We start from the raw sequence: 88,160 nt of genomic DNA on the forward strand, positions 1-88,160 counted from the left end.
GACGCGGCCGTCCGGTCGTGGCGAAGCGCGGGCCCGCTCCCCGACGGGCTCGGCGGCGTGGTGGCGCTGGCCTGCTTCGAGTACGGCCGCTGGGACCAGGCCCGCGCGCTCTGCGCCGAGCTCGGCGCGCTGCCGGCCGCCGCCAGGCTGCACCACGCCGTCGCGTGCGCGCACGCCATCGAGGCCATGGTCGTGGCCGCTCAGGGCGACCCGGCGACCGCCCGCGCGCTCGCGGACGAGGCGCTGCGCCTGGTGGACCCGCTGGAGAGCCGATCGGTCGCCGTGTACGCGCACCGCGCCCTGACCACCGCCGCCATCGCCGAAGGCGACTACGAAGACGCCTGGGAGCACCTGCGCGGGGTCTTCGGCCCGGCCGGCGACCCCGTCCACTACCACGCCTCCTACCCGGCCCTGCCGGACCTGGCCGAGTCGGCGGCCCGCACCGGCCGTCACACGGAGGCGATCGAGATCGTCGAGCGTGCGGCCCGCGTCCTGGCTCAGGGCGGCTCGCCCCGCCTGCGCGGCCTGGTGCACCGCAGCCGCGCGCTGCTCGCCGGCCCCGACCGGGCCGAGGAGGAGTTCCTGGCCGCGCTGGCCGTACCCGAGCTGGAGCGCTGGCCTTTCGAGCACGCGCAGGCGCTGCTGGAGTACGCCGAGTGGCTGCGTCGCCGTCGCCGGATCGCCGAGGCGCGCCCGTTCCTTACCTCGGCGTACGACACGTTCCGCCGCCTGGGCGCGCGCCCGTGGAGCGAACGCGCCCAGGCGGAGCTGCGAGCGGCGGGCCTGGACGTCGACCCGGCGGATCCTGGCGCCCTGGCCCGCCTCTCGCCTCAACAGCAGCAGATCGTCCGGCTGGCCGCGCGCGGGCTGACCAACCGCGAGATCGGCGAGCGGCTCTTCCTGTCGCCGCGCACCGTCGGCTCACACCTCTACCGCACCTTCCCCAAACTGGGCGTCACGGCCCGCTCCCAGCTCCGGGACGTGGTGGAGGCGGCGGGCGCGGACGGCGGCGCTGCGCCGGCCGGCGGCCGGTGACGGGGTGCCCGGGGCGGGGTGCCGGGCTGACATCCGCCCCAGACACCACCGAACCGCCGGGCCGTCACACCAGCCGGGTCACCTTGCCGGTGTCGAGCGAGTAGTACCCGCCCACGACCTTGAGCTTCCGTGCGGCGATGCGCGGGGCGAGCAGCTTGTCGGACCTGAGCTCGGCCACCACGTTGGTGGTGTTGATCCGGATCATCCGGTCCACATCCCCGTGGGCCTGCTCGTAGGCCGGTCGCAGGTCGTCGACGATGCGCTGCAGGTGGCCGGGCAGCTTGGTGCCGTGCTTGAGGGCGTCGGCGGCGGCGGTGACCGCGCCGCACCGCTGGTGGCCGAGCACCACGATCAGGGGCGTGTCCAGCTCGGCGGGGCCGTACTCGATGGCGCCGGCGACGAGGGGATCGATGGTCTGGGCGGCGCTGCGTACGGTGAGGATGTCCCCGACTCCCAGGTCGAAGACGATCTCGGGGGCGACGCGCGAGTCGATGCAGGAGACGACCACCGCATACGGTTGCTGCTTCTGGGCGACCTCGGCCCGCCGGGCGAGGTCCTGGTGGGGGTGGACGGAGGCGTCGGCGGCCCAGCGCCGGTTGCCCTCGCGCAGCTTCGCCCACGCCTCGTCCGGGGTGCCGGCCCGCCGCGCGGAGTCCCGTGCGAGGCCGTGCGCCACCCCGCCGTCTAACAGGACCCCGCCGGCGACCAGCCCAGCGGCGAGCAGTACTTTACGACGGTCAATGATCTTCTCAGACATGGGATCCAGTATGCGGTACACCGGATACGCCACTTTCGCCGGGTCCCTCCACGCGCCGACCGCTGCGACTCCACGTAACTGCTGCGGTCCGGCCGCGCAGGCTGACAGCACGCGCCCGCCCGTCAGGCCGTCACGGGGCTGTGGAGCCGTGCGGTCAGCTGGACGATTTGCCGGTGACCGTGCTCGGGTCGGGCGCCTTGATCGACACCTTGCCGCCCCACCCGGTGTAACGGGTCTCGACGGAGATGATGTCGCCCTCGAACGTGGCGTACTCATCCTTGGCGCCCTTAGCCCGGAACGAGCTCGACAGCGTGCCGACCAGGCCGGCCGAAGTGAGCGTCAGAGTGTAGGAGACCTCGGTGTCGGCCGCCCACGCTTTGAGGTCGGAGCCGGAAAACCACGGCGAGACCTGCGCGAGGCTCTTGAAAGTGATCCTGCCGGTGACCTTGTTCCCGGCTCTCGTGCCCTTGGCCAGCAGCGCCGACAACGTCGCGGGCTCGGCGGGATTCAGGACCTGGCCGTACAGGTAGGGCATCGCGCCGCCGCCGTCGAGCCTGAACCAGGTCTTGCCCTTGGGAAGGTAGTCGGCCACGTACTCACCGGAGTAGTACGTGCTCTTGCCGATGGAGATCGCACGGTCCTTGGCGTCGCGGTAGGACGTGCTCCTGATGTCGTAGGCGGCCAGCCCCTTCTTGCCGAACTGCAGCGTGCCCCTGTTCGTGTACGCCTGGAGGGTGTCGAGACCGTCGGACCAGGTGGACGTCTCGGTGAAGCGCACGCCGTGCCCGGGGGCCATGGTGGACTTCAGCGCGCGCACAGGATCCCTGGGGGCGGCTTGCGCGGGTGCGGCGCCCACCAAAAGGGAGGTGGACAGCGCTAAGAGAGCGGTGATCGTCTTGTTCACGAGGGATCATCATGCCGTACCGGCCTGTCGGCCCTCGATGGCCGCCGCGGATTCCTCTGGGCCGTTTGTGACCGCCGACGTTCCTCTCGCGCCTCCAGACGCGTGCGGACTGTCAGGCGGGTTCGAGGCGGTCGGCGAGGCGGCGGAGGGTGAGCGCGAACCGGACGCGGAGGCGCGGCAGGACCTGTCGGCGTGGGCGGGGCGGGATCATGCGTGAGCGGGCGGCCTCGGCTCGCCGCTCGGCCAGGTCCGCGCGGATGCGCTCTTCATGCAGGCCGTACATGGAGGGCCCTGCACGGTTCTTCGGGGAAGGCGTGGTAGAAGGTGAAGACCGGGCGGGTGTCCGGCGGGGCGTCGTTCGCTTCGACGCGTGATCGGCTCAGCTCGCGCCACGGCTGCAGCACGGCGTTGAGCTGGTCGGCGAGCTGGGCGAGCTCGCCCGGGGTGAGCCGCAGGTGGTGGCTGCCGCCGAACGACGCGTTCTGCCAGGCCTTATTCACAGCCCGCCCATGGCGGCCCGGACCCAGCGTTCCCGGCTGTCGCGGGCGAGCTCCGGCACGTCCTCGATCAGGTCGTGTCTCTGCATCTGCCGCAGGTGGTAGCTGACCTGGCCGGGGTCGGCGTCCATCCGCCTGGCCAGCTCGCTCACGGTGACCGGGCCGATCCGGAACAGGAGGCTGAAGAGCTTCATCCGGAACCGGCTGGTCATGACCCTGAGCACGTCCAGGTCGTCGATCTGTCGCATGGCCACGACCGTAGGGCCCGCGGGTGAAGCTGCTCAAGGCTTCTACTGGATCTTGAAATGCCGGCCGTTCGGAGGCGTCAGCACACGATGAAGATGCTCTTCCAGCCCACCGGCGTGCGCTGCTCGGCGTTCCTGTTCGAGGCCAGCGTGAAGTGGGCGACGCCCTCGGCGTTGGGCTGGTTGTACATGCGGCCGCTCTGGCCGTCGCCGTACCACTTGTAGGAGCCGTTGAAGGGGATGTTCGACACGCCGCACCGGTCGATGACGACGCTTCTGCCGGTGAAGCCGGGGCCTTCGTAGGCGACGTACTGCGAGGCGTAGGCGGCGCCGGCGGTGCCGGCGACGATGGCGGCGGTGAACACGGAGGTGAGAACGAACTTCTTCACGCGGGTCCTTCCGACGGAACTGACTGCGGAAAGTAATGGTAGCGGCACTCTCCGCAATCACCCAAGCCTTTTGCGTCACGGAGCCGCGCTCCCGCCCCTAGGATCACGCTTTATGATCATTCGTTTATCCGCCGGGGCGGCCGTGGGCCTGGCCCTGTTCGCCGGCCCCGCGCTCGCCGAGCCGGTCAAGGGCGCGCCCGAGCTGACCCACAACGCCCTCTACAAGGCGGCCAAGCTGCCCAAGATCGCCTGCAAGCTGGACAAGGGCACGAGCGGCGCCTCCACGAAGAAGTACGTCACCACCCTCGTCGGCTGCCTGAACAAGGCGTGGCAGCCGGCCATCAAGGGCTTCGTCCCGGTCAAGGTGGTGTTCAAGGACGCCGACGACAAGGAGTCCTGCTCCACCGGCATGGACGTCAGCGGCTCCTTCACCGAGATCTGCGCCACCCAGCTCCACGTGCGGCTGGCCGACGACTGGATCAAGGCCAAGAGCGACGTGGCCGTGTTCACCTCCGTCGTGCGGACGTGGGGCGGGGTGGTGACCGGGCAGACCGGCATCGGGCAGGCGTGGTGGGCGCTGGAGAACGACGCGTCCGAGACGGTCATGGACGAGCACAACCGCCGCTACTACCTGCAGATCGCCTGCTTCTCGGGGGTGTCGGCGAAGGCGCTGGGGCGTCAGGTCAAGGACTGGAAGCCGATTCTCAAGGTGCCGGAGTTCTGGCCCAACCGGTTCCAGGGCAAGACCGCGAACCGCCTGTACTGGATGGACAAGGGGTACAAGGCGGGTAAGCCGGGCGCTTGCAACACCTGGACGGCGAGCTCGTCCCGGGTGGCCTGAGCCCGGCTCAACCCGTCCGGGACGCGTGGTCGCGGACGAGATCGTGGAAGCGGTAGCGGCCGGGCGCGGCCTCGCGCAGGAGGTGCGCGTCCAGCAGGTGCTCCAGCATCCGCTCCGCCTGGGACGCGCCCGTCCCCAGCAGGTCGGCGGCCGTGCTCGGGCCGAACTCCGCGCCGGTGTGCGACCCCAGCAGCCGGTACGCGCGCCGCAGGTCGGAGGGGAGCCGGTCGTAGGAGGCGTCCAGGGCGGCGGCCACGTCGTGCCGTCCCGCCGCCAGTTCGGCCAGCCGGTCGCCGGCGAGCCGGTCGAGCAGGTGCCGCACGCTCCACGTGGGACGCGCCCGCAGCCGGTCGGCGGCGACGCGGACGGCCAGCGGCAGCCACCCGCAGCGCGCGACGACCTCGTGCAGGTCGTCGCGGGGCACGCCCGCCACCCGGTCCCATCCGGCCACGCCGGTGAACAGGGCGACCGCCGCCGCCGGGGACAGGACGTCCAGCGGCAGGCCGCGGGCGTCGCCGAGCCCGCTCAGGCGGCGGCGGCCGGTGACGATCACGCGGCAGCCGGGGCCGCCGGGCAGCAGCGGGTGGATCTGGTGCTCGTCGAGGGCGTCGTCCAGCACGATCAGCACCCGGCGCCCGGCCAGCACGCTGCGGTACAGCGCGGCGCGGTCGTCCAGGTGCTCAGGGACGTCCGCGTCCGGCACGCCGAGGGCGCGCGCCATCCGGGCCAGGGCCTCGCCCGGCTCGACCGGTCGCCGGCCGGGTGCGTGGCCGCGCAGGTCCACGAAGAGCTGCCCGTCGGGGAAGCCGGGGGCGAGCCGGTGGCCGGCGTGCACGGCCAGGGCCGTCTTGCCCGTTCCGGCCATGCCGTCGATGGCGACGACCGGCGCCGGGCCCGCGTGGTGGTCGCCGGTGAGGGCCGCCAGCTCGTCCTCCCGGCCGATCAGGGTCGCGAGGCCGGCGGGCAGCTGCCGGGGGACGATCGTGGTCACGGCCGGCTCGCCCGCCTCTCCTGCCAGCAGCTCCCGTTCCGCGCCGTCCAGCTCCAGGGCCTGCGCCAGCAGCAGGACGGACCTGCTGCGCGGCTGCCAGAGGCCTCCGTTCTCCAGCCGCCGCACGGTCCGCACATTGAGCCCCGCCTTCTCGGCCAGTTGCTCCTGGGTCATCAACGCCCGCTTCCGCCATCCCCGCAGCAGTGTCCCCGCAGAATCCAACGTGTCCCCCGTCGGTCAACCATCAGGCGTCCATCAGAGCCGCGTTGGAGCCGTTCCGGCCACAGGTGGGACGACATTGGACGAAATCGGACGACAACCGTTTGATGCCAGTGGCCCGGTTTGTCAGAATGACCGCCATGGGCGAGCGGGGTGATCATCCCAGCGAGATCTGCCCCTACCAGGGCCTGGCTCCGTTCGAGCAGAGCGCGGCCGAGCTGTTCTTCGGCCGCACGCGAGCCACCCGCGACCTCCTCGAACGCCTGGGGCGGCGACTGGCCGGCCGCGGCGCCGTCCTGCTCGTCTCGGGCGCCTCGGGTGTCGGCAAGTCGTCGCTGTTACGGGCGGGCCTGCTCCCGGCCGTGGTCAAAGGGGAACTCGGGGCGTGGCGGTGCCTGCTCACCACGCCCACCGCGACCCCGTTCCGCGCGCTGGCCGAGAGCTGGGCCAAGGAGTTCGGCGGGGACGCGGAAACGGTGGCCGAGCTGCTGCGCGGCGACCCGCGGCGGCTCCTGCCCGGAGGGGACGACCGGCTCCTGCTGGTGGCCGACCAGTTCGAGGAGCTGTTCACGCTGGTGGCCGACGAGCGCGAGCGGCAGGCGTACGTGGCGGCCCTGCACGCCCTGACCGACGGCCCGCACGGCGCCGCGGTGGTCGTCGGGGTGCGCGCCGACCACTGGGACCGGTGCGCCGCCTACCCCCGCTTCGCCGAGGCCATCCAGGACGGCCAGGTCATCGTCGAGCCGATGACGGAGGCGGACCTGCGGCTGGCGATCACCGGCCCGGCCGCCGCCGCCGGGCTGAAGATCGAGCCCGGCCTGGTGGAGACCATCCTCGCCGAGCTGCGGGCGGGGCTCGGCCCGGGCGACCGTCCCCTGCCGGGCGCGCTGCCCCTGCTCTCGCAGGCGCTGCGCAACACCTGGGAACGGCGTACGGACGGCACCCTGACCCTGCGCGGCTACGAGGAGTCCGGCCGGGTGCGCGACTCCGTGCGCCGCACCGCCGACGAGGTGCTGGAGCGGCTGCCGCCGGAGGACCGCAAGGCGGCGCTGCGGATCTTCCGCCGCCTGACGCTGATCACCGCGGGCGGCCAGGTGGCGCGGCGCGCCGCGCGGCTGTCCGAGTTGCACGCCGCCGCCTCCGCGCACACCGAGCAGCGGCGCGAGCAGGTCGGGGCGCTGCTGTCCGCGTTCGCCGACCGGCGCCTGCTCACCCTGCACGAGGACAGCGCCGAGATCTCCCACGACGCCCTCCTGACCGCCTGGCCCGCCCTGCGGCAGTGGCTCGAACCCGACCTCGCCGCGCAGACGGTCTACGACCGGCTGGTGGAGGCCGCCGCCCAGTGGGACGGCAACCACCGTGACCCCGCGTTCCTCTACCGGGGCGCCCGGCTGCTCGCCGTGCAGGACAGCCGGCCCCGCTGGGAACGCGACCCCGACAGCTTCCCGCCGCCGGGGCCCGTCGTGGAGAGCTTCGTCGCGGCGTCCACGCGGGAGGTGCGGCGGGCGAGCCGCCGCCGCCGGCTGGCCGTGGCGGGCCTGGCGATGGTGTCGGTGCTCGCCCTCGTCGCCGCCGCCATCGCCGTCAACGCGGCGGACGAGGCCGGCCGGCAGCGCAGGGTGGCGCTCTCCCGCCAGCTCGCCGCGCAGAGCGAGGTCACCGGCGACGTCGCCCTGTCCTCGGTGCTGGCCGTGGCGGCCTGGAACCTCGCCCAGACCGACGAGGCCCGCAACCGCCTGCTGTCCGCGGCGACCAGCACCGGCCGGGGCAAGCTCACCGGGCACACGCGCGGCGTCACGTCCCTGGCGTTCAGCGCCGACGGCTCGACCGTCGCGACCGGCGGCGCCGACGGCACCGCCCGGCTCTGGGACACCGCGACGCGCCGGCAGCTCGGCGCCCCGATCACCCGCGCCAGGTTCGAGTGCTCGGACGTCGAGGTGGCCCTCAGCCCCGACGGCCGCACCCTGGCCACCGCGTGCCTGAGCACCGTCCGCTTCTACGACGTCGCCACCCGCCGCCCACTCGGGCCCGACGTCAAGCAGGACGAGGTCGTGTCGGCGCTGGAGTTCAGCCCGGACGGCAGGACGCTCGTGACGGGCGACTTCCGAGGCGTCGTCCGGCAGTGGGACGCGGCCACGCACCGGCCGCGCGGCCCCGCCATGGGCCGCCCCGACCACCGGCCGGAGCTGGCGAGCATCGTCCAGCGGGTGGTGTTCACCAGGGACGGCAGCACCCTGGCCGTCGCGCGGGGCCGGGCCGTCCGGCTCTGGGACGCCGCCACCTCCCGCCCGCTGGGCGGCCCGATCGCCCGGCAGAACAAGCCCTTGCTCGACATCGCGTTCAGCCCGGACGCGAGGACGCTGGTGACCGTGGGCTTCGACAACGGCGCTGGGCTGTGGGACGTGGCGTCGGGCAAGCGCAAGGCCGTGATCAAGGACGGCATCCACGGCTTCTACTCGGTCGCCTTCAGCCCCGACGGCACCCGGATCGCCACCGGCGGGCGCTCCGGCCGTACCGTCCTGTGGGACACCGCCAGCCGGCAGCGGGTGCTCGCGCTCCAGGACAACCTCATGAGCGTCCGGCGGGTGGCGTTCAGCGCGGACGGGAAGCTGCTGGCCGCGGCGAGTGACGACGGCGTGGTCCGGCTCGCCGACCCGCAGGTCCACCTGCAGATCGGCCGGCCGGTGCCGGCGGAGAACGCCGTCGCGCTGAGCCGTGACGGGCGGATCCTGGCGACCGGCGGCCCCGGCAGGAACGACCCCGCCGTCCACCTGTACGACGTGGCCACCCAGCGGCCCCTCGGCCCGCCGCTGCGCGCCCCGGGCGCCCGCGGCGCCGTCATCAAGATCGCTTTCGCGCCTGACGGACGCACGCTCCTGACCTCCGCCATGGACGGCCTGCGCGTCTGGGACCTCGCGAGCCGCCGCGTGCTCGCCCATGACCGCACGTTCGACGGCCAGGCCGAGTTCAGCGCGGACGGCAGGTTCGCCGCCGTCCAGCACGAAGGGGCCATCGCGTTCTGGGACGTCGCGACCCGCCGCGAGTTCGGGCCGCGCATCCGCGTCGCCGACCACACCGACGTCATCACCGGCCTGGCCATCAGCCCCGACGGCAGGACGCTGGCCAGCGCCGGCTTCGACTCGCGGGTGCGGCTCTTCGACGTGGCCACCCGCCGCCAGATCGAGGGCACCCCGCCCGCCGTCGCCGGTGGGCTGGTCAACGACCTGGCCTTCAGCCCCGACGGCGCGACGCTGGCGTTCACGGCGGCCGACGACGCCGTGCGGCTGTGGGACGTCCGGCGGCGCCGCACCAACGGCGTCGCCCTGGTCCCCGAGGACGACGCGCCCACCGCGCTCGCGTTCAGCGGGAACGGCCAGGTGCTGGCCACCGGCCTGCAGAGCGGCGACGTGCTGCTGTGGGACCTGCGCACGCACCGGCCCCTCGGCAACCCCATGACCGGCCACACCCGCGGCGTCGTCGCGCTCGCCTACGCCCCCGACGGCACGGCCGTGGCCACGGTCGCCGGCGACGGGACCGCGCGTCTGTGGCACACCGGCACCCCCGCCGACCTCGTCGCCGCCGCGTGCGCCAACGCGGGCCGCGCGCTCGGCCGCGGCGAATGGGAGATGCTCATCCCGGAGGAGGAGTACCGCCCGACGTGTTCGTGACGCTCGCACTCACCCTGGACAAGGCCCGCATGTTCGTGCGCGGGCTGCGGCGGCGGACCGGCCGGCCGGTGCCCGAGCTGGTGGACCTGTTCCGCTCCATCATCGACGGCGGCCGGGACTTCCACCCGATCGCCTCCGACTTCCTCCAGCACTTCATGGACGGGGCGGGCGCCTCCAGGACGATGTCGCTGCGCTGGCTCCGCTCGTTCAAAGTGATCAAGAAAGCCGAGCGCAAGAACCAGCGCCGCTTCGAACGCCAGCTCCTGCGGCGCGCCGGCCGGCTCGGCGAGCACGACTCCGCCTGGCTGCACGACCACTGGGACGCGCGGATCAACGCCTTCATCGGCACCGAGCTGTTCTACGTCAGCAGGATGAGCCTGCTGCGCTCGCAGGGCTCGTTCGTGCTGACCAGGGACGGGCGGGAGGTGCGGGTGTCCGGCACCGTGCGGCACCGCTGGTTCGACCCCTACGACTGGGACCGCGGGCGCTGGGTCTACATCCCGCGGCACGGCTTCGTCCCCATCGCCGTCGGGCGGGACCTGGTGGAGGCCGACGAGGCACGCAACTTCCTCATGGAGGCGCGCCACGTCCAGACCCTGGAAGGGGTGTGCGTGCCCGGGCGGTGGCGCGGGCGGGCGACGTTCACGTGGGCGCTGGTCAGGACGGGCGACCGATGAGCGCCGGACGTCCCCTCCCGCCCGATCCTCGGCAGGCCGCCGACGTGGCGGCGTTCGTCGCGGCACTGGTACGGCTCCGGCAGTGGGCCGGCGAGCCGTCACTGAGCCGGCTCCGGTCGCTCGGCGGCCGGATCGCCGCCTCGGACGGCACCATGGTGGACGCGCTGCCCAAGAGCACCACCTCGCACGTGTTGCGGCAGAGCGGGCGGTTGCCGCGGTGGGAGTTCGTGCGGGCGTTCGTCACGGCTTGCCTGCGGTCCTGCGGGCATCCTGAGGAGCTGATCGGCGAGGAGCTCGAACGGTGGCGCGCCGCTAGAGCCGCCCTCGCCACCCCGGCCACTCCCCCGCCCGCACCCGACGAGACCGCTCCCCCGCCTGACGCGGCTCCCCCGCCTGACGCGGCTCCCCCGCCTGACGCGGCTCCCCCGCCTGACGCGGCTCCCCCGCCTGACGCGGCTCCTCCTCCTGACGCGGCTTTCCCGCCTGCGCCCGGCGGGGCTCCTCCCCTGCCGCCTGCGACCGGTGCCTCCTGGGCGGGGCGGGACCCGGCGGTGGAGCTGCTGGTCCGGCGCGTGCTCCGCGAGGAGGACCGGGCGCGCAAGGGGCTGCTGGGCGGCTACGACATCGCGCCCGTCTCCTTCGGCCCCGCGCACACCGACCCCTCCGTCCGTGGCCCGGACGACCCGCACACGACCCGCCGCTCCGCCCAGAGCCCGGACGACCTGCACACGATCGGCCGCTTCTTCACCGCCCTGCACCCCCGGCGCCTGCTGGTCGTGGGCGAGTCGGGGGCCGGCAAGACGGTCCTCGCCATCGAGCTGGTGCTGCAACTCCTGGAGCCCCCGCTGACCACGGGCGATCCCCCGCACCTGGTTCCGGTCCGGCTGAACGCGGCCCGCTGGACCGTGGGCAGGCCGTTCGAGACCTGGCTGGCCGAGCAGCTCGTGCAGGACTTCGGCCTCGCGGCCGGCGACGCGCACCGGCTGGTCCGCGACCGCAGGGTGCTCCCGGTGGTGGACGGGCTGGACGAGCTGGACCCCGGCCCGCCGGCCGGGACACCCCGCCGGGCGATGGGCCTGCTGGCCGAACTCAACCGCTACAGCGACCTGTCCGGGCGGCGCGCCGGCCCGGTCGTCGTCACCTGCCGCGCCGACCGTTACGCCGAGCTGCGCGCGGCCGGCGTCTGGCTCGACGACGCCGCCCTGATCCGGCTGCACGACCTGACCGTCGAGCAGATCGCCGTCTACCTGAAGGCCCGCTGGCCGGACGGCCACCCCTGCGCCGGCCACCGCGACGGCATCCAGGCGGCCCTCGGGGGACCGGCGGGCCGGGCGGTCCACCTCGCGCTCGCCACACCCTGGCGGCTGCTGCTGACGGTCACCGCCGTGGAGTCCGGCGCCGACCCGTACGAGCTGTTGCGCGCCGATCCGCACGCCGACCCTCGTGCGGGCGCGGACGCGATCGCCGGGCGGCTGCTGGAGGCGTACGTCCCGGCGGCGACCCGCCTGACGCCCCGGGCCGCGCACCGCACCCCGTACCAACCGGACCAGGTGCGGGCCTGGCTGGTGCACCTGGCGGCCCACCTGCGCCGGCAAGCCGCCCGCACCGCCGCGACCGACCGGCCGCCGCCCGGCCTGACGGCGATCGACCTGGTCCCCCACCTGCTGTGGCCGATCGGCGGCCGGCACCTGGTGCGGGTGCTGCACTGCCTGTTCGCGGTGACCCTCGCGGTCGTCGCCATGCTCGCCTTCTGGACGGGCTCAGGAGCCGGCGACGCGAGCCCGGGCATGGGCATGGGCATGGGCATGGGCATGGACGGGGGCGCGGAGCAGGCGCTCACGCTCGCACTCATGACGTCCTGGGTGGGAATCGTGACCGGCCTGTCGCTGTCGTCGTGGCCGGCCGCGGCGGGCGGGCGCACGAACGTCCCTCACCGGCGCCGCCTGACGGGCGCGCTGCTCGGCGCGCTGGCGGGCCTGCCCGTCGGCGTGCTCGGCGGCCTGGCCGGGCTGCTCCTGACCGGCGGCCGGGTGTTCGACCTGGGCTTCGCCATCGTGGCGGGCGGCACCGGAGGGCTGACGCTCGGCACGGCCATCGGGCTGACCGCCGCCGGCCGGCTCGGGGCCGAGCGTATGACCGTCGCCGAGGCGATCCGCGCCGAGCCGATCACGCTGGCGGGCTTCGGGTTGTGCGGCGCGCTCACCGGGCTGGCGCCGCTGCGCCTGGCCCACGCCGGGCCGGCGGCGCTGGTCGTGGGGGTGAGCGGTGCGTTCGTGCTGGCGTTCGCGCTCGGGGTGGTCTTCAAGATCACCACTGGCGGGTGGAGCATGGACGCCGAGCTGGCCCACCCGCGCGAGGCCCTGCACCGCAACCCGGTGATCGGGCTGGTGTTCGGCCTGACCGGCGGCGTCGCGGCCTTCCTGGTGTTCGTGATGAGCCGGGGCCTGATCGAGTCGCTGGCGTGCGCGCTGGTCGGCGGCGTCGCGTTCGGTCTGAGCTTCGGCGCCCTCGCCTGGACCCGCACCATGATCGGCCTGACCGTCGCCGCCACGCGCGGCCTGCTGCCCCTGCGGCTGTGGAGCTTCCTCGACTGGGCCTGCGAGGCCCGCCTGCTGCGCGTCAGCGGCGCCACGTACCAGTTCCGCCACCGCGAGCTCCAGGACTTCCTGACACCTCCCGAGGAGGGGTGACGCGTCGGCCATCAGCATCAGACGGATCATCACCTACAGTGATTGACCGGCGATTTTCCGTGATGCTAATTTGCTGGATGCCGCCGAGACGTACCGCTTCCCCAGGTGGAGGTGAGGTCCGTCCGGCGCCGGGCACCACCACGGCGGCACGCCTTGACCCGAGAGGAAGCATGCACACCGCCTACCTCGTCGTCACCGTCATCACGATCGTCGCCAACGCCGTGATCGCCGTTCTCGACTTCGCACGGGCTCCCTGGGTCCTGGCCAACTCCGCCGCGGTGAACGTCGACCCCTCCTGGGTCCCGCTGCTGGGGGCGCTCAAGGCCGCCGGCGCCGCCGGTCTGGCCCTCGGGATCATGGGGGTCCCGTACATCGGTCTCGCCGCCGCGATCGGGCTCGTCCTGTTCTTCCTCGGCGCGCTCGTCGCCCACGTCCGCGCCAGAGTCTTCCACAACATCGCCGCACCAGCGGCCTATTTCGCCCTGGCCGCCGCGTCCGCCGTCCTCGCCGCCAGACAGTGATGGGGCGGTTCCCCTCGCGCTGTTCGCCTGGTGTCGTCGCCCCGGCCGCCGGCGCGGTCCTGGCTCAGTCGCCGTTCGGCGTCTCCAGCCGCTCGGGGATCTTCGCGAGCGGATATCTGCGCCAGAAGAACGCGTCCGCCGCATGTTGGTCGGCGGCGAAGTTGACCGCTTCGACGATGCGGCCGGCCCGGATGCGGAAGGCCAGCGCCCAGAGAATGTCCAGGCCCTCCGGCTGCGTGCTCCAGCCCCGGTGCAGGTCGATCACCCAGTCGCCGTCGGCGGCGAGGGCTATCGGGTCGGCGCGGAAGCCCGCACGGGCGAGCTGGGCGAAGAACGCCAGCACTTCGTCGGCGCCTCGCTTGGTCCCGGCGAGCGGATGGTGCCCGGGGATGGTCCACACGATGTCGGCGGCGAAGAAGCGCTCACGCAAGGCGGTCAGGTCGTTGCGGGCATATGCCGCGTAGTAGTCGCGGATCAGCTTGACGTTGGGGTGCTCCTTGGCGGGTTTCGCCTCGGCCGGAGAGGGGCTGCCCACGGCCGCCAGGGTCAGGCCGGCGGCGCCGACGCCCATGGTCCGCAGCAGGGTGGCTCGGCTCAGTTCGGTCACAGAAACCTCCTGGTGTGAAGTTTCTTCATCGTGGCGAGGCCGGCCGGCCGGTGGCCAATACCTGTGTCCATAGCCATCAGCTATGGCTCCCTCACAGCCAGCCGGGCACCCCGGCCCTGCCCGGCGGAATTCGCGCACACGTTCGGAGGATCGCGGATCCCCCGACAAGTGGTCTCTGCACCCGCGCCCGCCGGCACGGCACCCTCGAAGCATGAACATCTCCGGAAACACCGTCTTCATCCCCGGCGCCACCAGCGGCATCGGTCTCGCGCTCGCCCTCGCCCTCCAGGCCAAGGGGAACACCGTCATCGTCGGCGGCCGGCGGGCCGACCTGCTGGAGCGGATCGCCGCCGAGCACCCCGGCCTCGACACCGTGCGGATCGACACGACGGACGCGGCGAGCATCGAGGCCGCCGCCAAGCACGTCCTGGCCCGGCACCCCGAGCTGAACGTGCTGGTCACCATGGCCGGCATCATGCGGGTCGAGGACTGGCACCGGCCCGAGTCGTTCCTGGCCTCCGCCGAGGAGGTGGTGACGACCAACGTGCTCGGCCCGATCCGGCTCATCGCCGCGTTCGTCGAGCACCTGCAGACGCGACCGAACGCCACGATCGTCACCGTCTCCTCCGGGCTCGCGTTCGCGCCGCTCAAGGTGACGCCCAGCTACAACGCGTCCAAGGCCGCCATCCACATGCTCAGCGAGTCGCTGCGGCTGCAGCTCGCCGACACGAACGTGAAGGTGATGGAGCTGGTGCCACCGTCCGTCCGGACCGCGCTGCTGCCGGGGCAGGAGAGCAGCGAGTTCGCGATGCCGCTGGAGGAGTACGTGGCGGAGGTCGTCGAGCTGCTGGAGACCCGGCCGGACGCGAAGGAGGTGCAGGTCGAGCGGGTCAAGTTCCTGCGGTACGGGGAGGCGCGCGGCGACTACGACCAGGTCGTCGCGACGCTCAACGCCGCCGACCCGCACGGCAAGTAGCCTCTCCCCTTCCTGTTCCGGTTCCTGTTCCGGTTCCTGTTCCGGTTCCTGTTCCGGTTCCTGTTCCTGGACGAGCCCGCCTGCCCGGACAGCCTGCCCCGGACCGCGTCACAGGGGCCCCTCACAGGGCCAGCGCCGCCATGAACGCCATGCTGGCCGCCATCCCCGCCGAGCACGCGTCCCGGCCCAGCGCCCTGCGGTCCCCGCCCCGTTCCAGCAGGACGCGGGCCAGCCGGGCGCCGGTCCAGCCCAGGCCGATGAGCAGGGCCACCGCGCCCAGCGAGCCGCCCGCGTGGGCGTGCCCGGACCACGAGCCGTCGAGCCCCGGCCCGCCGAGCGCCGCCAGCACCAGGAGCACGGACATGAGCACGAAGTCCTGAAGGTGGTGGCCGACCTCCGCCCGCCGGGACGGAGCGCCGCACAACCAGCCAGCGACCAGCAGCGCGAGCACCGCGACGACGACGAACACCCCGTCCAGGTGCCCGGCCGCCATGCCGAACGCCATGACGACGTACGGCCACCTCTTCCCGGCGCCGGCACGCCAGGACGGCAGCAGGGCCGGGGCGAGGGCCAGCACGCAGCCGGCCCCCACCACCATCGCGTGGAGGACGGGGTCCGAGCCGAGGTCTGCCCAGCGGGTGTCCACGGTGCACTCCTTGCCGTCGCCGGTGGTCACACCCCTAGGACAGGACGAACGTACCGAGCCGTGACAGGACGGCGCGCCACCGGATCACCATGATCCGGCATCGCGAGACCCTCTGCGCTGCCTACCGGCCGCCCGGCAGCCGCGCGTCGTCCGGCCGGCGCTCGCGCATCGCGGCGATGGCCTGCCGCACGTCGGGCTCGATGACCAGGGCCTGCCGCACGCCGGTGATCTCCAGGACGCGCGCGGGCAGCTCCTGCACGTCGGCCAGGCGCAGCACGCCGCCCTGCGCGCGCACGGCGGCCTGCAGCCGCAGCAGGACGTGCAGGCCCCGGCTGTCCAGGAACGTCAGCCCGTGCAGGTCCAGCACCATGTCGGCGCCGAGCCGGCAGTAACGCTCGGCGTAGGTCTGCAGCTTGTCGGAGTTGCTGGAGTCGAGCTCGCCCGCCACGGTGATCAGGACTCCTCCGGGCAGCTCCCGGCAGCTCAGGATCAGGGGAGACATGACGCCCTTCCGGCCCGCGATCGTTGCTCCTGGAGCCCAAGACTGAACGCGGTCGTGCCTGTCGGATCTTCCAGCGTGGGCTCCATCATGACGATCTCGCGCGGCGGAACCCCGGACGGTTCCTCTGACCTCACTCTTGGCCTTACGGCCCCGCCCCGTCTGCACACCAGACGAAGAGCGGACTCCCGCGGCTGTCCAGCAAGCGAAATCGGCCACCTCGTTTCGCGGCTATCCGGCCGGAGAGCATACGGCTGCCCGATCGAGGAGCGGCGGCTGTCCGGCCGGGGCGCATACGGCTGTCCGGCCAGGGCCTATATGGCTGCCAGGCCAGGGCGCATACGGCTGTCCGGGCGAGGAACGTGCGGCCCGTCCTCCCAGGGGATGTGCGGCCATCCGCCCAGGGGATGTGCGGCTATCCGGCCAGGGCGCGCAAGGTGTCGCTGGGCGCGCGGCCGTACGCGGCCTTGTAGGACAGCGCGAAGCGGCCCGGGTGGAAGAAGCCCCAGCGGGCCGCGACCGCGGCCACCGTCGTCGCCGCCGGATCGCCGGCCAGCAGCTCGGCGTGCGCGCGGGCCAGGCGGGCCTGGCGCAGGTAGCCCAGCGGGGTGGTGCCCAGGTGCTGGCGGAAGGCGTACTGCAGGGCGCGGGCGCTGACCCGGGCGGCCGCGGCGATGTCGTCGATGCCGATCGGCGTGCCGGCCCGCTCCTCGATGAACGCGATGGCGCGGCGCAACGTCTGCGAATGGGCGTCGTGACGGTCGGCGCCGGTCGTGGCGGAGGCGGCATCGGTGGCGGCGGTGCTGGGCAGGGCCGTCAGGACGCTCGCGGCCAGGAGCTGCCCGGCCGCCGAGGCCACCAGGGGCTCGCCTGCCACGGCCGCGTTCCCCAGGACGTCGTCACGCAGGTAGGCGATCGTGCGCTGCAGGTGCAGGCCGGCGGCGGCGGACACGGGCCGGTGCCCCACCAGCCGCACCGGCCCCGGGCCGTGCTCCGGCGACGTGCCGGCCACCGACTGCAGCAACGCGTCGTCGAACATCACGATGGTGTACCGCGACCGGCGGATCTCCCCCGCGTGGGGCCGGTCCGGCGGCGCGAACAGCACCGCGTCGCCCGGCCCGAACACCTCCTCCTCCTGGCCCGCGACCTGCTGCACGATCGACCCCGACTCCACCACGCACAGGCACACCTTGCCCAGCGGGTGCACGTCGTAGCTCATCGCGTACTCCAGCCACAGCCGGTCGACGCTGATCGAGCCCAGCACCTCACGCGAGATCCGGGTGCGCGGCCCGGCCACGTCGGACCCGATGCTCATCCTGGCGTAGGCCTTGCTGAGGAACTCCTCGGTCTGCCCGAGATCGCGGCTGTCGAAGGTCAACGGCTCCATGACACGCTCCGCTCGCCGTCCTCACTGCGGCCGTGGCAGCCGCGACCACCGCCCGGGGGCGCGAGGTCGGCTGCACGAACGGCCATACCGTGATGGTAGTCCGGCCACGACGCGGCGGTCAGGGGCGCCGCTCGCGGACGTACTCGCCACCGGGACGTACTCGGCACGGCGGTCAGGGGCGCCGCTCGGGGACGTACTCGCTACCAGGTGTGCTCGGCGCGGCGGTCAGGGGCACTGCTCCAGGACGTACTCGGCGACCTGGGCGTGCGTGGCGTACCAGACGCCCTCGTGCGCGTCGATGTGCTCCAGCAGCTCGCGCAGCGCCACCATGCGGGAGCGGTGCCCGATGACGTGCGGGTGCATGGTGAGCTGGAACAGCCCGCCCTCCTCCAGCGCGGCGTCGAACTCGTCGCACCAGACCCCGGCCACCTGCCGCGGCGGCGTGGACCACCGCAGCCCGCCCCGGTGCTCGATCGTCAGGTACGGGACGTCGTCCCTGATCCACTCCACCGGGATCTCCACCACGCCGGTCGGCTCGCCGTCGGCCAGCAGCTCGTACGGGTCGTCGTCCGCCATCAGGGACGAGTCGTAACGCAGGCCCAGCTCGCGCGTGATCGCCAGCGTGTGATGGGAGAACTCCCACGCGGGAGTGCGGATGCCGACGGGCCGGGTGCCGGTCAGCTTCTCCAGGGTGTCGGCGGCGCGCAGGGCCAGCTCGCGCTCGTCGGCCGGGTCGAGCAGCGTGTTGCCCTCGTGGATCCAGCCGTGCATGCCCACCTCGTGCCCGGCGGCGACGTAGCTCCGTACCTCCTCCGGGTGCAGGAGTGCCGAGACGGCCGGCATGAAGAACGACGCCGGGACGCCGAATCGCTCCAGCAGGCGCAGCACCCGTGGCGCGCCGACGCGCGAGCCGTACTCGCCCTGGGCCAGCTTGCCGGGGCCGGTCTCGCCGTGACGTAACGGGATCGTCTCGTGGTCGGCGTCGAACGACAGCGCGACGGCCACCCGCGCGCCGCCCGGCCAGGACGCGGGTCGCAGGAGACGGCCGGCACGCACCCGCGCCACGTGGGCGCGCCAGGTCTGCTCGTCCCACTGCCAGGGCTGCTGGTCGGCGGTCATGCGCGTTCTCCGTTCCGTGCGGCGCACCGGCCCCGCGGGCCGCCACCACCGACGCCCTGCGGGCTCGCAAGGGAGCTTACGTGCCCGGCCCCCGACGCAGAAGCCACGCCGAACGGCGGCCAGGCGGCTCGCCAGGCACGGATCCGTACGGCGGGCACCGGACCCGCCAGCCGCGAGCCCATACGGCGAAGCACCCGGTACACGAGACGCGAGCCCATACGGCGAGCACGCGGCACACCAGGCGCGGATGTGAACGGCGCACAGACGGCGGACGCCCGTCGCAACGGCGGAGGTGTGGCACCTCCTTGGCACCTCCTTGGCAGCAACGGCAGCGCGAAGCAGCAGGGCGCAGCAGCGCTCCCTGGCGAGCAGCGGCACGGGCGGTGCCGCACGCCCTGGCACGCGACGGCAGGCCGCCGCCGCACCCCGGCGCGCACCGGCAGGCCGCCGCCGCACCCCCGGCGCGCACCGGCGGGCGTGCGGCGCGTCCCGCAGGAGGACACGCCGCGCCGCCGAAGGGCGGGCGCGCGTCAGCGGGCCGGCATCAGGGTCCGTTTCCTGGACGCGTAGACGTCGTCGATCAGCCGGTATGCGCGTGCCTGCTCGGCCGTGAAGATGCGATCCCGTTCGATGTCCTTCCTGATCTCCAGCACGCCCCTGCCGGTGTGCCGGGCGAGGATCTCCTCCTGCTGGTCGCGCATCCGCAGGATCTCGCGGGCGTGGATCTCCAGGTCGCTGCCCTGGCCGCGCCCGCCCTCGGTGCGCGGCTCGTGCAGGAGCACGCGGGCGTGGGGCAGGGCGGCGCGTTTGCCGGGCGTGCCGGCCGCCAGCAGGACGGCCGCCGCGGAGGCGGCCTCGCCGATGCAGACGGTGTGGATCTCGGGGCGGACGAACTGCATCGTGTCGTAGATGGCGGTCATCGCGGTGAACGATCCGCCGGGCGAGTTGATGTAGAGGCTGATGTCGCGGTCGGGTCGAGCGACTCCAGGGTCAGGAGCTGCGCCATCACGTCGTTGGCGAGGGTGTCGTCGATCGGCGCGGCCAGGAACACCACGCGGTCCTCGAACAGCTTGTTGTACGGGTTGACCTCTTTGGCCCCGTAGGAGGTGCGTTCGGTGAACGAGGGCAGCACGTATCGGCCGCTCATGTCAGTTCATCCCTTCGGCGATGTGGTCGACGATGCCGTATTCGAGGGCCTGCCGGGCGGTGAACCAGCGGTCGCGGTCGGAGTCGGCCTGGATGCGCTCGAGCGGCTGGCCGGTGTGGTGGGCGATGATCTCGGCCATCCGCCGCTTGGTGTAGAGCATGTTCTCGGCCTGGATCTGGATGTCGCTGGCCGAGCCCCCGATGCCGCCCAGCGGTTGGTGCATCACGACGCGGGCGTTGGGCAGCGCGTAGCGTTTGCCTTTCGTGCCGGCGGTCAGCAGCACCTGGCCCATCGACGCGGCCAGGCCCATCGCCACCGTCCGCACGTCGCAAGGAATGAACTGCATCATGTCGTAGAGCGCCAGGCCGGCCTGCACGCTGCCGCCCGGTGAATTGATGTAAAGCGTTATGTCTTGCTGGGGGTCTTCGGCGGCCAGCAAAAGCAGCTCCCCGCACAGCCGGTTGCAGATCTCGTCGTCGACCTCCTGGCCGAGCACGACGATCCGCTCCTTCAGCAGGCGCCGGCCGAGCTGGTCGGGCCAGGCCGCACGCTGGGTCTCCGTCATGACGGGTGCTTCCTTTCTCCGCGTGCCTTTCTTCGGAAAACGCTAGACCCGGCCGGCCGGGACAAAGGAAAGTTTTCGCTGGCGGCGCATTTCCCTAAAAGCGCATTACTCCCAGAGCGAATTTCCGTCGACATACAATCGCGGATGTGAGAAGGAGCCTTGCCCGTCGCTGGGCGTGCCTCGTCCTGGGCGGGGCGCTGCTGATGCCGTACATGATGGTCGGCGTGCTCGTCGCCGGCCTCGCGCGCGGCGAGTCGGCGAACCTGCTGCTGCCCGTCCAGGTCGGCGTGTTCGCCGCGGTGCTGCCCGTGGTGGCGGTGACCGGGCTGTTCCTGCCGGTGCGCGGGCTGTCGGTGAACGCGGCGCAGGGCCTGCTCGGCGCACGCGTGGAGACGCCACCGCGGCAGGCGGGGCGGTCGTGGCAGGAGCGGCGGCGCACGGCCGCCTGGTTCACGCTGCACCTGGCGGTCGGCGGGGTGGTGAGCGGGTTCACGCTGGCGGTCGTGCCGTTCACGATGTTCACGCTCGTGCTGCCGTTCACCGGGCAGTCGACGCCGGTGCTCGGCCTTCCCGTCACGCCCGGGTGGAACGCCATCGGGTGGGCGGTGGCCGGGCTCGTGCTGCTGGCGGCCCTGGTCGCCATGGCCGCCGGCGCGGGTGAGCTGCTGGCGCGGCTGGCGCCCGTCCTGCTCGGCCCCACCCCCGCCGAACGGCTGGCCGCCGCCGAGGAGCACGCCCGTACGCTGGCCGAGCGCAACCGGCTGGCCCGCGAGCTGCACGACTCGGTCGGCCACGCGCTCAGCGTCGTCACCTTGCAGGCCGCCGCGGCGGCCGGGTCCTCGACCGCGACCCCGCCACGGCCAGGACGGCGCTGGCCGCCATCGAGCAGTCGGCCCGCACCGCCCTGGAGGACCTCGACCACGTGCTGGGCGTCCTGCGCGACGACGGCGCCGGATCGCGCGGCGGGCCCGCGCCGCAGGGGACGCTGGAGGACCTCGACGAGCTCGTCGCCTCCTCCGGTGCCCGGGTGCTGCGCGAGGTGGGCGACCTGTCCCGGGTGCCCGCCGTCGTCTCGCGCGAGGCGTACCGCATCGTGCAGGAGGCGCTGACCAACGCCATCAAGCACGGGCACGGCCCGGTGCGCCTGACCGCCGCCGTCGAAGGGGACGACCTGCGCCTGGAGGTCACCAATGACGGCGGGAGGAGCGCCCGCGCCCGCACAGGCGGCCGAACAGACGGCCGGACAGGCGGCCAGACAGGCGGCCGGACCGGCGGCAGGGGCGTGGCCGGGATGCGGGAGCGGGTCCGGCTGCTGCGCGGCGAGCTCGACGCCGGCCCCACGGAGAGCGCGGCCGGGACCGGTTGGCGGGTCGCGGCCCGGCTGCCGCTACGGTCGCACTCATGACCCTGCGCGTAGTGATCGCCGACGACGAGGACCTCATCCGCGCCGGCCTGCGCATCATCCTCGGCAGCGAGCCGGACCTGGAGGTGGTCGGCGAGGCGGCCGACGGCGCCGCCGTGCTGCCCGTGGTGCGCCGGGAGCGGCCCGACGTGGTGCTGATGGACGTGCGCATGCCCGCCCTCGACGGCATCCGCGCCACCGAGCGCCTGCTCGCTTTGGACGACCCGCCCAAGGTGCTGGTGGTGACCACGTTCGAGAACGACGACTACGTCTACGACGCGCTGCGCGCCGGCGCGTCCGGTTTCCTGCTCAAGCGCACCAAACCGGACGACCTGGTGCAGGCCGTCCGGCTGGTGGCGGCGGGGACTCCTTGTTGTTCCCCGCCGCGATCCGGGCCCTGGCGGGCCGCCGCCCCCAGGCCCGGGTGCCCGGCATCGACCGGCTGACCGGCCGCGAGGGCGACGTGCTGCGGCTGATGACCAAGGGCCTGTCCAACCACGAGATCGCCGCGGAGCTCGTGGTCAGCCAGGAGACGGTCAAGACGCACGTGGGCAACGTGCTGGCCAAGCTGGGTGCGCGCGACCGCACCCAGGCGGTGATCGCCGCGTACGAGTCGGGGTTCGTCTCCCCCACCGGGTAGCCCGTCTGCCCCACCGGTGGGGTCGTCTCCCCGTCCGCGCGGCGGGCTAGAGGGTGACGCCACCGCGCCGCAGCAGCTCGGCGGCGGGCAGCAGGGTCGCCTCCGTGGCGGTCAGCCCCGCCCCGGCCAGGGCGCGGTCGACGAGGTTCAGGCCCACCGCGTATCCCGCCATGTCGGGAATGCCGCGCGGCTCCTGCCCGAACCTCTGCATCGGGCCGTCACCCAGCACGTACGCGGACGTGTGCTGCATCCCCTCCAGCCAGAAATCGGCGGTGATCTTCTCGTACGCCCTCTCGTACGCCTCACCGGTCACCATCCCCGACCACGGCCCCATCGCCTCCGGCCCGGACAGCTCCCGTACGAACGCCTCGGCCAGCCCCTCGGCGATCACGTGCTCGCCCACGGTCACGGTCACCGGGTTCCACTCCACGTTGGTGAAGCGGATCTTGTGGTGGAACTCGTGCACCGCCAGGTGCCCGATGCGCCCGATCACCTCTTCCGACGGCCAGGCCAGCAGGTACAGCCACTCGGAGCCGCCGCCCATGCCGTAGTAGCCGCGGGAGGTCTTCATGAGGTGCTCGTTGTCGGGGTTGCCCATCATGAACATGACCTTGATCACGTCGGGCTGCTTGGCCGCGCTCAGCCGCTCGGAGGCGCGCTCCAGCTCGCGCCGCACCTGGCCGAGCACGTCCTGCTCGATCATGGCACGGACGGCCGGCAGGTAGCGCGGGTCGTCGACGTCGACCCGGAAGCCGCCGCCGGAGTGGTGGATGTCGACGAGGTCGCCGGGCATCGGGATCGCCGCGCGCGTCGGCGCCATGATCTCCCGCAACGCGTCGGGCCGCTGGTCGAGCGGCAGCTCCAGCAGCTCGGCCATCGCCGTCAGGGTGTCCTGAATGATGATTTCCATGCCGGGGACGCTAAAGCCTCACGTTACGTGAGGCTCAAACCCTTTACGTCTCAGAGCGGCGACTCCTCGCCCGGATCCTCCCCTGGCGACCGTCCCGGCGTGTTCTGCCCGCTCTCCGACGGCGACGGCGACTGCGACGGGGAGGGCTGCGGCACCGGCGTCTCCGGAGTCGGCGGCGGCGTCGGCACGAAGACCGTCGGCGGCAACTGCCGGGGCTGCTGTTCGGTGTCCTGCCGCCCGAACAGCAGCAACAGCAGGATCGCCGTCACGAGCAGGAGCAGCAGCACCAGCGCGAGCGCCGCCAGCAGCACCCGCTTGCGCGTCTCGGTCAGCGGCAGCCGCCGCCTGGCCGGCCCCGGCAGCGCCGGCGCGCGGTCGGTCAGCCAGTACGGCACGAAGTCCGGCCCGTGCGCCTCCCCGATGAACGTCCCGCCCACCATGACCGGCTCCAGGAACCGCTCGGCCCCCGGCCGTCCCGGCGCGTACGGCACCGCCACCCACGGCGCCCGCCCGCCCTCGAACGCCAGCACCTCGGGCGCGCCCTCCAGCACCGCCCCCCGCTGCCGCCCGGAACGCCCCAGCCAGCCCCGCATCCCGGACCGCTCCCGGCCGCCCGCCTCCCGGATCGCGGTGACGAACCGGTCGCGCGCGGCGGCGTCGTAGGCCGCGCCCCGGGTCAGCACCGCCAGCGACACGGCACGCCCGTCGGGCGCCTGGCCCAGGTACACGAACCCGGCCGGCGCCGTGTGCAGGCGGGCCTGCACCACGTAGGGCCCCAGCCGGGGAGGATCACCGAACTGCAGGGGACTTGCCACGTTTGCCATGAAAGCACAGACGTGGCGTCGTGCACGTTTGCGGCGCGTTTGGTGGAATGGCGTCATGAGCGTCGCCGAAGAGTTGCCAGGCGGAACCGACGCGGCACTGCTGCGTCAGAGTCTCGACGAGGTCCGGCGTGTCATCGTCGGGCAGGACCACATGGTCGAAAGGCTCCTCGTGGCCCTGCTGGCGCGGGGGCACTGCCTGCTCGAAGGCGTCCCCGGCGTCGCCAAGACCCTCGCCGCCGCCACCCTGGCCACCGTCGTGGGCGGTACGTTCGCCCGCATCCAGTTCACCCCCGACCTCGTGCCGAGCGACATCGTCGGCACCCGCGTCTACCATCCCTCCAACGAGAAGTTCGATGTCGAGCTCGGCCCCGTCTTCGTCAACTTCCTGCTGGCCGACGAGATCAACCGCGCCCCCGCCAAGGTCCAGTCGGCGCTGCTGGAGGTGATGGCCGAGCGCCAGGTCACGCTCGCGGGCGTCACTCACCCGCTGCCCAAGCCGTTCATCGTGCTCGCGACACAAAACCCGATCGAGTCCGAAGGCGTCTACCCCCTGCCGGAAGTGCAGCGCGACCGGTTCCTGTTCCGCGTGCGCGTCCCCCACCCCAGCGCCCACGAGGAGCTGGAGATCCTGCACCGCATGAGCGTCCGGCCGCCCGTCCCCGAGCGGGTGCTCGACCCCGACAAGCTGCTGGCCCTCCAGGAGGCGGCCGAGCAGGTCTCGGTGCACCAGCTCGTCGCCGACTACGTCGTCCGGCTCGTCATGTCCACTCGCGCCCCCGCCGAGTACGGCCTGGCCGACCTCACCGAGACCATCGAGATCGGCGTCAGCCCCCGCGCCACCCTCGGCCTGGTCTCGGCCGGCCGGGCGCTCGCCCTGCTGCGCGGCCGCGACTACCTGCTGCCCGACGACGTACGCGACGTCGCCGTGGACGTCATGGCGCACCGCCTGATGCTCACCTTCGACGCCCTGGCCGACGGCGTCGACCCCGAGACCGTCGTCAAGCAGATCCTTCAGGCCGTGCCCCCGCCCCTCGTCGTCTGGAACCAGAACCGTTGAGCCCCACCACCGCAGAGCAGGCCCTGCGCCGCCTGGAGCTGACCGTCACCCGCCGGCTCGACGGCCTGCTGCACGGCGCCCACCAGGGCCTGCTGCCCGGCACCGGCAGCGAGGCCGGCGACAGCCGCGTCTACGTGCCCGGCGAGGACGACGTGCGCCGCATGGACTGGAACGTCACCGCCCGCACGACCGTCCCGCACGTGCGCGACCTCATCGCCGACCGCGAGCTGGAGACCTGGGCCCTGGCCGACCTGTCGCCCAGCATGGACTTCGGCACCGCCGACACCGACAAGCGCGACCTGGTCGTGGCCGCCGTCGGCGCGATCGGCTTCCTGTCCAGCCGCATGGGCGACCGGTTCGGCGCGCTGGTCATCCACGACGAGTTCGTGCACCGCATGCCCGCCCGCACCGGCCGTCCCGCCCTCTACGGGCTGCTGCACTCCCTCATGGACGCCCCGCGCGGCAGCGTCGTCCCCGACCCGCCCGACCTCGCGGAGGGCATCGAGATCCTCTCCGCCACCCGCCGGCGGCGCGGCATGCGGCTGATCGTCTCCGACTTCCTCGACGCCCGCCCCGACCTCGACCCCGACGCCGAACGCCCCTGGGAGCGCCCCATCCGGCGCCTGGCGGCCCGCCACCAGGTGCTGGCCGTCGAGGTCATCGACCCCCGCGAGCTCGAGCTGCCCGACGTGGGCCGGGTCGCGTTCGCCGACCCCGAGACCGGGAACGTACGCGAGGTGCACCTTTCGCCCAAGATTCGGCGCGCGTACGCGGAGGCCGCCGCCCTGCAGCGCGAGGGCACCCGCCTGGCCCTGCGCCGCGCCGGCATCGCCCACCTCGTGCTGCGCACCGACCGCGACTGGGTGTTCGACGTCGCGCAGTTCGTGCTGCGCCAGCGCCGCATGAGCCACCTCGCCCACCGGAGGCCCACCGCATGACATTCCTCGCCCCTGGGTGGTTGTGGCTGTTCGTGCTGGTGCTGCTGCTCGTGGCCGGCTACATCGCGTCGATGTTCGCCCGCCGCCGCTACACCGTGCGCTTCACCAACCTCGCCCTGCTCAACCTCGTCGCCCCCGCCGGCCCCGGCTGGCGCCGCCACGTCGCCCCCGCCCTGTTCCTCGTCATGATGTCGCTCCTGGTCATCGGCGCCGCCAAGCCCGCCGACCAGGTCCGCGTGCCGCGCGACCGCGCCACCATCATGATCGCCCTCGACGTCTCCCTGTCCATGGACGCCGACGACGTCCAGCCCGACCGCATCAGCGCCGCCAAGTCCGCCGCCCAGGCGTTCGCCAAGGAGCTGCCCGACCGCTTCAACGTCGGCGTCGTCTCCTTCGCCCGCTCCGCCAACGTCGTCATCTCCCCCACCACCGACCACCAGGCCGTCGTCACCGCCATCGGCAACCTCACCACCCGCCCCGGCACCGCGATCGGCGAGGCCGTCTTCAACGCGCTGGAGTCGGTGCGCTCCTTCGACCAGCAGGCCGCCACCGACCCGCCGCCGGCCGCCATCGTGCTGCTCTCCGACGGCGACAACACCTCCGGCCGCTCCGTGAACGAGGCCATCGAGGCCGCCCAGCAGGCCCGCGTCCCCGTCTCCACCATCGCGTACGGCACCCAGGAAGGCACCGTCGACATCGACGGGCGGCCCGTGAACGTGCCGGTCAACAAGCAGACCCTGCAGTCGCTGTCCGACGGCACCAGCGGCCGCGCCTACACCGCCGAGTCCGGCAGCGAGCTGCGCGAGGTCTACGAGCAGATCGGCACCTCGCTCGGCTACAAGCTGGTCAACCAGGAGATCACCCAGTGGTTCATCGTGGCCGCCATCCTGGCCGGGCTGCTGGTGGCGGGCGCGGCGGTCCTGTTCGGCTCGCGAATCCCGTAACGTTTGGCGACGTGGCCCACTATTTCTCCGAGCAGCCGTCGACCGCGAGCAGGCCGGGCTCCGTCGATCTCGTCCTGCCCGACCTGCACCTGCGGCTGGAGACCGACAGCGGCGTGTTCTCCCCCGAGCGGGTCGACGTCGGCACGCGGGTGCTGCTGGAGAGCGTCCCGCCGCCGCCGCAGGAGGGCGACCTGCTCGACCTGGGCTGCGGCTACGGGCCCATCGCGCTGACCATGGCCAAGCGGGCGCCCGGGGCGACGGTGTGGGCCGTCGATGTGAACAGGCGCAGCCTGGAGCTGACCCAGCGGAACGCTCAAGCCGCCGCCCTTGACAAAGTAAGGTCAGTACATATCGATGAAGTGCCAGATGAAGTGAAATTTCGGGCCATCTGGTCTAATCCTGCGATCCGGATTGGGAAGCAGGCGTTGCACGACATGCTCACCAGGTGGCTCACCCGGCTCACGCCCGACGGCGTGGCCTACCTGGTCGTCCAGAAACACCTCGGCTCGGACTCCCTGCAGCGCTGGCTCGGCGAGCAGGGCTGGCAGGCCTCCCGCGAGGCCAGCCGGGCCGCCTACCGCATCCTGAAGGTGACCCGATGAGAAGGCAGCTGCGCCCCACCGACGTCAAGCGGCTCAACCGCACCTGGCGCAGGAACACCCACCACCGTCTCGGCCTCATCATCGAGTCCGTCACCGGCCCGTTCAACATCGGCTCGATCTTCCGCAGCGCCGCCGCGTTCGGCGTCGACGAGATCTGGCTGGCCGGCAACGCCACCCCGCCCACCAACCCCAAGGCGGGCAAGACCGCGCTCGGCACCGAGCGCCTGGTCGACTGGCACGAGGCCGTGCCCGCCGTCGAGGCGGTCAAGGCCGCACGGGAAGAGGGCTACGCGGTGCTCGCGATCGAGCTGACCGCCGAGGCCGTGCCACTGCACCGAGCCGATCTGGCCCGCGACGTGTGCCTGGTCGTCGGCAGCGAGGACCACGGCTGCTCCCCCGCCCTGCTCGACGCCGTCGACGGCGCCTGCTACATCCCGCAGGTCGGGCGGGTCGGCTCGTTCAACGTCGCGGTCGCCGCGGCCATCGCGCTGGCCGAGGCCCGCCGCCAGGAGTGGCAGAATCTCCCTGATTCGTAACCGCACCGTTCACCCGGGAAGGGCATACTTCAGGACGTGCTGAGCCGTCGTTTCGCCTTCCTCGACCACCCCGGCCCGCTGCCCTTCGCCCACCGCGGCGGAGCGGCGGAAGGCGCGGAGAACTCCGCCGCCGCGTTCGAACGGGCGGTCGCGCTCGGCTACACCTACCTGGAGACCGACGCGCACGCCACCTCCGACGGCGTGCTGCTCGCCTTCCACGACCACACCCTCGACCGGGTGACCGACCATCGCGGCCGCATCTCCGAGCTGCCCTACAAGACGGTCAAACGCGCCCGCATCGCCGGGGTGCACGAGATCCCGCTGCTGGAGGACCTCCTCGGCACCTGGCCGGAGATCCGCTTCAACATCGACGTCAAGGAGGCGGCCGCCATCGCCCCGCTCGCCGAGGCGATCAGGCGCACCAACTCCTACGACCGGATCTGCCTGACCTCGTTCTCCGACGAGCGGCTCGTGCTGGCCAGGGCCGCGCTGGGCCGGGAGGTGTGCTCGGCGCTCGGGCCGCGCGGCGTGGCCGCCCTGCGGGCCGCCGCCGCCACCTCCGGCTACGGCCGGCTGCTGACCCGCCTCTCGCGCGCCGGCGTGCCGTGCGCGCAGGTGCCGGTCGGCTTCCGCGGGCTGCGCGTCACCACCCGGCGCCTCATCCGTACGGCGCACGCCATCGGCATGCAGGTGCACGTGTGGACGGTCAACGACACCGCCCGCATGGAGCACCTGCTCGACCTGGGCGTCGACGGCATCATGACCGACAACGTCACCGGCCTGCGTGACGTGCTGGAGCGCCGGGGCCAGTGGCATCCCGGCCGCCTGGCCGCCTGAGCATCCCCCTTACCGCGCAGAGGAGCGACCCGTCACCATGCCCGTATCCGCACCCCCCGCGGCCCTCGACGACTCCCCCGGCGCGCGCCGGCGCGAGCAACGCGGCTGGTACTTCTACGACTGGGCCAACTCCGCCTTCTACACGGTGGTCATCTCGGTCTTCCTCGGCCCGTACCTCATCCCGGTCGCCAAGACCGCGGCCTGCGCCAAGGACTTCCCGACCGTGGCGTCCGGCACCTGCCTGGACACCTTCGACGCGCTCGTCCTCCGCCATCCCGGCCTCGGCTACGTGGACGTGCTCGGCGCCGACATCAGGCCCGCCGCGTACTTCGGGCTGATCACCACGATCGCGGTGTTCCTGCAGATCCTGGTGCTGCCGGTGGTGGGCGCGCTGGCCGACCACACCGGCCGCAAGAAGGAGCTGCTGGGCGGCTTCGCCTACGTCGGCGCGCTGGCCGCGATGTGCCTGTTCTTCGTCGAGGGCGACCGCTACCTGCTCGGCGGCGTGCTGTTCATCCTGGCGAACCTGGCCTACGGCGCCTCCGTCGTGGTCTACGACTCGTTCCTGCCGCAGATCTCCACGCCGGAGGAGCGCGACGGGGTCTCCTCGCGCGGCTGGGCCATCGGCTACCTCGGCGGCGGCCTGCTGCTGGCCCTCAACCTCGTGCTCTACCTGCAGCACGAGAGCCTCGGCCTGACCCAGGGCATGGCGGTGCGGATCTGCATGGCCTCGGCGGCCCTGTGGTGGGCGACGTTCACGATCATCCCGCTGCTGCGGCTGCGCAACCGGCCCGTGCCCGCGCACGAGAGCACCGCGCTGCGCTCGGTCGGCGGCAGCTTCCGCCAGCTCGGCCGCACCCTCGCCGAGCTGCGGCGCTACCCGCTGACGCTGCTGTTCCTGATCGCCTACCTCGTCTACAACGACGGCGTGCAGACGGTCATCGGCAACAGCGCCGCCTTCGCCTCCGAAGCGCTCAAGCTGTCGCAGGACGTGCAGATCACGGCGATCCTCATGGTGCAGTTCGTGGCGTTCTTCGGGGCGCTGCTGCTCGGCCGGCTGGCGCGCAGCTTCGGCACCAAGCGGACGGTGCTGGCGAGCCTGGTGCTGTGGACGGCGATCGTCGCCATGGCCATGTTCGTGGCCGAGGGGCAGGCGCTGCAGTTCTACCTGATGGCGTTCGCGATCGCGATCGTGCTGGGCGGCACGCAGGCGCTGTCGCGCTCGCTGTTCTCGCTGGTGATCCCGCGGGGGCGGGAGGCCGAGTACTTCAGTCTCCTCCAGATCAGCGACAAGGGGTCGGCGTTCATCGGCTCGCTGACGATCACGCTGGCGCTGCAGTTCACCAACAGCTACCGGATCGCGATCCTGTCGATGGTCGTCTTCTTCGTGATCGGGTTCGTCCTCCTGGCCGTCACGAACCTGCCCAGGGCCATCCGGGCGGCGGGCAACGAGGTCCCCGGCCGCATCTGAGAAGAGTCCACCCATCCGAACAGAGAGCACCGCTCTTGACTTCACCACGCCCTTGACGAGAGCATTGCTCACATAACGGAGCAACGCCCTCTTCAAGGAGCATCGATTGTCCCCCAGGCTCACCTCCGCGGCCTTCGCCGCCGGCGGCCTCCTCTTCCTCCTCTACCCCGCCCTCCGCCCCTCCGGCGACGACGCCACCGCCATGGCCTCCACCGAATGGGTGGCCGGGCACGCCGCCGCGATGATCGGGTTCATCCTGCTCGGACTGGCCGTACTCGGACTCCACCAGGCGCTCGGCGACCGGCTGTCGCTGCGCGCCGCCGTGGTCACCTGGATCGGCGCCGGGCTGACGCTGCCGTACTACGGTGCGGAGGACTTCGGCCTGCACGTCATCGCCCAGCGCTCCCTCCGGGACGGCGCGCCGACGCTCATGGAACTGGCCTCACAGTTCAGGTACGGCCCCGTCCCCATGACCATGTTCGCCGCCGGGCTCCTTCTCCTGGCCGTGGGCACCGTCATGGCCGCCATCGCCATCGGCCGCTCCGGGGTGCTCCCGAAGTGGAGCGGCACGGCACTGGCCCTCGGCTTCGTCCTGTTCATCCCCCAGTTCTTCGGCCCCTACCCGCTGCGCGTCGCCCACGGCGCCCTGCTCATGGCGGGCGGCCTGTGGGCAGCAGCGGCCTTGTGGCGAGCCCGCGCCACCACCGACCACTGAGCCCGCTCGATGCCACTGCGGCAGCCACCCGCCGACGCAGGCCCCGCTGTGGCCCACCGCCCCGCTCACCAAGAGCGCGCACTGCGGCGAGCTGACCACCACCTCGGGCCCCAATGCGGCAGACCGGCCCACCTGCGCAGGCCACGCTGCGGTAGGTCGCCCGTCCGGCCCAGGCCGTGGCCATGGCAGCCACCCCGCCGCTGAGGCGACGCACTATGGTGGCCCGGCCACCCCACTCAGGGCGCGCACTGCGGCAGGCCGACCCACCTGCGGCAGCCCGACCCGCCCGCACAGGCCACACTGCGGCAGGCCGATCCGCCGCACAGGGCGCACACCGGCGAGCCGACCACCACCCTCAGGCCCCAATGCGGCAGACCGGCCCACCTGCGCAGGCCACGCTGCGGTAGTCGCCCGTCCGGCCCAGGCCGTGGCCATGGCAGCCACCCCGCCGCTGAGGCGACGCACTATGGTGGCCCGGCCACCCCACTCAGGCGCGCACTGCGGCAGGCCGACCCACCTGCGCAGCCCGACCCGCCCGCACAGGCCACACTGCGGCAGGCCGATCCGCCGCACAGGCGCACACCGCGAGCCACCACCCCTCAGGCCCCAATGCGGCAGACCGGCCCACCTGCGCAGGCCACGCTGCGGTAGGTCGCCCGTCCGGCCCAGGCCGTGGCCATGGCAGCCACCCCGCCGCTGAGGCGACGCACTATGGTGGCCCGGCCACCCCACTCAGGGCGCGCACTGCGGCAGGCCGACCCACCTGCGGCAGCCCGACCCGCCCGCACAGGCCACACTGCGGCAGGCCGCCCCGCCGCACAAGGCGCACACCGGCGAGCCGACCACCACCCTCAGGCCCCAATGCGGCAGACCGCCTCGCCCGCTCAGGCCGCACTTCGGCGGGCCGCCCGCCCGTGCAGGCCGCCCCACCCCGGCCCCTGAGACCAAGTGCTCACGTGGGCCGGTCACCCCGCTCAGGGGCGGGCCGGAGTGGACCGGTCCCGTAAATGCGTGCTCGTGGGGCTCAGGTGACGTTGAGGACGGTCTTGCCGCGGTTGCGGCCCTGCTCGCCGCGGCGGTGGGCCTCGGCGGCGTCCGCGAGGGGGAAGACGTCCTCGACCTCGACGTCCAGCTCGCCCTTGTCGATCAGCTCGGCGATCCGGGCGAGCGCCGGGCCGTCGGGTTCGACCAGGATGCCGGTGGCCCGCACGCCCCGCTCGCGGGCGCGGCCGATCAGGTCGGGCGCCACGCCGGACGGCACCGCCACCAGCAGCCCGCCGGGGCGCAGCACCTCCAGGGACCGGGTGCTCGTCCGGTCGTGCCCGTCGCCGACCAGGTCGATCACCACGTCCACGTCCCGCACGGCGTCCTCGAAGCGCGTGGTGGTGTAGTCGATCACCTCGTCCGCGCCGATGGAGCGCAGCCAGTCGTGCTTGGGTGCGGAGGCCGTGCCGATCACGTACGCGCCCGCGTTCCGGGCGATCTGCACCGCCAGATGGCCGACACCGCCCGCCGCCGCGTGGATCAGCACCCGCTGCCCGCTCGCGACGGCCGCGGTGTCGACGAGCGCCTGCCAGGCGGTGAGGGCGGCGAGCGGCGCCCCGGCCGCCGCCGCGTGCCCGACGGTGGCGGGCTTGCGGGCGAACTGCCGGCTCGGCGCGGTGACGTACTCGGCGTACGCACCCGCCTGGCGGGGGAACCAGGGCATGCCGAACACCTCGTCGCCCGGCTCGAAGATCGTCACTCCGAACCCGGTCTCCTCGACGACGCCGGAGACGTCCCAGCCGAGGATGAACGGCGGCTCGCCCAGCACCCCGGCCATGCCGCCGCCCGCGCGGGTCTTCCAGTCCACCGGGTTCACGCCGGCGGCGTGCACCCGGACCAGGATCTCAGTGGGCAGCGGGACGGGCTTGGGCACCTCGGCGAGACGCAGCACCTCCGGGCCGCCGTGGGAGTCCTGGACGATCGCGCGCATGGTGGCTGACATGGTGATGCTCCTTGCTCGTTCAGTACGGCCGGGCTCCGTTCCCGCCTGGCCGCAGCCGAAGCTACCCAACAGGTGGTAGTAACTCGCAAGGGCGACTGCTATCTTTTGGGAAGTAATATCCCCCTGAGGAAAGGTTCCGGCCATGGCGTTGACCTGCGGCTCCGGACTGCACGACCGGCACGACGTCTACGCGGCACAGTGCCCGTGCAGAGACGTGCTGGACATGCTGGCCAACAAGTGGTCGGCCCTGGCCGTGGGCGCTCTGGAGGAGGGGCCGCAGCGCTTCGGCGCGCTGCAGCGCCGCCTGGAGGGCGTCAGCCCCAAGGTCCTCACCCAGACGCTGCGCCGCCTGGAGGAGCACGGCTTCGTCGACCGCACGATCTACCCGGCGGTCCCGCTGCACGTCGAATACTCCCTCACCGACCTGGGCCGCGGCGTGGCCGGCCCGCTCGGCGCGCTGCGCTCCTGGGTGGAGTCCCACCTCGACGAGATCCACCACGCCCGAGCGACCGCGAGCTGACCCCGCAGCGACCACCCCCTTGTCCACGTCGGAACCCGCCCACGGCGTGACCGCGGCCCTCGCCCACCAACGGAGGCTGACTAGAGGGCAACCGGCCACCTCGTCCATCCTGGGCGGTTGACTACGCGGCGACCGGCCACCTTCGTCCTCAACGGAACCCAACCACTGCATGACCGGCCACCTCGTCCTCCGATGGACCGACCACGAGCGACCGGCCACCTCGCCCACCCTCGGCGGTTGACTACGAGACGACCGGTCACTTTGCCCTCCAGCGAACTGGCTACGGGGTGACCGCCCCCTTGTCCACCATCGGGAGCGTGAACGAGCGGGCCGCCGCCGTCCCGGCCGCGCCCGCGTCCGGTCCGCACACCGCCTCCAGGAGGTGATCGGCGAACGCGTAGTCGATGGGGTGCAGGATGATCTGACCGTTCTCGTCCAGGCGCTGGTAGTGCCGGAGGTTGGTGCCGAGGGAGACCTGGCGGGTGCTGTCGGGGTTGTAGAACGAGAAGGTGTCCATGCCGGGGACGCTCCCGTCATGCCCCCAGAACCGGCCGCACGGCAGGTCGAGCGGGAAGAGCCCGAGCCCGTACTGGGCCAGCCCTCCGCCCAGCGTCCGCACGGGCACCGTCGTGCGCATCTCGGCCAGCAGCCGCGCGTCGAGCAGCTCGCCGCGCAGCAGCAGCCGGAAGAAGCGGCTGAGGTCCTCCATCGTCGAGGTGAGGGCGCCCGCCGTGCCCGCCCACGACATGTTGTAGACGCTGTACTCCTTCGGCGGGTCGAAGAGCCCGTACAGCGCCTCGTACGCCTTGGAGTGCGGGCCCGGGATGTGCGGGGTGCGCGGGAACGCGGTGTGCCGCAACCCGGCGGGACGGATCACGTGGTCGGTGATGTACCGCTCGGCGCTGACGCCCGTCACCCGCTCCAGCAGCAGGCCCGCGATGGTGTAGTTCGTGTTCGAGTACGCGCCGGGCAGCGCTCCCGGCTCCCCCGTCGCGGGCGCCTCGAGGCCCAGCCGTGCCAGCTCCTCGGGCGGGAAGGTGCGGAAACGGTTGGCGTCGAGGCTCTCGACGGTGGGGAACACCACGTCGGTGCTGTTGGCGATGTGACTGGTGTGGTTGAGCAGCATGCGGACGGTGATCCGCTGCCCCCGCTCGCCCGGCACCACATCCGGTAAGTAGCGGCCGATGGGGGCGTCGAGGTCGATCCTGCCCCGGCCCACCTGCTGCAGGACGGCCACGGCGGTGAACGTCTTGGTGATGCTGCCGATCCGGTGCACCATGTCAGGCCGCACCGGCCGGCCGGTCTCGACGTCGGCGACCCCGGCGGCACCCTTCCAGCTCTCCCGGCCTTGCACGACATGGGAGTAAATGCCGTACATACCGGCCGCATGCACGGCCTCCAGGGTCTCGCGCAACCGCGCCCGATCCAGCCCGCCGTCTTGAGCGGAGACCTTCAGGGCAGCGCCATCCTGCGCGGCGACCTGCCGCGCGGCGTCGTGCTCCGCGGCATCGCCCTGAGCGGGGACGCCCTCAGCGGTGGCTGCCTGAGCGGTGGCTGCCGTGGCTGGTCCGGCCGCGAGGAGTGCGGCGGCGAGGGTCGCGGCTCCGAGCCGCGAGGCGAATGTTCTGCGTCGGCGCATGGTCATGCAGCCAGCATGGACCTCACGCCTGCGCGCAGGTCAGTGTGCTCTGTCACCGGTGCGACGTGACAACGGTCATGCCCGCCTTCCGGCGCGCAGGTCGCAGCCGCAGGGCGAGCGCACAGGCACCAGGGCGAGCTCGCCCTGCGGCAGGCGACCCCGCCCAACGCGAGGCGAACGCACCGAGTCAGCGCCATACGCGCCTGGTCAGCGCCACGCGCGTCTGGCCGCCGCAAGCACCAGGGCCGCTCCGGCCAGGGTGAGGAGGCCGGTGAAGAGCCATTCGCCCGAGCCGTCCGGACCGTACACGCGGCTGGCGCGTCCCGTGTCGACGGCCTGGATGGTGCGGCCGGCGGTGAGGGTGGTGCGGTCGCTGCCGTACAGCTCGACGTCGTGCCGCACGACCCGCCCGTCACCGGAGGCGAAGTCGCCCGCCCAGACGCACGACTCGTGCCCGGGATGCTGCACGCACCGCAGCTCCCGTGCGGTGAACACGCCGCTCACCCCGTCGGCGCGGGCGGCGCGGACGGTGGGGCCGAGCTCGGGCACCGACCAGAACAGCAGCAGCAGCCCGAGGCCGGCCAGGACGAGGGTGAACGCGCTCAGGCGCCGTTTGACCCGCACGGCCTAGTGCGCGACCGCGCAGGTGCAGGTGGCGCCGGCGTGGGCCCGGCGGTGCAGCACCATCGCCACGACCATGGGGGCGAACACGATCGCGTTGTAGAACAGGTGCAGCTCCATCCTGGGCCAGATGAGCTGGAGGATGCTGGTGGGGACGGGCCGGCCCATCAGGTACACGCCGCTGAGTTTCTGCAGGAGCAGCAGCAGGTGCTCCAGGTGGTGCCATACCTGGATGCCGAGGGAGATGTTCCACCATGTGCGGGCGCTGCCGGTGAACCCTTTGCGCAGGAGGATGAGGCCGACGAGCATGAGCAGCGCGTAGCCGTAGTGCATCCACTCGGAGGTCACGAGCCACGGGAAGGGCAGGCCGAGCACGCCGCGGGCCTCGGCCAGTGGCCAGCCCCAGGCGTAGACCTGCACGGCCTGCACTAAGTGCTCCGCCCAGTGGGCCACCACGATGACCATGAAGACCGTGAGCGCGGCCTTGTGGTGGCGGCCGTTGAGCGTGGCCGCGTTGATTCCGGTCGTGATCGTCGCCATGTCTCACCTCGTGTTCTCGTCGCGATGGGCGCTGCTTGCGCGTGGCCGCGGTGGCGTCCGTCGCGCACCGCGGCCCAGATGATCTCGGTCCGCACTGGGAGCCGGCTTGCCGCTGCCTTGCAAGCCGCTGAACGGCCTGCCGGGGGCGAGCGGGCGACAACGGTGAGAGCGATCCCCGATCTCTGACATCCCGCGGGCGGTGGAAGCGTGTCAGGCCTCGTTCCGTCCCTTGAAAAGGAGCTCTTGACAGCGCGCACCGAAGAGGCGGACGCTGCGGGAGAGCGCTCTCCAACCCCCTCCCCCCAACGGAAGGAGAGACTCCGTGCGAGCCTTCACTATCTCGGTCGTCCTCGCGCTGTTGGCGGCGCTGGCGGCCGCCGTCACGCCGGCGTTCGCGGCCGACGCGCTGCTCTCCGGCGGGCGGCCCGCCACCGTCTCGTCGGTCGAGAGCGCGGGCAACGGCGCCGGCGCCGCCTTCGACGGCACCCGTACCACGCGCTGGTCGAGTGCCGCCGCCGACCCGCAGTGGCTGCAGGTCGATCTCGGCGCGCCCGCCACGATCTCCCGGGTCGTCCTCGACTGGGAGGCCGCGTACGGCAGAGCGTTCAAGATCCAGACCTCCGCCGACGCCGCCACCTGGACCGACGCCTACTCCACCACCACCGGCACCGGCGGCACCCAGAGCATCGGCCTGAGCGCGAGCGGCCGCTACGTCCGCCTGTACGGCACCGCGCGCGGCACCGGCTACGGCTACTCGCTCTGGGAGTTCGAGGTGTACGGCACCGGCGGCGCCACGACCACTCCGCGCCCCAGGCCGACCTTCACCGACGAGGTGACACACCACGAGTTCCAGGCCAACTGCTCGGTGACGGCGAACCGCCCCGACGACCCCATCGTCTACCCGGGCCTGCCGGGCGCCTCCCACCTGCACACCTTCATCGGCAACCGCACCACGAACGCGCACAGCACGACCGCCTCGCTGCTGGCCGGCGGCACCTCGTGCACGAACCCGCACGACAGGTCCGCCTACTGGTTCCCCAGTTTCTTCGTCGGCGACCGGCTGGTCGAGCCGGCCGGCAACCAGGTCGTCTACTACAAGTCCGGCATCCTGGAGTACTGGCGGGTGCAGCCCTTCCCCCAGGGCCTGCGTTTCGTCGTGGGCAGCCCGGGCGCGACGCTGGAGCAGTTCCGCGACTCGCCCGGCGCCGTCGAGGGTTTCGAGTGCGGCGACCTGACGCGGAGCTGGGACCTGCCCGTTTCGTGCGTGCGGGGCAGCCAGGTGAACGTGCGTTACCAGGCGCCGAGCTGCTGGGACGGCGTCCACCTCGACAGCGCCGACCACAAGAGCCACATGGCCTACCCGGCCGGCGGCTACTGCCCGGCCGGTCATCCGGTGGCGGTGCCGATGCTGGAGTTCAAGATCGCCTTCCCGGCGGACGGCGACCTGTCGCAGGCGCGGCTGTCCAGTGGCCGGGGCTACTCCTGGCACTACGACTTCTTCAACGCCTGGGACGATCCCGCCGTCCTCGACGCGCTCGTCACGCACTGCATCAATGGCGGCCTGCAGTGCGATCCCCGTGGCTACGACCAGTACAAGCCGCACCGTGGCGCCGCGCTGACCCCTGACTTCCAGCTCCCCGGCTGACCGCGAGGGAGAGCGCTCTCCAACGCCTGTGCTATAAAGGCGCCATGAGGCAGGAACCCCCGCCGCCCTCCCCCACGCTGGAGGACGTCGCCAAGGCGGCGGGGGTCTCCAGGGCCACCGTCTCCCGGGTCGTCAACGGCATCCGCAACGTCGACTCCGCCCTCCAGGACGCCGTCCGGCAGGCCATCGCCGCCACCGGATACGTTCCCAACCGGGCGGCCCGCTCGCTCGTCACCCGCCGCACCGGCAGCGTCGCCCTGGTCGTCTCCGGCGCCGACGACGAGAGCGCTTCCTTCCCCGTCGAGGTGTTCACCGACCCGTTCTTCGGGCGGGTCGTCGGCGGGATCGTCGGCTTCCTGCGGCCGCGCGGCATCCATCCGCTGCTGATGTTCGCCGAGACGGCCGAGGCCCGCGCGCAGGTGCTCACCGCCCTGCGGCAGGGCGAGGCCGACGGGGCGCTCCTGGTCTCCACGCACGCCGCGGACCCGCTGCCGCGGCTCCTCGCCGAGGCCGGGCTGCCCGCCGTGCTCTTCGCCCGGCCCGCCGAGCCGGTCCCGATCAGCTACGTGGACGTCGACCACCGCGCCGGCGCCAAGCTCGCCGCCGACCATCTCGTCGCGCGGGGCAGGAAGCGGATCGCGACGATCTCGGGGCCGCTGGACGTCCCGGCCGCGCGGGCCCGCCTGGCCGGGTTCCGCGACGCGATGGCCGCCCACGGCCACCCCTTCGTGCCCAGCGCCGAGGGCGGATTCACCGCCGAGAGCGGCGAGCAGGCCATGGAACGGCTGCTCGCCGAGCATCCCGGCCTCGACGGCGTCTTCGTCGCCAACGACCTGATGGCCCAGGGGGCCCTGCCGGTGCTGCGGCGCCACGGGCTCGCCGTGCCGGACGACGTCGCCGTGGTCGGCTTCGACGACAGCAGCGCGGCCACCTCGTGCCGGCCCCCGCTGACCACCGTCCGCCATCCTGTGGAGGACATGGCGGCAGAGATGGCCCGCCTGCTGCTGGAGCACGTCGAGCAGCCGGAGCACCGCCCCGCCTCGATCATCTTCGAGCCTGCCCTGGTGGTCCGCGCCTCGTCCTGACCGCCCCGGGCGGGCATCTCGCCGGATCAGGTGCGGGACGACTGCGTGGTGCGGCGGCGCAGGCGGGTCAGGGCCAGGCCGCCCACGGCCGTCGCGGCCAGCCCCACCACCACAGCGAGGTAGCCGCCGACGATGCCGTACCCGGTGCCGGGCCCGCCCTTGGCGGCGGCCACGACCACCGCGCCGATGACCGCGCCCGCCACCCCCGCCGCCAGCGCCGCGACGGACCACGTCCGCGCGGAGCCGCCGCCCGTACGACGGGCGCGGGCCAGCGCCAGGCCGCCCGCCACCACGCCCACCACCCCCAGCAGCGCGGCGACCAGGGACCACAGGCGGCCGCTGGTCATGCTGTAGGCGGCGACAGGCTCCGGCTGGGCCAGAAGGTTCGCGTCGGTCGCGGCGAGCAGGGATAGAACGGACATCGGAGGCTCCTTCTCTGGCTGAACGTGACTCCGATGATGTCCGCCGCCCCCACGGCCGGTCGTCCGGCGCGGGTCGGCTTTTCGCGCTGCGGCGAGGGCGGCAGCGGCCTACCGCCGCCACGGCAGGAACGGCCCGGATACCGCGGTCGTGGTAGCCGGGCGGTCGTCCCCCCGCAGGAGTCGCCCGCGCCGCCGTCCCGCTAGGGTGCGCGCATGAGTGCGGTGCGGTCCGGTATCAGGGCCGATGTCTTCGACGGGGCGATCGCGGCCTGCGTGGCGGCGGCGCTGCTGGTCACCGGGCTGTCCGGGCGTCCCTCCACGACGGGTCTCGACCTGCTCGGCCAGGCGCTGCTGGCCGGCGGCGGCCTGGCGCTCGCCGCGCGGCGGCGGGCCCCCGTCGTCGTGCTGGCCGTCACGGGGCTGTGCGCGGTGGGTTACCAGGCGGCCGGTTTCGACGTGCCCGCGGTGGCGTACCTGTTCGCCGTGTACGCGGCCGTACGGGCCGGGCATCGCGTGGCCACGGTGGCGGCCAGCGTCGTCGTCCTGGCGGCGCTGCCGCTGGCGGCCATGGCCGCCGGTCTGCACGACACGGGAGAGGCGTTCGCGCAGGCACGCGGCGCGCTGGAGCTGGCCTGGCTGGTCGCGGCCGGGGCGGCGGGCGAGGCGCTGCGGCAGGCCGAGCGGCGCGCGGAGGAGGCCGAGCGGACGCGCGAGGAGACCGCGCGGCGCCGCGCCGACGAGGAGCGGCTGCGCATCGCGCGGGAGCTGCACGACTCGCTCACCCACCAGATCTCGATCATCAAGGTGCAGGCCGAGGTCGCCGTGCACGTGGCCCGCCGGCGTGGCGAGCAGGTCCCGGACGCGCTGCTCGCCATCCAGGAGGCCGGACGGGAGGCCACCCGCGAGCTGCGCGCCACCCTGGAGGCGCTGCGCGAGGACGACACGAGCCCGCCCCGGGGCCTCGACCACGTGGCGGAGCTGGTCGAACGCGCCCGCACCACCGGCCTGGACGCGACGCTGACGATCGAGGGGCAGCGGCGGCCGGTGCCCGCCGCGGTGAGCCGGACGGTGTACCGCATCGTCCAGGAGTCGCTCACGAACGTCGCCCGGCACGCCGCCGCCACGACCGTGTCGGTACGTATCGACTGCCGCCCGGACGCCCTGGCGATCCGCGTCGACGACGACGGCAAGGCCACCCCCGCCGCCGCCCCGGTGCCCGGCGTGGGGCTGACCGGGATGCGGGAGCGCGTCACGGCCCTCGGCGGCCGGCTGCGCGCCGAGCCACGGCCCGAGGGCGGGTTCACGGTCCAGGCCGAACTGCCGGTGGAACAGGCACCGCTGGAGCGGACGCCTGGGCTGCCGCTGGAGCAGGGGTCGTGATCCGGGTCCTGCTGGTGGACGACCAGCCGCTCCTGCGCAGCGGGTTCCGCGCGCTGCTCGACCTGGAGAACGACATCGAGGTGGTGGCCGAGGCCGGCGACGGCCTGGAGTGCCTGGCCCTGGCGCGGCGGCACCTGCCGGACATCGCGCTCATCGACATCCAGATGCCGGTGGTGGACGGCATCGAGGCGACCCGCCGCATCGCCGCGGACCCGGCCCTGGCGGGGGTCCGGGTCGTCATCCTGACGAACTACGGCTTCGACGAGTACGTCTTCGACGCCCTGCGCGCCGGCGCGGCCGGGTTCCTCGTCAAGGACATCGTGCCGGAGGACCTGCTGCACGCCGTCCGCGTCGCCGCCCGGGGGGACGCGCTGCTCGCCCCGTCCATCACCCGCCGCCTCATCGACCGGTACGTCACCCAGCCCCTCAGAGCCGTCCCCGGGCCGGGCCTGGAGGAGCTCACCAACCGGGAGCGGGAGGCCGTGGTCCTGGTCGCGCGTGGCCTGTCGAACGACGAGATCGCCGCCCAGATGGCGATCAGCCCGCTGACCGCGAAGACCCACGTCAACCGGGCCATGACCAAGCTGCGGGCCCGCGACCGCGCCCAGCTCGTCATCCTGGCGTACGAATCCGGGCTGGTGTCGCCCGGCTCGTGACCCTGATGCATCAAATGGGTTTGATGTATTATCGGGGCATGGCGAGCTCGCCCACCCCGGCCTTCCTCCGGCTGGCCGCCCACCCGCTGCGGTGGCGGCTGCTGAGCGAGCTGGCCGCGAGCGACTACCGGGTCCGGGAGCTCGTGGACCTGGTCGGCGAGCCGCAGAACCTCGTCTCCTACCACCTGCGGCTGCTGCGCGACGGCGGGCTGGTCAGCGCCCGGCGCAGCACCCACGACGCCCGCGACAGCTACTACCACCTCGACCTGGCCCGCTGCGCGGACGCGCTGGCCGCCACCGCCAACGCCCTCCACCCCGCCCTCGCCCCGCCCCTGCCCGGCTCGCCGTCCGCGCCCTGCCCGTGTCCCCGCCCGCGCGTCCGCCGCGCGTGCTGTTCGCCTGTACGGGCAACAGCGCCCGCTCCCCCATCGCCGAGGCCCTGCTGCGGCACCGCACCGGCGGCCGGGTCGAGGCGGTCAGCGCCGGCAGCCGTCCCCGGTCCCGGCTGCATCCCGAGGCCGTGGCGGTCCTGAGCGAGCGCTACGGCATCGATGTGGGCGACCGGCGCCCGCGCCATCTGGACACGGTGGCCGGCCACCGGTTCGACTACGTGATCAGCCTGTGCGACAAGGTCCGCGAGGTCTTCCCCGACTTCCCCGGCCAACCCCGCCGCCTGCACTGGAGCATCCCCGAGCCGGCGACGGGCGCCGGTTTCGTCCGTACCGCCCAGGAGATCGAGGCCCGCGTCCACTACCTGCTGCCCATCCTGACGTCATCACAGGAGGTCCCGTCATGACCACCGCATCCGACCAGCTGGCCGGCGTCCGCTACCTCGTGGACGACGTGGCCGCCGCCGTCGCCTTCTACACCACGCACCTCGGCTTCACGGTGCGCATGAACGCCGCGCCCGCCTTCGCCGACGTCGTACGCGGCCCGCTGCGGCTGCTGCTGTCGGGCCCGGCCAGCTCCGGCGCCCGCGCGACGCCCGAGGGCACCGCCGCCGGGCGCAACCGCATCCATCTCATCGTCGACGACCTCGACGCGGAGATCGACCGGCTGAAGGGGGCCGGGCTGTCGTTCGTGGGCGACGCGGTCTCCGGCCCCGGCGGGCGGCAGATCCTGCTCACCGACCCCGCGGGCAATCTCGTCGAGCTCTTCCAGCCGGCCCGGGCTCAGGCTCCGGCGGGGCGGTAACGCTCCGTTCTCAACTGAATTGTCGCCCGCCGCATCCGCGCTCGTGCTCGAATGGGCGCATTACCGCAGGCCGCGAGCTTGCCCGCCGATCATGTGAAGAACCGAAGCCTCAAGCGCGATTGGATCACCCCGAGGGTGGGAATCCCATCACGGTACCAAGCGTTAGACACCGTGGGAGACAGACCCCCCACGCAAGGGGGCCCTGTAGGAGGCATTTAAACATGGGCGAGCGCGCGCTTCGTGGCACCCGGCTCGGGGCAACCAGCTACGAGAACGACCGTAACACGGATCTGGCCCCGCGCCAGGAGGTGTCCTACACCTGTCCTAAGGGCCATCGCTTCGAGGTTCCGCTTGCCGCCGAGGCTGAGATCCCCGCGACCTGGGAGTGCCGCATGTGCGGCGCGACCGCGGTGCGCGTGGACGGCGAGCAGCCGGAGTCCAAGAAGACCAAGCCCCCACGGACACACTGGGACATGCTTCTGGAGCGGCGGTCCATCGAAGACCTTGAGGAGGTGCTCAACGAGCGGCTCGCGGTATTGCGCGCGCAGCGTCGTAAGAGCGCCTGACTTCCTCTCACGGTGAAACCCCCGGGCCACTGGCCCGGGGGTTCTGCTTTCCCGCCATCAGGCCGGGGAGCTAGCTGACCAGCGGCTGGGTGGCCGACTCCTTCAGCCGGGCGTTGGCCCAGCGGAGCTGGCGCAGCGTCTGGGGGTGGCAGCGCCGCGCCAGCGCCAGCAGCCCGGCCCGCCGGGCGCCCTGGGCGAGCAGCTCCCAGTCGAGGGAGACGCCGGACGCGACGCGGCCAGGTCCCGTACGTGGTCGTGGCACCAGCGGGCGAGGTCGTACGTCTCGTGGTCGGCCTTGTCGCCGTTGCTGTGCAGGATGCTCGCGCTCTGCACCCAGCGGTCGACGTCCTGCTCGCTCAGGCCGGGCTCCAGGAACGCGTCCACGCGGACGGGCCAGGACTGCCCCGGTCCGTACGGTGCGCTCCCCCACGGCTCGGCGATCCTGTCCGCGCGCGGCATGCGTCCTCCCGGGGGTCGTCGGATCCGGGACGCATGCCCGACACCACCGGGCCCATACGCGCGGAGCGGCTAGGAGTCGCGCTCCTCGCGGATGACCTCGCCGTGCACGACCCGGCCGCCGCCCTGGGGCACGTCCGCGCCGGGGAAGCCGGAGGAGGTCGGGAAGAGGTTCGCGTACGGGGACGCGGCGGCCAGCTTCTTGATCCGGCGCTCGAAGAACCACGAGCCCAGTCGGCGCATCATCGGCCGAGTGAACGGGATCAGGCACAGGAAGCCGAACACGTCGGTGAAGAAGCCCGGCGTCAGCAGCAGGGTGCCGCCCACCAGGATGATCCCGCCGTCGGCCAGCTCCTTGTCGGGCATCCGGCCGGACTCCAGGGCCGTGCGCAGCGCCCGCCAGGCCCGGCGGCCCTCACGGCGTACGAGCCAGGCGCCCAGGAGGCTGTCGGCGATGAGCAGGGCGACGGTGGCGGGCCCGCCGATCACCGACCCGACCTGGATCAGCAGCCAGATCTCCAGGACGGGCACGACCAGGAAGGCCAGGAAGAGCAGGAGCCGCATCGTTTCCTCGATTCGCACGCGCGTTACAGCAGGAACAACGCTGGGGGGCCGCCGGGCGTTCCGGGCGTGGCGGCAAATCAGGGATGTCCCGGACGGAACCCTCAGTCCCGCACGGAACCCTCAGTCCCGGACGGAACCCTCAGCCGCGTGGGGTGCCCCTGAGGCGCTTGGGCAGGCCGGTGACGCCCCACATGCCGATCCGCCACAGCGCCTCGGACATGATCCGGCCGCTCATCTTGCTCTTGCCGACCGTACGCTCCACGAACGTGATCGGCACCTCCACCACCCGCAGCCCGTGCCTGGACGTGCGCAGCGTCAGGTCCACCTGGAAGCAGTAGCCCTGCGACTCCACGCCCGACAGGCCCACCTTCTCCAGGGTCGCGGCACGGTAGGCGCGGAAGCCGGCGGTCGCGTCGCGTACCGGCAGGCCGAGCATCACGCGGGTGTAGAGGTTGGCGCCCTTGGACAGCAGCTCGCGCCGCTGCGGCCAGTTGACGATCTCGCCGCCCGGCACGTAGCGGGAGCCGATCGCCAGATCGGCGCCCTCGGCCAGCGCCTCCAGCAGCCTCGGCAGCTCCTCCGGCTGGTGGGAGCCGTCGGCGTCCATCTCCACCAGGACGTCGTAGCCCTCCTCCAGGCCCCACCGGAACCCGGCGATGTAGGCCGCGCCCAGCCCCTGCTTGCCCGGCCGGTGCAGGACGTGCACGTGGTCGTCGCCGGCGGCGAGCCCGTCGGCGACCTCGCCGGTGCCGTCGGGGCTGTTGTCGTCGGCCACCAGCACGTGGGCGCCGGGCACGGCGGCGCGCACCCGCTCGACGATCACCGGCAGGTTGTCGCGCTCGTTGTAGGTGGGCACGACGACGAGCACCCTGCCGAGAGTCTCCATCATCCCTCGTTCCTCATCCGGCCGCTCACCCGCTCGCCGCGCCGCCTGCCACGCCACGCGGCGACCGCGACCGCCGCGGCTCCCATCACCATCAATGCCCATTCGGGCAGCGCGCCCACCTTGGTGGCGAGCGTTTCCCGCGTGCGTACGGGCACTTGGACCACGTTCATGTCGGCGACACGCTCGCGAGTCTGCCAGGAGACCTTACCGTCAGGCGTGACATATGCCGAGATCCCGGTCGTCGCGGCGGTCACGACGGCCCTGTTGTGCTCGACGGCGCGCAGCTGCGACATGGCGAGCTGCTGGGGCGGCAGGTTGGACAGGGCGTAGGAGGCGTTGTTGGTCTGCACGACGAGCGGGGTGCCGCCGGCGCGCACGGTCTCGCGTACGGTGCCGTCGTAGGCGACCTCGTAGCAGTTGACCGCGCCCACCGTGACGGGCCCCATCCTGAGGTCGCCCGGCTTGTCGCCGGGCACCGACTGCCGGCCGACCAGGCTCGCGCGCTGCCACAGCGCCAGCACGATCTCCTTGAACGGCGTGTACTCCCCGAACGGCACCAGGTTCTGCTTGTCGTAGTAGGCGCCCGGGCCCGTCACCGGGTCCCACACCAGGCTGCGGGTGGCCCGGCGGTCGTCGCCGATCGCCACGACCGCCCCCACCAGCGTCGGCACGCCGACGTCCCGGACCGAGTCCTGGATGACCTGGCGGGCGTACTCGTCGCGGTAGGGGTCGATGTCGGTGGAGTTCTCCGGCAGGACGACCAGGTCGGGCTTGGGCAGCCTGCCCTCGCGCACGGCCTGGGCCAGGCGCTTGGTCTCGTTCGCGTGGTTGCGCAGCACGACGGCGGGCTCGTCGCCGAGCGCGTACATGCCCGTGCCCGGCACGTTGCCCTGCACGATGCCGATGTTGACCGTACGGCCCTCGTCGCCGTACCGGGGCACCGCCAGGCCCAGCAGCGGCACCGCCAGGGCCACCGCGAGAGGCGCGACCCGCCCGGCGCCGATCTTGCGTTCGGACGTCGTGCGCCCGCCCAGCGCCGCTCTGGCCAGCAGCGCGCCGCACAGCGCCACCGCGAACGACACCAGCGGGACACCGCCCAGCGCCGCGTACGGAGTGAACAGCGACTCACCCTGGCTGAAGGCGGCCCGCGCCCACGGGAACCCGCCGATCGGCACCAGGCTGCGCGCCCACTCCATCAGCACCCACAGCCCGCCGAACCACAACGGCCAGGCCCGCAACCTGAACACGAGCGCCGCCAGGGCGGCCATGGCGGCATAGAACAGGCTTTCCGTGCCGACCAGCATGAACCACACATCGTCCCCGATGCTGCGCACCCAGGCGAGGGTCGGCAGCAGGAACACCACGGCGGCCACATACCCGATCCAGGCGGCCCGCCGCGGCCTCGTGCCGTGAAGCGCGGCGGTAATGAGCCCGATGCCGAGGGGGGCGCACAACCACCACCCGAGCGGCGGAAACGCGGCAAACAGCACCACCCCGCCCGCGACGGCCGCCCCAACCCTCCCGAGCAACGCCCACCACGGCTCCCGCCTTGCCCCGGCCCGGCCGCCGGGCTCCGCCGGGGGCGCGGATGCAGGCTCGGCAGCGGCCGCCACGACGGGCTCGGCGGCGGCCGCCACGACGGGCTCGGCAGCGGTCGGCGCGACGGGCCCGGCAGCGCGCCCAGAGGCAGGCTCGGCGGCTTGCTGCGGCGAGGCCGAAGGGGCGCCTGGGTCGGCGGGAGCGGGCGTCTGAGGCTCCACGGCGGTGTCCTCGCCCGCCCGGGCCTGCGCCACCGGCTCCGGCCCGGCGGCGGCCTCCCCAGCACGCAGGGAGACGGGCTCCGCGGCCGCACGGACCGTGGCCTGAGCCGGAGAGCCGCCCGCGTCGGCAGAGGCAGGCGTCGGGCTGACGGCCGAGGCGGAGGCGGGCAGCGGCGCGCCGTCAGTCGGCGCGTCCGGGCCGGGCGGGCGGTGGTGTGCCGGCGGGGCCGTGTCCGGTGTGGCGACGGCCGTCGGCGTGTCGCCGCGGCCGGCGCCCTGGCCGGTCGCAGGCGTTAGGCCCGTTCTGTCCTGAACCACTCCGGGATCTCCTCGCCACCTCACAACGCGTTGCTTGCGAAAACGCTACCGCCCTCCGGCCGCGCTCGGACCGGCGAGCCGGGAGGAAGATCGGAATGAGGGGGAAGCGGCAGGGTGATCCCGCGGCTGAACGGGACCACCCGGCGCATGTGACGGTCCGGTGGCACGGGAGCGGGAAGAGGGCCCGGAAACCCTTCGGACCGGACCCGTCTCGTCGGCGGCGAGCGCGGAATTCCGTTGTCTACTGGGCTCCCGGACCCGTCCCGGGTCCAACCCCCCGCCCGGTTGGGGTGCCCCGACTCGACGGACCGACGGCCCTGCACCTGGCTGTGTGGACGGAGTCACGCTCCGTCACGGACGCAGGATCCGGCGATGTCAGAGACGGCCAACCGGCCAAGTCCCGTGCTGGACTGCGCAGCAAACTACCGACTCCACCTCAGATGTCAACCGTGTCCCGATCAGCAGGAACATCAAGTTTCCGCAGGTGGGACATGTTCGGCCGGTGGTCGCAAAGCCGGTCAAAGCCCATTTGCGGGCGCCGGAGGGCGGCTTGGCAAGCCCCGCAACGCCTGTGACAGCGGGCGTTCGTGGACGACGCCGAGCCGTTGTGTCGCACGCGTGAGAGCAACATACAGGTCGCTCGGCCCTCGTGGCGACTGGGCGGCGATGAGGTCGGGTTCGGCGACGATGACGGAGTCGAACTCGAGCCCTTTGGCGTCGGTCACGCCCATGACGGCGACGGGCGCGTCGAGGGCTTCGGCGCCGCGGGTGCGGCCGGCGCCGGGGGTGACGACGACGGTGCCGGGGACGCTGGTGGCGATCTCCGTTCCGAGCTCGGACAGCAGCGCGTCGGGGACCACGACGGCCACTTTGCCGCCTTCCCCGGCCTCCTGCTTGGCCAGCTCGGGCAGGGCGGAGAGCGGCGCCGCCCAGGGGCGCGCGCCGGCCTCGCGGACGGAGGTGGGCGCCTGGAGGGCGGGGTCGATGGTGGCCAGGACGCGGGCGGCGACCTCCATCAGCTCGACGGGGGTGCGGTAGTTGACGGTGAGCCGTTCCTGCCGCCAGCGCCCGGCCACGTACGGGTCGAGCACCTCCGCCCAGGAGCGGGCTCCGGCGGCGGAGCCGGTCTGGGCGATGTCGCCGACGATGGTCATGGACCGGGTGGGGCAGCGCCGCATGACGGCCCGCCACGCCATGGGCGAGAGCTCCTGCGCCTCGTCCACGATGATGTGCCCGTAGGCCCAGGTGCGGTCGGCGGCGGCGCGTTCGGCGGTGGTGAGGTAGGGGCCTTCGCCGCGCTGGCGTTCGGCGAGCCGTTCGGCCTCCATGACGTCGGACAGGCCCGTCAGCTCCAGCACCTCGCGGGCGTAGGCGAGCTCGGCCTCGCGCCGGCTCTCCTCGGCCTGCCGGGCGGCGGCCAGCTCCTCCTCGGCCTGGAGGGCGCTGGCGCGCAGCACCTGCTCGTCGATGTCGCCGAGCAGCTCGGCGGCCTCGTCGAGCAGCGGCACGTCGGACTCGGTCCAGTCGCCGCCGGTGCGCCGCAGCAGGGCCCGTTCCTGCGGGGTGAGGGCGGAGGCGGCGTAGCCGAGCCGTTCGGGCGAGCCGTACAGGCCGAGCAGCAGCCGCTGGGGCGTCAGGTAGGGCCACAGGCGGTTGAGCGCGGATTTGACGACCGGCTCGGTGCGCAGCTCCTCGCGCAGGTCGGCCAGCTCCTCCTCGTCGATGAGCCCCTTGCCGATCTTGCGGGCCTGCTGCCTGGCCAGGGCGGTGAGCAGCGAGCGGACGAACACGGCGCGCGCCTGGTTGTGCGGGCGGCGCGAGCGGGTGGCCTTGTTCTTGGCGGCCTCCAGCATGGCGCGGTCGATGGTGAGCGTGGTGCGGCCGATGGTCAGCTCGATGGGCTGGCGGGGGACGCGCTGCCGGTCGCGCACGGCCTTGGCGATCACTTCGGCCATCCGCAGGTCGCCCTTGAGCGCGGCCACCTCGGGCCGCTCGCGGGCGGTGGCGGTGACGCCGGGGTACAGCTCGCCGACGGTGGACAGCAGCACGTCGGTCTCTCCGAGCGAGGGCAGCACCTGCTCGATGTAGCGCAGGAACGTGAGGTTGGGCCCGAGGATGAGCACGCCGCGGCGTTCGAGCCGCTCGCGGTGGGTGTAGAGCAGGTACGCGGCCCGGTGCAGGGCCACGACGGTCTTGCCGGTGCCGGGGCCGCCCTGCACGACGAGCACGCCGTTGAGGTCGCTGCGGATGACGCGGTCCTGCTCGGACTGGATGGTGGCGACGATGTCGCGCATGCGGCCGGTGCGCCGCTCGTCGAGCGCGGCGAGCAGCGCGGCCTCGCCGTTGAGGGTGGCGCGGTCGTCGTCGGTGAGCGAGTCGAGGTCGAGCAGGTCGTCGTCGACGCCGACCACGGTGCGGCCCTTGGTCTGCAGGTGACGGCGCCGGGTGACGCCCATGGGGGCGGTGGGGGTGGCGCGGTAGAACGGCTGCGCCACGGGCGCCCGCCAGTCGATGAGCAGGCGGTGCTGCTCGTCGTCGGTCATGCCGAGCTTGCCGATGTAGAGCCGGCCTTCGTCGAGGTGATCGAGCCGTCCGAAAACCAGGCCGCGCTCGACGGCCCAGAGCCGGGCGAGGCGGGAGGCGTACATGTCGGCGAACGTGTCGCGCTCGGACCTGTTCTGCATCGTGCCGACGGCACCCGTGGCCAGCACCTCCTTGAGCTGTCGCTGGGTGCGTTCGCGCAGCGTGTCGAGGCGGTCGTACAGGCGGGTGACGTACGCCTGCTCCTTGGTGAGCTCGGTTTGACGAGTTGCCGCCTGACCATTAATGTGGTTAATGGGACACTCCGGGCCATTCTGCTTGTTGTTACGACAAACGACGACATTAGCATGCCTGTAGAGGCACTCCCATCACTTTCCCCCTTCCCAGGGCCGGGTCACGTCTTGGTTTCACCTCTTGACCGCTGTTCTTCTGTCGACGTATAGGTTAGTAAAGTTTACTAACCCCAGCGCGGGAGGCAGCGGTGAGCGATCCGGTTCCGGGGACCCCCAGTCTGCTCCGCGCCATCAATGATCGCGCCGCCCTGCGGGTCCTGCTCGAGCGGGGCCCCCTCACGCGCCCCCAGATCGGCGCGCTCACGGGCCTGTCCAAGCCCACGGCCTCCCAGCTCCTGTCGCGGCTGCAGCAGGCGGGCCTGGTGGTGCTGGACGGCATCAGGGAGGGCCTGCCGGGCCGTACCGCGGAGGTCTACCGGATCAACCCGGCGGCGGCGTACGTGGGCGCGCTCGACGTCACCCCCGACCGCATCGAGGCCAGGGTGGCCGACATCACCGGCACGGTCGTGGGCGAGCACACGCTGCCCACCCCGCGCCGCCCCCACGGCGAGCTGGTCGACCGGCTCAACACCGCCCTGCTCGGCGCGCAGCCGCCGGACAAGCTGCGCCGCGTCGTCATCGGCGTGCAGGCCGCGATGGACCCGACCACCGGCCGGCTCGGGTACGCCGCCGCCAAGGACGTGCCCGGCTGGCACCTGCCCGACCTCGTGCCGACGCTCAGCGCCGGGCTCGGCGTCCCCGTGGACGTGGAGAACAACGTCAACCTGGTCGCGGTCGCCGAGCAGGCGCACGGCGCGGCCCGCGGCCAGCGCGACTTCGTGCTGCTGTGGGCCGACGCGGGCATCGGCGCGGCCGTCGTGCTGGGCGGCCGGGTGCACCGCGGCGCGACGGGCGGCGCGGGCGAGGTCGGCTACATGCCCGCGCCGGGCGCGCCCACGGCCCGCGAGTCCGGCCGCTACGCCGACCACGGCTACCAGGCACTGACCGGCGGGCAGGCGGTGCTCAAGCTGCTGCGCTCGTACGGCGTGCGCGGCGCCGACTTCCGCCAGGCCGTCGCGAACGCCGTGCGCGCGGCGGCGGGCACCGGCCAGCGGGCCGAGGACGCCAGAGCGGGGCTGCGGGACGTCGCCGCCCGCCTGGCCGTGGGCCTGGCCGCGATCACGGCGGTCGTGGACCCGGCGCTGATCGTGCTGACCGGCGGCGCCGTGCTGCCGGGCGGCGAGCTGCTGCGCGAGCTGGTCGAGCACGAGCTGCACGCGCTGACGATCCCCCGGCCGCCGGTGCGGCTGTCCACCGTCGAGGGCAACCCGGTCCTGGCAGGCGCCCTGGACCTCGCGCTCGACGCCGTACGGGAGGAGGTCTTCGGCTCGACCGTCCCCATGTGATCGATGGCAGGAGGCACCCCCCGTGCGCTTCGTCCCCCTGGCTGTCGCCGCGGCTCTCGCGCTGACCGCCTGCACCGCGAACCGGCAGGCCGGGCCCTCGCTCGGCGACCGGCCCCGTCCCTCAGGATCGGCCTCGCAGTCCCTTCCGGCCGCCACGATCGAGCTGTGGCACGGCTTCTCGACCGACGCCGAGGTCAAGGCGTTCGAGCAGGCCATCGCCGGCTTCCGCAAGAAGTTCCCGCAGATCACCGTCAAGGCCGTCAAGGGCGTCCAGGACGACCAGATCACCCAGGCCATCCGCGGCGGCCGGGCGCCCGACGTCGCGGCCTCGTTCACCACCGACAACGTCGCCCAATGGTGCAGGTCGGGAGCGTTCCAGGACCTCACGCCGGTGATCCGGCAGGACGGCGTGGACCTGTCGGTGCTGCCGGCGGTGGCACGTTCCTACACGGCGTTCGAGGGCCGGCAGTGCACGCTGCCGCTGCTCGCCGACGCGTACGGCCTGTACTACAACAAGGCCCTGATGAAGGGCGAGCGGCCGCCCAGGACGCTGAGCGAGCTGACCGCGCTGGCCAAGAAGCTGACGGTCAGGAACGCCAAGGGCGACATCGAGGTGGCCGGTTTCATCCCCAGCGTGCAGTACTACGAGAACAGCCCCAGCCACCTGGCCCCCATGGTCGGCGCGACCTGGTACCACCCCGACGGCACCTCGGCCATCGGCTCCGACCCGGCCTGGAAGAAGCTGCTGACCTGGCAGAAGGAGCTGGTCGACTGGTACGGCCACGACAAGCTGGACACCTTCCGCAAGGGCCTGGGCGACGAGTGGAGCGCCGAGCACCCGTTCTACAAGGGCAAGGTCGCCATGGTCCTCGACGGCGAGTGGCGCAACGCCATGATCGCCAACGAGGCGAAGGACCTCGACTACGGCACCGCCCCGCTGCCCGTCGCCGACGACCGCCCCGACCTGTACGGCAGCGGCTTCACCGCGGGCACCGTGATCGGCGTGCCGAAGGGCGCGAAGCACCCGCAGCAGGCGTGGGAGCTGGTCAAGCACCTCACCACGGACACCGCGTCGCTGGTGACCCTGTCGAACGCGCTGCGCAACGTCCCCACGACGCAGGCGTCGATGCGGTCACCCGACCTCGCCAAGGACGCCAACTTCGCCACATTCCTCGGCATCTTCTCCCACCCGAAGACCTCGACCCTGCCGGCCGCCGTCAACAGCGTCTTCAACCAGGAGGCCATGGCCTCGTTCATGGCCAAGTGGGAGAAGGGCGGCGTACCGGACCTGGACGCCGGGCTCAAGGGCGTGGACAAGCTGATCGACGACAAGCTGAAGCTGTCCGGAGGCTGACGTGAGCGCGCTCTCCCACGGGCTCCCCCACCGCCGGCTGCGCGACCGGGAGGGCCTGCGGGCCCTCGTCTGGCTGGCGCCGTGGCTCACCGGGGTGGCGATCTTCTTCGTCTACCCGCTGCTGTCCACGGTGTACTTCTCCTTCCACCGCTACGACATGTACACGCTGGAGTTCACCGGCCTCGACAACTACCGCTACCTGCTGCACGACCCCAGGGTGCGCACGTCGGCGGCGAACACGCTGTGGCTGGTGGCCGTCATGGTGCCGGCCACCGTGCTGTTCTCGCTGGCCCTGGCGCAGCTCGTGGTCAGGCTCAAGGCCGGGGCCGGCCTGTTCCGCACGATCTTCTACCTGCCCTCGCTGGTGCCGGCCGCCGCGGGCACGATCACGTTCGTCTTCCTGCTGAACCCGGCCACGGGGCCGTGGAACCAGTTCCTGGCGCTGTTCGGGATCCGCGGCCCCGACTGGTTCGGCGACCCGGCCTGGTCCAAGCCGAGCCTGACGCTGCTGTCGCTGTGGGGCTGCGGCCAGCTCATGGTGATCTTCATGGCGGCGCTCCTGGACGTGCCGCGGCACCTGTACGAGGCCGCCGCCATCGACGGCGCCGGCCCGTGGCGGCAGTTCCGCAGCGTGACGCTCCCCGCGATCGCGCCCGTCCTGATGTTCTCCCTGGTGACGAACGTCATCTACGCCCTGCAGTACTTCAGCCAGGCCATGATCGCCTCCCGCGTGGCCTCGGGCGTGACGGACTCGCCGGGCAGCTCCTTCACCCCCGGCTACCCGGAGGAGTCGCTGCTCACGCTGCCGCAGTGGCTGTTCCAGGTCGGCTTCCGCGACTACACGATGGGGTACGCCTGCGTGCTCGCCCTCCTCCTGTTCGCCGCCTCGATGATCTTCACGCTGCTCCTGCTGCGGCAGTTCCGCCGGGCCGGGGAGGTGTCGTGAACGCCACGATCACCACGCCCCGCCAGGTCCTCGCGAGCGGCTCCCGCCGCCAGGGGCTCCGGGCGCGCCGCCGGCGGGCGCTGCTGTGGGTCGCCACGCACGCCCTGGCGGTCGCGCTGGCGCTGATGTTCCTGGCCCCGGTCGTCTTCATCGGCCTGACCGCGCTGATGAGCGACCAGCAGGCGCTGACCAGCGACCTGTGGCCGCACGAGTGGAGCTGGGCGAACTTCGCGGAGGTCTTCGAGAAGTCCGCGCTGCTGCGCTGGGCCGGCAACACGTTCCTGTACGCGACGCTCGCCACGCTGTTCACCGTGGTCTCGTCGGTGCCCACGGCCTATGCGCTGGCCCGCTTCCGCTTCCGCGGGCGCAGGGCGGCGTTCCTGCTGGTCGTCACCGCCATGATGCTGCCGCCGCAGGTCGTCGCGGTGCCGATCTACCTGGTGTGGGCGCGGCTGGGGCTGACCGGGACCCTGTGGCCGCTCATCCTGCCAACGCTGCTCGGGGACGCGTTCTCGATCTTCCTGCTGCGGCAGTTCCTGCTCACGATCCCGCGCGACTACACCGACGCGGCCCGGGTGGACGGCTGCACGGACCTCATGACCCTGCTCAAGGTGATCCTGCCGATGGCCAGGCCGGCGGTGGCGGCCGTGGCCCTGTTCCAGTTCTTCTACTGCTGGAACGACTACTACGGGCCGCTGCTGTACGCCGGGGTCGAGCAGCGGGACCTGACGCTGTCGCTCGGCCTGGCCACGTTCAAGGCGTTCCACAGCGTGCAGTGGAACCTCACCATGGCGGCCACCCTGCTGGTGACCGCCCCGGTGATCGTCGTGTTCTTCCTCGCCCAGCGGGTCTTCATCGAGGGCGTGACGTTGACGGGGGTGAAGGGTTGAGACTCGCGGTGGTCGGGGGCGGCTCGACGTACACGCCGGAGCTGGTGGACGGGATCGCGCGGCTGCGCGAGGAGCTGCCGGTGACGCAACTGGCCCTCGTCGACCCGGACGCGGCGCGGCTGGAGCGGGTGGCGGGCATGGCGCGGCGGATGCTGGCCCACGCCGGGCATCCGGCGCGGGTGCTGGCCACCTCCTCGCTCGCGCGCGGCGCCGAGGGGGCGGACGCGGTGCTGTTCCAGCTCAGGGTGGGCGGGCAGGCGGCCCGCGACGTGGACGAGCGGCTGCCGCTGCGGTGCGGGTGCGTGGGGCAGGAGACGACCGGCGCCGGCGGGCTGGCCAAGGCGCTGCGTACGGTGCCGGTCGTGCTGGAGCTGGCCTCGGTCGTCCGCGAGGTGGCCCCGGCGGCGTGGATCGTCGACTTCACGAACCCGGTCGGCATCGTCACCAGGGCGCTGCTCGACGCCGGGCACCGCGCCATCGGCCTGTGCAACGTCGCCATCGGCTTCCAGCGCCGCTTCGCCGCCTGGCTCGGCGCCGACCCCGCGCGCGTCGCGCTCGGCCACGTCGGGCTCAACCACCTGACGTGGGAGCGGTCGGTCACCCTGGACGGCGCGGAGGTGCTGCCGGAGCTGCTGCGCGCGCACGGGCCGGAGCTGGCCGCGTCGCTGGGCCTGCGGCCCGGGCTGCTGGCCCGGCTCGGCGCCGTCCCCTCCTACTACCTGCGCTACTTCTACGCCCACGACGAGGTGGTCCGCGAGCAGCGCGCGAAGCCGACGCGCGCGGCCGAGGTGGCGGAGATGGAGGCGCGGCTGCTGGAGCTGTACGCGGACCCGGCCGTGGTGACCAAGCCCGACCTGCTGTCGCGGCGGGGCGGGGCGTTCTACTCGGAGGCGGCCGTCGCGCTCGTCGCCTCGCTGCTCGGCGACCGGGGCGACACCCAGGTGGTGAACCTGCGCAACGCGGGCACGCTGCCGTTCCTGCCGGACGAGGCGGTGATCGAGGTACCGGCGGCCGTCACCGCGTCGGGGGCCGTGCCGCTGCCGGTGCCGCCCGTGGAGCCCCTGTACGCGGGGCTGATCGCGCACGTGTCCGCGTACGAGACGCTGGCCCTGGAGGCGGCCCTGCACGGCGGCGCGGACCGGGTCAGGGACGCCCTGCTCGCCCACCCCCTCATCGGCCAGGACGAGCTCGCCGAGGAGCTGACGGGCCTGCTGCTGGAGGCCGGGCGGGAGCACCTGCCGTGGGCGGTGGGCTAGTGCGCCTGGTGCTGGCCGTGGACGGCGGCAACAGCAAGACCGACGTGGCCGTCGTGTCGGAGCACGGGCAGGTGCTGGCCGCCGCCCGGTCGGGGCCGTTCCTGCCGCAGCGGGACGGCGTGGCGGCGGCGCTGGACGTGGTCGCGGCGGCGCTCGGCGCGCTGCCGGACGGGGTGCCGCGCGCCGGGTTCCACCACGTGTCGGCCTGCCTGGCGGGCGCCGACCTGCCCGTGGAGGAGGAGGCGCTGGCCGCCGGGTTCGTCGCGCGCGGGCTGGGCGCGGACGTGGTGGTGCGCAACGACACGTTCGCGCTGCTGCGGGCCGGAGCGTCGGCGCCGTGGGGGGTGGCCGTGGTGTGCGGCGCCGGCATCAACGCGGTCGGCGTCTCCCCCACCGGCGCCGTCGCCCGCTTCCCCGCGCTCGGCCGCATCAGCGGCGACTGGGGCGGCGGGCAGGGGCTGGGCGCGGAGGCGCTGTGGCACGCGGCCCGCGCCGAGGACGGTAGGGGCGCGCCGACCGCGCTGGCCGGGCTGGTGGCCGCCCACTTCGGCGCTTCGACCGTGGAGGAGGTCGTGCTGGGCCTGCACTTCGGCCGGATCGACGAGGAGAGCCTGCACGAGCTGTCGCCCGGCGTGCTGGCGGCGGCCCGCGACGGCGACGCGGTGGCCACGGCGCTGGTGGAGCGGCAGGCGGAGGAGGTGACGGTGCTCGCCGAGGTGTGCCTGCGGCGGCTCGGCCTGCTCGGGACGCCGGCCGAGGTGGTGCTGGGCGGCGGGCTACTGACGGCCGGGGACCCGCTGCTGACGGGGCTGCTGGACGAGCTGTTCGCGCGGCGGGCGCCGCTCGCGCGGCTCGTGGTGGCGCGCCTGCCGCCCGTCATGGGGGCGGGGCTGCTGGGGCTGGAGCGCCTGGGCGCCGGGAAGGCCGCCCTGGCGCGCCTGCGCTCCTGCTACCTCACGGGCGCGCCAGGGTGAGTCACCTTCGGGTCAGGCGGGGCCGCCGGACAGGTCCGCGCCCCGGTGAGTCGCCGTGCGGTCAGGCGGGGCCGTCGGACTCGCCGGACGGGTCCGCGCCGTCGGGGTCGACGTTGGGCGCGCGGTGCTCGTAAGGGGTGCTCAGCACGACCGTGGTGCGGGTCGAGACGTTGGCCGAGGCCCTGATCTGCTGCAGCAGGTCTTCCAGCGCGGCCGGGGAGGCCACCCGCACCTTGAGGATGTAGCTCTCGTCGCCGGCCACGCTGTGGCACGCCTCGATGGCGGCCAGGTGGGCCAGCCGCTCGGGCGCGTCGTCGGGCGCGGCCGGGTCGATCGGCTTGATCGACACGAACGCGGTCAGCGGCAGCCCCACCGCGTCGTGGTCGATGATCGCGGCGTAGCCGCGCACGACCCCGCGCTTCTCCAGGCGGCGTACGCGCTGGTGCACCGCCGACACGGACAGCCCGGTCTCCCGGGCGAGGTCGGTGAAGCTCATGCGGCCGTCGCTGGCCAGCAGCGTGACGATCCGGCGGTCGATCTCCTCCATCGCATCAAAGGTAGCCGGTCATGGTCACGACATGGTCCCGACCGGGGAGGCTCCTCTGCGCATCGCGTGCTCGACCAGGGTGATGAGCACCTCCCTGCCGGAGTCGCGGCGGCGCGCGTCGCAGCGCACGATCGGGATGTCCGGCTCCAGGCCGATCGCCGAGCGCACCTCGCCGACAGTGAAGGGCGAGACGCCGTCGAAGCAGTTCAGGGCCACGATGAACGGCTGGTCGCGCTTCTCGAAGTAGTCGACGGAGGGGAAGCAGTCGTCCAGCCGCCGGGTGTCGGCCAGCACGACCGCGCCCAGCGCGCCCATGGCCAGCTCGTCCCACACGAAGAAGAAGCGCTCCTGGCCCGGCGTGCCGAACAGGTAGAGCATGTAGTCGTTGCGGATCGTGATGCGGCCGAAGTCCATCGCCACGGTGGTGGTGAGCTTGCGCTCGACGCCGGACAGGTCGTCGACGTGGGTGCCCGCCTGGGTGAGCGCCTCCTCCGTACGGAGAGGCCTGGTCTCGGACACGGCGCCGACCATCGTGGTCTTGCCCGCACCGAATCCACCCGCGATCAAGATCTTGATCGCGGTCGGCAGCCGCCAACGGTCTATGCGACCGAATTCCATCCAGCACCGCCCGTACCTATCCCGCGCATGCGCGGCCCCGCCCCTGAGGTGCCGGTCAGTGGCACCTGTCAAGGTTCGCCTGAGAGGGGTCGATCCACATGCCTGGCATCGAGACACCCTAGCAACGCCACATTTTCCACTCAAGCCGCAATCTTTTACAAGAAACAAAATGTCACGGTTTGTCGCCTCAAGCCACTTTTTTCGCGGATCTAACAAGGCTGGTGTCAAGTTTGTCTGTCATGGAATCAGACGAGTCCTTTAGGTGACCCGCTGGTAGTCCGAAATACCGGTCACACCCGCCTGGAACCCGAGGCGTCTGCGCAGGTAGGAAGCCGTACGCGGGCTGTGCGCGCACACCGGCCCGATACGCCGCTCCGCCGCCCGCGCCAGGTCCGCCATCGCGGCCGCCACGTCCGCGCCGTCCACGCCCAGCGCGAGCACGTTCAGATCGCCCCAGCTCAGGTCCCTGCGATAGGAGGCGACGTCGCCGAGCAGATGCAGGTACCGCTGCACCTGCCGGCTGACCGCGCACAGCTCCTCCAGGTGGGCCCTGGCCCAGTCGTCGGCGGTGTAGATCCAGTGCGACAGGTCCACGAAGCACGAGCCGCGGCTGTCGGCGTTGTCCACGTAGCGGGCCAGCGTGGGCACCGTGTTCGTGTCGCGCCACATCCAGGCCGTGGCCATGCCCGCCAGCGTCCGGTCGAGCTGGTCGCGCCAGACGCCCCGCAGGTCGCCGAAGTCGCCGGTGGTGGCCAGCTCGTCGCGCAGGTCCGCCAGGAACCGCGTGGCCGGCGAGCGCGGCACCGCGCCCTCCGCGACCGACAGGCACTCCCTCGTCAGGCGCTCGACCTGCTCCCGGGTGGCCGCCGCGCGATCGACGAGCCGCTCCACCGCCGTCACCCACAGGGCCGCCCTGTTGGCCACCTTCAGCCGGTCCGCGCGATGCCAGGGGGCGCTGAAGGCCGTCGCCAGGGTCAGCGAGCTGAAGAAGTCGGCGCCGAAAGCCGCGCCAGGGAACAGGCCGGCGTACATCTGGGCGCACCGCCGCAGATCCCTGCCGCACTCCGCGGCCAGCGCGCACGTCCTGCCGAGCTCGAACGCCTCGTCCAGCTCGCGGTCCCGCATCCCTACGCGTCCCGCATCCTGGGCCGCTCGATCGGCTCGCGGACCATCGGCGACGTCCCCCCATACCCGGATACACACCTGTGGGGCAATTGTTTCATGATCGTGATCTACCGATCAAGGTATCAGCTGAGTGACCGATCAGCCTGCTTCGCCCGCCGGGAACGACACCTCCGGCCCGTACGCGGCCAGCTTGGCGGCCAGCGCCACCCGCGACCCGATGCCCAGCTTCGTGTAGATCTTGCCCAGGTGGTACTCGACCGTCTTCACGCTGATCAGCAGCTCCCTGGCGATCTGCCGGTTCGTCAGCCCGCCCGCGACCAGCGTGGCCGTGCTGAGCTCCTGCGGGGTGAGCCCGAGCCGGACCGTCGCCGGCGGCTCCAGCCCGCACGCCTCCAGCTCCTGCGCGCACCGCTCCGCCAGCGGGCGCGCCCCCAGCCGGTCGAAGATCGCCCGCGCCGCCCCCAGCCGCTCGGCCGCCGCCCTGCGCCTGCCGGTCCGGCGCAGCAGCCGGCCCAGGTCCAGCAGCGTGCGCGCCTCCTCCAGGGGGCACACGCCCTCCTCGACCAGCTTCAACGCGTACCCGAACGCCTCCTCGGCCTCGGTTGGAACGTTCCGCGCCGCCAGGACCAGCCCACCGAGCCTGACCCGCTCCGCCTGCCTGCGCCGCCGCTCTCCGAACCCGTCGCGGCCCAGCCGCCCGTGGCCAGGCTCAGCGGCGTCCTTCGCCTCCAGCCGCGCGCCCCCGTCCGGCCGGTCCTGGTCGAGGGGATCCAGCCGCCCGTCCCCTCCAGGCCGATCATGGTCGGAGGGGTCAAGCCGGCCGTCCCCTCCAGGCCGGTCCTGGTCGTACGCTTCCAGTGCCCGCTCCGCCTCCTCCAGGCGGCCGTCGGCGACCAGCGCCTCCACCCTGGCGGGGCGCGGATCCGGGACGAAAGCCCCGGCGCCCGCGCAGGAGGCCCCGGCCGGGAGGTCGGCCGCGCCGAGCAGGGCCATGGCCAGGTCCGCCTGCCGCTCCCCCATCGCGTGCCGCATGCCCCGGGCCGCCGAGACGGCCGCCACCGCGTGGGCGAGGGCGCGTTCGTGCTCGCCCTTGGCTTCCAGCGGCGCCACGCAGGCCGCGTCGAGGAGCGGCAGCAGCCAGCGCTGCCCCAGCGCGAACGCCTCCGCCAGGGCCGACTCCGCGTGCGCCACGGCCTCGTCCCAGCGCGCCAGCTCGTGCTCGGCGACCGCGAGCAGCGCCGTGGCCAGCAGCCGGTGGTGCGGCAGCCCCGCCGCGCCCGCGGCGGTCACGGCCCGCTTCAGCACGGCGCACGCCTGGCCCGCCTCGTCGAGGGCCAGGTGCGCCACGGCTTCGGCGAGGCTGCCGGATGGCGCGCCGGCGCCGGATGCCCCTCCCAGCGCCAGCACGTCGTACGGCCTGGCGACCGGCCCCGCGATGGGCTGCTCGATCGACAGGCGCGCCCAGTGCGCCGACTCCGCCCGGTTCCCGGTGACCAGGTGCAGCCAGGCGAGCTGCTCCGCCACGTCGGCGGCGAACCCCGGCTCCGCGTTCCGCCACGCCTCGCCCAGCAGCTCGGACGCCTCGTCGAAGCGCCCGGCGGCCAGCGCGAGCCGGCCCAGCACGTACCGGCGCACCGGCCGCGGGTCGGCGTTGCGCGCGGCGGCGAGCTCGGCCGCGCGGATCACGTCGCCCCCGACGAGGACGTGCTCCAGAACGGCCGTGCGCAGCTCCTCGCGCCGCCCCGGCGACTCGGTGAGACCGGCGGCCAGCTCCAGGTGGGCGGCGGCCTCCTGCCACAGCCCGTGCTGCGCCGCCTTGGCCGCGAACCCCGCCAGCTCCTCCGCCAGCGCCTCGTCCGGCCCGTCCGCCGCGGCGGCCCGGTGCCGCAGCGCCGCCCCGCCGTCGTCGTCGGCCAGCCGGGAGGCGGCCAGGTGCAGCCGCGCCCGCGCGCCCGCGCCGATGCCGTCGTAGGCGGCGGCCCTGGCCAGCGGCTCAGGGAAGTCGACCAGGCGGCCGGGCAGCTCGCGCAGCAACCCGGCCGCGACGGCTTCTTCCAGCGTGTTCAGCGGCTCGTCGATGCCCGTCGCCACGGCCGCCGCCACGTGCAGCGGGCACGGCCCGCCCATGACGGCACAGGCCTCGACCAGCCTCCGCGTGGCGGGGGCGCAGTCGTGCAGGCGACGGGCGAAGGGCCGCCGATAGCTCTCGGGCGCCGGCAGCCGCACGCCGGGGTCGGCGAGCACCGCCGGCGGCAGGACGGCGAGCAGGGCGCGGGCGTGCAGCGGGTTGCCCAGCGTGTGCTCCCGCAACCGCCTCGCCGCCTCCACCACACCCGCGGGCCGCGTCCCGTCCGACCGCAGCGGCTCCGCTCGCGGCGCCTCAGGACATAGCACTTCCAGCGGTGTGCCCCTGAGCGACGCGTACGTCCCGAGTCCTCGATGTCCGGCCGCCAGGGTGGGGTCGGTGGCCAGTTCGGCCAGGTCGGCGGCGCTCAGACCGTCGAGCGTGACGAGCAGCGTGCCGTCGGCGGCGAGCAGCCGCCGCAGGCCGTCGGGCAGCCACGGATCGGCCAGGTCGCGGCACGCCACCAGGACGAGCACCCGACCGGCCCGCAGGTGCCGCAGCACGTAGCTGAGCGCCCGCAGCGACGCCCTGTCCACCCACTGCGCGTCGTCGACGACCACCGCCAGCGTCCCGAACGCCGACAGGCGGGCGACGAGGTCGCACACCGCCTGCCCGGCCACGCACGGATCCACCTCGTACGCCGTCCCGCTCCCCCAAGCGAAAGTCTCTTGAACCGCCCCACTCCCCCGGTCGCCGAGCTCGCGAGCCGCTTCGCTCCCCCAGGCACCAAGCTCACGAGCCGCCCCATTCCCCCCGGCGGCAAGCCCATGTGCCGCTTCGCTCCCCCATGCGGCGAGCCCAGGTGCCGCCTCCGACCCCTCGGCCGGATGCCGGCCGGCTCCATCCATCCCGCCGATCGGCCGATGGTCCGCCGCGCCGGTTCCTCCGCCCGGAAGGTCGCTCGTTCCGGGGTCCAGCAGGGCCGCCTCGTCCATGAGCTGCCGGATGACGCCGAGCCTGAGTCCCCGTTCGCTCTCCTCGCCGCTGACCGCCAGCACCCGCACGCTCGCCTCCCCGCCGAGCGCGTGGTGGATGAGCGCGGTCTTGCCGATGCCCTCGGGCCCTTCGACCACGGCCCTCCTGGCGGCTCCTGTGCCTGCCGCGCGCAGTTCCGCGCGCAGTGAGGCGAGCTCCGCCGTTCTGCCGACGAACATGCGCCCTCCCTCCGCCGGCCCTCAGAATCCCAGAGTGGCGGAGACAGCGCCTGATACACGTCGGACCGCACCTCAGGCCCGGCGGGGCGCGATTCAGTGCGGCAGCCGCCCCCACACGGCGGTGGCGTCGTCGTGACGCTTGCCGCGCGCCGGCCCGCGAGCCGCCTCCAGCTCCCGCACCGCCCCGATCACCGCCTGCGGGCCGCGCCCGGCCAGTACGTCGAGGAGGCACTCCCAGCTCCACCCGTACCAGTCGCACAGCCGCGTCACCCCGTCGGTGCACACGCCGACCCCGCGCACGTCGCGGGCGTCCAGCTCGCCGGTGACGCTCTGCCTGGCCGCCTCGGGCCGGGCGCCCGCCACCCAGAACCCGCCGGGCGCGTTCCGCATCCGCCGGACCAGCTCCAGGCTGTACGGCCGCCCGCCCGGCAGCCGTTCCAGCCGGTCGTCGCTCACCGCCAGGGCCGTGCCGTCCGCCCGCGCGAACGCCACCGTCGAGTCGCCCAGCACGAGGTACTCGACCCGCGCGCGGGCCCGCACGAGGGCGACCGTCGCGGACGGCGAGTCGGGGTTGCCGAGGTCGCAGGCTCCCCCGTGCGCCGCCCCGGTGACCTCGATGGCCGACTCCAGCACCGCCGCCAGGGACGCCCCGTCGTCGGCGGCGAGGCGGGCGGCCAGCGCTCCCCCGAGCCGCCCCACCAGCCAGGCGACGTCGTGCACGCAGCCGCTGTCGACCCCGGCCGCGGCGGTGGCCCCGTCGAGGACGACGATCCAGGACGGCCCGGCGATCACCAGGTCCTCGTTGGGCCGCTCCGAGCCGGGCCTGGTGGCGTACGTGATCTCCGCGAACATGACAGCGACTGTGCCACAGCCGCCCACCCCGCCCACACGCCACGCCCCCAACACGCCCGCACCCCGCCCGACCTGCCGGCATCCCGCGCCGGCAGCGTTCGCAACGAGGCCACGCCGGACGCGCTGAACAGGGCGCATCCGGGGTGGGGGCGCGGGGCCTTGCGCACAGTGCGGCGGGGCACAGGCGTGCGGCGTTCTGGGGCGCGGGCCCGAAGCGGCTAGACGATCACCAGCTCGCGCGGCGTGTTGTTCATCCGCTCCCCACCGCTCTCCGTGCACACCACGATGTCCTCGATCCGGGCCCCGTGCCGCCCCGGCAGGTAGATGCCCGGCTCCACCGAGAACGCGAACCCGGGCTCCAGCGGCTCGCCGTTGCCGGCCACGATGTACGGCTCCTCGTGCGTCTCGATGCCGATGCCGTGCCCGGTGCGGTGGATGAAGTACTCGCCGTAGCCGGCGTCGGCGATGATCCGGCGGGCGGCGGCGTCGATGGACTCGCACGACACCCCGGGCCGCACCGCCGCGCAGGCCGCCTCCTGGGCCTGGCGCAGCACCTCGTAGTAGGCGGCGAACTCGGCCGGCGGCTCGCCGACGCTGTAGGTGCGCGTGGAGTCGGAGCAGTAGCCGTTGTGGAGCTGGCCGCCGATGTCGACGACGACCGGCTCGCCCGCCTGGATGACGCGGTCGGACACGTCGTGGTGGGGGCTGGCGCCGTTGGGGCCGGAGGCGACGATGACGAAGTCGACCGTCTGGTGCCCGGAGGCGAGGATCGCCTCGGTGATGTCTCGGGCCACCTCGCGCTCGGTGCGCCCGGCGCGCAGGAATTCGGGCACCTGCCGGTGCACGGCGTCGATGGCCTGCCCGGCCTCGCGCAGCGCCGCCGCCTCGGCGGGCGACTTGCGCATGCGCAGCTCCCGCAGGACGCTGCCGGCCAGCACCTGCTCGGCCTCGGGCAGCACCTCGCGGAAGCGCAGCGACGACATGGCCCACATGCGGTCGGCCAGCCCGACCTTGCCGACCCGGCCGAGGCGCGCCGCCGCGATCGCGTACGGGTCGTCGGTCTCGTCCCAGGCCACGAACTCCAGCCCCAGCCGGGAGGCGGGCGACGCCTGCGCGGCGGGCAGCTCGAGGCGGGGCACCATCATGTACGCCTCACCGGACGCGGGCACCACGAGGCACGTCAGCCGCTCCAGCGGCTTGGCGTCGTAGCCGCTGACGTAACGCAAATCGGGGCCGGGCGTGAGCAGCAGGGCGTCGAGGCCGGCCTTGGCGGTGGCCTCCTGGACGGCGGCGAGACGGGACACGGGATACAGGTCTGAGGACGTCACAGGCTCAATCTACTCCGGACGGGACGCCCAAAATCCGCTCCTAAAATCCACGGAAAATCGCACCATGCACCAAGCCTCCACTACACACCGTTCACGATCGATCACGTAGTGTGGGGCCAATTGTCGGATTCCATCGCGCGTCGAGAGTGAGACACATGGTCGACGTCATAGGCGCGGCCGAGCTGCTCGGGCACGAGAGCGACGCCGAGATGCTCGCCGTACGGCTGGCGCACGCCCAGCGGCTCGGCAACATGGGCTGGGCCGAATGGCACCTGCACACAGGGGAGACGATCTGGTCGGACCAGGTGTACGTGATCTTCGGCCGCGACCCGGGCGAGGGCCCCATCGCCCTGCCCGACCTGGCCGAGCACGTCGAGCCCGGCGACGTGGCCACGCTCGACCGCCTGATGTGGTCGGTCGTGCAGAGCGTCGAGCCGGTGCAGGCCGAGTTCCGCATCCGCCGCGGGCCCGGCTCCGCCGACCTGCGTGACCTGCGCGTCGTCCTGGAGCCGCTGACGGGCCCGGAGGGCACGATCGGCATGCACGGCGTCATCCAGGACATCACGGGCCGCCGCCGCGCCGAGCGCATGGTCTCGGAGTCGCGCCGCCAGCTCTTGGAGGCCCGCGAGCGGGCCGCCGAGGACCGCCACGTCATGCTCGCGCTGCGCGAGGCGATCCTGCCCGAGCCGGACGGCTGCCTCGACCTGCCGCGGACGAGGATCGCGGTCCGGTACGTACCGGCGGAGAAGACCGCGAACCTGGGCGGCGACTGGTTCGAGGCCGCGCCCGCCCCGGACGGCCGCCAGCTCCTCGCCATCGGGGACGTCTCCGGCCACGGCCTGCCCGCGATCTCCCGCATGGCCCAGCTCCGCCACGCCCTCGTCGGCCTCGCCATGACGGGGCAGGCCGCGAACCGGCTGCTCGACTGGCTGAACGAGCTCGTCCTGCACCAGCTCAAGGACACCACCGCCACCGCGATCATCGGCCACTTCGACCCGCGGACCCGGGTGTTCGCGTGGGGCCAGGCGGGCAACCTGTCGCCCATCCTGGTGCGCGACGGCGTGGCCAGCCAGCTTCCGCAACCCCGGGGCGTGCTGCTGGGGGCGGCGTCCGGCAGCCCGTACGAGCTGGCGACCACCCGGCTGCAGCCGGGCGACCTGCTGCTGATGTTCACGGACGGGCTGGTGGAGCGGCGCACCCGCGACATCGACGTGGGCCTCGACCTGGCCATGTCGGCCGCGCGCAAGCTGGAGGGCCACGACCTGGACGGCGGCCTCGACCGCCTGCTCGCCGACATCGGCGGCCCCAACCCGGAGGACGACGCCTGCCTGCTGGCGGTGGGGGTGCTGGGCGGTCCGGACTGAGGCGGCCGGACTGAGGCGGCCGGACTGAGGCGGCCGGACTGAGGCGGCCGGACTGAGGCGGGCGGGCTGAGGCGGGCGGGATGAGGGGGCCCGCCGGCCTGCGGGAAGTGCCACCATGGACGGGTGCTGATGCTTCTGGACACCCCGTCCCTCTACTTCCGCGCCTTCTTCGGCATCCCGGAGTCGATCAAGGCTCCCGACGGCTCGCCGGTCAACGCGGTACGCGGGCTCATCGACATGATCGCCACCCTCGTGCGCCAGCACCAGCCCGCGGCGCTGGCGGCCACCATGGACGCCGACTGGCGGCCCGCGTTCCGGGTGGCGGCGATCCCGACGTACAAGGCGCACCGCGTCGCGCACGGCGACACCGAGGAGGTGCCGGAGGCGCTCGTCCCGCAGATCGCGGTCATCCAGGACGTGCTCGACGCCCTAGGCATCGCCCGCCTCGAGTCGCCCGGCTACGAGGCCGACGACGTGATCGGCACCCTCACTCACCAGGCCGGCGACGGCGCCGTCGACATCGTCACCGGCGACCGTGACCTGTTCCAGCTCGTGGACGACTCCCGTCCGGTGCGCGTCCTCTACACCGCGCGCGGCATCCGCAACCTGCAGATCGTGGACGAGGCGTTCGTCACCGCCAAGTACGGCGTGCCGGGCCGCGCCTACGCCGACTTCGCCACCCTGCGAGGCGACCCCAGCGACGGGCTGCCGGGCGTGCCCGGGGTCGGCGAGAAGACCGCCGCCGCCCTCATCACCCGCTTCGGCTCGCTGCCCGCTCTGCTGGAGGCCCTCGACGCGGGCGTCACGGACGGCTTCCCTGCGGGCAGCCGCACCCGCCTGGCCGCCGCCCGCGACTACCTGGCCGCGGCGCCCGCGGTCGTCAAGGTCGCCCCGGACGCGCCGCTCCCCGACGTGGACCTGACCCTGCCCGCCAAACCCCGCGACCCGGAGGCGCTCGTCCGCCTCGCCGACCGCTACGGCCTGGACAGCCCGCTCAACCGCCTCCTGGACGCCCTCGGCCGCTGACCCGCCCCTCGGTCCCCCTCAGCCACCGACCCGCCCCTTCGGCCTCCCTCGGCCGCTCTCAGCCACCGACCCACCCCCTTGGCCGCCCTCGACGTCCTCGGCCGCTGACCCCTTGGCCGCGATCCGCCTCGACTCGCCGACCGCTTTGCGCCGAGCTCCACCGCACACCGCCCCGCCGACCCGGCGCCACGAGAGAGCCCCGGGGCAGGTGAAGCCGCCGGCAACGAGCCGAGGCGGGAGGCCCGAAGCGGGAGGCCTGACGCGGGAGGCCCGAGGTGAGGGCCGAGGCGGGAAGCCATGCCGGGAGGCCCTGCCACGGGCCCTACCAGGAGGCCGTGCCGGGAGGCCCCGCCGGAAGGCCCCGCCCAGAGGCCCCGCCGGGACGCCATACCAGGAGGCCCTGCCACGGGCCCTACCAGGAGGCCCTGCCGGGAAGCCCCGCCCGGAGGCCCAGGTGGGTGGGGTCGAAGGGCGGGCGCAGGCGGTGGGCCGGGAGGGGCGGGCCGCGTCAGGGGGCGAGGTAGGAGCGGACGGCGTCCTGGGCCGCGTCCCGGAGCCGGGCGTGCACCAGCACGTTCTCCTCCCGGTCCGTCCGCACCTCCACGATCCGGGGCCCTTCCCCTCGCAACGCCTTCGGCAGGTCGCCGATGTCCCCCACCAGCGTGTACGGCGTCCCGGTGGCGGCGGCCACGTACCCGAGGTCCACACCGTGCGGCGTCCCGAAGACCCGCTCGAACGGATCCCGGACGGCGGCCTGCGGCAGCAGCGAGAAGATGCCGCCCCCGTCGTTGTTGACGACGACGTAGCAGATGTCGGGCCGCGGCTCGCGGGGCCCGAGGATGAGCCCGTTCTGGTCGTGCAGGAACGACAGGTCGCCGAGCAGCGCGTACGACGGCCCGTTGTGCGCGAGGGCGGCCCCCATGGCGGTGGAGACGAGCCCGTCGATGCCGGAGGCGCCGCGGTTGGCCATGAGGCGGATGCCGCGCCGGGGCCGCATGGCCTGGTCGAGGTCGCGGATGGGCATGGAGGAGCCGCAGAACAGCAGGGCGCCGTTGGGCAGGGCGTCGACGAGGTCTCTGGCCAGGCGCGGCTCGCTGGTGCCGGACAGGTCGAGGACCTCGTCCATGGCGGTGCGGACGGCGAGGTCGGCCTGGCGCCAGGCGTGCAGCCAGGAGTCGTCGCCGGAGGCGACGGGGATCTCGACGGCCTGGGCGACCTGGGTGGCGGAGCGGGTGGGGTCGGGCCAGCGGTCGAGGTCGGGGGCGACGACGATGTGCTCTTCGGCCCGCCGCAGCCACGACAGCAGCGGCCGCGACAGGCCGGGCCGGCCCAGGGTGACGACGACGTCGGGCCGGTGCGTGTCGGCGAACTCGGGCGTGCTGAGCAGGTAGTGGTAGGTGGAGATGGCGTGGTCGCCGTAGCGGGCGCCGCCGTTCGGCTCGGACAGGACGGGCCAGCCGGCCATGCCGGCGGCGGCGACGTAGCGGCGCACGTTGGCGGCGCCGTCGCCGACGACGAGGACGCCCCGCCTGGTGGGCGGGATGTGCAGGGCGATGGGCGGGGGCGCGACGCGGGCCCGCACCCACGGCCCGGAGACGCCGCCGTCGAGCGGCTCGCACCAGGCGGTGTCGCCGTCGGGGATCAGCGGCTCGCGGAAGGCGAGGTTGAGGTGCACGGGGCCGGGGTTGCCGGCGCCGGCGGCGCGCTGGTAGGCGCGGCAGGCCAGGGAACGCCAGTAGGCGACCTGCCCGGGACGGTCCTCGGGGACGCCGACCTCGGCGAACCAGCGGGTGGCGGCGCCGAACAGCTTGATCTGGTCGATCGTCTGGTTGGCGCCGGTGCCGCGCAGCTCGGGCGGGCGGTCGGCGGTGAGCACGAGCAGCGGTACGCCCGATTCGCCGGCCTCGATGACGGCCGGGTGGAAGTTCGCGGTGGCGGTGCCGGAGGAGCAGATGAGCGCGACGGGCCGCTCGGAGCGCTTGGCGAGGCCGAGGGCGAGGTAGGAGGCGGAGCGCTCGTCCACACGCACGTGCAGGCGGACCCGGGACTCGGCGTGCAGGGCGAGCGCGAGCGGGGCGGAGCGGGAGCCGGGGGCCAGCACCACGTCGGTCAGGCCGCAGCGCACCAGCTCGTCGACCAGTACGGTGGCCAGCGCGGTAGCGGGGTTCAACGTGAGGCCTCCTGCATCCGGCGAAGCCACTGGGGAGATTCAATCTCAAAAGCCGACAAATACTGAAAATCTACCGGGGGGCGCCTGACCGCCAGCCGGCCGTCCACCGGCACCAGCGGGTCCGCCACCACGTCGCCCGACAGCAGCGACACCGTGCCGAGCCCGCACGCGTACGGCAGCGCCGGCAGCGCCGCCGCCAGCGCTAACCCGGCCGCGAGCCCCACGGACGTCTCGACGGCGCTGGACACCACGGCCGGCAGCCCGCACGCCTCCACCACGCGCAGCGCGGCGCGCACCCCGCCCAGCGGCTGCACCTTGACCACGGCGATGTCGGCGGCCTCGGCCGCGCGCACCCGCAGCGGGTCGTCGGCGCGGCGGATCGACTCGTCGGCCGCGATGGGCACGTCGCAGGCCCGCCGCACGGCCGCCAGCTCGTCGAGCGTGGCGCACGGCTGCTCGGCGTACTCCAGGTCGAAGCGGTCGAGCCGCTTGAGCCTGCGCACGGCCTCGCCGGGCTCCCAGGCGCCGTTGGCATCGACGCGCAGCCGCCCGGAGGGGCCGAGCGCGTCGCGGACGGCCTCGACCCTGGCGAGGTCGTCGTCGAACGTCTGCCCCCGCTCGGCCACCTTGACCTTGGCCGTGGCGCAGCCCGAGCGGCGCACGATCTCGTGGGCCGACTCGGGGTCAACCGCGGGGACGGTCGCGTTCACCGGCACGCTGTCGCGTACCGGCTCGGGCCAGCCCTCGAAGGCCGCCTCGCGCGCGCACGCCAGCCACCGGGCGCTCTCGCGCGGGCCGTATTCGGGGAACGGCGAGAACTCGCCCCACCCCGCCGGGCCGTGCAGCAGCACCCCTTCCCTGACGGTCTGCCCCCGGAACCGCGTGCGCATCGGGATCCTGAAGACTCTGGGACCCGCTGGAGCCACGGGAGAACGCGTCACGACCCTCCCCTGCGCCGCTGTCCGACCTGTCGCCATTAACCTTACGAGCATGTGGAGGAACCCGTCGCATCCGGACCGTCCGCTGCATGCCATTGTGCAGCCTCCGGGCCCCGCCCTGTTCGCGGCCGTGCGCGACGCCCTGTCCGGTGACGGGCCCGCGGTCCTCCCCCTGTCCCCCGGCCACGCCGGCGCGGCGGTGGCCGCCCTGCGTCCCACGCACGCCGACGGCGTCCCGCTCCACGGCGGCGAGGGCGTGCCCGGCGACGTGGCGGTGGTGATCGCCACCAGTGGCAGCACCGGCGCGCCCAAGGGCGTGCTGCTCTCCGCCGCCGCCCTGCGCGCCTCGGCGGCGGCCTCGCTGCGCCGCGTCGAGGCCGCCGAGGGCGAGCGCTGGCTGTGCTGCCTGCCCGTCGCGCACGTCTCCGGCCTCCAGGTCCTGGTACGCGCCCTGCTGTCCGGCAGCGAGCCCATCATCCATCCGGCGTTCGACCCCGGCGCGGTGCTGCGCTCGGGCGCCGACCACGTCTCCCTCGTGCCCACCCAGCTCCACCGGCTGGTGGAGGCGGGAGCCGACCTGTCGGTGTTCAGGACGATCGTGCTCGGCGGCGCCGCCGCCCCTCCCGGCCTGCTGGAGCGCGCCAGGGAGCGGGGCGCGCGCATCGTGACCACGTACGGGTCGAGCGAGACGAGCGGCGGCTGCGTGTACGACGGGCGGCCCCTCGACGGCGTGGACGTCAAGATCGGCGAGGACGGCCTGATCAGGATCGCGGGCCCGGTGCTGTTCTCCGGTTACCGCTTCGGCGTGCCCGCCGCCCCGTTCGACGGCGGCTGGTTCGTCACCTCCGACCTCGGCGAGCTGCGCGAGGGCCGGCTGCGCGTGCTGGGCCGGGCCGACGACGTCATCAACACCGGCGGCGAGAAGGTCGTGGCCGGCGCCGTGACCGACGTGCTGCGCACCCACCCGGAGGTCGCCGACGCGGCCGTGATCGGCACGCCGGACCGCGAATGGGGCGAGCTGGTCACCGCCGTCGTCGTGCCCGCCAACCCCGGCACACCGCCCACGCTTGAGCAATTGAGGGCGTACTGCCGCGATAGGCTTCCCCCTCACGCCGCCCCGCGCGACCTGCGGCTCGTCCCCGCACTGCCCCTGCTGCCCAACGGCAAGACCGATCTGGTACGGCTGAGGGCAGGAACCTGACGAGTTGCGGCTGCGTCATATTGGGGAGAAGGAGGGAGCCTTCATGGACCAGACCCGCAAGATGTGGGCATCCGCGGCCGTCGTCGGCGTCATCGTCGTCGGGGGCGCCTCAGTCGCGGCGGCCGCCTCGGCGGGCAAGCTCGACCAGGTCGCGAGGGAGACCCGAGCCGTGGTGGAGAAGGCGTCGCCGTCCGGTGAGCAGCAGGCCCCGGCCCCCAAGAGCACCAGCGACGACGGCGTCGTGGTCTCCACCGAGGTCAACCCCGACCCGCGCGAGGTCATCGACTACTGGACCGACGAGCGGATGGAGGACGCCGAGCCCATGCCGATGCCCGAAGTGACGCCCGGCCAGTTCGAGGTCGGGCCCGAGCAGGTCGAGTCCGGCCCTGGGGGCACCGTGTCCGGGCAGACCGAGCCCGCGGAATAGACCTGCCGCAGGGGTGGTTCCGCACAAGGGGCGAACCGCCCCTTTTTCATCTCGCAGGGGCGTACGGGAACAAATGACGGCGATTGGCGTTATTGATACTGGTGCGCCGTGCGGACGCGAAACCGCCCCACCACAACCTGCCTGATCGCTTCCACTCCGTACGGAGGAGGTGTCCTCATGCCCAGAACCGCCGTGGCGACCCCACCCGCAACTCTCGACCAGCTGATTGAACGAGGGCGAGCCCAGGGTCACCTTTCTCTGGCGGAGCTGCGTGACGCATTCGCCGAGGCCGGCATCAGCCCCTCTGAAGGCCGCACGATCCTGCGCGAGCTGTCAGAGGCCGGCGTGAGCCTGGCCGCCGAGAACGAGCCGTCTCTCAGCACCACCGCCCCGAAGAAGACCCAGAAGAAGCCGGCCACCGCCAAGAAGACGACCTCGCGGGTAAAGACTACCGGCCGCAAGGCCGGCGAGGCAAAAACCTCCGCTCCCAGCGGAACCGCCGCCGCCGCCAAGGCCGTGACGCCGCCCGAGGCCAAGCCCGAGCACGAGGAGGACGTCCCCGACGACCTCGTCCTGAGCGAGGACGCCGAGCTGGACAACGAGCCGCTCGACCTGGACGACACGCAGTCCGTCATGGGCGACTCCGTGCACACCTACCTCAAGTCCATCGGCCGCCGCACCCTGCTCACCGCCGCCCAGGAGGTCGAGCTGGCCCGGCGCATCGAGGCCGGGCTGTACGCCGAGTACAAGCTGGAGACCCAGCCCGACCTGCCCCCGTCCGTCCAGGAGGACCTGCACCTCGTGGTCGAGGACGGCCGGCAGGCCAAGGACCACATGCTGGAGGCCAACCTGCGGCTCGTGGTCTCGGTCGCCAAGAAGTACACCGACCGCGGCATGTCGCTGCTGGACGTCGTCCAGGAGGGCAACCTCGGGCTGATCAGGGCCGTGGAGAAGTTCGACTACACCAAGGGCTTCAAGTTCTCCACGTACGCCATGTGGTGGATCAGGCAGGCCATCCAGCGCGGCTTCGCCGACTCGGCCCGCACCATCCGGCTGCCCGTGCACGTGCTGGAGATGCTCTCCAAGCTGTCGCGCGTCGAGCGCGACATGCACCAGCGCCTCGGCCGCGAGCCCACGCCCGAGGAACTGGCCGTCGAGCTCGACAAGACCCCCGACCAGATCGAGGAGCTGCTGCGCACCAGCCGCCAGCCGATCTCGCTGAACGCGACGATCGGCGAGGACGGCGAGACCACGATCGGCGACCTCATCGAGGACGTCGACTCCCCCGAGGCGTCCGAGATCGTCGACCGCCAGCTCCTGGGCGACCAGCTCCGGGGCGTGCTCGACAACCTCTCGCCGCGCGAGTCCAAGATCATGGCGCTGCGCTTCGGCCTGGTGGACGGCAAGCCGCACACCCTCGACGAGATCGGCAAGCACCTGGGGCTGACCCGGGAGCGGATCCGGCAGCTCGAGAAGGAGTCGCTGTCCAAGCTCCGCCACCCGAGCAACACCCGCCCCCTGCTCGACTGGGCCAGCTGACCCCGTGCCCGGCCCCCTCGGCCGGGCCCGAACACGCGCGAGCCCCGGCACCTCCCATCGGCGCCGGGGCTCTCGCGCGTCCCACACGTCTTTCGGGGGCCCGCCGTCACGGGAGACGACGCACCCCGAGGAGGGCACCTCGTCTCGGACGGCGCATCGCTCTCGCGGGAGGCGCACCGCCGCAAGGGCATCTCACCTCGGAGAGCGCGCCGCTCGGGAGGCGCGCGATCGCAGGAGCCGCGCCCACGCACGGACGTGCCCTCGCACGGGCGCACCGCTCGCAGAAGGCGCGCCGTCACACGGGCGCCCCACCACTCGGGCGCGTGCCGCCGTCACGGGCGCACCGCCACACGGGCGCGTGCCACCGTCACGGGCGCGCCCTCGCAGGAGGCACGGCGCGCGGCGTGGTGCCATGTGGGCACAGCGTGCCACGCCAACCGGGCACGCACCGCCAACCGTGGCATGCACCGCCATACGTGACACGCTGCGCCCTGAATGGCGTGCACAACACATGGCATGCGCCGTCTCACTCGGCGCGCTGTCGCCAGAATGGCCCGCCGTCTGAGGGCGAGCCACCATCTGGGGGCAGGCCGTCGTCTGAGGGCGGGCGAGTTGCCTGGTCGGGTCAGGCGGTGGCGGGCAACGGGCGCGGGACGCGGGGGATGCCCCAGAGGCGGTTGTCCTCGCGGAGGGTGCGCAGCCGCTCGACCTCGGCCGTCCACATGGCCCCCGCCGGCGTCGCCTTGGCCTTGCGGCGGGCGATCCGGTCGTCGTAGGCCTTGACCCCGAACGTGGCCCGCTGCCCCGCCTCGGCGGCCCTCAGGGCCTCCGTGAGCGCCTTGTCGAACGCCCGCCCGGCCGCGAGCAGCTCGATCTCGTCGGCCCCGGCGGCGCGCAGCTCACGCAGCGTCTGCTCGGCCTGCCTGGCCTTGTCGAGCAACTCGGGGAAGCTCTTGGAGATCTCCTGGTCCGCGTGGTAGCGGACCTCTGCCTCCCGGCTCACCCGCGGACGGAAAAACGCCATCGACCCGGCCCTTTCAAAGCTGTCGGTACTCGTTCAACCGCCTAGCGTACGCCGTCGCGCGACACGGGCGGAAATCGCCCCGGAGCGAGCGCCTTTACATAGTAAGATGATCACCATGCCCGCCAAGAGACCGCCGGTGCCCCTGTCCCGCGAGCGCATCATCGAGGCCGCACTCCACATCGCCGACAGCCAGGGCCTGCGCAGGCTCACGATGCGCCGGCTGGGCGACGCTCTCCAGGTGGAGGCGATGGCCATCTACCACCACCTGCCCCGCGGCAAGGAGGCGCTGATGGACGCCCTGGCCGAGCACGTCACGGCCGTGCACGTCGAGCAGGGCCCCACCTGGCAGGAGACGGCCAAGGCGTGGTGCCGGGCCAGCAGGGAGCTGCTGCGCGACCATCCGGGCGTCCTGGCGCTGGCGCTCACCAAGCCGCCCAAGGGCGCCACGGCGCTCGCGATCAGGGAGCAGGTCGAGCAGCTCGCCGACGGCGGCCTGGACGGCGCGGCGGAGGCCGTGCGGGCGCTGCGGGCGTTCGTGTTCGGGAGCGTGGCGGTGGAGGTGCAGCAATCAGGCTGGGCCGACCCGGAAGTTGATGAATGGGTCAGACGGGACGAAAGAGCCGATTTGGACTTCGAGCGCGGACTCGACGCTCTTCTCAAGGGATTGCAAACGTGATGCGCGTGTCGCGCTTGGCCCGTTATCCTGCATAAGGCACGCTGTGTCGAAGGTCACACGATCCGGGGATCCTCCTGTAACAGTCCGAACGGGCTATGTCGGAACGAGTGACATACGTCGCACACTTGCCAGCACAACTACCGAGCAGGCTCCCGCCCCTCCAGAACGGGAGCGAACCCTTACGAGATATCGGAGGCACGCCGATGTGCCCGCACGACCCGGCCTGTCCGGATGCCGAGGCGCCAGACCGCGAGGCGGCACGCACCCTCGCCTGCCACCCCGAGCAGGGGTGGAGTTTGCTCTGCAACGGAGTCGTCCTGTTCGAGGACACCGGCGAGCTCCTGCCCAGCGGCACCGCCATCGCCCCGCACCGCCCCGTGGTCGGCGCCGCCTGACCACCACGGCGAGCAGCCACACCTGGCCGCGCGCCTGAAGGCGAACGCCCGGCCACCCACGAGCCGCATGAGCCGCCCGCGGGCCCCGCGCCAGTAGCGGCGGCCTCAGGCACAAGCCGCGCCCACAAGCCGCCCACGAGCCGCCCACAGGCCGCACGAGCCGCGAGTGGCGGCAGGCTCGCCCCGGTGCCGCGCCACGGAGCCGGCACCGCGCGTGGCGGAGGCCGCCGTCACGGCTTCGCGTAGTGCATGATCCAGTCGGTGACGACCTCGCCCACCTTGGCGGGGTCGCGCTTGAGGTCGTGGTTCTCCCCCGGCAGCACGACCAGCCGTGCCGCGTCCGCCGCGTTGGGGATCCCGAACGGGTCGCGGTCCCCGTTCACCACCAGCACGTCCACCCCGGCGCCCCGCAGCTCGTCGGCGCGGGAACGTTCCGGCTTGCCCGGCGGATGCAGGGGGAAGGCCAGCGCCACCACCGCCGCCGCGCCGACCGCCTTGGCCGTGCGGCACGCCACCCGTGCCCCGTTGCTCCGCCCGCCCTGCACGAGGGGCAGCCGCTCCCGGCCGGCGCGCAGCTCGCCCAGGACGATCTCCCACGCCTCGTCCTGCTTGGCCGGCGAGCCCGGCGCCCGCGCCCCCGCCACCCTGAACGCCTGCGTCACCCTGGCCACGGTGGCCCCGGCGGCGAGCGCGGCGTCCCGTACGGCCAGCAGGTCAGGAGCGTCGACGCCCCCGGCCGAGCCGTGGGTCAGCACCAGCAGCAGCCGCGGGTCCGCGGCGGCCTCGTCGATCTCCACCAGCGCCGGCCCTCTCGGGGTCATCACCTGCATGGCAGCACCGTACCTGGGGAGGAGCGGCCCCTAGCCCTCAGGGCGGATGACGGCGCGCCGCTCAGCAGGGATGATGTCCTCTATGCCAGACAAACGCCTCCGGGATGAACTACAGGCTACGCTCGACGCTCGTCGAGATCTGGGTCCGGAGTACGAGAGCGCGCTCATCGACTCGTTCGTGGAGCGGCTCGACGCCACGATCGCCGCTCGGGTGCGGGCCGAGCTGGACCATCACGACCCCGTACGATCCGCCCCGCGCCGCCATCCGATGGTCCCGATCGCCTTGGGCTCGCTGGGCATCGGCGTGCCGCTGACGGCGGTGGCGGCCAGCGCGGGCGGAGCCGGGCTGCTGGTGGCCTGGATGGCGATCGTGGTGATCAACGTGGCGGCCGCGGTCGCGATCATGCGACGCTCCTGACCCTCTCGAAGGACCGCGACTCGAAGGGCCGCGACTCGAAGGGCCGCGACGGGCTGAGGAGGAGCCCGGGTCAGGTGTCGCGGTGGAAGCGCAGGCGTACCTCGGCGGCCAGGGTCTCGTCCTCGTGCTCCAGCCCGTACGACCACACCCGCCCCGCGTCCTCGTCGCGGCCGCGCAGCGGCAGCGTGCGGGCGAGCAGCTCGATCGCCAGGGCGCTGGTCTGCGCGTCGGCCCCGCCCTCGACGCTCTCGGCGAACTCGGCGCAGGCCAGCTCCAGGTGCGCGATGCCGAGCCGGACCCGCAGCGCGGGCACCTCGTCTCCGGGCGCGAACTCCAGGGCGTCGAGGAGCACCTCGGCGGCCGCTCCTGGTTCCCCGTGCTCCATCATCAGCTCGGCGAGCTCGGCGGCGGCCTGCGCGCCGACGCGTTCGTCGCCGCCCCGCGCGCCGGTGTCCATGGCGGCGCGGAACTCCTTCTCCGCCTCCTCCAGGTGCTCCGCGCGGACGGCGAGCCGGGCGAGGGCGAGGTGGGCGAGCGGCACGTAAGCGGCGGTGCCGACGCCGAGCACGGCCTGCCAGGCGCCTCTGGCCTGCTCGTCGCGGCCCTCCCGCTCGAACCCTTGCGCGAGGTGGCAGGCGGCCTGCGCGGCGTACTCGGGGTGGCCGGTGGCCAGCGCGGCCCTGGCGGCGGCCCGGGCGCCGTCGACGTCGCCGCGCTGGTCGAGGACCACGGCGAGCCCGACGGCGGCCTGTGCCCGGTCGGGATCGTCGGGGTCGGCGGCCAGCTCGCCCAGGATGCGGGCGGCGGCCTCGAGGTCACCGCGCTCGGCCAGCAGGCGGGCGGTGTCGAGGGGCGGGGTCTCCAGCTCAGAGGACGTCAAGGGAGCTCCTTGGGGCGGCGGTCGCACCGAGCCTAACGACTATTGGCGATCATGTCTGCTCACTTGACGGTGAAGGACTGGCCGGATCCGGCGCCGCGGGCGTCCCGCGTGCCCGGAGCTGCCGCGACGCATTTCCGGGCAAGCGGGACGCGGTGTGCGCGCCCCGCGCGTGTCGGGGATCAGTCCTCGTACGCCTCGAGGGGCGGGCACGAGCACACCAGGTTGCGGTCGCCGTAGGCCTGGTCGATGCGGCGCACCGGCACCCAGTACTTGCCCTCGCGCAGCGACGGCAGCGGGTAGGCGGCCTCGGAGCGGCTGTACGGGTGCGGCCACTCGTCGGCGGTGACCGCCTCGGCCGTGTGCGGGGCGTTGCGCAGCGGGTTGTCGGTCTTGTCGTACTCGCCGGAGGCCACCTTGGCGATCTCGCCGCGGATGGCGATCATGGCGTCCACGAACCGGTCGAGCTCGCCCAGGTCCTCGCTCTCGGTGGGCTCGATCATGAGGGTCCCGGCGACGGGGAACGACATGGTGGGCGCGTGGAAGCCGTAGTCGATGAGGCGCTTGGCCACGTCGTCCACGGTGACGCCGGTCTCCTTGGTGATCTGGCGCAGGTCCACGATGCACTCGTGCGCCACCAGGCCGCCGCGGCCGGTGTAGAGCACCGGGTAGTGCGGGGCCAGGCGCCTGGCCAGGTAGTTGGCCGACAGGATGGCCTGCTCGGTGGCCGCGGTGAGGCCGTCGGCGCCCATCATCCTGACGTACGCCCACGAGATCGGCAGGATGCCGGCCGAGCCGTACGGGGCGGCGGCGACGGGGCCGACGGGGGTGCCGTTGTGCAGCGGGTGGCCGGGCAGGTAGGCGGCCAGGTGGGCGCGGACGGCGACCGGGCCGACGCCGGGCCCGCCGCCGCCGTGCGGGATGCAGAACGTCTTGTGCAGGTTGAGGTGGGACACGTCGGCCCCGAACTCGCCGGGCTTGGCCAGGCCGACGAGGGCGTTGAGGTTGGCGCCGTCGACGTACACCTGGCCGCCGGCGTCGTGCACCTTGGCGCACACCTCGGTGATGGTCTCCTCGTACACGCCGTGCGTGGACGGGTACGTCACCATGATCGCGGCCAGCCGGTCGCGGTGCTTCTCGATCTTGGCGTCGAGATCGGCGAGGTCCACGTTGCCGTCGTCGTCGCAGGCCACGACCACGACGCGCATGCCGGCCATGACGGCGCTGGCGGCGTTGGTGCCGTGGGCGGAGGACGGGATGAGGCACACGTCGCGCTCGCCCTGGCCGTTGGCCCGGTGGTAGGCGCGGATGGCCAGCAGCCCGGCGAACTCGCCCTGCGAGCCAGCGTTCGGCTGGATGGAGACGGCGTCGTAGCCGGTCACCTCGGCCAGCCAGCCCTCCAGCGTGCCGATCAGCTCCTGGTAGCCCTCGGTCTGCTCGGCCGGCGCGTACGGGTGGATCGCGGCGAACTCGGGCCAGGTGATCGGCTCCATCTCGGTGGTCGCGTTCAGCTTCATGGTGCAGGAGCCGAGCGGGATCATCGAGCGGTCCAGCGCGATGTCCTTGTCCTGGAGCCGGCGCAGGTAGCGCAGCATCGCGGTCTCGGAGCGGTGGCTGTGGAAGACGGGGTGCGTCAGGTACGGGGTCTCGCGCAGCAGCGCGGACGGCAGCGCGTCGGGGGCGTTCTCGGGGTCGGCCTCGACGCCGCTCACCCCGAAGGCGGCCCAGACCTTGGCCACCTCGGCGGCGCCGGTCTTCTCGTCGCAGGCGATGGAGACGTGGTCGTCGTCCACCTGCCAGAGGTTGACGCCCTGCTCGGCGGCGGCGGCCACGACGGCGGCGGCCCTGCCGGGGACGCGGGCGAGTACGGTGTCGAAGAACTCGCCGTGCACGACCTCCACGCCGGCGCCGCGCAGCCCCTCGGCCAGGGCGGTGGCGTAGCGGTGCACCCGGTGGGCGATGCCGCGCAGGCCCTCGGGGCCGTGGTAGACGGCGTACATGCTCGCGATGACGGCGAGCAGCACCTGGGCGGTGCAGATGTTGCTGGTGGCCTTCTCGCGGCGGATGTGCTGCTCCCGGGTCTGCAGGGCCAGGCGGTAGGCGGGGTCGCCGTCGGCGTCGACGGACACGCCGACCAGGCGGCCGGGGAGCTGGCGCTGCAGCCCCTCGCGTACGGACATGTAGGCGGCGTGCGGCCCGCCGAACCCGAACGGCACCCCGAACCGCTGCGAGGAGCCGACGGCGATGTCGGCGCCGAGCTCGCCGGGGGCGGCGACCAGCGTCAGGGCGAGCAGGTCGGCGGCGGCGACGACGAGCGCGCCGGCCTCGTGCGCGGCGGCGGCCACGGCGCGGAAGTCGCGCAGCCGCCCGGAGGCGCCGGGGTACTGCACGAGCAGCCCGAAGCACTCGGGCAGGTCGCCGTCGAGGTCGTGCTCGACGAGCGTGATGCCGAGCGGCTCGGCGCGGGTGGCCAGCACGGCCTTGGTCTGGGGCAGCGCGTCGGCGTCCACGACGAACACGTCGCTCTTGGACTTGCCGGCCCGGCGCGCGAGCGTCATGGCCTCGGCGGCGGCGGTGCCCTCGTCCAGCAGGGACGCGCCGGCGACGGGCAGGCCGGTGAGGTCGGAGACGACCGTCTGGAAGTTCAGCAGCGCCTCCAGGCGGCCCTGCGAGATCTCCGGCTGGTACGGCGTGTAGGCGGTGTACCAGCCCGGGTTCTCCAGCAGGTTGCGCCGGATGACGCCGGGGGTGACGGTGTCGTAGTAGCCCAGGCCGATCATGGAGGTGAGCACGCGGTTGCGCCCGGCCAGGGCGCGCAGCTCGGCGATGGCCTCGGCCTCGCCGATGGCGGCGGGCAGCTTGAGCTTGTCCTTGGCCCTGATCGCCTCGGGCACGGCCACCGCCACCAGGTCCGCGACGGATTCGAAGCCCACGGCCTCGAGCATGCGCTGCTGCTCGGACTCCGACGGGCCGATGTGCCTGGACGAGAACGGCGGAGCTGACAGGTCGGTCATGGGGTGTGCCTCCCGAGGCTTATGGAGACCGGCGCCAGGGCGCGGGCGAGTGCCGGGTCTCCCCCTCTGTCAGCGCGGCCCCTTCACCTGCGTCGGCGCCACGACCTGAGAGCTTCACCCCCGGTGGGGCTTGCACCGTCGGTGAGGCGCGCCTGGCGGGTGCGCCTGCTTTCCAGAGTTGCCTCGCCCGAGCGGTACTGGATGCCTGAGAGATTCCGGGGAGGGTTGCTCCTTCGGCGCCCCGGGACGTGCCCGGGGACTCTCCCGCACGGGGTCGTCAGCCTTGCTGTCCTAGATTACTACGGTAGCCCCCGATAACCGGTCATTGGACCCGCTTCCGGCCACGCTCGAGCCGGCTTCGAGGCACACGGGTGCGCCGCTGCAAGGCGAGCGGGGATGCGGGGGACCCGGGCGCCGGGCGGGCGGCGCCGGATTCGGGAGGGGGCTCGGCCGGGTGGTGCGGGGCGCGAAGCCGTTTCAGCCGGTGCGCCGGGCGCGGCGCCTGCGGGCCAGCTCGTCAGCGGGGTGATCGGCCGGGACGGTGTCCTCGACCGCCGCGCGTTCCCCCGGCAGCTCCGCGAGGGAGCCCTCGACCTCTCGCCAGACCCGCCCGAGCGCGATGCCGAACACGCCCTGGCCACCCTGGAGCAGGTCGATCACCTCGTCGGCCGAGGTGCACTCGTAGACGCTGACGCCGTCGCTCATGAGCGTGATCTGCGCGAGGTCGGCGACCCCGCGGTCACGCAGGTGCTGCACGGCCGTGCGGATCTGCTGCAGCGACACCCCGGTGTCGAGGAGCCGCTTGACGACCTTGAGCACCAGGATGTCGCGGAAGCTGTAGAGCCGCTGGGAGCCCGACCCGTGCGCCGCCCTGATGGTGGGCTCCACGAGGCCCGTGCGGGCCCAGTAGTCGAGCTGCCTGTAGGTGATGCCGGCCGCGGCGCAGGCCGTCGGCCCGCGGTATCCGATGTCGCCCGGCAGCGTCGTCGGCTGCTCGTCGAAGAGCAGGCCCTGCTCCCCGGCACGCTGCCGCGCGCTCTCGCGCCGCACCGGATCTTCCTGGCCGGCCGTCTTTCCCTCGCCGCTGCTGACCGCCACGCGGACCTCCGGCTTTCTCTCATCCCGTGGCCTGATCTGGGGGTTCATAAAGGGCGACCACGGGTTTCACTTGCACCGTAGGACCGTGACCAGGCACAGTCAACGATCCGGCTCGGCGCGTCGTGAAGCGTAAATGCACTGAAATACCTACCCCGCCCTGCCGAAGTCCTCGGGAGTGATCGTGTCAAGGAACTCCCTGAACTTCTCCACCTCGTCCTCCTGGTCGTCCGGGATGATCACCCCGGCCTCCTGGACGACCTCCTCGCTGGCGAAGATGCGCGCCCCGGTGCGCAGGGCGAGCGCGATCGAGTCGGACGGCCGCGCGCTCACCTCCACGCCGTTGGAGAACACCAGATCGGCGAAGAAGATGCCGTCGCGCAGGGCGACGATGTTGACCGCGCGCAGGCCGACACCCAGGGCGCTCAGCACGTCTCGGAAGAGGTCGTGGGTGAGCGGCCGCGGCGGAGGCTCCTCCGCCTGGGCCAGCGCGATGGCCGTGGCTTCGGTCATGCCAATCCATATAGGAAGGAACCGCTCCCCGTGTGCCTCCTTGAGCAAGACGATCGGCTGATTTGTGGGCATTTCAACTCGAACGCCCACGACCTCCATCTGCAACACGGGCTGCTCCGTATTCCTGACCGGTCACCCGGCACAGCTCTTCGATCATCGCTTCTGCTGACTTGGCTTCGCAATTCAACGTAACACCCGGGGGGCCTGGAATGTGCCTCCGCCTCCCAGCTCGCTACGGTCTCAACGCCCTAGCACCGATCGGACCCCTGTGCGCACCAGGGACGCGTGCAGGTCGAGCAACAGCGTGGACAGCTCTCTGGCGACCTCGTCGGCCTCGCCGATGGCTCCCGGGCGGCGCCGTTTGAGTATGGGGGCGACCGTCTGCTCGACGAGCCCGGCCTCCCGCTCGGCCGCCGCCTTGACCGCCCGCAGGTGGCGGGCGTGCAGGCCGAAGCGGGCCAGGGCGCCCACGGTGCGGGCCACCTTGAGCGCCTCCTCGTCGTAGCGCCTGGCCACGGGGGCGAGCAGGCCGTAGTCCTCCAGCTCGGCGAGGGTCTCCTCGTCGATGCCGGCGGCCTCCAGCAGCTCGGCCCGGCTGAGCCTGGTCTCCTGCGGCTGCTGCAGCGCGCGCGGGCGGCCGAAGCTCTCGGCCATCCTGTCCTTGATCACCCGCAGCGGCAGGTAGTGGTCACGCTGCTCGGTGAGGATGAAGCGCAGCTGCTCCACGTGCAGGTGGGTGAACTTGCGGTAGCCGGACGGGCTGCGCTCGGGCTCGATCAGGCCCTCGCCCTCCAGGAACCTGATCTTCGAGATCGTCACGTCGGGGAACTCGCCCTGCAAGAGCGCGAGCACCTCTCCGATGCTCATGTGCGAGCGGGCCGCCTGGGAGCTCATGCCGCCTCCCGCCGACGGCCGCCCGTCTCCGTGAGTCGCTCACTGCGCCCGCTCATGCGCCGGAGTTGCCCCGCATCAGGAAGAGAAGGCGGAACTTGCCGATCTGCACCTCGTCTCCGGAGTGCAGAGGAACCTCCTCGATGCGCTCCCGGTTGACGTAGGTGCCGTTGAGGCTGCCCACGTCGCGCACGGAGAACTGGCCGCCGCGGTGGCGGTAGAACTCGACGTGCCGGCGGGAGACCGTGATGTCGTCGAGGAAGATGTCGCTCTCGGGGTGCCGCCCGGTGGTGGTCAGGTCCTTGTCGAGCCGGAACCGGCTGCCCTGGTTGGGGCCCCTGGTCACCGTGAGCAACGCCGTGCCGGGCGGCAACTGCTCGACCAGCGCCCGCTCGGCCAGGAGCATGTCGCCTGTCTCAGCCTCGTACGCCTCGATTCCCGCGACGGAGATCGTCGATGTGGTGTCCCCGGAGACCTCGGGTCTGGTCAGCGGTGACCCACAGCGGGAACAGAAACGGGCATCCTCGGGGTTGGCGTGCCCGCACTGCGTGCAGTAGACGCTCGGCATCGATCGGCTCGGCCTCCTACCGCGAAGACGCGGCGACGGTGCTCAGGGCGCGCCTCGCTTCGCTTTTTCACGTTTGCGAATGCCGCAACTTACGCTGATCAGCGGCAAAGGTCAAGGCGGGGCGCTGCACGTTGGTTCGGACGCAGACAAAGTTACCGCCGCCCCCGCCCCGTGGTCCATGCCGCCGCGCGTTTCTACATTACGATCTTGCGGCACTCCCTGGGCACATCTTCGGCAAACCCTTTCCGATCACAGCGTGTGACAGTATCACCCCGCGGCCTGTTCCACGATCCGGGCCCAGCGTTCGATGAGGGCCTGCGCGCCGTCCATGTCCGCGGCCTCGGCCCACAGGTCCGTGACGGGCTCGGCGGCGGCGGGCAGCACCAGCACCCAGCTCCCGTCGTCGCGGGTCACCCGCACGCCGTCGGTGGTGTCGATGCGCTGCCCCTGCTCGGCGGCGGAGGCCTCCGCCTCGGCCGCCTCGATGACCGAGCGCATGACGGCGCCCTTGGTCGCCCACGGCGTGGGGACGGTGCGCTTGAGCAGCTTGACCTCGGGGATGCGCGCGTCGATCTGGCTGAGCGAGAGCCGGGTGCGGGCGACCAGGCCGAGCAGCCGGATGAAGGCGGCCAGCCCGTCGATGGCGGGGCTGAACTCCGGCACGACGAACCCGCCGCGCCCGTCGGCCGCGAAGATCATGTCGGGGCCGGCGGCGGCGGAGGTCAGGGCGTCCTGGGCGGTGGAGGTCCACTGCACCTGCACGCCGTGGAAGCGGCACACCTGCTCGGCGACGCGCGTCGTGGTCACCGGCAGCGCCACCTGGCCGCCCCTGCGCTCGGCGGCGACCAGGTCGAGCACGACGAGCAGGGCCCGTTCCTCGCTGATGAGCTGGCCCTTCTCGTCCACCAGGGCGATGCGCTCGCCGACCGGGTCGAAGCGCACCCCGAACGCCGCCCGCGAGCTGCTGACCAGCTCCGACAGGCGCTGCAGGTCGCGGCGGCGCTCGGCCAGCGTCTCGGTGGGCGAGACGTCGTCGAGGCGGGCGTTGACGGTGAGCACCTCGACGCCGAGCCGGCCGAGCAGGGTGGGCAGCACCAGCGAGGACGTGCCGCCGGCGCAGTCCACGACGACCTTCATGTCGCGCACGCCCTCGACGCCGACGTTGCGCAGCAGCTCGTGGGTGTAGCTCTCGAAGACCCTGGAGGGGTAGGCCAGCTCGGCGATCTCGCCGGGGAAGGCGCGCCGGAACTCCTGGCGGGAGAAGACCCGCTCCAGCTTGCGCTGCGCGGCCGGCGGCAGGTCGGCGCCGCGGTCGTCCATGATGACGATGTCCACGCTCTGCGGGTCGCCCGGGGTGGTGCGCAGCGCGATGCCGCCGGCGGCCGACTCGCGCGCGGTGTGGAAGCGGGTGACGGGCAGCGGCGCGGCCTCCAGGTCGAGGACGTTGATGGCGCCGGCGGTGAGCGCGCCGATGACGGCCCGCTTGAGCGCCCTGGCGGCCAGCGAGCAGTCGCGGGAGGTGACGACGTACTCGCCCTTCCTGAGGGTGGTGGCGTACGCGCTGGCCAGGCGCACGCACAGCTCGGCGGTGATCTCGACGTTGACCAGGCCGCTGACGCCCCGGGGGCCGAACAGGTTGCGCTGGCCGCGCGACTCCCAGATGACGCTGGTGTTGACGACCGCGCCCGCCTCGATGGTCTTGAACGGGTAGACCTTGACCCCGCTGGAGACGTACGCCTCGGCCTCGATGACGCATTCGTCGCCGATGATCGCGTTCTCCTCGATGCGGGCGCCGGCCATCACGTCGGTGCTCTTGCCGATGACGCAGCCGCGCAGGTGGGCGCCGGGGCCGAGGTAGACGTTGTCGTGGACGACCGCGCGGTGCAGGAACGCGCCCTCGCGCACGACCGCGTTGTTGCCGAGGACGGTGTACTCGCGCAGCTCGGCGCCCGCCTCCACCTTGGCGTAGTCGCCGATGAGCAGGGGGCCCTTGAGGACGGCGTCGGGGTCCACGGAGGCGGAGTCGGCGACCCAGACGCCCGGGGAGAGCTCGAAGCCGCCGACGTCCAGCTCGACCTTGCCGGATAAGGCGTCGGCCTGGGCCTTGAGGTAGCTGTCGTGGGTGCCGACGTCCTCCCAGTAGCCGTCGGCGACGTAGCCGTAGATGGCGGCGCCGCGCTCGAGGAGGGCGGGGAAGACGTCGGAGGACCAGTCGACGGGCTCGCCGGTCGCGACCGCGTCGAGGACCTCGGGTTCCATGACGTAGATGCCGGTGTTGACGGTGTCGGAGAAGACCTGGCCCCAGGTGGGCTTCTCCAGGAAGCGCTGCACGCGGCCTTCGTCGTCGACGATGATGATGCCGAATTCGAGGGGGTTCGGGACGCGTTTGAGGCCGATCGTCACGAGAGCCCCATTTTCCCGGTGAAAACGGATCATGTCGGATAAATCAATATCCGTCAGGGCATCTCCGGAGATCACCAGGAATCGGTCGTCGCGGAGGCGGTCGGCGGCGTTCTTGACGCTGCCGGCGGTGCCGAGCGGCACGTCCTCGGTGGCGTACTGGAGGCTCATGCCCAGCTCGTCGCCGTCGCCGAAGTAGTTGCGCACGAGCGCGGCCAGGAACTGCAGCGTCACCACCGTCTCGGTGACGCCGTGCCGCTTGAGCAGGCGCAGCACGTGCTCCATGATCGGACGGTTGGCCACCGGGAGCAGCGGTTTGGGCTGGTTGGCGGTCATCGGTCGTAGCCGAGTGCCCTCCCCGCCCGCCATGACGACCGCCTTCACCCGATCACCCCTTCAGCTTGGCCGCGGTTACGAGTTGGCGCACCTGTACCACATACAGCACCCCCGCCCACCAGTACAGGCCTGTTCCCCAGAGCGCGAACGCCCACCCGACAATCCGGGCTATTTCGGCATACCACCCAGAGTGGGAGGCAAGGAAGAGGAGCGGGAAGGCGTACATGAGGTTGAACATGGCGGCCTTGCCCAGGAAATGCACTTGAAGTGCCTTATATCGGTATTTGCGAAGTACGGGGAAGGAACTCGCGACCAAGAGTTCGCGGCCGAGGATGACCACGACCAGCCACCACGGGATGACCTCGCGCAACAGGAGCGCGAAGATCGTGGCGAAGACGTAGAGCTTGTCCGCCGCCGGGTCGATGAGCCGGCCGAGCCTGCTGGTCTGGTTGAACGCCCGGGCGATCTTTCCGTCGAGCCAGTCCGTGAAACCGGCCACCGCCAGCACGCCGATGGCCCAGCCGTCCGCCTGGGGCACGAGAACCAGCCAGAGGAACACGGGGACGCCCAGGAGACGCAGGAAGCTCAGCAGGTTAGGAACCGTCCAGATCCGGTCCTCGGCGGAAGTTTCGCTCACGAGCAGACCCTACTGCGTGGAACTGCGCGGCAGCGCTCGCGTCCCGTGCCTCCTGCGGCCAGAGGGGCTCGGGGTCAGGTGCGCAGGAACGCGTGGGTGCGGCCGACCTCCTCGAAGCCGAGCCTGGCGTAGAAGTGGCGGGGCCAGTCGGCCGCGTCGGCCACCAGGAAGATCAGCTCGGCGCCGGCGGCCTCGGCCAGCAGCGCCTCCATCAGGGCCCGCGCGTAGCCTCTGCCCCGGTGCTCCTCGCCGGTGAAGACGCTCTCGATCTGCGCGACCCCGCCCTGCGCGTACAGGTCGGCGCGGGCCGCGATGTCGCCGGACGGTGCCCGCACGGCGCGGAAGCCCACCTGGTCGGCGCCCCGCACCCGGGACTCCACGCGCCTGGCGAGCCCGTCGATCACCTCGTCGGGGGCCTGCGGCAGCGTGCGGCGCCAGTCGCGCCGCAGCACCGGCTCCAGCTCCGCCGGACTCAGCCGCTCGGCCGGGGGCGCGTCGTGCGGGATCTGGCCGCGGAAGACCATGACGAGGTTCGTCTCGTGCTCGTAGCCGGCCGCCGCGAACGCGGGCGCGCAGGCCGTGCCGAGGCGGTCGTCGTCGACGCAGACGAGCCGGTGCTCACGCCCGGACAGCACCTCGTCGGCCGCCGCGATCAGCCGCCCGGGCTCGGCCTCGGCCGCCGTGACGACGAGCTTGTTGTCGTCGTACGAGCCGGGGAACCGATCGTCGAGCACCCCGAACCCGCCCGCCACCGGCACCACCACGGGCGCCCTGCGCCGCGCGAACTCCTGGAGGAAGGCCAGCGCCCGCGCCAGGTCCGCCGCCGCCCCGCCGCGGCCGAGAGCCGGCCCGCGGAACAGCTCATCCACGGACGCTCCGCAGGAACTCCTCGATCAGCCGGGAGTCCTTGACGCCCGGCGCGCTCTCCACGCCGCTGG

The 88,160-nt window shown here is 72.9% G+C and carries 83 protein-coding genes, 3 pseudogenes and 1 riboswitch (1 of these 87 only partly in view); of the genes and pseudogenes, 41 read left to right on the forward strand and 45 right to left on the reverse strand.

Features of this window, described 5'->3' with window-relative positions; translation table 11 throughout:
* A protein-coding gene (locus KIS93_RS12480; RefSeq protein WP_230466307.1) for a helix-turn-helix transcriptional regulator crosses the window boundary here: on the forward strand, positions 1-1,035 show its 3' portion. The gene continues 1,899 nt to the left of window position 1, outside the view; only the last 1,035 of its 2,934 coding nucleotides appear in the window; its start codon lies off the left edge, out of view; its stop codon occupies positions 1,033-1,035.
* 64 nt (positions 1,036-1,099) lie between these two features.
* Here the strand turns inward: KIS93_RS12480 and KIS93_RS12485 are convergent, their stop codons facing one another.
* The 6 genes from KIS93_RS12485 to KIS93_RS12510 all read right to left on the reverse strand — a co-directional run bounded on the left by KIS93_RS12485 (position 1,100) and on the right by KIS93_RS12510 (position 3,827).
* Positions 1,100-1,792, reverse strand: a complete 693-nt coding sequence (locus tag KIS93_RS12485) for a carbonic anhydrase (RefSeq protein ID WP_080046909.1) — start codon at positions 1,790-1,792, stop codon at positions 1,100-1,102.
* Positions 1,793-1,946: 154 nt separating this feature from the next.
* The gene (locus KIS93_RS12490) at positions 1,947-2,696 is read right to left on the reverse strand and encodes a hypothetical protein (RefSeq protein ID WP_155127916.1); all 750 of its coding nucleotides are present in this window, start codon (positions 2,694-2,696) and stop codon (positions 1,947-1,949) included.
* Between the two features lie 112 nt (positions 2,697-2,808).
* Entirely contained in the window at positions 2,809-2,979 is a 171-nt protein-coding gene (locus KIS93_RS12495) for a hypothetical protein (protein ID WP_155127919.1), read from the reverse strand.
* Positions 2,963-3,196: a hypothetical protein gene (locus KIS93_RS12500; protein WP_080040215.1), complete on the reverse strand. Its 234-nt coding sequence runs from the start codon at positions 3,194-3,196 to the stop codon at positions 2,963-2,965. Before KIS93_RS12500 ends, KIS93_RS12495 begins: the two co-directional genes overlap by 17 nt.
* A complete protein-coding gene (locus KIS93_RS12505) occupies positions 3,193-3,441 on the reverse strand; it encodes an ArsR/SmtB family transcription factor (protein WP_155127922.1) in 249 nt (82 codons plus the stop codon). Before KIS93_RS12505 ends, KIS93_RS12500 begins: the two co-directional genes overlap by 4 nt.
* A gap of 77 nt (positions 3,442-3,518) precedes the next feature.
* Positions 3,519-3,827, reverse strand: coding sequence for a MiAMP1 family antimicrobial peptide (locus tag KIS93_RS12510; RefSeq protein WP_186404129.1), 309 nt, complete (start codon positions 3,825-3,827; stop codon positions 3,519-3,521).
* Between the two features lie 112 nt (positions 3,828-3,939).
* Between KIS93_RS12510 and KIS93_RS12515 the strand changes: the two genes are divergently transcribed.
* Complete coding sequence (locus tag KIS93_RS12515) at positions 3,940-4,668, forward strand: hypothetical protein (protein WP_155127925.1); 729 nt, start codon at positions 3,940-3,942, stop codon at positions 4,666-4,668.
* A gap of 7 nt (positions 4,669-4,675) precedes the next feature.
* On the opposite strand, the gene KIS93_RS12520 is transcribed toward KIS93_RS12515, so the two are convergent.
* Entirely contained in the window at positions 4,676-5,881 is a 1,206-nt protein-coding gene (locus KIS93_RS12520; protein ID WP_268966982.1) for an ATP-binding protein, read from the reverse strand.
* A gap of 137 nt (positions 5,882-6,018) precedes the next feature.
* Between KIS93_RS12520 and KIS93_RS12525 the strand changes: the two genes are divergently transcribed.
* The 4 genes from KIS93_RS12525 (at position 6,019) to KIS93_RS12540 (ending at position 13,434) form a co-directional block, all read left to right on the forward strand.
* Complete coding sequence (locus KIS93_RS12525) at positions 6,019-9,546, forward strand: WD40 repeat domain-containing protein (protein ID WP_155127927.1); 3,528 nt, start codon at positions 6,019-6,021, stop codon at positions 9,544-9,546.
* Positions 9,537-10,223, forward strand: coding sequence for a hypothetical protein (locus KIS93_RS12530; protein ID WP_080040221.1), 687 nt, complete (start codon positions 9,537-9,539; stop codon positions 10,221-10,223). The genes KIS93_RS12525 and KIS93_RS12530 overlap by 10 nt, the downstream gene beginning before the upstream one ends.
* On the forward strand, positions 10,220-12,913 hold the full coding sequence (locus KIS93_RS12535) for an NACHT domain-containing protein (protein ID WP_155127930.1): 2,694 nt from the start codon (positions 10,220-10,222) through the stop codon (positions 12,911-12,913). The genes KIS93_RS12530 and KIS93_RS12535 overlap by 4 nt, the downstream gene beginning before the upstream one ends.
* 170 nt (positions 12,914-13,083) lie before the next feature.
* Entirely contained in the window at positions 13,084-13,434 is a 351-nt protein-coding gene (locus KIS93_RS12540) for a DoxX family protein (protein WP_080040222.1), read from the forward strand.
* Positions 13,435-13,498: 64 nt separating this feature from the next.
* On the opposite strand, the gene KIS93_RS12545 is transcribed toward KIS93_RS12540, so the two are convergent.
* Positions 13,499-14,041, reverse strand: a complete 543-nt coding sequence (locus KIS93_RS12545) for a nuclear transport factor 2 family protein (protein WP_222107432.1) — start codon at positions 14,039-14,041, stop codon at positions 13,499-13,501.
* Between the two features lie 211 nt (positions 14,042-14,252).
* Between KIS93_RS12545 and KIS93_RS12550 the strand changes: the two genes are divergently transcribed.
* Complete coding sequence (locus KIS93_RS12550; RefSeq protein WP_080040223.1) at positions 14,253-15,017, forward strand: SDR family oxidoreductase; 765 nt, start codon at positions 14,253-14,255, stop codon at positions 15,015-15,017.
* Between the two features lie 121 nt (positions 15,018-15,138).
* Here the strand turns inward: KIS93_RS12550 and KIS93_RS12555 are convergent, their stop codons facing one another.
* The 6 genes and pseudogenes from KIS93_RS12555 to KIS93_RS12580 all read right to left on the reverse strand — a co-directional run.
* Positions 15,139-15,693, reverse strand: coding sequence for a hypothetical protein (locus tag KIS93_RS12555; RefSeq protein WP_080040224.1), 555 nt, complete (start codon positions 15,691-15,693; stop codon positions 15,139-15,141).
* A 91-nt stretch (positions 15,694-15,784) separates the two neighbouring features.
* On the reverse strand, positions 15,785-16,165 hold the full coding sequence (locus KIS93_RS12560; RefSeq protein ID WP_080040225.1) for an STAS domain-containing protein: 381 nt from the start codon (positions 16,163-16,165) through the stop codon (positions 15,785-15,787).
* Between the two features lie 412 nt (positions 16,166-16,577).
* Positions 16,578-17,549: an AraC family transcriptional regulator gene (locus KIS93_RS12565; RefSeq protein WP_080040226.1), complete on the reverse strand. Its 972-nt coding sequence runs from the start codon at positions 17,547-17,549 to the stop codon at positions 16,578-16,580.
* A gap of 225 nt (positions 17,550-17,774) precedes the next feature.
* Entirely contained in the window at positions 17,775-18,668 is an 894-nt protein-coding gene (locus tag KIS93_RS12570; RefSeq protein ID WP_080040227.1) for a polysaccharide deacetylase family protein, read from the reverse strand.
* 530 nt (positions 18,669-19,198) lie between these two features.
* Positions 19,199-19,815: pseudogene (locus KIS93_RS12575) on the reverse strand (ATP-dependent Clp protease proteolytic subunit).
* A gap of 1 nt (position 19,816) precedes the next feature.
* Positions 19,817-20,386, reverse strand: a pseudogene (locus tag KIS93_RS12580) (ClpP family protease); the annotation flags it as partial.
* A gap of 140 nt (positions 20,387-20,526) precedes the next feature.
* Here KIS93_RS12580 and KIS93_RS12585 point away from each other — a divergent pair.
* From KIS93_RS12585 to KIS93_RS12590, 3 genes and pseudogenes are all read left to right on the forward strand, one after another.
* Positions 20,527-21,489, forward strand: a complete 963-nt coding sequence (locus KIS93_RS12585) for a histidine kinase dimerization/phosphoacceptor domain-containing protein (RefSeq protein WP_246005262.1) — start codon at positions 20,527-20,529, stop codon at positions 21,487-21,489.
* Positions 21,408-21,785 (forward strand): sensor histidine kinase, encoded by a 378-nt coding sequence (locus tag KIS93_RS65050; protein ID WP_246005263.1) that lies wholly within the window; start codon positions 21,408-21,410, stop codon positions 21,783-21,785. Before KIS93_RS12585 ends, KIS93_RS65050 begins: the two co-directional genes overlap by 82 nt.
* Positions 21,782-22,422, forward strand: a pseudogene (locus KIS93_RS12590) (response regulator transcription factor). Before KIS93_RS65050 ends, KIS93_RS12590 begins: the two are co-directional and overlap by 4 nt.
* 46 nt (positions 22,423-22,468) lie before the next feature.
* Here KIS93_RS12590 and KIS93_RS12595 read toward each other — a convergent pair.
* Both KIS93_RS12595 and KIS93_RS12600 read right to left on the reverse strand, forming a co-directional pair.
* On the reverse strand, positions 22,469-23,332 hold the full coding sequence (locus tag KIS93_RS12595; protein ID WP_080040232.1) for a DUF2268 domain-containing putative Zn-dependent protease: 864 nt from the start codon (positions 23,330-23,332) through the stop codon (positions 22,469-22,471).
* Positions 23,333-23,382: 50 nt separating this feature from the next.
* The gene (locus tag KIS93_RS12600) at positions 23,383-24,156 is read right to left on the reverse strand and encodes a hypothetical protein (protein WP_230466309.1); all 774 of its coding nucleotides are present in this window, start codon (positions 24,154-24,156) and stop codon (positions 23,383-23,385) included.
* Positions 24,157-24,211: 55 nt separating this feature from the next.
* Between KIS93_RS12600 and KIS93_RS12605 the strand changes: the two genes are divergently transcribed.
* The 8 genes from KIS93_RS12605 (at position 24,212) to KIS93_RS12640 (ending at position 31,256) form a co-directional block, all read left to right on the forward strand.
* Positions 24,212-25,213, forward strand: a complete 1,002-nt coding sequence (locus KIS93_RS12605; protein WP_155127933.1) for an AAA family ATPase — start codon at positions 24,212-24,214, stop codon at positions 25,211-25,213.
* Positions 25,210-26,151, forward strand: a complete 942-nt coding sequence (locus tag KIS93_RS12610; protein ID WP_080040235.1) for a DUF58 domain-containing protein — start codon at positions 25,210-25,212, stop codon at positions 26,149-26,151. The genes KIS93_RS12605 and KIS93_RS12610 overlap by 4 nt, the downstream gene beginning before the upstream one ends.
* The gene (locus KIS93_RS12615; protein WP_080040236.1) at positions 26,148-27,095 is read left to right on the forward strand and encodes a VWA domain-containing protein; all 948 of its coding nucleotides are present in this window, start codon (positions 26,148-26,150) and stop codon (positions 27,093-27,095) included. The genes KIS93_RS12610 and KIS93_RS12615 overlap by 4 nt, the downstream gene beginning before the upstream one ends.
* Positions 27,096-27,106: 11 nt before the next feature.
* Positions 27,107-27,697, forward strand: a complete 591-nt coding sequence (locus tag KIS93_RS12620) for a class I SAM-dependent methyltransferase (protein ID WP_080040237.1) — start codon at positions 27,107-27,109, stop codon at positions 27,695-27,697.
* Entirely contained in the window at positions 27,694-28,233 is a 540-nt protein-coding gene (locus tag KIS93_RS12625) for a TrmH family RNA methyltransferase (RefSeq protein ID WP_080040238.1), read from the forward strand. The genes KIS93_RS12620 and KIS93_RS12625 overlap by 4 nt, the downstream gene beginning before the upstream one ends.
* Before the next feature lie 39 nt (positions 28,234-28,272).
* Positions 28,273-29,070 (forward strand): glycerophosphodiester phosphodiesterase family protein, encoded by a 798-nt coding sequence (locus KIS93_RS12630; protein WP_222107446.1) that lies wholly within the window; start codon positions 28,273-28,275, stop codon positions 29,068-29,070.
* 37 nt (positions 29,071-29,107) lie between these two features.
* Positions 29,108-30,541, forward strand: a complete 1,434-nt coding sequence (locus KIS93_RS12635) for an MFS transporter (RefSeq protein ID WP_080040240.1) — start codon at positions 29,108-29,110, stop codon at positions 30,539-30,541.
* A 106-nt stretch (positions 30,542-30,647) separates the two neighbouring features.
* On the forward strand, positions 30,648-31,256 hold the full coding sequence (locus KIS93_RS12640; RefSeq protein WP_080040241.1) for a hypothetical protein: 609 nt from the start codon (positions 30,648-30,650) through the stop codon (positions 31,254-31,256).
* Between the two features lie 1,024 nt (positions 31,257-32,280).
* Here KIS93_RS12640 and KIS93_RS12645 read toward each other — a convergent pair.
* A complete protein-coding gene (locus KIS93_RS12645; RefSeq protein ID WP_080040242.1) occupies positions 32,281-33,243 on the reverse strand; it encodes an NADP-dependent oxidoreductase in 963 nt (320 codons plus the stop codon).
* Between the two features lie 142 nt (positions 33,244-33,385).
* Between KIS93_RS12645 and KIS93_RS12650 the strand changes: the two genes are divergently transcribed.
* A complete protein-coding gene (locus KIS93_RS12650) occupies positions 33,386-33,763 on the forward strand; it encodes a winged helix-turn-helix transcriptional regulator (protein ID WP_080040243.1) in 378 nt (125 codons plus the stop codon).
* Positions 33,764-34,043: 280 nt separating this feature from the next.
* Here KIS93_RS12650 and KIS93_RS12655 read toward each other — a convergent pair whose 3' ends face one another.
* The 3 genes from KIS93_RS12655 to KIS93_RS12665 form a co-directional block, all read right to left on the reverse strand.
* Entirely contained in the window at positions 34,044-35,408 is a 1,365-nt protein-coding gene (locus tag KIS93_RS12655) for a serine hydrolase domain-containing protein (RefSeq protein ID WP_230466310.1), read from the reverse strand.
* A gap of 201 nt (positions 35,409-35,609) precedes the next feature.
* Complete coding sequence (locus tag KIS93_RS12660) at positions 35,610-36,026, reverse strand: hypothetical protein (protein WP_222107433.1); 417 nt, start codon at positions 36,024-36,026, stop codon at positions 35,610-35,612.
* Positions 36,027-36,029: 3 nt separating this feature from the next.
* On the reverse strand, positions 36,030-36,563 hold the full coding sequence (locus tag KIS93_RS12665) for a hypothetical protein (RefSeq protein ID WP_080040244.1): 534 nt from the start codon (positions 36,561-36,563) through the stop codon (positions 36,030-36,032).
* A 322-nt stretch (positions 36,564-36,885) separates the two neighbouring features.
* Between KIS93_RS12665 and KIS93_RS12670 the strand changes: the two genes are divergently transcribed.
* Both KIS93_RS12670 and KIS93_RS12675 read left to right on the forward strand, forming a co-directional pair.
* Complete coding sequence (locus tag KIS93_RS12670) at positions 36,886-38,208, forward strand: DUF1996 domain-containing protein (RefSeq protein ID WP_155127936.1); 1,323 nt, start codon at positions 36,886-36,888, stop codon at positions 38,206-38,208.
* A gap of 44 nt (positions 38,209-38,252) precedes the next feature.
* Positions 38,253-39,293: a LacI family DNA-binding transcriptional regulator gene (locus KIS93_RS12675; protein WP_080040245.1), complete on the forward strand. Its 1,041-nt coding sequence runs from the start codon at positions 38,253-38,255 to the stop codon at positions 39,291-39,293.
* Positions 39,294-39,319: 26 nt separating this feature from the next.
* On the opposite strand, the gene KIS93_RS12680 is transcribed toward KIS93_RS12675, so the two are convergent.
* Complete coding sequence (locus KIS93_RS12680; RefSeq protein WP_155127939.1) at positions 39,320-39,715, reverse strand: DUF6223 family protein; 396 nt, start codon at positions 39,713-39,715, stop codon at positions 39,320-39,322.
* Positions 39,716-39,928: 213 nt separating this feature from the next.
* Between KIS93_RS12680 and KIS93_RS12685 the strand changes: the two genes are divergently transcribed.
* From KIS93_RS12685 to KIS93_RS12705, 6 genes are all read left to right on the forward strand, one after another.
* Positions 39,929-41,095, forward strand: coding sequence for a sensor histidine kinase (locus KIS93_RS12685; protein WP_080040246.1), 1,167 nt, complete (start codon positions 39,929-39,931; stop codon positions 41,093-41,095).
* Entirely contained in the window at positions 41,092-41,751 is a 660-nt protein-coding gene (locus tag KIS93_RS12690; protein ID WP_080040247.1) for a response regulator, read from the forward strand. Before KIS93_RS12685 ends, KIS93_RS12690 begins: the two co-directional genes overlap by 4 nt.
* A 38-nt stretch (positions 41,752-41,789) precedes the next feature.
* A complete protein-coding gene (locus KIS93_RS12695; protein ID WP_246005264.1) occupies positions 41,790-42,284 on the forward strand; it encodes an ArsR/SmtB family transcription factor in 495 nt (164 codons plus the stop codon).
* On the forward strand, positions 42,194-42,547 hold the full coding sequence (locus KIS93_RS65055) for an arsenate reductase/protein-tyrosine-phosphatase family protein (protein ID WP_246005270.1): 354 nt from the start codon (positions 42,194-42,196) through the stop codon (positions 42,545-42,547). Before KIS93_RS12695 ends, KIS93_RS65055 begins: the two co-directional genes overlap by 91 nt.
* Complete coding sequence (locus KIS93_RS12700; RefSeq protein WP_080040249.1) at positions 42,544-42,945, forward strand: VOC family protein; 402 nt, start codon at positions 42,544-42,546, stop codon at positions 42,943-42,945. The genes KIS93_RS65055 and KIS93_RS12700 overlap by 4 nt, the downstream gene beginning before the upstream one ends.
* Positions 42,946-43,166: 221 nt before the next feature.
* The gene (locus KIS93_RS12705; protein ID WP_043625492.1) at positions 43,167-43,511 is read left to right on the forward strand and encodes an RNA polymerase-binding protein RbpA; all 345 of its coding nucleotides are present in this window, start codon (positions 43,167-43,169) and stop codon (positions 43,509-43,511) included.
* Positions 43,512-43,581: 70 nt separating this feature from the next.
* Here KIS93_RS12705 and KIS93_RS12710 read toward each other — a convergent pair whose 3' ends face one another.
* From KIS93_RS12710 to KIS93_RS12730, 5 genes are all read right to left on the reverse strand, one after another.
* A complete protein-coding gene (locus KIS93_RS12710; protein WP_155127942.1) occupies positions 43,582-43,773 on the reverse strand; it encodes a hypothetical protein in 192 nt (63 codons plus the stop codon).
* A 266-nt stretch (positions 43,774-44,039) separates the two neighbouring features.
* Positions 44,040-44,549: an FxsA family protein gene (locus tag KIS93_RS12715; RefSeq protein WP_230466311.1), complete on the reverse strand. Its 510-nt coding sequence runs from the start codon at positions 44,547-44,549 to the stop codon at positions 44,040-44,042.
* A 121-nt stretch (positions 44,550-44,670) separates the two neighbouring features.
* Entirely contained in the window at positions 44,671-45,420 is a 750-nt protein-coding gene (locus KIS93_RS12720; RefSeq protein WP_080040252.1) for a polyprenol monophosphomannose synthase, read from the reverse strand.
* Entirely contained in the window at positions 45,417-47,495 is a 2,079-nt protein-coding gene (gene lnt, locus KIS93_RS12725) for an apolipoprotein N-acyltransferase (protein ID WP_246005265.1), read from the reverse strand. Before lnt ends, KIS93_RS12720 begins: the two co-directional genes overlap by 4 nt.
* 518 nt (positions 47,496-48,013) lie before the next feature.
* Complete coding sequence (locus KIS93_RS12730) at positions 48,014-50,206, reverse strand: HelD family protein (RefSeq protein WP_222107434.1); 2,193 nt, start codon at positions 50,204-50,206, stop codon at positions 48,014-48,016.
* A 311-nt stretch (positions 50,207-50,517) separates the two neighbouring features.
* Here KIS93_RS12730 and KIS93_RS12735 point away from each other — a divergent pair, with 311 nt between their 5' ends.
* The 6 genes from KIS93_RS12735 to KIS93_RS12760 are packed head-to-tail and all read left to right on the forward strand — an operon-like array spanning position 50,518 to position 57,134.
* Positions 50,518-51,714: an ROK family transcriptional regulator gene (locus KIS93_RS12735; RefSeq protein WP_080040254.1), complete on the forward strand. Its 1,197-nt coding sequence runs from the start codon at positions 50,518-50,520 to the stop codon at positions 51,712-51,714.
* Between the two features lie 22 nt (positions 51,715-51,736).
* The gene (locus KIS93_RS12740) at positions 51,737-53,068 is read left to right on the forward strand and encodes an extracellular solute-binding protein (protein WP_080040255.1); all 1,332 of its coding nucleotides are present in this window, start codon (positions 51,737-51,739) and stop codon (positions 53,066-53,068) included.
* A 1-nt stretch (position 53,069) separates the two neighbouring features.
* On the forward strand, positions 53,070-54,014 hold the full coding sequence (locus KIS93_RS12745) for a carbohydrate ABC transporter permease (RefSeq protein WP_080040256.1): 945 nt from the start codon (positions 53,070-53,072) through the stop codon (positions 54,012-54,014).
* A complete protein-coding gene (locus tag KIS93_RS12750; RefSeq protein ID WP_080040257.1) occupies positions 54,011-54,904 on the forward strand; it encodes a carbohydrate ABC transporter permease in 894 nt (297 codons plus the stop codon). Before KIS93_RS12745 ends, KIS93_RS12750 begins: the two co-directional genes overlap by 4 nt.
* Positions 54,901-56,160 carry a 6-phospho-beta-glucosidase gene (locus KIS93_RS12755; RefSeq protein ID WP_080040258.1) on the forward strand — a complete coding sequence of 420 codons (1,260 nt, stop codon included), beginning with the start codon at positions 54,901-54,903 and terminating at the stop codon, positions 56,158-56,160. Before KIS93_RS12750 ends, KIS93_RS12755 begins: the two co-directional genes overlap by 4 nt.
* Positions 56,145-57,134, forward strand: a complete 990-nt coding sequence (locus KIS93_RS12760; RefSeq protein WP_230466313.1) for an N-acetylglucosamine kinase — start codon at positions 56,145-56,147, stop codon at positions 57,132-57,134. The genes KIS93_RS12755 and KIS93_RS12760 overlap by 16 nt, the downstream gene beginning before the upstream one ends.
* A 61-nt stretch (positions 57,135-57,195) precedes the next feature.
* Here the strand turns inward: KIS93_RS12760 and KIS93_RS12765 are convergent, their stop codons facing one another.
* The 6 genes from KIS93_RS12765 to KIS93_RS12790 form a co-directional block, all read right to left on the reverse strand.
* Positions 57,196-57,681, reverse strand: a complete 486-nt coding sequence (locus tag KIS93_RS12765; protein ID WP_080040260.1) for an Lrp/AsnC family transcriptional regulator — start codon at positions 57,679-57,681, stop codon at positions 57,196-57,198.
* 24 nt (positions 57,682-57,705) lie between these two features.
* Positions 57,706-58,299 (reverse strand): GTP-binding protein, encoded by a 594-nt coding sequence (locus tag KIS93_RS12770; protein ID WP_080040261.1) that lies wholly within the window; start codon positions 58,297-58,299, stop codon positions 57,706-57,708.
* Between the two features lie 258 nt (positions 58,300-58,557).
* On the reverse strand, positions 58,558-59,424 hold the full coding sequence (locus tag KIS93_RS12775; RefSeq protein WP_080040262.1) for a terpene synthase family protein: 867 nt from the start codon (positions 59,422-59,424) through the stop codon (positions 58,558-58,560).
* Between the two features lie 138 nt (positions 59,425-59,562).
* Positions 59,563-62,703 (reverse strand): helix-turn-helix transcriptional regulator, encoded by a 3,141-nt coding sequence (locus tag KIS93_RS12780; RefSeq protein WP_080040263.1) that lies wholly within the window; start codon positions 62,701-62,703, stop codon positions 59,563-59,565.
* Between the two features lie 93 nt (positions 62,704-62,796).
* A complete protein-coding gene (locus tag KIS93_RS12785; protein WP_080040264.1) occupies positions 62,797-63,555 on the reverse strand; it encodes a protein phosphatase 2C domain-containing protein in 759 nt (252 codons plus the stop codon).
* Positions 63,556-63,773: 218 nt separating this feature from the next.
* Entirely contained in the window at positions 63,774-64,883 is a 1,110-nt protein-coding gene (locus KIS93_RS12790; protein ID WP_186404130.1) for a M24 family metallopeptidase, read from the reverse strand.
* A gap of 155 nt (positions 64,884-65,038) precedes the next feature.
* On the opposite strand from KIS93_RS12790, the gene KIS93_RS12795 reads away from it, so the two are divergent.
* Positions 65,039-66,247 (forward strand): PP2C family protein-serine/threonine phosphatase, encoded by a 1,209-nt coding sequence (locus tag KIS93_RS12795; protein ID WP_080040265.1) that lies wholly within the window; start codon positions 65,039-65,041, stop codon positions 66,245-66,247.
* A gap of 129 nt (positions 66,248-66,376) precedes the next feature.
* A complete protein-coding gene (locus KIS93_RS12800; RefSeq protein WP_080046917.1) occupies positions 66,377-67,273 on the forward strand; it encodes a 5'-3' exonuclease in 897 nt (298 codons plus the stop codon).
* Between the two features lie 508 nt (positions 67,274-67,781).
* Here KIS93_RS12800 and menD read toward each other — a convergent pair.
* Positions 67,782-69,443 (reverse strand): 2-succinyl-5-enolpyruvyl-6-hydroxy-3-cyclohexene-1-carboxylic-acid synthase, encoded by a 1,662-nt coding sequence (gene menD / locus KIS93_RS12805; protein WP_080040266.1) that lies wholly within the window; start codon positions 69,441-69,443, stop codon positions 67,782-67,784.
* Positions 69,440-70,333, reverse strand: coding sequence for an o-succinylbenzoate synthase (locus tag KIS93_RS12810; RefSeq protein WP_230466315.1), 894 nt, complete (start codon positions 70,331-70,333; stop codon positions 69,440-69,442). The genes menD and KIS93_RS12810 overlap by 4 nt, the downstream gene beginning before the upstream one ends.
* Before the next feature lie 100 nt (positions 70,334-70,433).
* Between KIS93_RS12810 and KIS93_RS12815 the strand changes: the two genes are divergently transcribed.
* The 3 genes from KIS93_RS12815 to KIS93_RS12825 all read left to right on the forward strand — a co-directional run bounded on the left by KIS93_RS12815 (position 70,434) and on the right by KIS93_RS12825 (position 73,548).
* Positions 70,434-71,582 carry an AMP-binding protein gene (locus KIS93_RS12815; RefSeq protein WP_080040268.1) on the forward strand — a complete coding sequence of 383 codons (1,149 nt, stop codon included), beginning with the start codon at positions 70,434-70,436 and terminating at the stop codon, positions 71,580-71,582.
* Positions 71,583-71,625: 43 nt separating this feature from the next.
* Positions 71,626-72,009, forward strand: coding sequence for a hypothetical protein (locus tag KIS93_RS12820; protein ID WP_080040269.1), 384 nt, complete (start codon positions 71,626-71,628; stop codon positions 72,007-72,009).
* A 177-nt stretch (positions 72,010-72,186) separates the two neighbouring features.
* The gene (locus KIS93_RS12825; protein WP_080040270.1) at positions 72,187-73,548 is read left to right on the forward strand and encodes an RNA polymerase sigma factor; all 1,362 of its coding nucleotides are present in this window, start codon (positions 72,187-72,189) and stop codon (positions 73,546-73,548) included.
* A 625-nt stretch (positions 73,549-74,173) separates the two neighbouring features.
* Here the strand turns inward: KIS93_RS12825 and KIS93_RS12830 are convergent.
* On the reverse strand, positions 74,174-74,551 hold the full coding sequence (locus tag KIS93_RS12830) for a hypothetical protein (RefSeq protein ID WP_230466316.1): 378 nt from the start codon (positions 74,549-74,551) through the stop codon (positions 74,174-74,176).
* A gap of 136 nt (positions 74,552-74,687) precedes the next feature.
* On the opposite strand from KIS93_RS12830, the gene KIS93_RS12835 reads away from it, so the two are divergent.
* Complete coding sequence (locus tag KIS93_RS12835; RefSeq protein ID WP_186404131.1) at positions 74,688-75,248, forward strand: TetR/AcrR family transcriptional regulator C-terminal domain-containing protein; 561 nt, start codon at positions 74,688-74,690, stop codon at positions 75,246-75,248.
* A gap of 203 nt (positions 75,249-75,451) precedes the next feature.
* Positions 75,452-75,643, forward strand: a complete 192-nt coding sequence (locus KIS93_RS12840) for a DUF5999 family protein (protein ID WP_080040273.1) — start codon at positions 75,452-75,454, stop codon at positions 75,641-75,643.
* Positions 75,644-75,873: 230 nt separating this feature from the next.
* Here KIS93_RS12840 and KIS93_RS12845 read toward each other — a convergent pair whose 3' ends face one another.
* Positions 75,874-76,473 carry an alpha/beta hydrolase family protein gene (locus KIS93_RS12845; protein WP_080040274.1) on the reverse strand — a complete coding sequence of 200 codons (600 nt, stop codon included), beginning with the start codon at positions 76,471-76,473 and terminating at the stop codon, positions 75,874-75,876.
* An 82-nt stretch (positions 76,474-76,555) separates the two neighbouring features.
* Between KIS93_RS12845 and KIS93_RS12850 the strand changes: the two genes are divergently transcribed.
* Positions 76,556-76,891: a hypothetical protein gene (locus tag KIS93_RS12850; RefSeq protein ID WP_222107435.1), complete on the forward strand. Its 336-nt coding sequence runs from the start codon at positions 76,556-76,558 to the stop codon at positions 76,889-76,891.
* Positions 76,892-76,961: 70 nt separating this feature from the next.
* Here KIS93_RS12850 and KIS93_RS12855 read toward each other — a convergent pair whose 3' ends face one another.
* From KIS93_RS12855 to KIS93_RS12895, 9 genes are all read right to left on the reverse strand, one after another.
* Entirely contained in the window at positions 76,962-77,771 is an 810-nt protein-coding gene (locus KIS93_RS12855) for a tetratricopeptide repeat protein (protein WP_080040276.1), read from the reverse strand.
* A gap of 179 nt (positions 77,772-77,950) precedes the next feature.
* Complete coding sequence (gene gcvP / locus KIS93_RS12860) at positions 77,951-80,782, reverse strand: aminomethyl-transferring glycine dehydrogenase (protein ID WP_080040277.1); 2,832 nt, start codon at positions 80,780-80,782, stop codon at positions 77,951-77,953.
* A gap of 182 nt (positions 80,783-80,964) precedes the next feature.
* A riboswitch (glycine riboswitch) is annotated at positions 80,965-81,059 on the reverse strand.
* A 200-nt stretch (positions 81,060-81,259) separates the two neighbouring features.
* The gene (locus tag KIS93_RS12865; RefSeq protein ID WP_155127945.1) at positions 81,260-81,880 is read right to left on the reverse strand and encodes a MerR family transcriptional regulator; all 621 of its coding nucleotides are present in this window, start codon (positions 81,878-81,880) and stop codon (positions 81,260-81,262) included.
* A 147-nt stretch (positions 81,881-82,027) separates the two neighbouring features.
* Positions 82,028-82,498 carry a bifunctional nuclease family protein gene (locus KIS93_RS12870; RefSeq protein WP_090771501.1) on the reverse strand — a complete coding sequence of 157 codons (471 nt, stop codon included), beginning with the start codon at positions 82,496-82,498 and terminating at the stop codon, positions 82,028-82,030.
* Positions 82,499-82,630: 132 nt separating this feature from the next.
* On the reverse strand, positions 82,631-83,284 hold the full coding sequence (gene ftsR / locus KIS93_RS12875) for a transcriptional regulator FtsR (protein WP_222107436.1): 654 nt from the start codon (positions 83,282-83,284) through the stop codon (positions 82,631-82,633).
* A gap of 52 nt (positions 83,285-83,336) precedes the next feature.
* On the reverse strand, positions 83,337-83,849 hold the full coding sequence (locus KIS93_RS12880; protein ID WP_080040279.1) for an FHA domain-containing protein: 513 nt from the start codon (positions 83,847-83,849) through the stop codon (positions 83,337-83,339).
* A 267-nt stretch (positions 83,850-84,116) separates the two neighbouring features.
* On the reverse strand, positions 84,117-86,633 hold the full coding sequence (locus tag KIS93_RS12885) for a mannose-1-phosphate guanyltransferase (RefSeq protein ID WP_080040280.1): 2,517 nt from the start codon (positions 86,631-86,633) through the stop codon (positions 84,117-84,119).
* A gap of 4 nt (positions 86,634-86,637) precedes the next feature.
* Positions 86,638-87,222, reverse strand: coding sequence for a cardiolipin synthase ClsA (gene clsA, locus KIS93_RS12890; protein WP_080040281.1), 585 nt, complete (start codon positions 87,220-87,222; stop codon positions 86,638-86,640).
* 74 nt (positions 87,223-87,296) lie between these two features.
* Positions 87,297-88,091, reverse strand: a complete 795-nt coding sequence (locus tag KIS93_RS12895; RefSeq protein ID WP_080040282.1) for a GNAT family N-acetyltransferase — start codon at positions 88,089-88,091, stop codon at positions 87,297-87,299.
* Positions 88,092-88,160: the final 69 nt, after the last annotated feature.

Origin of the sequence: [Actinomadura] parvosata subsp. kistnae, from assembly GCF_900323885.1 — a bacterium.
GTDB classification, from domain to species: Bacteria; Actinomycetota; Actinomycetes; order Streptosporangiales; family Streptosporangiaceae; genus Nonomuraea; species Nonomuraea composti.

Bases quoted from the DNA above. Each gene is read 5' to 3' on its own strand.
- KIS93_RS12850 (WP_222107435.1), top strand. From the start codon at position 76,556: ATGCCAGACAAACGCCTCCGGGATGAACTACAGGCTACGCTCGACGCT.
- KIS93_RS12615 (WP_080040236.1), top strand. From the start codon at position 26,148: ATGACATTCCTCGCCCCTGGGTGGTTGTGGCTGTTCGTGCTGGTGCTG.
- KIS93_RS12550 (WP_080040223.1), top strand. From the start codon at position 14,253: ATGAACATCTCCGGAAACACCGTCTTCATCCCCGGCGCCACCAGCGGC.
- KIS93_RS12810 (WP_230466315.1), bottom strand. From the start codon at position 70,333: ATGCGCACGCGGTTCCGGGGGCAGACCGTCAGGGAAGGGGTGCTGCTG.
- KIS93_RS12495 (WP_155127919.1), bottom strand. From the start codon at position 2,979: ATGTACGGCCTGCATGAAGAGCGCATCCGCGCGGACCTGGCCGAGCGG.
- KIS93_RS12535 (WP_155127930.1), top strand. From the start codon at position 10,220: ATGAGCGCCGGACGTCCCCTCCCGCCCGATCCTCGGCAGGCCGCCGAC.
- KIS93_RS12795 (WP_080040265.1), top strand. From the start codon at position 65,039: ATGGTCGACGTCATAGGCGCGGCCGAGCTGCTCGGGCACGAGAGCGAC.
- KIS93_RS12705 (WP_043625492.1), top strand. From the start codon at position 43,167: ATGGGCGAGCGCGCGCTTCGTGGCACCCGGCTCGGGGCAACCAGCTAC.
- KIS93_RS12825 (WP_080040270.1), top strand. From the start codon at position 72,187: ATGCCCAGAACCGCCGTGGCGACCCCACCCGCAACTCTCGACCAGCTG.
- KIS93_RS12600 (WP_230466309.1), bottom strand. From the start codon at position 24,156: ATGGCAAACGTGGCAAGTCCCCTGCAGTTCGGTGATCCTCCCCGGCTG.
- KIS93_RS12505 (WP_155127922.1), bottom strand. From the start codon at position 3,441: ATGCGACAGATCGACGACCTGGACGTGCTCAGGGTCATGACCAGCCGG.
- KIS93_RS12770 (WP_080040261.1), bottom strand. From the start codon at position 58,299: ATGGAATTCGGTCGCATAGACCGTTGGCGGCTGCCGACCGCGATCAAG.
- KIS93_RS12880 (WP_080040279.1), bottom strand. From the start codon at position 83,849: ATGCCGAGCGTCTACTGCACGCAGTGCGGGCACGCCAACCCCGAGGAT.
- KIS93_RS12775 (WP_080040262.1), bottom strand. From the start codon at position 59,424: ATGCGGGACCGCGAGCTGGACGAGGCGTTCGAGCTCGGCAGGACGTGC.
- KIS93_RS12560 (WP_080040225.1), bottom strand. From the start codon at position 16,165: ATGTCTCCCCTGATCCTGAGCTGCCGGGAGCTGCCCGGAGGAGTCCTG.
- KIS93_RS12570 (WP_080040227.1), bottom strand. From the start codon at position 18,668: ATGACCGCCGACCAGCAGCCCTGGCAGTGGGACGAGCAGACCTGGCGC.
- KIS93_RS12650 (WP_080040243.1), top strand. From the start codon at position 33,386: ATGGCGTTGACCTGCGGCTCCGGACTGCACGACCGGCACGACGTCTAC.
- KIS93_RS12820 (WP_080040269.1), top strand. From the start codon at position 71,626: ATGGACCAGACCCGCAAGATGTGGGCATCCGCGGCCGTCGTCGGCGTC.
- KIS93_RS12540 (WP_080040222.1), top strand. From the start codon at position 13,084: ATGCACACCGCCTACCTCGTCGTCACCGTCATCACGATCGTCGCCAAC.
- gcvP (WP_080040277.1), bottom strand. From the start codon at position 80,782: ATGACCGACCTGTCAGCTCCGCCGTTCTCGTCCAGGCACATCGGCCCG.
- KIS93_RS12485 (WP_080046909.1), bottom strand. From the start codon at position 1,792: ATGTCTGAGAAGATCATTGACCGTCGTAAAGTACTGCTCGCCGCTGGG.
- KIS93_RS12675 (WP_080040245.1), top strand. From the start codon at position 38,253: ATGAGGCAGGAACCCCCGCCGCCCTCCCCCACGCTGGAGGACGTCGCC.
- KIS93_RS12780 (WP_080040263.1), bottom strand. From the start codon at position 62,703: ATGTTCGTCGGCAGAACGGCGGAGCTCGCCTCACTGCGCGCGGAACTG.
- KIS93_RS12800 (WP_080046917.1), top strand. From the start codon at position 66,377: ATGCTTCTGGACACCCCGTCCCTCTACTTCCGCGCCTTCTTCGGCATC.
- KIS93_RS12685 (WP_080040246.1), top strand. From the start codon at position 39,929: ATGAGTGCGGTGCGGTCCGGTATCAGGGCCGATGTCTTCGACGGGGCG.
- KIS93_RS12595 (WP_080040232.1), bottom strand. From the start codon at position 23,332: ATGGAAATCATCATTCAGGACACCCTGACGGCGATGGCCGAGCTGCTG.
- KIS93_RS12785 (WP_080040264.1), bottom strand. From the start codon at position 63,555: ATGTTCGCGGAGATCACGTACGCCACCAGGCCCGGCTCGGAGCGGCCC.
- KIS93_RS12840 (WP_080040273.1), top strand. From the start codon at position 75,452: ATGTGCCCGCACGACCCGGCCTGTCCGGATGCCGAGGCGCCAGACCGC.
- KIS93_RS12515 (WP_155127925.1), top strand. From the start codon at position 3,940: ATGATCATTCGTTTATCCGCCGGGGCGGCCGTGGGCCTGGCCCTGTTC.
- KIS93_RS12765 (WP_080040260.1), bottom strand. From the start codon at position 57,681: ATGGAGGAGATCGACCGCCGGATCGTCACGCTGCTGGCCAGCGACGGC.
- KIS93_RS12815 (WP_080040268.1), top strand. From the start codon at position 70,434: ATGTGGAGGAACCCGTCGCATCCGGACCGTCCGCTGCATGCCATTGTG.
- KIS93_RS12680 (WP_155127939.1), bottom strand. From the start codon at position 39,715: ATGTCCGTTCTATCCCTGCTCGCCGCGACCGACGCGAACCTTCTGGCC.
- KIS93_RS12665 (WP_080040244.1), bottom strand. From the start codon at position 36,563: ATGGCGACGATCACGACCGGAATCAACGCGGCCACGCTCAACGGCCGC.
- KIS93_RS12565 (WP_080040226.1), bottom strand. From the start codon at position 17,549: ATGGAGCCGTTGACCTTCGACAGCCGCGATCTCGGGCAGACCGAGGAG.
- KIS93_RS12605 (WP_155127933.1), top strand. From the start codon at position 24,212: ATGAGCGTCGCCGAAGAGTTGCCAGGCGGAACCGACGCGGCACTGCTG.
- KIS93_RS12845 (WP_080040274.1), bottom strand. From the start codon at position 76,473: ATGCAGGTGATGACCCCGAGAGGGCCGGCGCTGGTGGAGATCGACGAG.
- KIS93_RS12645 (WP_080040242.1), bottom strand. From the start codon at position 33,243: ATGTCAGCCACCATGCGCGCGATCGTCCAGGACTCCCACGGCGGCCCG.
- KIS93_RS12695 (WP_246005264.1), top strand. From the start codon at position 41,790: ATGGCGAGCTCGCCCACCCCGGCCTTCCTCCGGCTGGCCGCCCACCCG.
- ftsR (WP_222107436.1), bottom strand. From the start codon at position 83,284: ATGAGCTCCCAGGCGGCCCGCTCGCACATGAGCATCGGAGAGGTGCTC.
- KIS93_RS12655 (WP_230466310.1), bottom strand. From the start codon at position 35,408: ATGACCATGCGCCGACGCAGAACATTCGCCTCGCGGCTCGGAGCCGCG.
- KIS93_RS12525 (WP_155127927.1), top strand. From the start codon at position 6,019: ATGGGCGAGCGGGGTGATCATCCCAGCGAGATCTGCCCCTACCAGGGC.
- KIS93_RS12835 (WP_186404131.1), top strand. From the start codon at position 74,688: ATGCCCGCCAAGAGACCGCCGGTGCCCCTGTCCCGCGAGCGCATCATC.
- KIS93_RS12720 (WP_080040252.1), bottom strand. From the start codon at position 45,420: ATGATGGAGACTCTCGGCAGGGTGCTCGTCGTCGTGCCCACCTACAAC.
- KIS93_RS12625 (WP_080040238.1), top strand. From the start codon at position 27,694: ATGAGAAGGCAGCTGCGCCCCACCGACGTCAAGCGGCTCAACCGCACC.
- KIS93_RS12700 (WP_080040249.1), top strand. From the start codon at position 42,544: ATGACCACCGCATCCGACCAGCTGGCCGGCGTCCGCTACCTCGTGGAC.
- KIS93_RS12635 (WP_080040240.1), top strand. From the start codon at position 29,108: ATGCCCGTATCCGCACCCCCCGCGGCCCTCGACGACTCCCCCGGCGCG.